The 114,232-nt window shown below is 75.2% G+C and carries 103 protein-coding genes and 1 pseudogene (2 of these 104 cut by a window edge); 70 read left to right on the forward strand and 34 right to left on the reverse strand.

Annotated elements, in window-relative coordinates:
- From HC251_RS02145 to HC251_RS02235, 19 genes are all read left to right on the forward strand, one after another.
- Positions 1 to 550, forward strand: partial view of a S1C family serine protease gene (locus tag HC251_RS02145; protein WP_219943679.1) — the 3' portion only. 536 nt of this gene lie to the left of the window's left edge; only the last 550 of its 1,086 coding nucleotides appear in the window; its start codon lies beyond the left edge, outside the window; its stop codon occupies positions 548 to 550.
- Between the two features lie 67 nt (positions 551 to 617).
- Positions 618 to 893, forward strand: a complete 276-nt coding sequence (locus tag HC251_RS02150; protein ID WP_255566571.1) for a hypothetical protein — start codon at positions 618 to 620, stop codon at positions 891 to 893.
- A 4-nt stretch (positions 894 to 897) separates the two neighbouring features.
- Positions 898 to 1,842, forward strand: a complete 945-nt coding sequence (locus tag HC251_RS02155) for an ROK family protein (protein WP_219943680.1) — start codon at positions 898 to 900, stop codon at positions 1,840 to 1,842.
- Positions 1,843 to 1,901: 59 nt separating this feature from the next.
- Positions 1,902 to 4,103: an RNA degradosome polyphosphate kinase gene (locus tag HC251_RS02160; protein ID WP_370651328.1), complete on the forward strand. Its 2,202-nt coding sequence runs from the start codon at positions 1,902 to 1,904 to the stop codon at positions 4,101 to 4,103.
- A gap of 97 nt (positions 4,104 to 4,200) precedes the next feature.
- The gene (locus HC251_RS02165; RefSeq protein WP_219943682.1) at positions 4,201 to 5,709 is read left to right on the forward strand and encodes a CYTH and CHAD domain-containing protein; all 1,509 of its coding nucleotides are present in this window, start codon (positions 4,201 to 4,203) and stop codon (positions 5,707 to 5,709) included.
- The gene (locus HC251_RS02170; protein ID WP_219943683.1) at positions 5,706 to 6,116 is read left to right on the forward strand and encodes an NUDIX hydrolase; all 411 of its coding nucleotides are present in this window, start codon (positions 5,706 to 5,708) and stop codon (positions 6,114 to 6,116) included. Before HC251_RS02165 ends, HC251_RS02170 begins: the two co-directional genes overlap by 4 nt.
- Before the next feature lie 121 nt (positions 6,117 to 6,237).
- Positions 6,238 to 7,290: a substrate-binding domain-containing protein gene (locus HC251_RS02175; protein WP_219943684.1), complete on the forward strand. Its 1,053-nt coding sequence runs from the start codon at positions 6,238 to 6,240 to the stop codon at positions 7,288 to 7,290.
- A 46-nt stretch (positions 7,291 to 7,336) separates the two neighbouring features.
- The gene (locus HC251_RS02180; protein ID WP_219943685.1) at positions 7,337 to 8,014 is read left to right on the forward strand and encodes a response regulator transcription factor; all 678 of its coding nucleotides are present in this window, start codon (positions 7,337 to 7,339) and stop codon (positions 8,012 to 8,014) included.
- A complete protein-coding gene (locus HC251_RS02185) occupies positions 8,004 to 9,377 on the forward strand; it encodes a cell wall metabolism sensor histidine kinase WalK (protein WP_219943686.1) in 1,374 nt (457 codons plus the stop codon). Before HC251_RS02180 ends, HC251_RS02185 begins: the two co-directional genes overlap by 11 nt.
- Positions 9,378 to 9,470: 93 nt before the next feature.
- Positions 9,471 to 10,055, forward strand: coding sequence for a PepSY domain-containing protein (locus HC251_RS02190; RefSeq protein ID WP_219943687.1), 585 nt, complete (start codon positions 9,471 to 9,473; stop codon positions 10,053 to 10,055).
- Positions 10,056 to 10,264: 209 nt separating this feature from the next.
- On the forward strand, positions 10,265 to 11,323 hold the full coding sequence (locus HC251_RS02195; protein ID WP_219943688.1) for a substrate-binding domain-containing protein: 1,059 nt from the start codon (positions 10,265 to 10,267) through the stop codon (positions 11,321 to 11,323).
- Positions 11,324 to 11,542: 219 nt separating this feature from the next.
- Positions 11,543 to 12,478 (forward strand): phosphate ABC transporter permease subunit PstC, encoded by a 936-nt coding sequence (pstC, locus tag HC251_RS02200; RefSeq protein WP_219943689.1) that lies wholly within the window; start codon positions 11,543 to 11,545, stop codon positions 12,476 to 12,478.
- Between the two features lie 8 nt (positions 12,479 to 12,486).
- Positions 12,487 to 13,416 carry a phosphate ABC transporter permease PstA gene (gene pstA, locus HC251_RS02205; protein WP_219943690.1) on the forward strand — a complete coding sequence of 310 codons (930 nt, stop codon included), beginning with the start codon at positions 12,487 to 12,489 and terminating at the stop codon, positions 13,414 to 13,416.
- Positions 13,417 to 13,463: 47 nt separating this feature from the next.
- Positions 13,464 to 14,327 (forward strand): phosphate ABC transporter ATP-binding protein PstB, encoded by an 864-nt coding sequence (gene pstB, locus HC251_RS02210; RefSeq protein WP_219945599.1) that lies wholly within the window; start codon positions 13,464 to 13,466, stop codon positions 14,325 to 14,327.
- Positions 14,328 to 14,335: 8 nt separating this feature from the next.
- Entirely contained in the window at positions 14,336 to 15,007 is a 672-nt protein-coding gene (gene phoU, locus HC251_RS02215) for a phosphate signaling complex protein PhoU (protein ID WP_219943691.1), read from the forward strand.
- Positions 15,007 to 15,798, forward strand: a complete 792-nt coding sequence (phoU, locus tag HC251_RS02220) for a phosphate signaling complex protein PhoU (RefSeq protein ID WP_219943692.1) — start codon at positions 15,007 to 15,009, stop codon at positions 15,796 to 15,798. The genes phoU (HC251_RS02215) and phoU (HC251_RS02220) overlap by 1 nt, the downstream gene beginning before the upstream one ends.
- 25 nt (positions 15,799 to 15,823) lie before the next feature.
- Positions 15,824 to 16,669 (forward strand): 5'/3'-nucleotidase SurE, encoded by an 846-nt coding sequence (surE, locus tag HC251_RS02225; protein WP_219943693.1) that lies wholly within the window; start codon positions 15,824 to 15,826, stop codon positions 16,667 to 16,669.
- A gap of 1 nt (position 16,670) precedes the next feature.
- On the forward strand, positions 16,671 to 17,876 hold the full coding sequence (locus HC251_RS02230; RefSeq protein WP_219943694.1) for a cell wall metabolism sensor histidine kinase WalK: 1,206 nt from the start codon (positions 16,671 to 16,673) through the stop codon (positions 17,874 to 17,876).
- 37 nt (positions 17,877 to 17,913) lie between these two features.
- Positions 17,914 to 18,615: a response regulator transcription factor gene (locus HC251_RS02235; protein WP_219943695.1), complete on the forward strand. Its 702-nt coding sequence runs from the start codon at positions 17,914 to 17,916 to the stop codon at positions 18,613 to 18,615.
- A 38-nt stretch (positions 18,616 to 18,653) separates the two neighbouring features.
- Here HC251_RS02235 and HC251_RS02240 read toward each other — a convergent pair whose 3' ends face one another.
- Entirely contained in the window at positions 18,654 to 19,730 is a 1,077-nt protein-coding gene (locus HC251_RS02240) for an HNH endonuclease (RefSeq protein ID WP_219943696.1), read from the reverse strand.
- Positions 19,731 to 19,921: 191 nt separating this feature from the next.
- Between HC251_RS02240 and HC251_RS02245 the strand changes: the two genes are divergently transcribed.
- From HC251_RS02245 to HC251_RS02250, 3 genes and pseudogenes are all read left to right on the forward strand, one after another.
- On the forward strand, positions 19,922 to 20,185 hold the full coding sequence (locus HC251_RS02245; RefSeq protein ID WP_219943697.1) for a hypothetical protein: 264 nt from the start codon (positions 19,922 to 19,924) through the stop codon (positions 20,183 to 20,185).
- Positions 20,186 to 20,284: 99 nt separating this feature from the next.
- Positions 20,285 to 20,404 (forward strand): annotated as a pseudogene (locus HC251_RS26150) (hypothetical protein); the annotation flags it as partial.
- Between the two features lie 492 nt (positions 20,405 to 20,896).
- Entirely contained in the window at positions 20,897 to 22,543 is a 1,647-nt protein-coding gene (locus tag HC251_RS02250) for an MFS transporter (protein WP_255566574.1), read from the forward strand.
- Positions 22,544 to 22,613: 70 nt separating this feature from the next.
- Here the strand turns inward: HC251_RS02250 and HC251_RS02255 are convergent, their stop codons facing one another.
- On the reverse strand, positions 22,614 to 23,441 hold the full coding sequence (locus HC251_RS02255) for a hypothetical protein (RefSeq protein ID WP_219943699.1): 828 nt from the start codon (positions 23,439 to 23,441) through the stop codon (positions 22,614 to 22,616).
- A gap of 7 nt (positions 23,442 to 23,448) precedes the next feature.
- Positions 23,449 to 24,669 (reverse strand): zinc-dependent metalloprotease, encoded by a 1,221-nt coding sequence (locus HC251_RS02260; protein ID WP_219943700.1) that lies wholly within the window; start codon positions 24,667 to 24,669, stop codon positions 23,449 to 23,451.
- Positions 24,670 to 24,745: 76 nt separating this feature from the next.
- Between HC251_RS02260 and HC251_RS02265 the strand changes: the two genes are divergently transcribed.
- Entirely contained in the window at positions 24,746 to 25,831 is a 1,086-nt protein-coding gene (locus HC251_RS02265) for an NAD-dependent epimerase/dehydratase family protein (protein WP_219943701.1), read from the forward strand.
- A gap of 138 nt (positions 25,832 to 25,969) precedes the next feature.
- On the opposite strand, the gene HC251_RS02270 is transcribed toward HC251_RS02265, so the two are convergent.
- Positions 25,970 to 27,130 carry a S1C family serine protease gene (locus tag HC251_RS02270; protein ID WP_255566575.1) on the reverse strand — a complete coding sequence of 387 codons (1,161 nt, stop codon included), beginning with the start codon at positions 27,128 to 27,130 and terminating at the stop codon, positions 25,970 to 25,972.
- Positions 27,131 to 27,272: 142 nt separating this feature from the next.
- Between HC251_RS02270 and HC251_RS25390 the strand changes: the two genes are divergently transcribed.
- From HC251_RS25390 to HC251_RS02310, 8 genes are all read left to right on the forward strand, one after another.
- Positions 27,273 to 27,797 carry a molybdenum cofactor biosynthesis protein MoaE gene (locus HC251_RS25390; protein ID WP_255566576.1) on the forward strand — a complete coding sequence of 175 codons (525 nt, stop codon included), beginning with the start codon at positions 27,273 to 27,275 and terminating at the stop codon, positions 27,795 to 27,797.
- Positions 27,797 to 28,015, forward strand: a complete 219-nt coding sequence (locus tag HC251_RS02280) for a hypothetical protein (RefSeq protein ID WP_219943704.1) — start codon at positions 27,797 to 27,799, stop codon at positions 28,013 to 28,015. The genes HC251_RS25390 and HC251_RS02280 overlap by 1 nt, the downstream gene beginning before the upstream one ends.
- Positions 28,016 to 28,018: 3 nt before the next feature.
- On the forward strand, positions 28,019 to 29,023 hold the full coding sequence (locus HC251_RS02285; RefSeq protein ID WP_219943705.1) for a rod shape-determining protein: 1,005 nt from the start codon (positions 28,019 to 28,021) through the stop codon (positions 29,021 to 29,023).
- A 143-nt stretch (positions 29,024 to 29,166) separates the two neighbouring features.
- Entirely contained in the window at positions 29,167 to 29,997 is an 831-nt protein-coding gene (locus HC251_RS02290; protein WP_219943706.1) for an ABC transporter ATP-binding protein, read from the forward strand.
- Between the two features lie 88 nt (positions 29,998 to 30,085).
- On the forward strand, positions 30,086 to 30,793 hold the full coding sequence (locus HC251_RS02295) for an ABC transporter ATP-binding protein (RefSeq protein ID WP_219943707.1): 708 nt from the start codon (positions 30,086 to 30,088) through the stop codon (positions 30,791 to 30,793).
- Positions 30,793 to 31,755, forward strand: coding sequence for a branched-chain amino acid ABC transporter permease (locus HC251_RS02300; protein ID WP_219943708.1), 963 nt, complete (start codon positions 30,793 to 30,795; stop codon positions 31,753 to 31,755). The genes HC251_RS02295 and HC251_RS02300 overlap by 1 nt, the downstream gene beginning before the upstream one ends.
- A gap of 166 nt (positions 31,756 to 31,921) precedes the next feature.
- A complete protein-coding gene (locus tag HC251_RS02305) occupies positions 31,922 to 32,968 on the forward strand; it encodes a branched-chain amino acid ABC transporter permease (protein WP_219943709.1) in 1,047 nt (348 codons plus the stop codon).
- A gap of 103 nt (positions 32,969 to 33,071) precedes the next feature.
- Positions 33,072 to 34,451: an ABC transporter substrate-binding protein gene (locus HC251_RS02310; protein ID WP_219943710.1), complete on the forward strand. Its 1,380-nt coding sequence runs from the start codon at positions 33,072 to 33,074 to the stop codon at positions 34,449 to 34,451.
- 42 nt (positions 34,452 to 34,493) lie between these two features.
- Here HC251_RS02310 and HC251_RS02315 read toward each other — a convergent pair whose 3' ends face one another.
- The 3 genes from HC251_RS02315 to HC251_RS02325 all read right to left on the reverse strand — a co-directional run bounded on the left by HC251_RS02315 (position 34,494) and on the right by HC251_RS02325 (position 38,847).
- Entirely contained in the window at positions 34,494 to 36,314 is a 1,821-nt protein-coding gene (locus tag HC251_RS02315; RefSeq protein ID WP_219943711.1) for an aminotransferase class I/II-fold pyridoxal phosphate-dependent enzyme, read from the reverse strand.
- Between the two features lie 6 nt (positions 36,315 to 36,320).
- Positions 36,321 to 37,613, reverse strand: a complete 1,293-nt coding sequence (gene bioA / locus HC251_RS02320) for an adenosylmethionine--8-amino-7-oxononanoate transaminase (RefSeq protein ID WP_219943712.1) — start codon at positions 37,611 to 37,613, stop codon at positions 36,321 to 36,323.
- 634 nt (positions 37,614 to 38,247) lie between these two features.
- The gene (locus HC251_RS02325; RefSeq protein ID WP_219943713.1) at positions 38,248 to 38,847 is read right to left on the reverse strand and encodes a HEAT repeat domain-containing protein; all 600 of its coding nucleotides are present in this window, start codon (positions 38,845 to 38,847) and stop codon (positions 38,248 to 38,250) included.
- 157 nt (positions 38,848 to 39,004) lie between these two features.
- On the opposite strand from HC251_RS02325, the gene HC251_RS02330 reads away from it, so the two are divergent.
- From HC251_RS02330 to HC251_RS02365, 8 genes are all read left to right on the forward strand, one after another.
- Positions 39,005 to 40,102, forward strand: coding sequence for a PDZ domain-containing protein (locus HC251_RS02330; protein ID WP_219943714.1), 1,098 nt, complete (start codon positions 39,005 to 39,007; stop codon positions 40,100 to 40,102).
- 191 nt (positions 40,103 to 40,293) lie between these two features.
- On the forward strand, positions 40,294 to 42,930 hold the full coding sequence (locus HC251_RS02335) for a PAS domain-containing sensor histidine kinase (protein ID WP_219943715.1): 2,637 nt from the start codon (positions 40,294 to 40,296) through the stop codon (positions 42,928 to 42,930).
- The gene (locus HC251_RS02340) at positions 42,927 to 44,507 is read left to right on the forward strand and encodes a hypothetical protein (RefSeq protein WP_219943716.1); all 1,581 of its coding nucleotides are present in this window, start codon (positions 42,927 to 42,929) and stop codon (positions 44,505 to 44,507) included. The genes HC251_RS02335 and HC251_RS02340 overlap by 4 nt, the downstream gene beginning before the upstream one ends.
- Positions 44,508 to 44,618: 111 nt before the next feature.
- A complete protein-coding gene (locus tag HC251_RS25915; RefSeq protein WP_219943717.1) occupies positions 44,619 to 47,018 on the forward strand; it encodes a DivIVA domain-containing protein in 2,400 nt (799 codons plus the stop codon).
- 83 nt (positions 47,019 to 47,101) lie between these two features.
- Positions 47,102 to 50,263: a UPF0182 family protein gene (locus HC251_RS02350; RefSeq protein WP_219943718.1), complete on the forward strand. Its 3,162-nt coding sequence runs from the start codon at positions 47,102 to 47,104 to the stop codon at positions 50,261 to 50,263.
- A 25-nt stretch (positions 50,264 to 50,288) separates the two neighbouring features.
- Complete coding sequence (locus HC251_RS02355) at positions 50,289 to 51,068, forward strand: enoyl-CoA hydratase/isomerase family protein (protein ID WP_219943719.1); 780 nt, start codon at positions 50,289 to 50,291, stop codon at positions 51,066 to 51,068.
- 107 nt (positions 51,069 to 51,175) lie between these two features.
- On the forward strand, positions 51,176 to 52,012 hold the full coding sequence (locus HC251_RS02360) for an SDR family oxidoreductase (RefSeq protein ID WP_219945600.1): 837 nt from the start codon (positions 51,176 to 51,178) through the stop codon (positions 52,010 to 52,012).
- Positions 52,009 to 52,677: an adenine nucleotide alpha hydrolase gene (locus HC251_RS02365; RefSeq protein WP_219943720.1), complete on the forward strand. Its 669-nt coding sequence runs from the start codon at positions 52,009 to 52,011 to the stop codon at positions 52,675 to 52,677. Before HC251_RS02360 ends, HC251_RS02365 begins: the two co-directional genes overlap by 4 nt.
- Before the next feature lie 32 nt (positions 52,678 to 52,709).
- Here HC251_RS02365 and HC251_RS02370 read toward each other — a convergent pair whose 3' ends face one another.
- Positions 52,710 to 53,099: a VOC family protein gene (locus tag HC251_RS02370; RefSeq protein ID WP_255566578.1), complete on the reverse strand. Its 390-nt coding sequence runs from the start codon at positions 53,097 to 53,099 to the stop codon at positions 52,710 to 52,712.
- Positions 53,100 to 53,139: 40 nt separating this feature from the next.
- On the opposite strand from HC251_RS02370, the gene yihA reads away from it, so the two are divergent.
- On the forward strand, positions 53,140 to 53,739 hold the full coding sequence (yihA, locus tag HC251_RS02375; protein ID WP_219943722.1) for a ribosome biogenesis GTP-binding protein YihA/YsxC: 600 nt from the start codon (positions 53,140 to 53,142) through the stop codon (positions 53,737 to 53,739).
- A gap of 79 nt (positions 53,740 to 53,818) precedes the next feature.
- On the opposite strand, the gene HC251_RS02380 is transcribed toward yihA, so the two are convergent.
- Positions 53,819 to 54,265, reverse strand: a complete 447-nt coding sequence (locus HC251_RS02380; protein ID WP_219943723.1) for an SRPBCC family protein — start codon at positions 54,263 to 54,265, stop codon at positions 53,819 to 53,821.
- A 23-nt stretch (positions 54,266 to 54,288) separates the two neighbouring features.
- On the opposite strand from HC251_RS02380, the gene HC251_RS02385 reads away from it, so the two are divergent.
- Both HC251_RS02385 and HC251_RS02390 read left to right on the forward strand, forming a co-directional pair.
- Positions 54,289 to 54,915 (forward strand): TetR/AcrR family transcriptional regulator, encoded by a 627-nt coding sequence (locus tag HC251_RS02385; protein WP_219943724.1) that lies wholly within the window; start codon positions 54,289 to 54,291, stop codon positions 54,913 to 54,915.
- A complete protein-coding gene (locus HC251_RS02390) occupies positions 54,912 to 55,289 on the forward strand; it encodes a VOC family protein (RefSeq protein ID WP_219943725.1) in 378 nt (125 codons plus the stop codon). Before HC251_RS02385 ends, HC251_RS02390 begins: the two co-directional genes overlap by 4 nt.
- A gap of 55 nt (positions 55,290 to 55,344) precedes the next feature.
- On the opposite strand, the gene HC251_RS02395 is transcribed toward HC251_RS02390, so the two are convergent.
- From HC251_RS02395 to HC251_RS02410, 4 genes are read right to left on the reverse strand one after another with little or no spacing between them, the layout of a single operon-like run.
- Positions 55,345 to 55,848 carry a metallophosphoesterase family protein gene (locus HC251_RS02395; protein ID WP_219943726.1) on the reverse strand — a complete coding sequence of 168 codons (504 nt, stop codon included), beginning with the start codon at positions 55,846 to 55,848 and terminating at the stop codon, positions 55,345 to 55,347.
- Complete coding sequence (locus tag HC251_RS02400) at positions 55,845 to 56,795, reverse strand: alpha/beta hydrolase (protein WP_219943727.1); 951 nt, start codon at positions 56,793 to 56,795, stop codon at positions 55,845 to 55,847. Before HC251_RS02400 ends, HC251_RS02395 begins: the two co-directional genes overlap by 4 nt.
- A gap of 38 nt (positions 56,796 to 56,833) precedes the next feature.
- The gene (locus HC251_RS02405; protein ID WP_219943728.1) at positions 56,834 to 57,373 is read right to left on the reverse strand and encodes a hypothetical protein; all 540 of its coding nucleotides are present in this window, start codon (positions 57,371 to 57,373) and stop codon (positions 56,834 to 56,836) included.
- Complete coding sequence (locus tag HC251_RS02410) at positions 57,370 to 57,879, reverse strand: RNA polymerase sigma factor (RefSeq protein ID WP_219943729.1); 510 nt, start codon at positions 57,877 to 57,879, stop codon at positions 57,370 to 57,372. Before HC251_RS02410 ends, HC251_RS02405 begins: the two co-directional genes overlap by 4 nt.
- A gap of 72 nt (positions 57,880 to 57,951) precedes the next feature.
- Here HC251_RS02410 and HC251_RS02415 point away from each other — a divergent pair, with 72 nt between their 5' ends.
- Positions 57,952 to 59,127, forward strand: a complete 1,176-nt coding sequence (locus HC251_RS02415) for an NAD(P)-binding protein (protein WP_219943730.1) — start codon at positions 57,952 to 57,954, stop codon at positions 59,125 to 59,127.
- A 267-nt stretch (positions 59,128 to 59,394) separates the two neighbouring features.
- Here HC251_RS02415 and HC251_RS02420 read toward each other — a convergent pair whose 3' ends face one another.
- Positions 59,395 to 60,090: a nitroreductase family protein gene (locus HC251_RS02420; RefSeq protein WP_219943731.1), complete on the reverse strand. Its 696-nt coding sequence runs from the start codon at positions 60,088 to 60,090 to the stop codon at positions 59,395 to 59,397.
- A 237-nt stretch (positions 60,091 to 60,327) separates the two neighbouring features.
- On the opposite strand from HC251_RS02420, the gene HC251_RS02425 reads away from it, so the two are divergent.
- Together HC251_RS02425 and HC251_RS02430 are read left to right on the forward strand one after the other, a co-directional pair.
- Positions 60,328 to 60,915 (forward strand): carboxymuconolactone decarboxylase family protein, encoded by a 588-nt coding sequence (locus HC251_RS02425; RefSeq protein ID WP_219943732.1) that lies wholly within the window; start codon positions 60,328 to 60,330, stop codon positions 60,913 to 60,915.
- On the forward strand, positions 60,900 to 61,682 hold the full coding sequence (locus HC251_RS02430) for an SDR family NAD(P)-dependent oxidoreductase (protein ID WP_219943733.1): 783 nt from the start codon (positions 60,900 to 60,902) through the stop codon (positions 61,680 to 61,682). Before HC251_RS02425 ends, HC251_RS02430 begins: the two co-directional genes overlap by 16 nt.
- On the opposite strand, the gene HC251_RS02435 is transcribed toward HC251_RS02430, so the two are convergent.
- A complete protein-coding gene (locus tag HC251_RS02435) occupies positions 61,669 to 62,247 on the reverse strand; it encodes a TetR/AcrR family transcriptional regulator (protein ID WP_219943734.1) in 579 nt (192 codons plus the stop codon). The genes HC251_RS02430 and HC251_RS02435 overlap by 14 nt on opposite strands.
- 38 nt (positions 62,248 to 62,285) lie before the next feature.
- Here HC251_RS02435 and HC251_RS02440 point away from each other — a divergent pair, with 38 nt between their 5' ends.
- Positions 62,286 to 62,666 carry a nuclear transport factor 2 family protein gene (locus HC251_RS02440; RefSeq protein ID WP_219943735.1) on the forward strand — a complete coding sequence of 127 codons (381 nt, stop codon included), beginning with the start codon at positions 62,286 to 62,288 and terminating at the stop codon, positions 62,664 to 62,666.
- Here the strand turns inward: HC251_RS02440 and HC251_RS02445 are convergent.
- Together HC251_RS02445 and HC251_RS02450 are read right to left on the reverse strand one after the other, a co-directional pair.
- Positions 62,663 to 63,475 carry a nitrilase-related carbon-nitrogen hydrolase gene (locus HC251_RS02445; RefSeq protein WP_219943736.1) on the reverse strand — a complete coding sequence of 271 codons (813 nt, stop codon included), beginning with the start codon at positions 63,473 to 63,475 and terminating at the stop codon, positions 62,663 to 62,665. The genes HC251_RS02440 and HC251_RS02445 overlap by 4 nt on opposite strands.
- Positions 63,472 to 64,650 (reverse strand): pyridoxal phosphate-dependent aminotransferase, encoded by a 1,179-nt coding sequence (locus tag HC251_RS02450; RefSeq protein WP_219943737.1) that lies wholly within the window; start codon positions 64,648 to 64,650, stop codon positions 63,472 to 63,474. The genes HC251_RS02445 and HC251_RS02450 overlap by 4 nt, the downstream gene beginning before the upstream one ends.
- Before the next feature lie 148 nt (positions 64,651 to 64,798).
- Here HC251_RS02450 and HC251_RS02455 point away from each other — a divergent pair, with 148 nt between their 5' ends.
- From HC251_RS02455 to HC251_RS02470, 4 genes are all read left to right on the forward strand, one after another.
- Positions 64,799 to 65,476 (forward strand): alpha-ketoglutarate-dependent dioxygenase AlkB, encoded by a 678-nt coding sequence (locus HC251_RS02455; protein ID WP_219943738.1) that lies wholly within the window; start codon positions 64,799 to 64,801, stop codon positions 65,474 to 65,476.
- Positions 65,473 to 66,231, forward strand: a complete 759-nt coding sequence (locus tag HC251_RS02460) for a hypothetical protein (RefSeq protein ID WP_219943739.1) — start codon at positions 65,473 to 65,475, stop codon at positions 66,229 to 66,231. The genes HC251_RS02455 and HC251_RS02460 overlap by 4 nt, the downstream gene beginning before the upstream one ends.
- Positions 66,232 to 66,274: 43 nt before the next feature.
- A complete protein-coding gene (locus HC251_RS02465; protein ID WP_219943740.1) occupies positions 66,275 to 67,201 on the forward strand; it encodes a TIGR03621 family F420-dependent LLM class oxidoreductase in 927 nt (308 codons plus the stop codon).
- A gap of 375 nt (positions 67,202 to 67,576) precedes the next feature.
- Entirely contained in the window at positions 67,577 to 68,134 is a 558-nt protein-coding gene (locus tag HC251_RS02470) for a TMEM165/GDT1 family protein (RefSeq protein WP_219943741.1), read from the forward strand.
- A 76-nt stretch (positions 68,135 to 68,210) separates the two neighbouring features.
- Here the strand turns inward: HC251_RS02470 and HC251_RS02475 are convergent, their stop codons facing one another.
- Entirely contained in the window at positions 68,211 to 69,641 is a 1,431-nt protein-coding gene (locus HC251_RS02475) for an FG-GAP-like repeat-containing protein (protein WP_219943742.1), read from the reverse strand.
- Between the two features lie 166 nt (positions 69,642 to 69,807).
- On the opposite strand from HC251_RS02475, the gene HC251_RS02480 reads away from it, so the two are divergent.
- From HC251_RS02480 to HC251_RS02495, 4 genes are read left to right on the forward strand one after another with little or no spacing between them, the layout of a single operon-like run.
- Positions 69,808 to 70,026, forward strand: a complete 219-nt coding sequence (locus HC251_RS02480) for a heavy-metal-associated domain-containing protein (RefSeq protein ID WP_219943743.1) — start codon at positions 69,808 to 69,810, stop codon at positions 70,024 to 70,026.
- Complete coding sequence (locus HC251_RS02485) at positions 70,023 to 71,063, forward strand: hypothetical protein (protein ID WP_219943744.1); 1,041 nt, start codon at positions 70,023 to 70,025, stop codon at positions 71,061 to 71,063. Before HC251_RS02480 ends, HC251_RS02485 begins: the two co-directional genes overlap by 4 nt.
- Positions 71,056 to 73,383: a cation-translocating P-type ATPase gene (locus tag HC251_RS02490; RefSeq protein ID WP_219943745.1), complete on the forward strand. Its 2,328-nt coding sequence runs from the start codon at positions 71,056 to 71,058 to the stop codon at positions 73,381 to 73,383. The genes HC251_RS02485 and HC251_RS02490 overlap by 8 nt, the downstream gene beginning before the upstream one ends.
- A gap of 53 nt (positions 73,384 to 73,436) precedes the next feature.
- Entirely contained in the window at positions 73,437 to 74,198 is a 762-nt protein-coding gene (locus HC251_RS02495; protein ID WP_219943746.1) for an isocitrate lyase/phosphoenolpyruvate mutase family protein, read from the forward strand.
- Between the two features lie 97 nt (positions 74,199 to 74,295).
- Here HC251_RS02495 and HC251_RS02500 read toward each other — a convergent pair whose 3' ends face one another.
- The 4 genes from HC251_RS02500 to HC251_RS02515 form a co-directional block, all read right to left on the reverse strand.
- On the reverse strand, positions 74,296 to 75,129 hold the full coding sequence (locus HC251_RS02500; protein ID WP_219943747.1) for an ABC transporter permease: 834 nt from the start codon (positions 75,127 to 75,129) through the stop codon (positions 74,296 to 74,298).
- A gap of 51 nt (positions 75,130 to 75,180) precedes the next feature.
- On the reverse strand, positions 75,181 to 76,185 hold the full coding sequence (locus tag HC251_RS02505) for an ATP-binding cassette domain-containing protein (RefSeq protein WP_219943748.1): 1,005 nt from the start codon (positions 76,183 to 76,185) through the stop codon (positions 75,181 to 75,183).
- Positions 76,186 to 76,240: 55 nt separating this feature from the next.
- On the reverse strand, positions 76,241 to 77,038 hold the full coding sequence (locus HC251_RS02510) for an alpha/beta fold hydrolase (protein WP_219943749.1): 798 nt from the start codon (positions 77,036 to 77,038) through the stop codon (positions 76,241 to 76,243).
- A 61-nt stretch (positions 77,039 to 77,099) separates the two neighbouring features.
- A complete protein-coding gene (locus HC251_RS02515; protein WP_219943750.1) occupies positions 77,100 to 78,059 on the reverse strand; it encodes a YafY family protein in 960 nt (319 codons plus the stop codon).
- A 63-nt stretch (positions 78,060 to 78,122) separates the two neighbouring features.
- On the opposite strand from HC251_RS02515, the gene HC251_RS02520 reads away from it, so the two are divergent.
- From HC251_RS02520 to HC251_RS02530, 3 genes are all read left to right on the forward strand, one after another.
- Positions 78,123 to 79,274, forward strand: a complete 1,152-nt coding sequence (locus HC251_RS02520) for a winged helix DNA-binding domain-containing protein (protein ID WP_219943751.1) — start codon at positions 78,123 to 78,125, stop codon at positions 79,272 to 79,274.
- A gap of 99 nt (positions 79,275 to 79,373) precedes the next feature.
- Positions 79,374 to 80,393, forward strand: coding sequence for a non-homologous end-joining DNA ligase (gene ligD / locus HC251_RS02525; RefSeq protein ID WP_219943752.1), 1,020 nt, complete (start codon positions 79,374 to 79,376; stop codon positions 80,391 to 80,393).
- A 41-nt stretch (positions 80,394 to 80,434) separates the two neighbouring features.
- Positions 80,435 to 80,920, forward strand: a complete 486-nt coding sequence (locus HC251_RS02530; protein WP_219943753.1) for a MarR family winged helix-turn-helix transcriptional regulator — start codon at positions 80,435 to 80,437, stop codon at positions 80,918 to 80,920.
- A gap of 110 nt (positions 80,921 to 81,030) precedes the next feature.
- On the opposite strand, the gene HC251_RS02535 is transcribed toward HC251_RS02530, so the two are convergent.
- Together HC251_RS02535 and HC251_RS02540 are read right to left on the reverse strand one after the other, a co-directional pair.
- Complete coding sequence (locus HC251_RS02535; RefSeq protein ID WP_219943754.1) at positions 81,031 to 81,231, reverse strand: hypothetical protein; 201 nt, start codon at positions 81,229 to 81,231, stop codon at positions 81,031 to 81,033.
- Positions 81,232 to 81,287: 56 nt separating this feature from the next.
- Complete coding sequence (locus tag HC251_RS02540) at positions 81,288 to 81,632, reverse strand: hypothetical protein (RefSeq protein WP_219943755.1); 345 nt, start codon at positions 81,630 to 81,632, stop codon at positions 81,288 to 81,290.
- Between the two features lie 113 nt (positions 81,633 to 81,745).
- On the opposite strand from HC251_RS02540, the gene icmF reads away from it, so the two are divergent.
- Both icmF and ppc read left to right on the forward strand, forming a co-directional pair.
- On the forward strand, positions 81,746 to 85,003 hold the full coding sequence (gene icmF / locus HC251_RS02545) for a fused isobutyryl-CoA mutase/GTPase IcmF (RefSeq protein ID WP_219943756.1): 3,258 nt from the start codon (positions 81,746 to 81,748) through the stop codon (positions 85,001 to 85,003).
- 65 nt (positions 85,004 to 85,068) lie between these two features.
- Positions 85,069 to 87,801: a phosphoenolpyruvate carboxylase gene (gene ppc, locus HC251_RS02550; RefSeq protein ID WP_219943757.1), complete on the forward strand. Its 2,733-nt coding sequence runs from the start codon at positions 85,069 to 85,071 to the stop codon at positions 87,799 to 87,801.
- 44 nt (positions 87,802 to 87,845) lie between these two features.
- On the opposite strand, the gene HC251_RS02555 is transcribed toward ppc, so the two are convergent.
- A complete protein-coding gene (locus tag HC251_RS02555) occupies positions 87,846 to 88,745 on the reverse strand; it encodes an LLM class F420-dependent oxidoreductase (protein WP_219943758.1) in 900 nt (299 codons plus the stop codon).
- Positions 88,746 to 88,770: 25 nt separating this feature from the next.
- Positions 88,771 to 89,745: a TIGR03557 family F420-dependent LLM class oxidoreductase gene (locus tag HC251_RS02560; protein ID WP_219943759.1), complete on the reverse strand. Its 975-nt coding sequence runs from the start codon at positions 89,743 to 89,745 to the stop codon at positions 88,771 to 88,773.
- A gap of 95 nt (positions 89,746 to 89,840) precedes the next feature.
- Between HC251_RS02560 and HC251_RS02565 the strand changes: the two genes are divergently transcribed.
- The 3 genes from HC251_RS02565 to HC251_RS02575 all read left to right on the forward strand — a co-directional run bounded on the left by HC251_RS02565 (position 89,841) and on the right by HC251_RS02575 (position 91,888).
- A complete protein-coding gene (locus HC251_RS02565; protein WP_219943760.1) occupies positions 89,841 to 90,257 on the forward strand; it encodes a PPOX class F420-dependent oxidoreductase in 417 nt (138 codons plus the stop codon).
- 201 nt (positions 90,258 to 90,458) lie between these two features.
- Positions 90,459 to 91,259 carry a TetR family transcriptional regulator gene (locus tag HC251_RS02570; RefSeq protein WP_219943761.1) on the forward strand — a complete coding sequence of 267 codons (801 nt, stop codon included), beginning with the start codon at positions 90,459 to 90,461 and terminating at the stop codon, positions 91,257 to 91,259.
- The gene (locus tag HC251_RS02575) at positions 91,256 to 91,888 is read left to right on the forward strand and encodes a sterol desaturase family protein (RefSeq protein WP_219943762.1); all 633 of its coding nucleotides are present in this window, start codon (positions 91,256 to 91,258) and stop codon (positions 91,886 to 91,888) included. The genes HC251_RS02570 and HC251_RS02575 overlap by 4 nt, the downstream gene beginning before the upstream one ends.
- Positions 91,889 to 91,898: 10 nt before the next feature.
- On the opposite strand, the gene leuA is transcribed toward HC251_RS02575, so the two are convergent.
- The 6 genes from leuA to HC251_RS02605 form a co-directional block, all read right to left on the reverse strand.
- Positions 91,899 to 93,599: a 2-isopropylmalate synthase gene (gene leuA, locus HC251_RS02580; RefSeq protein ID WP_219943763.1), complete on the reverse strand. Its 1,701-nt coding sequence runs from the start codon at positions 93,597 to 93,599 to the stop codon at positions 91,899 to 91,901.
- 240 nt (positions 93,600 to 93,839) lie between these two features.
- Entirely contained in the window at positions 93,840 to 97,442 is a 3,603-nt protein-coding gene (locus HC251_RS02585) for an exodeoxyribonuclease V subunit beta (protein WP_219943764.1), read from the reverse strand.
- The gene (locus HC251_RS02590; protein ID WP_219943765.1) at positions 97,442 to 100,750 is read right to left on the reverse strand and encodes a PD-(D/E)XK nuclease family protein; all 3,309 of its coding nucleotides are present in this window, start codon (positions 100,748 to 100,750) and stop codon (positions 97,442 to 97,444) included. The genes HC251_RS02585 and HC251_RS02590 overlap by 1 nt, the downstream gene beginning before the upstream one ends.
- Before the next feature lie 125 nt (positions 100,751 to 100,875).
- Positions 100,876 to 101,961 (reverse strand): phosphotransferase, encoded by a 1,086-nt coding sequence (locus HC251_RS02595; RefSeq protein ID WP_219943766.1) that lies wholly within the window; start codon positions 101,959 to 101,961, stop codon positions 100,876 to 100,878.
- A gap of 7 nt (positions 101,962 to 101,968) precedes the next feature.
- A complete protein-coding gene (locus tag HC251_RS02600) occupies positions 101,969 to 103,057 on the reverse strand; it encodes a TIGR03857 family LLM class F420-dependent oxidoreductase (RefSeq protein WP_255566579.1) in 1,089 nt (362 codons plus the stop codon).
- A complete protein-coding gene (locus HC251_RS02605) occupies positions 103,054 to 103,428 on the reverse strand; it encodes a nuclear transport factor 2 family protein (protein WP_219943768.1) in 375 nt (124 codons plus the stop codon). The genes HC251_RS02600 and HC251_RS02605 overlap by 4 nt, the downstream gene beginning before the upstream one ends.
- 64 nt (positions 103,429 to 103,492) lie before the next feature.
- On the opposite strand from HC251_RS02605, the gene HC251_RS02610 reads away from it, so the two are divergent.
- Genes HC251_RS02610 through HC251_RS02620 form a run of 3 tightly spaced genes read left to right on the forward strand, consistent with a single transcriptional unit; the run spans position 103,493 to position 106,216 of the window.
- On the forward strand, positions 103,493 to 104,098 hold the full coding sequence (locus tag HC251_RS02610) for an HAD family hydrolase (protein WP_219943769.1): 606 nt from the start codon (positions 103,493 to 103,495) through the stop codon (positions 104,096 to 104,098).
- Positions 104,095 to 104,943 (forward strand): PhzF family phenazine biosynthesis protein, encoded by an 849-nt coding sequence (locus HC251_RS02615; RefSeq protein ID WP_219943770.1) that lies wholly within the window; start codon positions 104,095 to 104,097, stop codon positions 104,941 to 104,943. The genes HC251_RS02610 and HC251_RS02615 overlap by 4 nt, the downstream gene beginning before the upstream one ends.
- Before the next feature lie 52 nt (positions 104,944 to 104,995).
- A complete protein-coding gene (locus HC251_RS02620) occupies positions 104,996 to 106,216 on the forward strand; it encodes an MFS transporter (protein ID WP_219943771.1) in 1,221 nt (406 codons plus the stop codon).
- A 5-nt stretch (positions 106,217 to 106,221) separates the two neighbouring features.
- Here the strand turns inward: HC251_RS02620 and HC251_RS02625 are convergent, their stop codons facing one another.
- A complete protein-coding gene (locus HC251_RS02625; protein ID WP_219943772.1) occupies positions 106,222 to 107,967 on the reverse strand; it encodes a sodium:proton antiporter in 1,746 nt (581 codons plus the stop codon).
- 105 nt (positions 107,968 to 108,072) lie between these two features.
- The gene (locus HC251_RS02630; RefSeq protein ID WP_219943773.1) at positions 108,073 to 108,522 is read right to left on the reverse strand and encodes a heme-binding domain-containing protein; all 450 of its coding nucleotides are present in this window, start codon (positions 108,520 to 108,522) and stop codon (positions 108,073 to 108,075) included.
- 55 nt (positions 108,523 to 108,577) lie between these two features.
- Here HC251_RS02630 and HC251_RS02635 point away from each other — a divergent pair, with 55 nt between their 5' ends.
- From HC251_RS02635 to HC251_RS02655, 5 genes are all read left to right on the forward strand, one after another.
- Entirely contained in the window at positions 108,578 to 110,212 is a 1,635-nt protein-coding gene (locus tag HC251_RS02635; protein ID WP_219943774.1) for an acyl-CoA dehydrogenase family protein, read from the forward strand.
- A complete protein-coding gene (locus HC251_RS02640) occupies positions 110,209 to 110,895 on the forward strand; it encodes a maleylpyruvate isomerase N-terminal domain-containing protein (protein WP_219943775.1) in 687 nt (228 codons plus the stop codon). Before HC251_RS02635 ends, HC251_RS02640 begins: the two co-directional genes overlap by 4 nt.
- Before the next feature lie 11 nt (positions 110,896 to 110,906).
- Positions 110,907 to 111,941 carry an alcohol dehydrogenase catalytic domain-containing protein gene (locus HC251_RS02645; protein ID WP_219943776.1) on the forward strand — a complete coding sequence of 345 codons (1,035 nt, stop codon included), beginning with the start codon at positions 110,907 to 110,909 and terminating at the stop codon, positions 111,939 to 111,941.
- A gap of 270 nt (positions 111,942 to 112,211) precedes the next feature.
- Positions 112,212 to 113,390: an HNH endonuclease signature motif containing protein gene (locus HC251_RS02650; RefSeq protein ID WP_219943777.1), complete on the forward strand. Its 1,179-nt coding sequence runs from the start codon at positions 112,212 to 112,214 to the stop codon at positions 113,388 to 113,390.
- A 140-nt stretch (positions 113,391 to 113,530) separates the two neighbouring features.
- Positions 113,531 to 114,232, forward strand: partial view of a hypothetical protein gene (locus HC251_RS02655; RefSeq protein ID WP_219943778.1) — the 5' portion only. 255 nt of this gene lie beyond the right edge of the window; 702 of the gene's 957 nt are visible here — the first part of the coding sequence; its start codon is at positions 113,531 to 113,533; its stop codon lies off the right edge, out of view.

Consider the following 114,232-nt stretch of genomic DNA (forward strand, 5'->3'; position numbering starts at 1 on the left):
CCTCAACCGCAGCATCGACGACGGCGCCGGCGGGGTCCTGACCAACCTCATCCAGACCGACGCGGCCATCAACCCCGGGAACTCGGGCGGGCCGCTGCTCAACGCCCAGGGCGAGGTCGTCGGCATCAACACGGCCAAGATCCCCGACGCCTCCAACATCGGCTTCGCCCTCTCGATCGACGCCATCCGGCCCCTCATCGAGGACCTGCGCGACGGCAACGGCGAGATCACCGCCGACACCCCCTTCCTCGGCGTGTCGACGCTCCCGCTCAACAGCGGCGACGTCCCCCAGGCCCTGCTCGACCAGTTCAACATCACCGAGCGGCGCGGCCTGATCATCTCCGAGGTCACCCCCGGGTCGGGGGCGGCCGAGGCCGGCCTCGAGGCCGGGGACGTCATCCGCGAGGTCGACGGCCAGGAGGTCGACGACAACGAGGCCCTGGGCGAGATCATCCGCTCCAAGGCCGTGGGCGACACCATCACCGTGGGCTACGACCGCATGGGCGAGCGCACCGAGGTCACCGTCACGCTGGGCCGGCGGGGCGGCTGACCGCACGGCTGAGGCCCCCATCGGCCGGCCCCGGTAGGGTGGCCGGCCGCACGACCGAGGAGACGACGTGACCTACACCGAGATCGAGCGCGACCCGAACGAGCCCCCCCGTGGGCACGCGCGGGTGGTCTACCTCGGGCCGGTCGCCCCGCACTGGGAGATCCAGTCGGACTTCGGGGACCGGGCCATGATCGACGGCTTCCGCGACCGGGTCCAGGCCCGCCTCCAGCTGGTCCCGCCGCACGACCCCCAGTTCCGCCGCAACCGGGAGCGGGTCATCCGCGACGCCGAGCGGGAGAACCTCCTCCTCGACTGGGACCTGGGCCAGCCCGAGGACGCCTAGCCCCGTGACCGACGGCGAGGACGGCGGCGTCCGCACGATCGGCGTCGACCTCGGCGGGACGAAGGTCCTGGCCGCCCGGGTCGCGCCCGACGGCTCCGTCCGCGACCGCGTCAAGCGCCCCACCCCCACCGACGGCCCCCAGGCCGTGGCCGCCGCCATCGCCGAGATGGTCGCCGAGCTGGGTGGGGCCGACCGCCTCGGCGTCGGGACGCCCGGGTACGTCGACGCCGACGGCGTGGTGGCCGGTGTCCCCAACCTCGTCGGCTGGGAGCCGCCCGTCCCGCTCCGGGACATCCTGCGCGCCGCGGTCGGGCTCGACCACGTCGTCGTCGACAACGACGTCAACGCCGGCACCCTGGCCGAGGCCGCCCACGGCGCCGCCGCCGGCCGGGGCGACGTGCTGTGCGCCTTCATGGGCACCGGGGTCGGCGGTGGGCTGATCCTCGACGGCCAGCTGCGGCGCGGCCCCCGGGGGCTCGCCGGCGAGATCGGCCACGTGACCGTCCAGGCCGGCGGGCGGCGGTGCGGGTGCGGCGGGCGCGGGCACATGGAGGCCTACGCCGGGCGCATCGGCATGGAGGGCGAGGCCCGCCGCCGCCACGCCGCCGGCGAGGAGACGGCGCTGGTCGACCTGGCCGGCGACGGCCGCATGAAGTCGGGGACCTTCGCCAAGGCCCTCGACCGGGGCGACCGCATCGCCGCCGAGCTGCTCACCGAGGCGGTCGACGCCGTGGCCGTCGCCATCGCCAGCACCGTGATGCTCGTCGACGTCACCACGGTGGTCGTCGGCGGCGGCGTCGCCGACAAGCTGGGCCCGCCGTTCGTGGCCCGCATCGAGGAGGCCGTCGCCACCCACCTCGGCCCCGCCCTCCCCGTCGCCGTCCTCCCCGCCGCCCTCGGCGACGACGCCGGGGCCATCGGCGCGGCCCGGTTGGCCGCGCCGGGGTGACACGGATGGTGCCTGGCACCATCCGTGCCCGGGCCGTCGCGGGTCACCTGGCCTGCTCGATGCTCGAGGGTCGTCCGGCCCCGTCTCCCGTCGCCTCGGCGTCACCTGGGGTTCACCAACGGGCGGTAGCCTCGGATCGCATGTCGAGCGCCGCCGTCGAACCCCCCGAGGCGGGTGACGCGCCGCCCCGGTACGGGCCCGACGACCCCGAGCGGTTCATCAACCGCGAGCTGTCCTGGCTCGACTTCAACGAACGGGTGCTGGCCCTGGCCGACGACCCCACGATCCCGCTGCTCGAGCGGGCCAAGTTCCTGGCCATCTTCAGCCAGAACCTCGACGAGTTCTTCCAGGTCCGGGTGGCCGGCCTGCTCGACCAGGTCGCCGCCGGCATCCGCCACCGCACCTTCGACGGCCGCACGCCGACCGCCCAGGTCCGCGAGGTCGCGGCCCGGGCTCGGATCCTCGTCGACCGGGAGGAGCGCCTCTTCCTCGAGAAGATCGCCCCCGAGCTGGCCGCCAACGGCATCGTGCTCTCGTCCTGGGAGGAGCTCGACGACGACGACCGCGTGCACATGGTGGGCGTGTTCGAGGACCGCATCTTCCCGGTCCTCACCCCGCTCGCCGTCGACCCCGGCCACCCGTTCCCCTACATCTCCAACCTGTCGCTCAACCTGGCCCTGACGGTGCGCGACCCCGTCACCGACGAGCGCCGCTTCGCCCGGGTGAAGGTGCCGTCGCTCCTGCCCCGGTTCGTGGTCATGCCCGACGGCGAGCGGTTCGTGCCCCTGGAGCAGGTGATCGCCGCCCACCTCGACCAGCTGTTCCCCGGCATGGTCGTCGAGGAGCACGTCGCGTTCCGCGTCACCCGCAACGCCGACCTCACCCTCGAGGAGGAGGAGGCCGACGACCTCCTCGCCGCCGTCGAGATGGAGCTCCGGCGCCGGCGCTTCGGCCGGGCCGTGCGGCTCGAGGTCGACGCCCGGGCCTCGTCGGAGGTCCGCGAGCTGCTGATGCGGGAGCTCGACGTCGACGAGCACGCCACCTTCGACCACGTCGGCCCCCTGGACCTGGGCGGCCTCTGGGCCGTGCACGCCCTCGACCGGCCCGACCTCCAGGACGAGCCGTGGCCCCCGGTCACCCCCCGCCGGCTCTCGGCCCCCGAGGGCGAGAAGTTCGACATCTTCAAGGCCATCTCCGACGGCGACATCCTCGTCCACCACCCCTACGACTCGTTCGCCACCTCGGTCGAGGAGCTGATCCACCGGGCGTCGCGGGACCCCAAGGTCCTCGCCATCAAGATCGCCCTCTACCGCACCTCGGGCGACAGCCCCATCGTCCGGTCGCTCATCCGGGCCGCCGAGCGGGGCAAGCAGGTCGCCGCCCTGGTCGAGCTCAAGGCCCGCTTCGACGAGGCCAACAACATCGAGTGGGCCAAGCTCCTGGAGGAGGCCGGGGTCCACGTCACCTACGGCCTGCTCGGGCTCAAGACCCACTCGAAGGTCGTCCTCGTGGTGCGCGACGAGCCCCAAGGGATGATGCGGTACTGCCACATCGGCACCGGCAACTACAACAGCAAGACGGCGACCCTCTACGAGGACCTGGGCCTGCTCACCTGCAGCCCCGCCCTCGGCGCCGACCTGACCCAGCTGTTCAACTACCTGACCGGCTACGGCCGCAACGTCCGCTACCGGAACCTGCTGGTCGCCCCGCACACCCTGCGCCCGGGCATCGTCGACCTCATCCAGGGCGAGATCGAGGCCGGTCCCGAGCGGGGCCGGATCATCATGAAGATGAACAGCCTGGTCGACCCCCAGATGATCGACCACCTCTACGAGGCGTCCCGGGCCGGGATCGAGATCGACCTGATCATCCGGGGCATCTGCTGCCTCCGCCCCGGGATCCCCGGGCTGTCGGAGACGATCCGGGTGCGGTCGATCGTGGGCCGCTACCTCGAGCACTCCCGGATCTTCTGGTTCGCCAACGGGGCCGACGGCGCCCCGCTGGTCGCCTTCGGCTCGGCCGACCTCATGCCCCGCAACCTCGACCGCCGGGTCGAGTCGACGGTCACGATCACCGACCCGGTGATCGAGGCCCAGGTGCGCGAGGTGCTCGACGTGAACCTGGCCGACGACACCCTGGCGTGGACCCTGAGCGCCGACGGGTCGTGGGAGCCCATCAAGGGCGAGGGCTCCGTCCACGCCCACGAGCGGTTCCGGGCCATGGCCCTGGCCCGCACCCGCCGCCTCGAGGTCGAGGACTGAGCCGGCCCGGACCACGAGGTGTCGGACCACGAGGTGCCTGGCGCCACGTGGTCCGCCCCGGTCCGGTGGCCGCTCCCGTCCACGCGAGGATGACGCCGTGATCGAGCGCGAGGTGAAGCTGTCGGCCTGGCCCGGGTTCCGCCTGCCCGACCTGGACGGTGTCGCCCCCGGGGCCCGGACCCGCCGGCGCGAGACCGTCGACCTCGACGCCACCTACCTCGACACCGACGACCTCCGCCTGGGGCGCCGGGGCATCACCCTGCGGCACCGGCGCCGGGGCGCCCGGGAGACCTGGACCCTGAAGCTGCCGGTCAGCTCCACCGACCCGGCCGTCCTCGCCCGGTCCGAGATCGACGTTCCCGGACCGCCCGGCGACGTCCCCGACGAGCTGGCCCTCCTGGTCGCGGCCGACGTCCGCACCGCCGACCTCGTGAAGGTCGCCCGGCTGGTGACGGTGCGGCGCCGCACGCTGGTGCTCGGCGCCGACGATGCGCCCCTCGCCGAGATCGACGACGACGAGGTGTCGGTCATGGACGGCGGACGGGTCGCGGCCCGCTTCCGCGAGGTCGAGGTCGAGGTGGCCGAGGACGCGCCCGACGAGGTCGCCCGGCGCGTCGTCGACCGGCTCGTCCGGGCCGGGGCCGAACCCGGCGGGAACCTCCCCAAGCTGGCCCGCGCCGTCGGGCCCCGCTTCCTCCAGCCGCCCGAGGCCGCCCCTGCCGACCTCGGCCCCGAGCCCCTGGCCGGCGACGTCGTCGTGGCCGCCATCCGCACCGGCGTCACCCGCCTGATCGAGAACCACCCGGCGGCGGTGATCGGCGTGGACCCCGAGGGCGTGCACCAGATGCGCGTCGCGGCGCGGCGCCTGCGGTCCGACCTGCGCACCTTCCGCCCGCTGGTCGACCGGGAGGTCACCGACCCCCTCCGCGACGACCTGCGCTGGCTGGGCGAGGAGCTGGGGGCGGTGCGCGACCCCGACGTGCTCGGCGAGCAGCTCCGGGAGGTCGCCGCGACCGCCCTCGAGCCGTCCGACGCCGACGTCCTCGACGCCGTCGTCGACCGGGTGGGGTCCCACCGCGACGAGGCCGTGGCCGAGCTCCACCAGACGCTCGGGTCCGACCGCTACCGGCGCCTGCTCGACCGGCTGGTCGCCGTGGCCGACGACGTGCCCCTCCGCAAGGCGGCGCGGGAGGACGCCCTCGACGTGGTCCCGGCCCTGGTCGCCAAGCCCTGGCGCGCCCTCGTCGCCCGGGTCGAGGGGCTGGGCGACGACCCCGCCGACGCCGCCCTCCACGAGGTCCGCAAGGCGGCCAAGCAGGTCCGCTACGCCACCGAGGCCGTGGCCCCCGTCGTCGGGCGGCGCGCCCGCAAGGCGGGCAAGGGCGTCAAGCAGGTCCAGGAGGTGCTGGGCGACCACCACGACACGGTCGTGGCCGAGGAGTGGCTGCGCACCGCCGCCGCCTCCCCCGACACCACGGCGGCGGAGGCCCTCGTCATGGGGTTGCTGGTCGGGGGCGAGCGGGCGCGCCGGGCCGCCTGCCGGGGCGCCTGGGAGGCCCGCTGGGAGAAGGCCTCGGCCGCCGACCGGTGGTCGTGGCTGCCGTGAGCGACGCTGCGGAGGTCCGGGCCGCCGGTGGCGTGGTCGCCGGGCACGACAGCGAGGGACGGGTGGCCGTGCTGCTGGTCCACCGCCCCCGCTACGACGACTGGAGCCTCCCCAAGGGCAAGTGCGACCCGAGCGAGAGCGACGAGGACTGCGCCCGGCGCGAGGTCGAGGAGGAGACCGGGCTGCGCTGCACGCTCGACGTCGAGCTGCCGTCCACCCGCTACGTCGACCGCAAGGGCCGGAGCAAGCAGGTCCGCTACTGGGCCATGGAGGTCGTCGGCGGCGCCTTCGCCCCCAACGACGAGGTCGACGAGGTCCGCTGGCTCGCCCCGGCGGCCGCCGCCGAGCTCCTCAGCTACGCCCACGACGTCGCCGTGGTGGAGGCGTGGGCCGCCCGACGCACCTGAGGCCCGCACCGACGGCCGGCGCCCGGGCGCCGCGCCGCGGGTGGCGGTGGAGGGCGGGGCGGGTCGCACCGGACCCGACCCCTAGGGTTGGTCCTTCGTTCACCTGGAGGACACATCGGGCATGCGCCCCGCCCTCACCCTTCTCGCCAGCCTCGTCGCCCTCGTCACCGTCGCCGTGGCCGCCTGCGGCAACGACAACTCCGACGTCTCCCGCGACCTGACCACGGCCCGCGCCGACACCACGGTCTCGGGCCGGATCACCATCACCGGCTCGTCGACCGTCGAGCCGGTCTCGACCTTCGTGGCCGAGGCCTTCCGGGGCCAGAACGGGAAGGTCGACCCCACCGTCGACGGTCCCGGCACCGGTGACGGCTTCGAGCGGCTCTGCTCCGGCGTGGCCGACATCGCCGGCGCCTCCCGGCCCATCGAGGAGGACGAGCTGGCCGCCTGCCACGAGGCCGGGATCGAGGTCATCGAGCTGGCGATCGGTCTCGACGGCGTCGCCGTCATCACCTCGGCCGGCAACGACGTCGAGTGCCTGACCTTCGCCGACCTCTACGCGCTGGCCGGCATCGAGGCCGAGGGCGTGGACCGGTGGAGCGAGGCCGAGGCGGTGGCCGAGGAGCTCGGGTCGACGACGTCGTTCCCCGACGAGAGCCTGCTCCTCGCCGGGCCGGGCGAGGAGTCGGGGACCTACGACGCCTTCATCTCGATCGTCCTCGAGGAGGTGGCCGGGCCCCGCGTCGACGCCGGGGCGATCACCGAGGACGAGGCCGGCCTGGCCCGGCCGGACTACGCCGCCAGCGCCGACGACAACAGCATCATCGAGACCGTGGCCGGTGAGCCGGGCGGGCTCGGGTGGGTCGGCCTGGCCTACGCCGAGCAGTCCGAGGACGTCCGGATCATCCCCATCGCCCGCGCGCCCGGGGACCCGTGCGTCACCCCGACCGCCGAGACCGTCATGGACGGCAGCTACCCCATCTCCCGGGACCTGTACATCTACGTCTCGGCCGAGGCGGCCGAGCGCCCGGTGGTGGCCGCCTTCGTCGACTTCTACCTGGAGGGGCTCGCGGGGTTCCTCGACGATGCCGACTACGTGCCCCAGCCCGATCCCGAGGCCACGGTCGAGCGCTGGGAGGCCCGCACCACCGGGTCCGCCGGCGACGACGGCTGAGACCGTCCTCAGCCCGGCTTCAGGACGGGCCTGGCAGTGTGGGCCGGTGCGCGTGCTGGTGGTCGAGGACGAGGTGGCACTGGCCGCGTCGCTGGCGCGCGGGCTCGAGGCCGACGGCTTCGCCGTCGACGTGGCCCACGACGGCGTCGACGGGCTCTGGCGCGCCCAGGAGGTGGCCTACGACGCCATCGTCCTCGACCTCATGCTCCCGGGGATGAACGGCTTCCAGGTCTGCCGGCGGCTGCGGGAGGCCGAGGTGTGGACGCCCATCCTCATCCTCACGGCCAAGGACGGGGAGCTGGACGAGACCGAGGCCCTCGACACCGGCGCCGACGACTACCTCACCAAGCCCTTCTCCCACCTGGTGCTCGTCGCCCGCCTGCGGGCCCTGCTCCGCCGGGGGGCGCCGCCCCGGCCGGCGGTCCTCGCCGTCGGCGACCTGCGCCTCGACCCCGCCGGTCGTCGGTGCTGGCGCGGGGAGGTCGAGATCGCCCTGACCGCCCGGGAGATGGCCGTGCTCGAGCACCTGGTGCGCCACGCCGGCGAGGTCGTGTCCAAGCGCGACGTCCTCGACCACGTGTGGGACGACGACTTCGAGGGGGACCCGAACATCGTCGAGGTCTACGTCCGCTACCTGCGCAAGAAGGTCGACATCCCCTTCGGCCGGGCGGCGATCGAGACGGTGCGGGGGAGCGGCTACCGGTTCGCGGCCGATGGCGGCTGATCGGCGCCGCGGGGGCCGCCCGCCCCGGAGCTCCCGCCTGTCGATCCGGGTGCGGACGACGCTCGGCGCCACCGCGGTGGTGGGCGTGGCCCTGGTGGTCGCGGGCGTGCTCGTCGTCCTCCTGCTGCGGCGCAACCTCACCGCCAGCGTCGACGCCGCCGCCGACCTCCGGGTGGAGGACCTGGTCGTGGCGCTGGAGGACGGGCGCGCCCCGGCCGAGCTGGTCGCCGGGGACGGCGACGAGGTCCTGGTGCAGGTCGTGGCCGAGGACGGGCGGGTGCTGGCGGCGAGCGAGGACCTGGCGGGGGTGGCGGCGTTGGCCACCGACGAGGTCGAGGGGAGGGCCGTGGACGTCCCCGACGAGAGCGACCCCTACCGGCTGGTCGCCGAGGGCGTGGACCTCGGCGACGACGACGGCCTGGTCGTGGTGGCCCGCAGCGCCGAGGCGGTGGAGGAGGGGACCGAGACGGTCGCCGGCAGCCTGCTGGTGGGCATCCCCGTGCTGGTGCTGCTCGTCGCCGGCACGACGTGGGTGGTCACCGGCCGGTCCCTGCGGCCGGTCGAGGCGATCCGGCGGGAGGTCGCCGCCATCACCGACGCCGAGCTCGACCGGCGCGTGCCGGCACCGGGGGGGAGGGACGAGGTCGCCCGGTTGGCCGGGACCATGAACGCCATGCTCGACCGGCTGGAGGCCGGCCGCGACCGCAGCCGGCGGTTCGTGTCCGACGCCAGCCACGAGCTGCGCAGCCCCATCGCGACCATCCGCCACGAGCTGGAGGTGGCCCGGGCCGACCCGTCGGTGGTCGACGTGGCCGCGCTGGCCGACCGGCTGCTGGCCGAGGACCTGCGCATGCAGGCGCTGGTCGAGGACCTCCTGCTGCTCGCCCGCTCCGACGAGGGGCGGCTGGCGGCGGTGCGCCGGCCCGTCGACGTCGACGACCTCGTCCTGGCCGAGGCGACCCGGCTGCGCAGCCTGGGGGGACCGACTGTCGACGCGTCGGCCGTGACCGCCGGCCAGGTCGTCGGGGACGCCGCCCAGCTGGGCCGGGTGGTGCGCAACCTGGCCGACAACGCCGCCCGCCACGCCCGCACGACGGTCCGGGTCGGGGTCGCGGCGTCGGGCCCGACGGTGCGGCTGTGGGTGGCCGACGACGGCCCCGGGATCCCCGAGGCCGACCGGGAGCGGGTGTTCGAGCGGTTCACCCGGCTCGACACCTCCCGCACCCGGGCCACCGGCGGCTACGGGTTGGGTCTCGCCATCGCAGCCGAGGTCGTCCGGGCCCACGGCGGCCGGATCAGCATCGGCGACGGGCCCGACGGCGGCGCCCAGGTCGTCGTCGAGCTCCCGGCGAGCGGGACCTGAGAGCCGGTTCAGGCCGGTTCAGCGCCGGTTCAGGGCCGGTCGGGGATGGTGGCCGGAGAGGGGCCACCCGGGCCCCGGACACGAGGAGCCCACATGCCCGCCACCCGCACCAACCGCCTCCTGATCGGCGCCGCCGCCGTCGTCGGCATCGTCGCCGGCGCCGCCGGCATCTCCGCCGCGGTCGCCGGCGACGGAGGGTCCGACCCGACACCGGTCATCTCCCGCGAGGACGCCGAGGCGGCGGCGGTGGCCGAGGTGCCCGGGTCGGTCGTCGGCGCCGAGGCCGACGACGAGGACGGGCGCGGCGTCTGGGAGGTCGAGGTCGACGGTGAGGACGGTCGGCGCCACGAGGTCGAGGTCGATGACGACGGTGCGGTCGTGGGCCGGGAGATCGACGACGACGGCGACGACGACCGCGGTGAGGACGACACCACCGACGACGGTGACGACGACGGGTCCGACCCGGCCCTGGTCGAGGGCGCCGCCGTGAGCCAGGGCGAGGCCGAGCGGACGGCCCGCGCCGAGGCGCCGGGGACGGTCCGCCGCACCCACATCGAGCGGGAGGACGGCCTCGTCGTCTGGGACGTCGAGATCGACGGCGACGACGGTCGTCAGGTGGACGTCCAGGTCGACGCCGCCACCGGGGCTGTGGTCGAGGTCGACGTCGACGACGACTGATCCGGCCGGCCCACCCGTCCACCTGCGGACCGGCGATCGGCTCCCCCTCGAGGGATCCGATCGCCGGTCCGGCGCGCCCGGGCCGAACGTTGGCCGCTCGTTCACCCGGCGGCCACCTGACCCACCGGGACCGGCCACCTCTCCTCCGTACCTTGCGCGTCGAGCCCCTCCACGGGGCCGTCCCGAAACCTCTGAGGAGACCACTTCACATGCACACCCGAGTCCGCCGGGTCGGCATCGCCACCCTGGCTGCCGCCCTCCTGCTGACGGCCTCCGCCTGCGGCAACGACAACTCCGACGAGCAGACCGAGACCGATGCCGAGGTCGACGCGGAGGCGAGCGGGTCGGTCGCGGTCTCCGGCTCGTCCACCGTCGAGCCCATCTCCGCCGCCGTGGCCGAGGCCATCGGCGCCCAGAACCCCGACATCGAGGTCACCGTCGAGGGCCCGGGCACCGGTGACGGCTTCGAGCTGTTCTGCAGCGGCGAGACCGACATCTCCGACGCCTCCCGTCCCATCAAGGAGGAGGAGGCGGCGGCGTGCGAGGAGGCCGGGATCGAGTTCATCGAGCTCGAGGTCGGCATCGACGGCATCAGCGTCATCACCTCGCCCGACAACCCCCTCGAGTGCCTGAGCTTCGCCGACCTCTACGCCCTCATCGGGCCGGAGGCCGAGGGCATCTCCACCTGGGCCGACGCCACCGACGTGGCCGCCGCCCTGGGCTCGGAGACCGAGCTCCCCGCCGAGGAGCTGGTGATCACCGCCCCGGGTGAGGAGTCCGGCACCTACGACAGCTTCATCGAGATCGTGCTCGAGGCCGCCGCCGAGCCCCGCGTGGAGTCCGGTGACATCACCGAGGACGACGCCGCCACGACCCGCACCGACTACGCCGCCCAGGCCGACGACAACGCCATCATCGAGGGCGTCGCGGCCGAGCCCGGCGGTCTCGGCTGGGTCGGCTTCGCCTTCGCCGACCAGGCCGAAGGGGTCAAGCTCATGCCCATCTCCGAGGAGCCGGGCGGCGAGTGCGTCGAGCCCACCTCCGAGACCATCCAGGACGGCAGCTACCCCATCTCCCGCAGCCTGTACATCTACGTCAACAAGGCCAAGGCCGAGGAGAACAGCGCGGTCGCGGCCTACGTCGACTTCTACCTCGACGGGCTGACCGACTTCGTCGAGGGCGCCGACTACATCGCCCTGGCCGACGACGCCGAGACCCGGGCGACGTGGGAGGACAAGACCACCGGCACCCAGGTCGAGGCGGGCTGACCCGCCCCCCGACCACTCGGTCACCGGCGGCCTCCACCGCCACCGAGGCCCCGGCGCCCGGCGCCGGGGCCTCGCCCGTCCCCGGCCCGGGTGCCGCGGCCCGAGCCCCGCCACCGAAGGTTGGGCCCGTGTTCACCCCCCGTTCACCATCGGCGACCCGACCCGCCACCTGCCCTCCGTAGGTTGCGCGCTGACCCGATCGCTCCCTCCAGGACCGCCATGAGCAACGCCACCGGGCAGACCCCAGCCCCCGTCACCCTGGCCGAGCTGTCCCGTCGGGACGGCCGCACGGCGGTGGACGCCGCCATCGGCAAGGTCCTGGCCGCCGTCGGCGGCCTGGCCATCGTGATCAGCCTCCTCATCGTCGGCTCGCTCCTCCGGGACTCCATCGGGTTCCTCGCCGGCGTGGACCTGTCCCTCCTCGGGGGCGACGTGTGGCGGCCCCGGAGCGACCTGTACGGCATGCTCGCCCCCCTCACCGGCACCCTCTGGGTGACGCTGGTCGCCGTCGTGCTCGCCGCTCCCGTCGGCCTGGGCGCCGCCATCTACCTCTCGGAGTACGCCAAGCCCCGGGTGCGACGGTTCCTCAAGCCCGTCATCGAGGTGCTGGCCAGCATCCCCTCGGTGGTGGTGGGCTTCTTCGCCTTCCGCTTCATCGCCCCCGAGATCACCCAACGGATCTTCTCCGAGAGCCCCCGCCTCAACCTGCTGGTCGCCGGGCTCGGCGTCGGGCTGCTGTGCATCCCCCTGATGACGTCGGTGTCCGAGGACGCACTGCGGGCGGTGCCCCAGGCCATGCGGGAGGCGTCCTACGGGATCGGCGCCAAGAAGATCACGACCGTCGTGCGGGTCGTGGTCCCGGCCGCCATCTCCGGCCTCGTCGCCGCCGTGATCCTCACCGTGTCCCGGGCCGTCGGCGAGACCATGGTCGTCTTCCTCGTCGGAGGCGGTCAGCCGTCGGTGGCGTCGAAGCCGACCGACCCCGGGCTCACCATCACCTCGGCCATGACGGGCGTGCTGACCGGCAGCGACCAGCAGGCCGGCGGCACCCAATACCAGTCGGTGTTCTTCCTCGGCCTGGTCCTGTTCCTCCTCACCCTCGCCCTCAACCTCGTCGCCGCCCGCTTCGTGCGGCGCGTGCGCATCACCTACTGAGGCCCGCCATGAGCACGCTCCCCACCCAGATCACCGCCGACGCCGTCGCCGCCCGCCTCCGGGGCGACAAGGCCGACGTCAGCGGGCGGGTCTTCCGCTACGCCCTCATCGCCTGCCTGGTCTTCGTCCTCGCCACCTTGCTCACCCTGCTCTGGGACGTGGCCAGCACGGCCATCCCGTTCCTCGGCGACCGCGGGGTCGTGGACTTCGTCACCCGCTACACCTCGCCCCGAGCCGAGGTGGCCGGCATCTACCAGGCCCTCATGGGCACCATCCAGATGGGGCTCATCATCATCGTCGTGGCCTTCCCGCTGGGCGTGGCCACGGCGCTGTACCTGGAGGAGTACGCCGGCGACAACCTGTTCACCCGGGCCATCGAGGTCGTGATCCGCAACCTGGCCGGGGTGCCCGCCATCGTCTACGGCCTCCTGGGCGCCGCCCTCTTCGCCCGGGGCGGCCTCAGCTTCCTGACCGGCCGGGAGTCGCTCCTGTCGGCCGGTCTGACCCTCGCGGTCCTGGTGCTGCCGATCGTGGTCATCACCTCGGCCGAGGCCATCCGGGCCGTGCCCGCATCGCTCCGCGAGGGCGGCTTCGGCGCCGGGGCCACCCGGTGGGAGGTCATCCGCACCCTCGTCCTGCCCAACGCCTTCCCCGGGATCCTCACCGGGACGATCCTGGGGCTGGCCCGCGGCCTGGGCGAGGCCGCCCCGCTGCTCCTGATCGGCGCCAAGGGCTACCTGCCGGGCGGCGAGTTCGGCGACCTCAAGGGCAACTTCACCTCGCTGCCCTACCTGATCTCGGACTGGACCAAGCTCCCGCCGAACCAGGGGTGGCCGGACAACACCGCCGCCGCCATCCTCGTGACGCTGGTCGTCATCCTCGGCATCAACGCCGTCGGCATCTACCTCCGCAACCGCTTCGAGAAGGCCTCCAGGTGACCCCCATGCCCTCGTCCGACCCCCTCACCGCCAACGGGACCCGCCTCATGTCCGACCACCCCGACCTCGCCAAGGCGGCCGCCACGCCCGAGCCCGACGGGCCGACGGTCGTCGCCGACGGCGGGGCCACCGTCTTCGACGTCGACGACCTGTCCGTGTACTACGGCGACTTCCGCGCCGTCCGGGACGTCCACCTCGACATCAAGGAGCACGAGGTCACCGCCTTCATCGGCCCCTCGGGCTGTGGCAAGACGACCGTCCTGCGGTGCTTCAACCGGATGAACGACCTCATCGACATCGCCCGGGTCGAGGGCACGCTGAACTACCACGGCGTCGACCTCTACGACCGCCAGGTGAACCCGGTCGAGGTCCGCCGGCGGATCGGCATGGTCTTCCAGAAGCCGAACCCGTTCCCGAAGTCGATCTACGACAACGTGGCCTACGGCCCCCGCACCTCGGGCATGGCCAAGAAGGGGGCCGCCCTCGACGAGATCGTCGAGCGCAGCCTCCGCCAGGCCGCCCTCTGGGACGAGGTCAAGGACCGGCTCAAGGCGTCCGGGCTCGGCCTCTCCGGCGGTCAGCAGCAGCGCCTCTGCATCGCCCGGGCGCTGGCCACCAACCCCGAGGTCATCCTCATGGACGAGCCCTGCTCGGCCCTCGACCCCATCGCCACCGGGCGCATCGAGGACCTCATGGAGGAGATCAAGGAGCAGTACACGATCATCATCGTGACCCACAACATGCAGCAGGCCGCCCGGGTCAGCGACCGCTGCGCCTTCTTCACCACCGAGGTGAACGAGACCAGCGACACCCGCACCGGCGTCCTCGTCGAGTTCGACGCCACCGAGGTCATGTTCTCGAACCCCTCCGACGAGCGGACCGAGAGCTACGTGACCGGACGGTTCGGCTGATCGTGGCCATGCCCGAGGGTCCGGTGCGCCAGGCGTTCGCGGCCGAGCTCGAGCACCTGCGCCTCCAGGTCGAGGTGATGGGCGTCCGGGTCGACGAGAACCTCGAGCGCACCCGCGAGGTCCTGCGGACCGGTGACGTCGACCTGGCCGCCCTCACCGTGCAGGCCGACGACCTCATCGACGCCATGAACGTCTCCCTCACCGAGCGCTGCTACGACCTGCTCACCCGGGAGAGCCCCGTCGCCGGGGACCTGCGGTTCATCGTGTCGGTGCTGCGGGTGCTGTCGGAGCTCGAGCGGATCGGCGACCTGGCCCTCCGCGTCGTGAAGCTGGCCCCCGAGTGGGAGCTGCTGCGGCGCCACCACGAGACCTTCGACATCCTGCTCTCGATGGCCGACACCGCGGTCGAGCAGTACCGCACCGCCCTCCGGGCGTGGGCGGCCCAGGATCTGGGCCTGGCGGCCGAGCTGGCCGACCAGCGGCCCATGGAGGCCTTCACCGAGCGGTTCAGCCGCGAGCTGCTCGGCATCGACGGACCCGACGCCGTGCTCGCCGCGGTGCGTACCCTGGTGGCGGGCCGGTCGCTCGACCGCATCGCCGACCACGCCGCCATCATCGGGGCCCGCATCCGCTACCTGATCACGGGCGACCCCGCCCACCTCACCGCCGAGATCCGGTGATGCCCAACAGCGAGGGGACGGGTGTGCAGACCCGCCGGACGTACCACCAGCAGCTCGACTCCATCAAGGCCGACCTGGTCAAGATGGCCGCCATGGTCACCGAGGGGATCCCTCGGGCGACCCAGGTGCTGCTCGACCACGACCTGGGCGGGGCCCAGGCCATCATCGACGGCGACGACCCGCTCGACGCCCTGGCCCTCGAGACCGAGGAGCAGTCCTACGCCGTCTTCGCCCTCCAGCAGCCGATGGCCTCGGACCTCCGCGGGCTGATCACCGGCGTGCGCATGGTCAGCGAGATCGAGCGCAGCGGCGACCTGGTCGTCAACATCGCCAAGGGGGCGCGCCGCATCTACGGCACCGAGTACACCCCCCGCCTGCGGGGCCTCATCAACCGCATGGGCGACGAGGCCGCCCGCCTGTTCCGGCTGTCGATCGATGCCTTCGTCGACGGCGACGCCGCGATGGCCGCCGCCCTCGACGACCTCGACGACCGCCTCGACGAGCTCCACCAGGACTACATCGCCGAGATCTTCGAGGCCGCCAACGAGGGTGCCTTCGACGTCCAGGTCGCGGTGCAGCTGGCGCTCATCGGCCGGTACTACGAGCGCATCGGCGACCACGCCGTGAACATCGGTGAGCGGGTGCGGTACATGGTCACCGGCTGGCTGCCCGAGCAGACCGGTGCCGCCCGCGAGGCGGTCCGCAACGCCCGCCTCGGTGAGGAGACGGCGGCGGCCGACGCCGCGCCGGCCGACGAGCCCACCCCCTCCCCGGGGGCGGACGAGGGATGACGTCCCGCACCCGGACGGAGCGCACGTGAGGGTCCTGGTCACCAACGACGACGGCATCGACGCCCCCGGCCTCCACGCCCTGGCCATCGCCCTCGACGCCGACGGCCACGACGTCCTGGTCGTCGCCCCCGGCTCCGACCACAGCGGCTACGGCGCCGCCATCGGCGACCTCGGCCGCCAGTCGGATCTGCACACCACCCCGGCGACGATCCCCGGAGCCGAGCACATCACCGCCTTCTCCCTCGCCGGGCCCCCCGCCCTGTGCGTCATGGCCGCCCGGCTGGGCGGGTTCGGCGACCCGCCCGAGCTCGTCGCCTCCGGGATCAACCCGGGCAACAACACCGGTCGGGCCGTGCTCCACTCCGGCACCATCGGGGCCGCCCTCACCGGGGCGAACCTGGGGATCTCGGGGCTGGCCGTCTCCGTCGGCGTCGACCGCGAGGGCACCGCCGGCTTCGGCGCCGCGGCCGAGGTCGCCGCCGCCTCGGTCGGCTGGCTGGTCACCGCCCCACCCAAGACGGTGCTCAACGTCAACGTCCCCCCCGGCCCGCTCGCCGCCGTCCGGGGGTCGCGGTGGGCGTCGCTCGCCCCCTTCGGCACCGTGCGGGCGGCCCTGCGCCAGGGCGGCGACGACGGCGTGCTCGAGCTGACCCTCGTCGAGTCCGGGGTCGAGCTGCCTCCCGACTCCGACACCGCCCTCGTGACCGCCGGCTACGTGGCGGTCACCTGCATCACCTCGATCCGGGCCGACGACTGGCAGCCGGCGGCGGCCGAGATCGACCGGCGGCTGGCGGCCCGGGCCACGGCCCCCCGCCGCCCGGCCCCGTCGGCGAGCACGCGAGTGGCGAGCGACGTCGGGGAGACGGCCTGAGGTGGCGGTCCTCCTGGGGTTGGTGGCCGTGGGCCTGCTGGTCGCGGTCGTCGTCCTCGCCCTGCGCCTGCGCGCCGCCGAGGCCGAGGCGGCCAAGGTCCCCGAGCTGACCCGTGCCGTCGACGACGGCGGGCGCCGGCAGCGCGCCGCGGCCGACACCGTCGACCAGCTGCGCGCCGCCCTCGACGCCGTGCCCCAGGGCGTGCTGGTCGTCGACGCCGCCGGCGTCGTGGTGGCCCGCAACCGGGCCGCCCGCGAGGTGGCGGCCGCCCGCCACGGCGACGCCCTCGTCAGCGGCGTCGTCGACGAGCTGAGCGCGGCGGCCATCGAGGGCTCCGGCGGGAGCCGGACCATCGAGCTGTACGGCCCACCGGCCCGGGTGGTCGAGGTGGTCGCCCGGCCCCTGCCCCGGGGCGCCCTGGTCGTCATCGACGACATCACCGAGGCCCGGCGGCTCGAGGCGGTGCGCCGCGACTTCGTGGCCAACCTCAGCCACGAGCTCAAGACGCCCGTCGGCGCCATCGGCCTGCTGGCCGAGACCCTCCTGGCCGAGCCCGACCCCGACGTGGCCCACCGCCTGACCGAGCGGGTCGTCAACGAGTCGTTCCGGGTGAGCCGCACCATCGACGACCTGCTCGAGCTCAGCCGCATCGAGGCCAGCCAGGAGGACGTCCGCCAGCCGGTCCCCGTCCACCTGGTGCTCGAGGAGGCGGCCGACCGGATCCGCCCGGCGGCCGAGCTGAGCGACATCGTCATCCGGGTCGCCGAGGTCTCGGCGCGGGTCTCGGCGTGGGGCGACCGCCGCCAGCTGGTCTCGGCCGTGGCCAACCTCCTCGACAACGCGGTCAAGTACTCCAGCCCCGGCTCGGTCGTCGACGTCCGGGCCGCCACCGACGGGACGACCGTCGCCATCGAGGTCGAGGACCACGGTCTCGGGATCCCCGCCCGCGACGTCGAGCGCATCTTCGAGCGCTTCTACCGCGTCGACCGGGCCCGGAGCCGCGACACCGGCGGCACCGGGCTGGGCCTGGCCATCGTGCGCCACATCGTGGCCAACCACGAGGGCGAGGTGGCGGTGCGCTCGACCGAGGGTCAGGGGTCGACCTTCACCGTCCACGTCCCCGCCGGTCCCGGTCCCGTCGCCGTCGGCGACGCCGCCGACCCCGACGTCCCCGGAGATCCCACCGCCCCCAGGAGGAGCGCATGAGCGTGCGAAGCGAGCGACCCGGCCCGGCGGTGCCGGCGTGAGCGCCCAGCCGACCATCCTCGTGGTCGAGGACGAGGACAGCTTCATCGATGCCCTCACCGTGGGCCTGGCCCGCGAGGGGTTCCGGGTCCAGGTGGCCCGGGACGGGGCCCAGGCCCTCGACCTGTTCGACGTGGTCAAGCCCGACCTCGTCCTCCTCGACGTCATGTTGCCCAAGGTGTCGGGCATCGACGTGTGCCGCGAGCTGCGGAGCCGCTCGAAGGTCCCGATCATCATGGTGACGGCCAAGGGGGCCGAGATCGACACGGTCGTCGGGCTCGAGGTCGGCGCCGACGACTACGTCACCAAGCCCTACCGGCTGCGGGAGCTGGTCGCCCGGATGCGGGCCGTGCTGCGCCGGGCCCCGAGCCCCGGCGACGCCCTGCCCGAGCCCAGCGCCGAGGCCCTCGTCGTCGGCGACGTGCAGCTCGACCCGGGCCGCCACGAGGTCGTCATCCGGGGCGAGGCGGTGAACCTGCCGCTCAAGGAGTTCGAGCTGCTGGCCCTGCTCCTCGAGCACGCCGGACGGGTCCTCACCCGCGACACCCTGATCGACCGCATCTGGGGCCACGACTACGTCGGTGACACCAAGACCCTCGACGTCCACATCAAGCGCCTCCGGGCCAAGGTCGAGCCCGACCCCACCAACCCGACCCACATCACCACCATCCGGGGCCTCGGCTACAAGTACGCGGCGTAGTCGTTCGTCGGGTCGCCGCCCCTCATGCGACCGGGCGGTCATGGTGAGGGCCTGCCCTCCGGCGGGGTGAAGGTCCAGCCCTCCTCGTGGCCGCCGGCCAAGGTCCAGCCGCCGATGGTCTTGAGGACGTGGTGGACCCTGCACAGGAGGGCGCTGTTCCAGAGCGCGGTGGGTCCGTCGCGGGCGAAGTCGATGCGGCAGTGGTCGATCTCGAGACCGCGGGTGGCGTGGCAGCCGGGCACGACGCAGGTGCCACCGTCGCGGGCCCAGATGGCCGCTCGGAGGTCGGCCGGGACGTAGCGGCGCTGGCTCGACACCACCGTCACATCCGTGCCGGTGACGACGAGCCGGAGCAGGGCGTCGTCCATCATGTGCCGGGCCAGGGCCACGGGGATGGGCCCGAGCCCGGTGATCTCGCAGGTCTCCTCCTCCTCGGCGAACCCCCTGCGCAGGGCGTCGAAGTCGATCATGACCATCACCTGGTTCGGTGCCCGCCGGTGGCGTCGGCGCGGGGGCGCCGGTCGCGGCCGGTGCGGCCCGGGGTGGCCGGCGGGGCCACGGGGGTCGCCGCCCGCGGCAGGCGCGTCGTCGTGATGGTCCTCGGTCCCGAAGAGCGTGGACGCCTCGCCGTCGGCATCGGCGCCCTCGCGGCCATCGGCCGACCCGGAGCCGTCGCCGGCATCGGGGCCGCTCGGAGCGGGCTGGGGCGCCGAGGTCGGTGGTCCGTCCTGCCCCGGCGCGGCTTCACCGAGGTCGAGCAGCACGTCGCGGGCGAGCATGTCGAGGGCGTCGGCCATCAGGGCCTCGTCGGACAGGCGCACGCCGTTGGCGCGGGCGTCGCGGAACGCCTGGCGCCGGTAGGGCTCGAGGGCGGCCAGGAAGCGGTGGTGCGCCTCGGCCGGGATGTTCCACACGCCGTGGCCCTCGCCGTCGACGGAGAGCCAGGTCTTGAGGGATCGCCGCCGGTGGACGCGGAGCGCCCGCTCGCCCGACCGCTCGTCGGCCCGCACGATGGCGCGGCGGGCCTCGTCCTGGGTCGCCCGCAGGTCGCTGGAGCGGGCCGTGTCGACCAGTCCCTGCTCGGCCTCGGGGTCGACAGCGGCCGCCTCGGCCACGGCCTTGGCCTTCTCGACCGAGATCTCGCCGGTCGCCGCCGCCTCGCGCGCCCCGGCAGCGACGCCAGCTTCTCCGACGCGGCCAGCTCGGCCCGGGCCTGGCCGACGGAGATGCCTTCCTCCTTGGCCACGTGCTCGGCGGCCGAGCGGGCGCCGGCGGCCTTCCAGGCCCCGGTGTCTGCTGCCGCCTTGTGCAGCACGAGACGGGCGCCGCGCACCCGCCGCTCGATCGTCCCGAGGGCGGCGATGACATCGCCGAGCCGGTGCCCGGGGATGCACTCGGGTGCCAGGTCGGGCCCCAGCTCGGCGAGCAGGCCGTCGATCTCGACCAGGGCGGCGGCGACGTCACGAGGTCGGTCGTCGCCCGAGCTCGATGCCCGGCTGCCGTCGCCTGCGTCGCGGCTCTGCTTCACCGTCGCCACCTCCTTCGTGACGTCGCGATCTCTCTTGCCTGAACCCTACGCAGGGGGTGTGACAGTGAAGCCGGGCCTCCGGCAGCCCGGGGAACGTCCGTTGGCCACCGTCTTCGTCGGGCCACCGTGGGTGGGCGTCACGTGTGGGCGAGGGAGCGCGAGCGATGGGTCACCGGTGAGCTGAAGAGCCAGATCGACCGGATCTGGGACGGGTTCTGGGCCGGGGGCCTCTCGAACCCGCTCGAGGTCATGGAGCAGATGACCTACCTGCTGTTCATCAAGCGCCTCGACGACCTGGAGACGCTGGCCGAGAACAAGGCCCGCACCCTGGGTGAGCCGATGGAGCGGAGGATCTTCCCCGAGGGCAGCGACGGCCTGGTCCACACGGAGCACGGCTGCACCGGTCGGACCCGGACGGGACACCAAGGGCGACGTCGACGAGTACATGCTCGGAGAGATCGCCAGCGCCGGGCAGAACGGCCAGTTCCGCACTCCCCGCCACATCATCGGGCTGATTCACCGACCTCAGCCCGACCGGGCCCGACGCCGTGTTCCTCCCCGACCAGGTCGAACGCCTGGTCGGCATCGTCACAAGGATCCGGGGGAACGCAGACGTCGCCTGAGCGCGGCCGAGGCGGGAGGGGTGGACCGTCCAGGTGCGGGCAGGGGCGCGGGCTGATGGCCCCGTTGCGCACCCCCAGTCGGCCCGGGCCCGCCGCGGGCCGGTCGGGCCCGGGTCGTAGCATGGTGGGAGTGGAGACGACAGGCGGCGGGAGGCCGATGAGCGCGGCGGGGGAGCCCAACGCCGCGTTCAACGTCACCCCGTTCATGCGGCTGGCCCGCACCCACGCCCTGTCCACCGCCTCCGACGCCGTCGTCGCCGCCGCCCTCGCCGGCACGATCTTCTTCGCCGCCGCCACCGCCGAGGCCCGGGGCAAGGTCTTCCTCTACCTGCTGCTCACCATGGCGCCCTTCGCCGTGGTCGCGCCGCTCATCGGCCCGGCCCTCGACCGGGCCCGCAGCGGGCGGCGCTGGGTGGTCATCGGCTCGGCCATCGCCCGGGGGGTGCTGTGCTTCGCCCTGATCGGCCGCACCGACTCGCTGCTGCTCTACCCGGCGGCCTTCGGCGTCCTCGTCCTGCAGAAGGCCTACGGCATCGCCCGGTCGTCGCTCGTGCCCGGCGTCGTCGAGAGCGACGACGAGCTGGTCGAGGCCAACTCCAAGCTCCAGCTCCTGGCCGGGATCATGGGGTTCGTGGGGGCGGCGCCCGCCGCCCTGCTCTACAAGATCTTCGACAGCCCGTCGGTGACGCTCGGCCTGGCCGTGTGCGGCTTCGCCGCCACCGCCGGTCTGGCCCTCCGCATCCCCAAGGTGGCGGTGGCGCCCACGTCGGCGACGCCCGAGGAGAGGGCCGAGCTGCGGGGCGTCGGCGTCCTGCTCGCCGGGGCCAGCATTGGCCTGCTGCGCGGCATCGTCGGGTTCCTCACCCTGTACTTCGCCTTCCACTTCCGCGAGACCGAGGAGCTGGTCGCGTTCGGGTTCATCGCCGCCATCAGCGTCGCCGGGACGCTGCTGGGCTCGGTTCTGGCCCCCAAGCTGCGCCAGACCTGGCCCGAGGAGCGGATGCTGATCGCCGTCCTCATCCTGACGGTCGGCACGGGCGTGGCCGCCACCCTGCTCGGCGGGACGGTGGGCGCGGCCCTGCTCGGCGGGGCCGTGGGCATCGCCTCCACCGCCGGCAAGCTGGCCTTCGACTCGATCGTCCAGCGCGACGCCCCCGACGCCAACCGGGGCCGCCTGTTCGCCAAGTTCGAGACCCGGTTCCAGCTCATCTGGGTCGTGGGCTCGATGCTCGGCCTCATCCCGCTGGGCGAGCTGCGCCTCTCGTTCGTGGCCGTGGCCCTGGTGTCGGGCTTCGCCACCTTCTCCTACATCGTCGGGCTGGCCGCCTGGCGCCACCGCACGGGCCAGGCGGTCTCCGAGTTCGGCCGCCAGGCCGTGGTCATCGACCAGGCCCTGAGCGATGCCCAGGCGAAGGCCAAGACCCGCGTGCGCGACTCGACCATGTCGGTGATCGCCCGGGTCCGCTCCCGCGAGGGGCGGGGTCAGCGGCCGACGGCCGTCACCGCCGGGGTGGGAGCCGACGGGCGGCGGGCCGGACCCGGCATCGGCACCGCCATGACGCCGATGGAGGGGACCCCGGCCGTCACTGGCCGCCGCCCTCGCCTGGCCAAGGGGCACCGCCCCGACCCGACCCGGATCCGGCGCCGGCCCGCCGGTCCCGCCGACCCGACCCGCGTCGCCCGGGATCCGGCCGATCGGCCCGACGACCCCACCGAGGTCGCCCCGCCCCGCGACCCCACGACCTTCGCCCCCGCCCCACCCCCGCCACCTCGCTGAGCACGTTCCTGCGTCAGCGGCGGGAGACGACCTCCCGTCAGTGACGCCGGAACGGACGCGGCCGAGGCCGTCAGGCCGGCGGGGCCGACCAGACGTCGACGGAGCGGACGAGCCCGGCCGCCTCGGCCGCCCGGGCCAGCGCGTCGTCGTCGACGTCGACGACGACGGCCACGAGCACGTCGCCGCGTCCGGCGGCTCCCGCGAGGGCGGCACGGAGCGCGCCCGCCCGATCGGATCCGGCGACGGCCACGACGACGCTCACCGTCCCCCCGGGGTCGTAGACCGGGGGTGCCGGCAGGCCCCCCGCCCCCCAGGACCCGCCCCCGAGCGGGTCCCCGGCCGGCCGGCCGCCCAGGGCCGGGCCGAAGGTGTGCGGCGGGACCGATGTCGGCGGGTCGGCGCCCGGGTCGGTGGCGCCGTCGCCCTGGTCGGACGGGAAGGGCCCGACCGGGGCGGGGCCGGCGTCGTCGCCCGTCGCCGGGCCGATCCAGTAGGAGGACGCCCGCGCCCACCCGGCGGCGGTCGTGCGCGCCGCGCCGGCCACGTCGGCGGCGGCCACGCACGTGAGCGCCGGCCGCTCCGCCACGGCGCGCAACAGGGCCACCCCGGCGCCGTCGTCGTCGGCGGCCACGTCGTCGACGACCCAGGTCGTCCCCTGGTCCAGGGCGACCCCGCACGCCCGCACCGCACCCGCGCCGTCGACCACGACGCGGGCGACGGGCCCGTCGCTGGTGACGAGGTGGCCCAGCCACAGGGGGTGGATGGCGTCGGCCCCGGCGGCCGGTCGCCACCAGCGGGGCGCCCACCCGGCCAGGCGCCGACGGTGGGCGGCGGTCAGCGCCACCAGGGCGTCGACGTCGTGCTCGGTGGCCGGCCGGACGACGAGGGGCTCGGCCACGACGGCGTCAGGAGTCGAGGTCGATGCGGGCCAGCCAGAGACCGGGGGCGGCCAGCTCGGCCGGGGTGGGGAGGTCCTCGGCCCTGGCCCACAGCCGGGCCAGGCCCTCCTCGCCGGCCCGCTCGACGACGCCGTCGACGAACGCGGCACCGAGGTCGACGCGGGCCGGGGTGAGGTTGAGCCCGAAGAGGCGCTCGACGTAGCGGTCGGCGGCGCTGGTCTCCACCCGCCGCCGGCGCACCGCCTCGGTGACCTGGGCGTAGCTGCCGACGAGGCCGCCCCCGACCCGGTCCATGATGTGGTCGACCCAGCCCACGATGGCGGCGACGAGGGCGTCGAGCCGGGGGCGGATCTCCTCCTGGGCCGGCGACGACACCGCCCCCATGAGCACCTCGGGGTCGGTGAAGAGGCGTTGGACGGACTCCATCCCGCTCGGGTCCGCGGGGTCGACGTCGGCCAGGGCCCGCTCGAACCCGCCCGGGTCGGGGCGGAAGCCGGCGACGAACTGCTCGATGAGCTCGGTCAGCTGGGCCCGGACGTGGGGCACGCCCAGCACGGCATGGTGGGCGACCTCGTGCAGGCACACCCACAGCCGGACGTCGTCGACCCCGAGGCTCCACTCCTCGGCGAAGGCGTCGATCGCCGGGACGAGCACCATCACCTCGTCGCCCGGCGGGCGGGGCACGGGCAGGTCGTACTGGCCGAAGGACCGGGTGGCGAGGTGGCCCACCATCGACCCGGCCGCCATGCCCAGGGTCATGGGCTGGAGCATCCCCATCAGCTGGCCCAGCCAGGCGGTGGCGGCGTCCTCGTCGAGGGGGTCGAGCTCGGTCGGGTCGGGCACGGCCGGGTGCGCGCCTGCGCTCCCCGCCGGGGCATCGGTGCCGGTGGAGCCGAGGCTCTGGGCCAGCGACTCGAACAGGCGCCGGTGGTCGTCGAGGGTCCGGCTCACCCACTGGGTGCGGGTGACCGGGGTGATGGTGATCCCGGCGCCGTGGTGCGACGGGTCGAGACCGCTGGCGTTGGCGATCTGGAGCTCGGCCACCCGGGCCAGCTGCTCGAGCTGGATCCGCGCCAACGGGTCGACGTTCGGCTCCGGCTCGCCGTCGGTGGCGATGCTGTGGGCGATCTGGCGGGCCGCGTCCCACGCGATGGGGCCCTGGCGGCCGATCATGCGGGCCAGGTCGCCGAAGAAGGGCATGCCCCCGAAGGGGTCCGGGCCGCTCATCGCCCCCCGTCCCGGTTCGCGGGGAGCGGTCGGTCGCGATGTGGCGGGGCCGGGCGCACGACGGCATCGTATGCGGATGGCACCCGATCCCCTCCGCGGCCCCTCGGCACCCCGGACGGGTGGCGGGATCGTCGTCACCGGGGCCGCGGGCGCGCTGGGCCGGGCGGTCGTCGCCGCCCTGCGCGACACCGGGGCCGAGGTGCTCGCCGTGGTCGACCCCGGGGCGGGGGCGACCGCCGCCGGCCCGACCACCGAGGTCGACCTCCTGGAGGCCGACCTGAAGGCCCTGCTCGAGGGAACGGCCGTGCTCGTCCACCTGGCGTCGGTCTTCGGCCCCAACCTCGACGAGGACCCGGCCGTGGAGGCCGCCGAGGACGTCCTCGCCGCCCAGCGCCTGCTCGACGCCGCCGGCGACGTCGGCGTCGAGCACGTGGTGCTCCTGTCGTCGGCGGCCGTCTACGGGGCGTGGGCCAACAACCCCATGCCGCTCACCGAGGACGCCACCCTCCGTCCCGGCCCCGACCTGGCCTACGCCGTGCAGCGCGCCGAGATCGAGCGCCGCCTGGCCGAGTGGCGCCACGGCCACCCCGGGGCCACGGCCACCGTGCTGCGACCGGCCCCGGTCGTGGGCGACGACGGGGCCGAGGGCTGGATGGCCCGGGCCCTGCACGCCGCGCGCCGGGTGGCCGACATCGACGGCGACCCGCCGTCGCAGTTCGTCCACGTCGACGACCTGGCCTCGGCCGTGGTCCTCGCCGCCACCGCCCGCCTCGACGGCGCCCGGAACGTCGCCCCCGACGGGTGGCTCCGGGGCGCCGAGTACACCGCCCTCGACGCCGGCACGCCCAAGGTGCGGCTGCCCCAGCGCGTCGGCGACCGGGTGGCCCGGGTGCGCTGGCGGCTGCGGCTGGCCCCGACCCCGCCCGGGCTGGTCCCCTACGCCCGGCACCCGTGGGTGGTGGCCAACGACCGCCTGCGGGCCGACGGGTGGCGCCCGCAGCACTCCAACGAGGAGGCGTTCGTCGCCGGCACGCCCGCCACCGCGCTGGCCACCCTCAGCCCCCGCCGGCGCCAGGAGCTGGCCCTGGGGGTCACCGGTGGGGCGCTGGCCGCCGGTCTGGGCGCCGCCGTCTGGGTCGCCACCCGCCGCGCCCGCCGCTGAAGCCAGCTGCTCGGAAAGTCTCGGTCGCGCCTGGACTCGAGGCACCCTGCGCCCCGCGGGTCGCCGATCACCCGCAGGGCGTCCCGGCGGGCCTGGCGGCAGCCCCGGGGGCTCGTGAGGTCAGCGCCAGCCCGAGCTTCAGGAGGGCGTGGGGACGAGGGTGGCCTCGACCTCGAGGGTCTGGTCGGCCCGGTTGACCTCCAGGGCCACGGCCTGGCCCGGTCGGGTGAGCGTCAGGGCGGCCTGGACGTCGGCGAGCGACCGGACCCGCTGGTCGTCGACGGCGAGGACGACGTCGCCGGCCGCCAGCCCGGCCTGCTCGGCCGGGGAGCCGGCCATGACCTCGTCGACCGCGAACCCGGCGGGGACGGCGCCGGCGTCGGCGACCGGCGCCCCGGCGATGCCCAGCCAGCCCCGGTCGACCCGCCCGAGCCGCCGGAGGTCGTCGGCGACCCGCAGGGCGACCTCGGCGGGCACGGCCCACCCGGTCTCGGCCGGACCGGTGCCGGTCGGGTCGGTGAGGGCGACGCAGATGCCGCGGAGGTGGCCGTCCCGGTCGACCAGCGCCCCGCCGTCGGCGCCGGCGGGGACGGGGTGGTCGGTCTCGATCAGGCCCACGAGCAGCGCGTCGCCGTCGGCGACGTGGGTGCCGGTGGCGCTCACCGTGCCCTCGACCACCAGGGGGGCGCTGCTCCCGGACCGGGCGCTGACGGTGATCGTCTGGTCACCGGGTCGGGGCGGGGTGATGTCGAGGGTGGCGGTGGGGTAGCCGGTGCCGGCCACGGTGATGGCGGCCAGGCCGGTCATCGGGTCCCGGCCCTCGAGGCTCGCCTCCTCGCGGCGCCCCGACGGCCAGGTGACGCCGACGGCCGTGGCCCCGGCCACGAGCTGGGCGCTGGTCAGGACGAGGCCGTCGGACCGGGCCACCACCCCCGAGCCGTGCCGCACCTCGTCGCCGACGGTGGCGGTCACCTCGACCACGGCCGGGGCGACGCTGGTGGCGATGGCCGCCGCCGAGCGGACGGCCGTGGTCGGGGGGCCGGTCGACCCGGTCGCGTCCCGCTCGACCAGGGCGGTCGGGGCGGTGAAGGCGCCGAGGGCGGCCAGGGACACCACGGTGACGGCCGCCCCGGCCAGCCCGGACAGGACGCCGACGACCACCAGCGGTCGGCTGCGCCTCCCGGTGGGCCCCGCCGCGGCCGGTCCGGCGGCGGCCCGGGCCAGCTCCGAGGGGTGGCGCCACAGCCGGTCCTCGGGGGGCAGCGGCCCGGGCCCGGCCTCGTCGTCGTCGTCGATCACGACAGGGCGCGTGCGGCGCGGGCGGTCGGGAGCACGGTCGAGCAGGTTACCGACGCCCGCCACGGCGGGGACCGCGCCCTCGGCGCACGGTCACCGGCCTCTCGCTCGCACCGGGAGCCCCGTTCACCAATACGATGGGTCGGTGCCCCCTGGGATCGCTGCCGCCGTGCCTGCCTCCCACCCGTCCCCCGACGCCGCCCCGCCCGCCGGCGACACGTGGGTCGGGATCACGGCCGATCCCCTCGACGGGGCCGCCGCCGGACGTTGGGCCACCACCCCCGACGTGGGGGCGGTGGTGACGTTCTGCGGCACCGTGCGCGACCACGCACCGGGCCGCGACGGGGTGACCTCGCTGACCTACGAGGCCTACGAGGAGGCCGCCGTGGCCCGGATGGCCGAGGTCGTCGCCGACGTCCGGCGCCGCTGGCCCGACGTCCGCCGGGTGGTCGCCGTGCACCGCACCGGCCACCTCGAGGTGGGTGAGAGCGCCGTGGTCGTCGCCGTGGGCGCCCCCCACCGGGGGTCGGCCTTCGCCGCCGCGGCCCACTGCATCGACACCCTCAAGGCCACCGTCCCCCTCTGGAAGAAGGAGACGTGGGCCGACGGCGAGGAGTGGGGCACCGACGCCACCCCCATCGGCGCCGTCGCCCCCGAGGACGCCCGCTGATGTCGCCCTTCGTGTTCCTCCTCGTCCCGGTGGTCATCATCGTGCTGGCGTCGCTGGTCCTCTGGGTCCGCGGCCGCCAGCCCACGAACATGCACTCGGGCATCACCGGCTTCCAGCGCGAGATGGAGGCGCTGTCGCCGTCGCCGCAGACCCGCAAGCCCCGTCGCTTCGAGTCCGACGGCACGAGCCGCCCGACCCGGCGGGGACCGGACGCCTGATCCATGGCCCGCGACCTGGCGATCGACCTCGGGACGGCCAACACCCTGGTCTACGCGCGCGGCCAGGGGATCGTGCTCAACGAGCCGTCGGTCATCGCCTTGAACCAGAACACCGGCGACGTGCTCGCCATGGGCCACGAGGCCTGGCAGATGATCGGCCGCACCCCCGGCTCGATCGTCGCCGTCCGGCCCCTGCGGCAGGGCGCCATCACCGACTTCGACGTCACCCAGCGGATGATCCGGCTGCTGCTGCACCGCGCCGGCGTGAGCCGCTTCAACCGGCCCCGGGTGGTCATCTGCGTCCCCTCGGCCATCACCGAGGTCGAGCGCCGGGCCGTCATCGAGGCGGCCCGTCGGGCCGGAGCGGCCGAGGCCCAGCTGATCGAGCAGCCCATGGCCGCCGCCCTCGGCGCCGGGCTCACGATCAACGAGCCGGTGGCCAACATGGTCGTCGACGTCGGCGGCGGCACGTCGGAGACGGCGCTCATCTCCCTCGGCGGCGTGGTCGCCCTCCAGGCCGTGCGGGTCGGGTCGTTCGACATCGACGCCGCCATCCAGGGCTTCATCCGGCGTGAGTACGGCATCGCCATCGGCGAGCGCACGGCCGAGGAGATCAAGGTCTCCATCGGCTCCGCCTACCCGGTGCGTGACAACGTCAAGGCCGAGGTCCGGGGCCGCGACCTGATGACCGGGCTGCCCAAGACGGTGATCCTCTCGCCGGTCGAGGTGCGCACGGCCATCGAGGAGCCGGTCACCGCCATCGTCGACTCGGTGGTGGCATGCCTGGGCGAGGCCCCGCCGGAGCTGGCCCACGACCTGATCATCCGGGGCATGCACCTCGTCGGCGGTGGCGGCATGCTCGCCGGCCTGGCCCAGCGGATCGCCAACGAGACCGAGATCCCCGTCTACCTGGTCGACGCCCCCCTCGAGTGCGTGGTCCTCGGTGCCGGCAAGTGCATCGAGGCCTACGACCAGCTCAAGGTGATGTTCATGGGTTCGCGCATGTAGCACGCCGGGGACGGGTCGCCGGGCGGCGGCGGTCTCGGCACCCACGGCCGTGACGTGGTTAGATGTCCCCCGACCTGGCTCGGGGTGACCCGCGCCACACGTCCGTGACCATCGCCCGCTGCCCTGGAGCGCACCGCACCCCCATGACCGCGAGCGAAGGCACCGTCGGGCTCGACAAGGGCACGAGGACGTCGGGAGGGGGGGCGGCCGCCGGTCCCGTCCTCCTCGACGTCGACGAGGTCGGCGTCCGCTTCGGTGGGGTCGTGGCCCTCGACGGGCTCACCTTCGCCGTCGAGACCGGTCACATCTGCGCCCTGATCGGCCCCAACGGCGCCGGCAAGACGACGCTCTTCAACGTCATCAGCCGGCTGTACCCGGCCACCACCGGCCGGGTGACCTTCGACGGGCGCGACCTCCTGTCGGTCCCGCCCCACGGCATCGCCGAGGCGGGCATCGCCCGGACGTTCCAGAACGTCGCCCTGTTCCCGGGCCTGTCGGTGCTCGACAACGTCCGCGTCGGGGCCCACACCGAGGGCTCGGTCGGCTTCGTCCGGGGCCTGCTCGGCCTGGGCCGGGCCGAGAACAAGCGCCTCCAGGCCGACGCCATGGGCATCCTCGACCGGCTCGGCCTGGCCCACCTCGCCGGCCGGCCCGCCGCCGGGCTCCCCTTCGGGACGCTCAAGCGCATCGAGCTGGCCCGAGCCCTCGCCGCCCGCCCCCGCCTGCTGATGCTGGACGAGCCGGCCAACGGCCTCACCCACGGCGAGGTCGAGGAGCTGGCCGAGACCATCCGGGCCCTGCGCGACGAGATGGACCTCACCCTGCTGCTCGTCGAGCACCACATGTCGATGGTCATGTCCATCTCCGACCACATCGTCGTGCTCGACTTCGGACGCCGCATCGCCGAGGGCCCGCCCGAGGTCGTCCGCAACGACCCCAAGGTCATCGAGGCCTACCTCGGGACATCGGAATGAGTGGATCTCGGCGCCGGAGCGCCCCGCCCGAAGGCTCGCCCGCTCTGCGGCGTCGAGCCCTTCAGGGTGGGGGGAGGGGACGGAGGACGTGAGCGCGCTGCTCGAGCTCGAGGGCGTCACCGGGGGGTACGGGCCCGTCACCATCCTCCGCGGCATCGACCTGCGCGTCGATGAGGGCGAGGTCGTGGTGGTCCTGGGCGCCAACGGTGCCGGCAAGACCACGACCCTCCGGGCCATCATCGGCGAGATCACCACCAAGGGCAGCGTCACCTTCTCGGGCTCGCCGCTGCCCCGCTCGCCCGAGAAGGTGGCCCGGGCCGGCATCGCCCTCGTGCCCCAGGGCCGGGGGACCTTCGGCGACCTCACGACCGACGAGAACATGCGCCTCGGCGCGGTCCTGCGCTCGGACCGCGAGATCCGCAAGGACATCGACCGCTGGTACGAGGTGTTCCCCCGGCTCGGCGAGCGCCGCGACCAGGCGGCCGGGTCGATGAGCGGCGGCGAGCAGCAGATGCTGGCCATCGCCCGGGCCCTGATGCTGCGGCCCCACCTCCTGCTGCTCGACGAGCCCTCGCTGGGCCTGGCCCCCCTGATCACCCGCGACCTGTTCCAGCGGTTGGGCGAGCTCAACCGCGAGGAGGGCCTGACCATCCTCGTCGTCGAGCAGAACGCCAACCTGGCCCTCGACATCGGCCATCGCGGCTACGTGCTGGAGACGGGCCAGATCGTCGCCGAGGGCCCGGCCGACCAGCTGCGCGACGACGACGCCATCCGCAAGGCGTACCTGGGGTTCTGATGGACGTCGACCTCTTCCTCCGCTTCCTCCTCAACGGCATCGGCAACGGTGCGGTGTACGGCGCCATGGCCATGGCGCTCGTGCTGATCTTCCGGACCACCGGCCTGCTCAACCTGGCCCAGGGCGAGATGGCCCTGTTCTCGACCTACATGGGCTGGGGCCTGACCGCCACCGGCATGACCTTCTTCGGGCTCCAGGTCCTGCCCGGCGACCTCCCGGTGGGTCTGGCCATCGCCATCTCGGTGCTGATCAGCGCCGCCCTCGGCGCCCTGATCGAGCGGGTCCTGATCCGTCCCGTCCACGGGCCCGACAAGTCGCCCCTCAACGTGCTGATCGTGATGCTGGGCCTCTTCCTGGGCCTCAACGCCCTGGCCCAGCTGGCCTTCAGCGACGACGCCGAACCCATGCCCAAGCCGTGGCCGTCGAAGCCCTCGGCCGGGTCGCCCACGGGCTCGAACCGCTACTGGCAGGTCGGGGACCTCCGCATCCAGTCCTCCACCGTGGCCCTCGTGATCATGCTGGCCATCGTGTGCTTCGGCCTCTACGTCCTCTTCCAGCGGACCAAGGTCGGGCTCAAGCTGCGGGCCGTCGCCTCCAACCCGGAGTCGGCCCGGCTCGTGGGCATCAACTCGTCACGGATGCTGATGCTGGGCTGGGCCATGGCCGCCGGCCTGGGCGCCCTCGCCGGCTGCTTCGTCGCCGCCGACCGGGGCTCGGTCAACCCCGGTCTGATGGCCGTCGTGCTGGTCTACGCCTTCTCCGCCGCCGCCCTCGGCGGGTTCGACAGCCCCCTGGGCGCGGTGGTGGGCGGCATGGTGGTCGCCATCGCCGAGGCCATGACGGTCGGCTACGTGAAGTCGCTCTCCACCATCGAGCTGGTGGTGCCGTTCGCGCTGATCCTCCTCGTCCTGCTGGTGCGGCCCACCGGCCTCTTCGGCAAGAAGGTGGTGGAGAGGGTATGAGCATCGACGCAGTCGATACCTCCAGGGCGGTGGGTGGGGTCGGAGGACGTGTGTTTGAGTCTCGGCGAAGCCGAGCCCCTCAGCCCGGAGGACGGGTCGGCGCAGCCGACGCCCTCGGGGTGGCGGGCGGGGTCGGCGGACGTGGGTGGGGTCGGAGGACGTGGGTATGAAGCGCAGCCACCTCCGGATCGTCATCGGCATCCTGGCCGCGGCGGCGCTGCTGTACGCGCCGTACTACTTCCAGGCCCCCATGAACCAGACGCTGTCGCGGGCGATCTACTTCGCGGTGGCGGCCATGGGGCTCAACCTGCTCACCGGGTTCAACGGCCAGGTCTCGATCGGCCACGGCGCCTTCTTCGGCGTGGGCGCCTTCGCCACGGCGATCCTCATGGAGGACCACTCGTGGACCTTCGAGGCCACCATCCCGATCGCCGCCCTCGTCGCCGCCGCCCTCGGCGTGCTGGTGGGCATCCCCGCCCTGCGGGTGAAGGGGCTCTACCTCGCCCTCGTGACCCTGGGCCTGGCCGTGCTGTTCCCGCGCGTGGGCCAGAAGTACGTCACCGGCAGTGGTGGCGTGGCCATCGTGCGCCCGCCCCGGGACGGCTTCGACTCGCTGCTCACCTTCCTCGAGAACGACCAGTGGCACTACATCGAGTCGCTGCTGATCGCCGCCGTGCTCTTCCTCGGGGCGTGGAACCTCAGCCGGTCGCGCATCGGCCGAGCGATGGTCGCCGTGCGCGACCAGGAGATCGCGGCCTCGACCGTCGGGGTGCACCTGGCCCGCATCAAGGTCGGCGCCTTCGCCCTGTCGGCCGCCTACGCCGGCATCGCCGGGTCGCTCTCGGTGATGGTCGACCGGGCCGCTGACGCCACCGACCCGATCATCACCTTCCGGAACTCCATCGAGTTCCTGGTCGCCGTCGTGATCGGCGGCACCGCCACCATCAGCGGGCCGGCCGTGGGCGCCCTGATCCTCATCCTCCTGCGGGAGGAGACCGACGGGCTGATCGAGGGCAAGGAGGTGCTGTCGCCGGCGATCTTCGGTGGCGCCCTCATCGCCATGGTGTACGTCCTGCCCGGCGGTGTGGTCGGCGGTCTCCGCAAGCTCGCCGACCGGCTCCTGCCCCTCCGGGACGACCCGACCGCCCCCGTCGCGGCCGCGGCCCTCGAACGCGAGAGGGCAGCGGCCGATGCCACCGAGTCACCGCCGTGACCTCCTCGATGCTCCGACCGACCCCTCCTCGACCTCCGACCCCACCCGCCACCCTGAGCGAATCGGCTGCGCCGATGCCGCCTGCCACCTACAAGGAGACCCCATGAAGCGAACCCGGACCCGCGGACTGCTCGCCCTGCTCGCCGTGCTGACGCTGCTCGCCGGCGCCTGCTCGAGCCGGGACGACGACGACAGCGGCGGCACGGGCGGTGGGGGAGGCGACGGCGAGACCGAGGAGGAGGTGGCCGACACCTACCACGTCGAGGACTGCACCTCCGACCCCACCGCCGAGATCGAGGGGGACACCCTGAAGGTCGTCTCGTCGTACCCGCAGTCGGGCCTGACCGGCGCCTTCGCCGAGATCGCTCGGGGCTGGGCGACCCGCTTCGACGAGGCCAACGCCAACGGCGGGGTCGACTTCGGCGGCACGACCGTCCAGATCGAGTACGAGGACGCCGACGACGAGTACAACCCGCAGCAGACCGCCTCGAACATCGAGGAGCTGGTGGGTGCCGACGGCAACGGCGCCTTCGCCGTGTTCTCGGTGGTCGGCACGGCCAACAACATCAACATCCGTGACTTCCTGGACGAGCGGTGCGTGCCCAACGTGTTCGCCGCCACCGGGTCGGTCGCCTGGGGCAACCCCGACTACCCGTGGCTGATCGGCTCGAGCCTGTCGCCGTACACGCTCGAGGCCCAGGCCTTCGCCGACTACCTGGAGGAGAACGATCCCGACGCCAAGGTCGGCATGCTCCGCCAGTCCGACGAGTTCGGGGCCACCTACGAGGAGGGCTTCCGCCAGGCCATCGAGGGCACCGACATCGAGCTGGTCGCCGTCGAGGAGTACCCCGTGGGCTCCGACCAGGTGGGCTCGCAGGTGACCTCGCTGGCCGCCAGCGGCGCCGACGCCTTCTTCAACGGCGGCACCCTGCTGGCCTGCCCCAACGCCCTCACGGCCAAGCAGGCCGAGGGGTGGGAGGCCACCACCTGGGTGTCGGGCACCTGCATCTCCAAGACCCTGATGGGCATCGCCGGCGCCGCCGGGGCCGACGTCTTGAGCCTCACCAACCTCAAGGACCCGCTCAACCCGGAGTACGCCGAGGACCCGGCCATGACCGAGTTCTTCGCCGCCGTGCAGGAGTACCAGCCCAACTTCAAGGGACGCGAGCTCGACCTGGAGAACGCGATCATCGCCTACGGGTACGCCCAGGCCGACCTGTTCATCCAGGCCCTGGAGGCGGCCGAGGCCCCGACCCGGCTGGCGATGATGCAGTCGATCCGGAACCTCGACGGCATCACCACCCCGCTGGCCCACGAGGGCATCACCTTCACCACCTCCGGGACGGAGGACTCCTACATGGGTGAGTCGTTCGTGCTCGTCCAGTACGACGCCGCCGCGGCGCACTTCAACGAGATCAGCGACGTCATCGACTTCGAGGGCCAGACCGCCGACCTGACCCCCGAGGAGCTGATCACCGCCTGATCCCGCCGGACCACGAGGTGCCTGGCACCTCGTGGTCCGCGTTCAGCGGATGCGTTCGGCGAGGGCCTCGACGTCGGTCACGACGTCGAGGCCCTCTCGCGTCCGGAGCCAGGCGCGGTTGGCGACGTGGAGCGGGTCGCCGGCGTCGTAGCGGTTGAGGACGACCGTCGCGGGCCACCGGTCCGCGGCCATGGCCGCGACGACCAGGCGGATGCCGTTGATGGTGCCGAGCCCGGCGTCGGCGACGAGCACGACGTGGTCGGGGCCGATCGCCCGCACCAGGGCGAGGCTGTCGCCGTCGTCGGCCGCCGGTGACGCCGCCCCGCCGGCCGTCTCCACCAGGCCCACGTCGACCCCGTCGGGCCAGGTGACCTCGGCGGCCAGGTCGGCGACGGTGAGGCCGGGCCGGCCGAGGGCGGCGGCGGCCATGGGCGGGGCCATGGCCCGGGCGTAGCGCCGGTGGGCGGGGCAGACGTCCAGCGGGTCCTCGCCGGTGGCCGCGGCCAGCTCGTCGGCGTCGGAGGGGGTGGGGTCGTCGGGCTCGGCCGACTGGGCCGGCTTGCGGGCCGCCACCGTCCGCCCCTCGACCCGCAGGGCGGCCAGGAGGCGGGCGGCGACCCACGTCTTGCCCACCTCGGTCCCCGTCCCGAGCACCGCCACCAGGGTCGCCGGTCGGGACCCCGTCGCCGCCGCCCCGTCGCCGACCTCGGTGGCAGGTGTCGGATGTTCGTCCGACGGATGCCACCGCGATCGCAGGGGGGTGAGGGCGGCGAGCAGCCGGTCGACGTCGGCATCGGTGTGGGCGGCCGAGAAGGTGACGCGCAGGCGGGACGTGCCCTCGGGGACCGTGGGAGGGCGGATGGCCGGGACCAGGAGGCCCTGGGCCAGGAGGTCCTCGGCGGTGGCGAGGGCGGCGTCCTCGGGGCCGAGCACCACGGGCACGATGGGCGACGGGTGGCCGGGGGCGAGCCGGTCGACGTGGGCCCGGAGCCGGGCCCGGAGGGCGTCGCCCTCGGGGCTGCGGACGACGCCCAGGGCGGCGTGGGCGGCGGCGGCGTCGGCCGGCGACAGGGCGGTGGTGAAGATGAAGGGGCGGGCCACGTTCACCAGCAGGTCCCGCACCGCGGTCGAGCAGGCCACGAACCCGCCCAGGGCGCCCAAGGCCTTCGACAGCGTCCCGACCCGGACCAGCAGCAGGTCCGGGTGGGCGCCGGGGTCGAGGTCGGGGCCGAGCACGCCGTGGGCCTCGTCGAGGACGAGGGCGGCGCCGTGGCGGGCGCACAGGCCGGCGAGGGCATCGACGTCGGCGGCGTCTCCGTCCATGGAGAACACCGAGTCGGCCACGACCACGGTCGGGCGGTCGTCGGCGGCGAGGGCGGCGGCCAGGGCGTCGAGGTCGGCGTGGGGCACGACCGTGAGCTCACCCCGGGCCAGCCGGCAGCCGTCGACGATCGAGGCGTGGTTGAGGGCGTCGCTCAGGATGCGGGTGCCGGGGCCGGCCAGGGCGGTGAGGACGCCGACGTTGGCGGCGTAGCCGGTGGGGAAGACGAGGGCGGCCTCGGTGCCCTTCCACGCGGCCAGGTCGGCCTCGAGGTCGTGGTGCGGCGGGCGGGACCCGACGACGAGGCGGGACGCGGTGGCCCCGGCCCCCCAGCGGTCGAGGGCGGCGTGGGCGGCGGCCACCACGGCCGGGTGGGCCGAGAGCCCGAGGTAGTCGTTGGAGGCGAAGGACGTGACCCGGGAGCCGTCGGCCGTCGTGCCGATCGGGCCGTGGGCGTCGAGGGGGCGGACCCGGCGCCAGCGGCCGGCGGCGCGGATCTCGGCCAGCCGGGCGTCGACCCGGCCGGCCCACCCGTCAGCCACGGTCGCTCACCTGCAGACCTCCGCGACGGCGTCGGCGAGGGTGGCCACGATGCGGTCGATCTCGTCGGCGGTGCTGGTGAGGATGGGGACGGTCACCACCACGTCGCCCAGGGGGCGGATGAGGACGCCCCGGTCGACGCACCCGGCCGACACCCGCCGGCCCCAGCGCAGCCCGTCGGTCGGGGGGGCCAGCTCGATGCCGGCCATGAGCCCGAGGCCCCGGACCTCGGCCACGCCGGGGAGCGGGGCCACGGCTGCGGCCAGCCCCGCGGCCAGCTGGTCGGCCCGGGCCCGGACGTTGGCCAGCACGTCCCCCTCGTCGATGAGGGCGAGGTGGCGGGTGGCCACCGCGCAGGCGAGGGCGTTCCCGCTGTAGGAGTGGCCGTGGTACAGCGTCATCTCGGACAGGTCGGGGCCGTCGAAGGCGTGGAAGACCGGGCCCGAGGCGACGGTGGCGGCGAGGGGCAGGTAGCCGCCGGTGATGCCCTTGCCGACGACCATCAGGTTGGGGCGCACGCCGGCCTGCTCGCAGGCGAAGAGGGTCCCGGTGCGGCCGAAACCGGTGGCGACCTCGTCGGCGATCAGCAGCACGCCGTGGGCCCGGCAGGCGTCGGCCACGGCGCGCAGGTCCTCGGGTTCGTGGGTGCGGATGCCGGCCGCCCCCTGGACGAGGGGCTCGACGACCACCGCGGCCAGGCGGTCGGCCTGCTCGGCGATGAGGGCGACGGCCGCCTCCGCCGCGCCCGGCTGGTCGAGCCCCGGCGTCCGGAGGCACCCGAAGCGCAGGGGGTCGAACACGTCGGTCCCGAACCCGCCGTCTCCGACGGAGAGGGAGCCGATCGAGTCGCCGTGGTAGGCGCCGCCGAAGGCGAGGTAGGTGGTCCGGCCGGTGACCCCCTGGTTGGTCCACGACTGGAAGGCGATCTTGAGGGCCTGCTCGACGGCGGCGGCGCCGTCGGAGGCGAAGAGGAAGCGGGGGTCGTCGACCGGGACCCGCGGGGCCAGGGCCTCGGCCAGGGCGATGGCGGCCACGTTGCCGTTGCCCAGCAGGGTGGTGTGGGCGACCCGGTCGATCTGGTCCCGCAGGGCCTGGTCGAGCTCGGGCACGCGGTGGCCGAGGGTCGTGACCCAGAGCGAGGAGATGGCGTCGAGGTAGCGGCGGCCCTCGACGTCGATGATCTCGCGCCCCTCGGCCCGCTCCACCACGACGGGCCGGTTGTCGGCGTAGGTGGCCATCTGGGTGAAGCCGTGCCACACCACGGCAGCGTCGCGGGCGACCCATTCGTCGTGGGGGGACACGCCCGGACCGTACCGACCCCCCGTTCCCCGCACGAAAGCGCGGCGCACCCCGGTGCGGGTGCCGCGCCGCGCCCTGCCGGTCCGGTCGGCCTGGCGGCGGCCCCGACGGCTGTCGATCGAAGCGCCAGCCCGAGCCGGCGGCGCAGCCGCTTCGGCGGGGATGGGCCCGGCCCTCGGACGCCTGGCCCGGGGGAGGCCTGCGGAGTCGCGCCCTGCCGGTCCGGTCGGCCTGGCGGCAGCCCCGACGGCTGTCGATCGAAGCGCCAGCCCGAGCCGGCGGCGCAGCCGCTTCGGCGGGGATGGGCCCGGCCCTCGGACGCCTGGCCCGGGGGAGGCCTGCGGAGTCGCGTCCTGCCGGTCCGGTCGGCCTGGCGGCAGCCCCGACGGCTGTCGATCGGTGCGCCAGCCCGAGCCGGCGGCGCAGCCGCTTCGGCGGGGATGGGCCCGGCCCTCGGACGCCTGGCCCGGGGGAGGCCTGCGGAGTCGCGTCCTGCCGGTCCGGTCGGCCTGGCGGCAGCCCCGACGGCTGTCGATCGAAGCGCCAGCCCGAGCCGGCGGCGCAGCCGCTTCGGCGGGGATGGGCCCGGCCCTCGGACGCCGGTGTCCCGGAGAGGCCTCCGACCTGGCTTCCGCTTCAGCGGAGCTGGTCCTCGGCGGCCTGGCGGACCTGCCAGTCGCGGTCGGTGCGGGCCCGCTCGAGGGCGGCGGCCACGTCGGGGCCGTCGAAGGGGGCGAGGGCGATGACGGCGCGCCGGCGGACGGTCGCCTTGTCGGCGGTGGCGGCGAGGACGGCGGGCAGCCCAGCGGGGTCGCCGATGGCCCCCAGGGCGGCGACGGCCGCCTCCCGCACCAGGGCGTCGGCGTGCCCGGTCGCCAGGGCGGCGAGGCGGTCGACGGCCCCGGGTTCGGGCGGGGTCCGCTCGCCGCACGCCCAGGCGGCCACCTCGACGACGGTGGCGTCGTCGTCGTCGAGGAGCCCGAGGAGGCTGACGTCGATCGAACCGGCGGCCGCCTCCTCGGCGGCCCGGCGCCGCACCGCCGCCGCCGGGTCGTCTCGTGCCGCCCGCAGGTCGTCGGCCCCGAGGGCACCGGCCCGGGCGAGGGCGCCCAGGGCGGTGGCCCGCACCGCCGGGTCGGGGTCGGTCAGCGCCGCCCGGGCCGTGGCGGTGTCGCCCCGGTGGCCGGCCTCGGCCACCGCCGCCCGCCGCTCCGCTGCCGCCCCGAGGTCGTCCACCCCGCCAGTCGACCACGCCGAGGCCCTCGAGCGGCAGACGGGGGCGCTCCGGCCGGCGAGGCACAGCCGGGGGCCCGCGGCGTGACCCCGGGGGGCGGCAGGCGCGCACCGGGCCGACGTCGGCGGGCCCTCGGGCGCGTGGCAGGCTGCTGCTCCCGTGGAACCGGCCGCCCCGACCCCGCTCCCGCCGATCCGGCTGCGCTGGCACCCGATCTGGGCCGTCCTCGGCGTCCTGCTGGTCCTGACCGTCACGGCCGTCGGCGCCGGAGGCCTGGTCCGGGCGCCCTACGTCGTCTACGCCCCGGGTTCGGCCATCCCCACCGAGCCCGCCATCAGCACCCCCGGCACCGAGACCTACCAGACCGACGGCACCGTGCTCTTCCTCACCGTGTCCCTGCGGGGTGCGTCCCGGAGGATGGGCTACGCCGAGGCCCTGTGGGGGTGGGTCAAGGGCGACCAGGACGTCTACCCCCGCGACGCGATCCTGGGCGGCCAGAGCGGCGAGGAGAACCGCGAGGCCTCCGTGCAGGAGATGGCGCTGTCGCAGGAGGTGGCGGCCAAGGTCGCCCTGGAGCACCTGGGCTACGAGGTGCCCGTCGAGGGGACCGGCACCGTCATCAGCGACGTCATCGCCGACACCCCGGCGGCCGAGGTGCTCGAGCCCTTCGACGTCATCACGGCCGTCGACGGCGTGCCCACCCCCACCGACGCCGAGCTGCGCGCCGAGCTCGAGGGCCGGGAGCCGGGCGAGGCCGTCGCCGTCACCTTCGAGCGCGGTGAGGGGGCCGACGAGCGCACCGAGGACGTCGAGCTGGTGGCCGACCCCGACGACCCGGACCGCACCCTCCTCGGGGTGGTGCAGGTGTTCACCCGGGACCTGGCCTACGACCTGCCCTTCCCCGTCCGCATCGACACCGAGGACGTGGGCGGGCCCTCGGCCGGGCTGGCGCTGACGCTGGGGATCCTCGACGTGCTGACGCCGGGGTCGATCACCGGGGGTCGGGACATCGCCGTCACCGGCACGATCGACCCCAGCGGTCGCGTCGGTGAGGTGGGTGGCGTGGGCCAGAAGGCGGTCGCCGCCAGCCAGGAGGGGGCCGAGCTCCTGCTGGTCCCCTCGGCCGAGGCCGAGCTGGCCGAGCGCTTCGCCGACGCCGACGTGGAGGTCGTGGGCGTCGACGACCTCGACGACGCCCTCGCCGCCCTGGACGCCCTGGGTGGCAACGCCCTCGACCTGGCCGACACCGGCGGGTAGTCGCCCGACGACGTCGGGTCAGCGCCGAGGCGCCGACGGTGCCACCATGCGGCCCCCATGGGGACCGACGAGGAGCCGAGCCGTCAGGCGGGGCGACCCAGAAGCGCAGTGCCCTCTCCTCCGAGGCTCTGCCGAGGAGATGTCCGGCGCGACCCGGCCCTCTCCGCGCCCGTCTCGGGCCGGAGGACGCGGTGAGCACCACGGCGACGTTGGTCCAGCTCGCCGCCGAGCTGACCCTGTTCGTCGTCGCCGTCGCCGGGGCGGGGCTGTCGATCCGAGCCGGGCTCCTCGGCCTCGACCGGGCGGCTCGGATGCTGCTCGTCGCCGGCTTCCTGGTCCTGGCCGCGGTGGCCTTCGGGGTGGGGTCGCTCACCATCGACCGCACCGAGGCCCCCGTGGCCCTGGCCGCCGTGCGGTGCGCCGGCAGCAGCATCGTGGCCCTGGGCGCCCTCCGCTGGGCCGGGAGCCGGGTCGGACGGCCGACCCTGCTCGGCGGGCTCGTCGCCCTGGCGGTCGCGGCCGTGGTCGAGGCCCGCGGGATCGACGTCCTGGGCGACGGGGTGGGTGCCGAGCCGCTCGTGCTCGTGGCCGGCGTCGTGATCGGGGCGGCCCTGGTCGTCGCGGGTCGCCACACCATCCCGGGGCGGATCGGGACGAGCGTCGCCGGGGTCCTCCTCGCCGTCGTGCTGCTGGTGTCGTTCTCGGTGTCGGCCGTCATCAGCCGCACCGTCGAGGACGAGGCCCTGCGCCGCTACGGCGATCGGGCCGAGGCCGAGGCCGCGGCCGCCCTGGCCGAGGCCGAGCTGTCGCTCCAGGAGGCGACTCTCGTGGCCGCCGGCCTGACCGGCGGCCGAGGGGCGGACCTGGCCCTGCTGGGCGACCCCGAGTCCCCGGCGGCCGCTCGCGACGCGGCACGGGGCCGCGTCGCGGCCGCGGTGGGCGAGCTGGCCGAGGGACTGGCCATCGAGGCGCCGATCGTGGTGGTGGCCCCCGACGGGGTGCCGGTCGTCGTCGAGCCCGCAGACCTGGCGTCGGCCACGGCCCTCTCCCTGGCCGGCGACCCCGTCGTGCTGGAGGCGCTCGAGGTCGAGGGGCCGCGCCAGGGGGTCTCCGCGGTCGGGGCCGAGGCCTACGCCCTCGCCGCCGTCCCGACCCGGGCGACCGACGGCGACACCGGGCCCGGGGCCGTGGTCGTCGCCCGCCCCCTGGACGATGCCTTCCTGCAGGGCCGCATCGCCTCCGACTCCGAGCCGCTGGGGCTGGCCATCGTCACGCGCGAGGAGGTGGCGGCCACATCGGGGAGCGGCGGTCCGCCCGCCGCCGCCGTGGTGCGCCGGGCCCGTGCCGCCATCGACGTCGGGGTCGGCGACGGGGACTTCGACGACGGCCGGGCCGTCGTCGCCCGGGTGGTCGCCGCCGCCGACGCCCCGCCCCAGCTGGCCCTCGTCCTCTCCGCCCCGTCGGAGCGGGTCGGGCGGACCCGCGAGGACCTCTACCGCTCCCTCTTCCTCGTCGCCATGCTGGCCGGCCTGGTGGGCATCGCCTTGTCGGTCCTCCTCGGCGAGCGCATCGGCGGCGGCATCCGGGCCCTCACCGCCGCCGCCTCCCGGATCCGCGAGGGGGACCTCACCGCCCGGGCCGCGGTCGAGCGCGAGGACGAGCTGGGCGAGCTGTCCTCGACCTTCGACGCCATGGCGGTGTCGCTGCACCACCTCACCGACGACCTCCGGGAGGCGGCCACCGAGGAGGGGCGGCTGCGGGCCCGGCTGGAGTCGGTGTTCTCCGGGGTGACCGAGGCGGTGGTCGCGGCCGACGCCGAGCACCGCGTCACCGACCTCAACCGCGCCGCCGCCGAGCTGCTCGGCCTCGCCGACGCCGACGACGCCGTCGGTCGCCCGCTGGAGCAGGTGGTGGACCTGGTCGGGGGGGACGGCGCGCCGCTGTCCCTCGCGCCGCCGGAGGGGGCTCCGCGGGTGGTGGCCGGGCACCTGCGCCCGGGCGACGACGGGGCCGAGCCCGTGCCGGTGCTGGGCACGGTGGCCTCGCTCGGCGGCGGCGCCGGTGGGGCCCGGTCGGGCGTCGTGGTGGTGCTGCGCGACATCCGGCGGGAGCAGGCCCTGGAGGCGGCCAAGCAGGACTTCCTCGCCACCATCGGGCACGAGCTGCGCACGCCGCTGACGCCGATCAAGGGCTACGCCGGCCTGCTCCGGCGCCGCCCCCCGAGCGCCGACCAGGCCCGGTCGTGGGCCGACGGCATCACCGCCGGCGTCGACCGGCTGGAGCAGATGGTCGACCGCCTCGTGACCTTCGCCGCCGTCACCGCCGGCGCCGGGACCGCGGGCCCGGCCCACGAGGAGGTCGACGTGGCCGTCCTGGTCGACGCCGTGGCCCGGGACTGGCGGGCCCGCCTGGGTGACGAGCGCGAGGTGGTGGTGGACGTCCCCGACGGCCTCCCGCCGATCCGGGCCGACGAGGCCCAGGTGCGCCTGGCCCTGGGCGAGCTGGTCGACAACGCCGCCCGGTTCTCGACCGGCGGGGAGCCGGTTGTGCTGCGGGCCGAGCTGGTCGACGACGCCTCGGCGGTCGCCCTGGTCGTCGCCGATGGCGGCGGCCCGGCCGCCGCCGCCCTCGACGGCCTCGTCGGGGTCTTCCAGCAGGGCGAGGCCGCCGCCACCCGGTCCCGCGACGGCCTGGGCCTGGGCCTGGCCCTCACCGACCGCGTCGCCCGGGCCCACGGCGGGCGGCTCGAGATCGCCACTTCCCCCGCCGGGACGATCGTCTCTATCCTTGTGCCCGTGGTCACCGCGCACGAGAGGGAGCCGTCGTGACCGACGTCGCGCCCGTCGTCGACCTCACGCGCCGTGACGCCGCCCTCGACCTGACCCGTCCCGCCCCGGCTGCGGGCGACACCTCTCTGCCCCCGCCCGCCGGGCGCGGCCGCCTGCGTCGCCTGTGGTTCGTCCCCGCCGGTGTGGCCCTGCTGGGCGCGGCCGCCCTCGTGCCGTCGGTCGGCCGCGGAGGGCCGGGACCGGGCGAGGCCCGCGTCCTGGTCGACGGCGAGGCCGTGCTCACCGAGGCCGACGGCGAGACCACGACCGTCCGGGACGAGCGCGTCGACGTCGGACCCGGCGACCGGATCGAGATCACCGACGGGACGGCCGTGTTCGAGATGGCCGACGAGGTCCGCCTCGAAGGACGGGCCGGCGGCGCCGGCGGCCTCGACGGCACGACCGTCGAGATGGCCGTCACCCCCCGGCTGGTCGCCGGGCGCCTGCTCGTCGACGCCCCCGCCCCGCTCGAGCTGCGCGCCGGCCCCGCCACCGTCACCGTCGCCCCCCGCGGCGCGACCGACGGGGCCGCCCGCCTCGACCGTCGCATCGGCCTGGGCGTGGACACCTACCGGGGAGAGGTCGCGGTCGAGTCCGCCGGCCGTCGGGTGGACGTGCCCCGCTACCGGCGGGCCGAGATCGCCGCCCCCGGCGCCCTGGGCCCCCAGGGGCTGCCGTTGCGCTACGAGGCCGATGACCCGTGGGACCGCCGGTACCTCGGCGACGCCCTCGTCATCGACGCCCAGGTCGCCCCGCTGCTGGCATCGCTGGGACCGGAGGGGCGGGAGGAGTTCCTCGACCCGGCCGCCCTGCGTCGCGCCATGCCCGGGGTCCCTCGCGACAGGACCGTCTCCGAGCGCATCGCCGACGCCGACGACGGCGGCGACGCCCTGGTGCTGGCGGCCATCGCCGGCGCCGTCGAGGACCGCTCGTTCACCGACGCGTGGGACCGGGCCGAGTCCTTCCACGCCGACGGGGCGCCATGGGGCCTCGCCGCCCTGGACCAGGGGGCCCGCTCGGCCCCGGTCCTGGCCGCGCTGCGCGACGCCCTCGACACCGTCGACCTCCAGGCCCCGACCGTCGACGACGGCGACGCGGGCGACGGATCCGACGGCCCGCCCGCGACCACGACCCCCGAACCACCGGGCGGCGGCGACGCGCCGGCCGAGGTGCCCACCGACGGCGGTGCCCCGGCACCCGGCGACGGCGGCACCGGCCCGATCCCCGATCCGGGCGCCGGGGGCACACCGCCCCCGCCCTCGTCGGGGGGGACCGCACCGCCTCCTCCGTCGTCGCCCACACCGAGCCTGCCCACGCCGGACGTCCCCGGCGTCGTCGGTGGCATCAGCGGCGAGGTGGGTGGCGTGGTCGGCGGGGTCACCGACGGGGTCGACGCGATCGTCCCCGGGGCGGGCACCGCGATCGACGACGTCGTGGGCGGCCTGGGCGACGCCGTCGGCGGCCTGGGCGACGCGGTGGGGGGCATCGGGACGACCGTCCCCGGGACGGGGGGCGACATCGTCGAGGGCCTGGGCGACACCGTCGGCGCCCTCGGGCCCGGCCTGGGCGGCGGCTGAGGCACCCGGCGACGACCCCGGGAGCAGGTCAGACGGCGTCGGCCCCGACCGGCGCAGGGAGGGCGGCGATTGCCCCGATCGGCGGGGACGCCGGTCGTAGCATCGGGTCCGATGGCCACCTCCTCCGACCACAGCGCCGCCGGCATCAGCAGCCGCGCCTTCGCCGTCCGCCGCAAGGGCTTCGACCCGGACGAGGTCCAGGCGTACCTCGGCCAGCTGGCCGAGATCGTCGGCCGCCTCACCGCGGAGCGTGACGCGGCCCGCACCGAGATCGCCACCCTCCGCGCCGCGGCCGAGGAGCGGCCCATGGTCGACGAGGACCAGCTCACCGCCGCCCTCGGCGAGGAGACGGCGCGGGTCCTGACCTCGGCCCACAAGGCGGCGGCCGAGATCCGCGAGCGGGCCGAGGAGAGCGTGGCCCGGATGCTCAAGGAGGCCGCCGAGTCGGCCGGCCAGACCCGGCGCGAGGCCGAGACCGAGTCCGCCCGCCTCCGTGACGAGGCCCAGGCCATCCGCTCGGCCGCCGACGAGGCCCGACGTCGGGCCGAGGCCGAGACCGAGGCCGAGGCGGCCCGGCTGCGCGCCGCCGCCGAGGACGACGCCCGCGCCAGCCGCGAGGCGGGCGACGCGGCCCGGGCCGACGCCGAGGCCGCGGCCGCCGCCATCCGGGAGGACGCCCAGGCCGAGGCCCAGCGGGTCCGCGGGGAGGCCGAGGAGGTCCTGGGGGTGCGCACCGCGGCGGCCGAGGAGGCCGCCGCCGCCATCATCGCCGCCGCCGAGACCGAGGCCGAGGGTCTCCGCCAGGTGGCCCGCGACGACGCCGCCGCCATCCGGGCCGCGGCGGCCGACGACCGCGATGCGGCCCAGGCCGAGGGGCGGGAGATGGTGGCCGAGGCCCAGCGGGTCCGGGAGCGGATGCTGGCCGACCTGGCCCGCCGCCGGAAGGCGGCCCGGGTCCAGCTCGAGCAGCTCCAGGCGGCCCGAGACCGCCTGCTCGAGTCCTACGACGGCGTCCAGCGCACCATCGACGAGGCCACCGCCGGGCTCCGACGGGCGCTGCCCGACGCCCGCACCGCGGCCGAGGCGGCCCGGATGCGGGCCGACGCCCAGCCCGAGGCCACCGTCGAGCAGCTCGAGGCCCAGATCGCCGCCGCCCGCGCCGCCGACCTGCCGCTGGTGGCCCCGGCCGCCCCCGGCGAGGGCGAGGGCGACGAGGCGTCCGACGGCGAGCCGAGCGGGCCGCTGCCGGTCATCGACCTGACCGCCGAGGAGGCGGCGGCCGAGGGGGCCCAGGCCGTGGCCGCCGTCGCGCCCGACGAGCCCGGGCCCGTCACCCCCGAGCCCATCGTGGAGCCCGCCACCGCCGTGGACGAGGCCGGCCCCGAGGAGCCGGCCGAGGAGCCCGTCGCCCACGACGCCGGGCCCGAGCCCCAGCCCGACGCCCCGGCGGCCCCCGAGCCCGAGGTCGTCACCGTCCCCGAGCCCGAGCCGCCGAGCGAGCCCGAGCTGGTGCCCGAGCCCGAGGCCACCGCCCCGGCCCCGTCGGGGGAGGAGCTGTGGGGCCAGCCCGAGACCGACGACGACGAGGGCGTCGCCGCCGCGCCGGTCGCGGCCGACGCCGACGCCGGAGCCGAGGAGGGACCGGCCGAGTGGCGGCCCGAGGAGCCGGCCGAGGGCGTCGACGAGCTGTTCGCCAAGCTCCGGGCGTCGCGCCCCGACGAGCCCCCTGCCGAGACCCCGGCCGCCGACCCAGCGGTCACCCCGGAGCCGGCCGCCGACGAGCCGGTCGCGGCCGACGAGCCCGCCGACGAGCCGGCGGTCGAGGCCGGGTCCGACGAGACCGAGGACGAGGCCCTCCTCTCGCTGCTCGAGCGGAGGGACGGCGCCGTCGAGCCCATCGAGGGCCGGGTCGCCCGCCGGCTCAAGCGGGTGCTGGCCGACGAGCAGGGCACCGTGCTCGACGGCGTCCGCCGGGAGAAGGGCCGGGCCGACCTCGACGCCATCCTCCCGTCGGAGGCCCAGGTGGCCGCCTACGCCGCCGCCGTGGCCGACGACCTGGCCGCCGCCGCCGAGGAGGGCGCCGCCTTCGAGGGGGCGTCGCTCCCGCCGTCGACGTCGGTCGCCCCGCTGGCCGACGAGCTGGCCCGGAGCCTGGGGGCCGTGATCCGGCCCCGGGTCGAGCGCTGCTTCGAGGGCGTCGAGGATGCCGACGACGTCTCCGACCGGCTGCGGGCGACCTACCGCGAGTGGAAGACGGAGTGGCTGGTCGAGGCCACCCGCCACGTCGTGCTGGCCGCCTTCGGCCGGGGCCAGGTGGCGGTGCGCCCCGCCGGCGCCCTGGTCCGCTGGGTGCCCGACCCCTCGGCGCCCGCCTGCCCGGACTGCGAGGACGACGCCCTGGCCGGGGCGGTGCCCTCGGGCGAGGCCTTCCCGACCGGCCACACCCACCCGCCGGCGCACCCCGGCTGCCGCTGCCTCGTGGTCGCCGAGCGGGTCGCCACCCCCGCCTGACCCGCCGGATCCCCACCGCCGGCCGCCATCGACGGCCGCCCGACCCCTTCGGGTCGGGGGGCCGTCGGTAGGCTGCCGCCGGTATGCGCCCGCCGTCCGACATGCCCCGCCGTGGGCGGCGCCTGCGGTTCCCGGCGGGCCGGCGCCGGATCCTCCTGGTCGTCTTCCTCGTCGCCCTCTTCGTCCTGGCGACGTCGCTGCGATCGATCGCTCACGTCTACACCGACTACCTCTGGTTCCAGTCGCTCGACCTCACCAGCGTCTGGCGGGGGGTGCTGGGCACCAAAGTCCTCCTCGTCTTGGCCTTCACGCTGGCCTTCTTCGCCCTCATGTGGTCCAACCTGCTCATCGCCGAGCGCCTGAGCGGGCGCACGATCCGCTTCGGCGGGTCGAGCGAGGACGAGCTCGTCCTGCGCTACCGCGAGCTGGTCGGGCGGCGCGCCTCGCTGGTGCGGGGGGCCACGGCCGCCCTGGTGGCGGTGGCGGCGGGGGGCGGCACCGCCAGCCAGTGGGACAGCTGGATCCTGCTGCGGAACCACGTCGAGTTCGGCCAGGACGATGCCATCTTCGGCAAGGACATCGGCTTCTACGTGTTCCAGCTGCCGTTCCTCCGCTTCGCCGTGGGCTGGCTGTTCTCGGCCCTGGTCGTGGTGACCGTCGTGACCCTCGTGGCGCACTACCTGAACGGCGGCATCCGGCTCCAGGCCACCCAGGACCGGGTCTCGGCGTCGGTGAAGGCCCACGTGTCGGTCCTGCTGGCGGCGCTGGCGCTCGTCCGGGCCGGCCAGTACTGGCTCGACCGCTACGAGCTCGTGTACTCGGGCCGCGGGCCGGTGAACGGCGCGTCCTACACCGACGTCAACGTCCAGCTCCGGGCCATCGACCTGCTGGTGATGATCTCGCTGTTCGCCACCGTGCTGTTCCTGGTCAACATCCGCCGGCGGGGCTGGGTCCTGCCGGCGATGGCCGTGGGCATCTGGGCCCTGGTGGCGGTGCTCGCCGGCGAGGCCGTCCCCGCCCTGGTCCAGCGGTTCCGGGTCGACGGGCAGCTCTCCGCCCTCGAGCGGCCCTACGTCGAGAACAACATCGAGGCCACCCGCGACGCCATGGGGCTCGAGGGCATCGAGGAGCGGCCCTTCGAGGCGAGCTTCGACCTCACCGGCGAGCAGCTGGAGGACAACGCCGAGACGGTGCAGAACATCCGGCTCTGGGACCCCAACCAGATCCAGCGCGGCTTCCGCACCCTGCAGGGGCTGCGGGACTACTACGACATCCCCGACGTCGACATCGACCGCTACGCCGTCGACGGCGACGTGCGCCAGGTCATGGTGGCGACGCGCAACATCGACGACGACAGCCTCCCGGCCGGCAGCAGCGGCTGGGAGCAGAGCCGCCTCGTCTACACCTACGGCTACGGCGTGGTGATGGCCCCGGCCAACGCCAAGACCGACATCGGCCAGCCCGACTTCGTCGTCCGCGACATCCCCACGATGTCCCAGGACGGCTTCCCCGACGTGACCCGGCCCGAGATGTACTTCGGCGAGGACCTCTCCGGCTACAAGATCATCGACACCGACCGGGCCGAGCTCGACATCGGCGGGCCCGACGAGCCCGGCGAGGAGGAGTCCGCCGACCCGGCCGGGCCCGGTTACACCGGTCGTGACGGCGTCCCCCTCGACAGCTTCCTGCGGCGGGCCGCCTTCGCCCTGCGCTTCGGGGAGATCGAGCCCCTGACGTCGGGGTCGATCCGGGCCGACAGCCGGGTGCTGATGGGCCGCGACGTGCGCGAGCGGGTGCAGGCCCTCGCCCCCTTCCTCGCCTTCGACGCCGACCCCTACCCGGTGATCGACGACGACGGCCAGATCGTCTACGTCATCGACGCCTACACGACCACCGACCGCTACCCGAACGCCCAGAGGGTGTCCGTCGACGACGACCTCCCGTCGGGCAGCGGGCTGCGGGGCCGCCGGTTCAACTACGCCCGCAACTCGGTGAAGGCGGTCGTCGACGCCTACGACGGCACCGTCACCCTCTACGTGACCGACGACAGCGACCCGCTGGTGCGGGCCTACCAGCAGGCCTTCCCCGACCTGTTCGCCCCCCTCGACGAGGCCGACCCGTCGATCATCGAGCACCTCCGCTACCCCGAGGACCTCTTCCGGGTGCAGACCAACCTCTGGGGCCGCTACCACGTCACCGACCCCGACGCCTTCCTCAACAACCCCGGCCTGCGGTGGACCGTCGCCGACGCCGCCGCCTCCACCGATGCGTCGCAGCCCACGTCGACGTCGTCGACCACCACGCCGGCGACCACGGTCCCGCCCCCCGACGCCGAGGAGGCGCGGGACCGCATCGAGCCGACCTACCAGCTGCTCCAGCTGCCCGGCGAGGAGGCCGAGGAGTTCGTCCTGCTGCGCCCCTTCACCGTGCGCGGGCGGGCCCAGCTGTCGTCGTTCCTGACCGCCGGCCCCGACGGGCGCCTGGTGAGCTACGCCGTCCCGTCGGGGCGCACGCCCAACGGCCCCGCCCTCGCCGCCGCCAGCATGCAGAACGACCAGCGGGTGGGGCAGCTGCGCGTCCAGTTCCGCGACAGCAACCCCACCTTCGGGAACGTGCTCGCCGTCCCCATCGAGCAGTCGATCCTGTACGTGCAGTCGATGTACGTCACGGCCAACAACGACCAGCCCCGGATCCAGGCCGTGATCGTGTCCTACCAGCGCAGCTCGGACTCGACCCAGGTCGCGGTGGCCGACACCCTCCAGGAGGCGCTGGTCGAGATCTTCGGGACGGCGCCGGAGACGCTCGAGGCGCCCCCCGACCCCGACAGCTCGATCGACGACGCCCTCGACGACCCCGACGGCGGCACCGTCGACCCGCCCGAGGACGACCCGGACGAGGCCCCGCCGGACGACGCCGCCGACGCCACCGACGCCGAGCTGATCGAGGCCATCCAGGAGCAGTTCGACCAGGCCGAGCAGGCCCTCGCCGACGGGGAGGGCCTGGCCGCCTACCAGGAGCACATCGACGAGGCCGAGCGCCTCATCGACATCCTCGCCGAGCGGCAGGCCGCGGGCGGGTCGACGACCGCGCCCGAGGAACCGGCCGGCGGCGGTGAGGCCGACGAGGAGGGCGCGGCCACCACCGAGCCCCGGGCCGGGGACCGCCCGGCGACGCCGTCGACGACGGCCCCGCCGCCCTCCACCACGGAGCCGGCGAGCACGACCACCACCCGCCCCTCGGCCTGACCGGCCGCTGCCGGAGAGGACCCAGATGGACCCGCGTGTGCGGCTCGAGGTCGACGGTGCCGTCGCCACCATCACCAACGACGCCCCCGACACCCACAACGCCTTCGACGACGCCATGGACGCCACCCTGTGGGAGATCCTGGCCGAGCTGCGAGAGCGGGCCGACGTCCGGGCGATCGTCTGGCGGGGCGAGGGCCGGTCGTTCTCGTCGGGCCGCGACGTGCGGGCCCTCGGCGGCCACCAGGCCGATGTCTCCCACCACGAGCTCATGCGCCGGGGCCACCGCGGGATCCTCCAGCTCTGGGACATCGACGCCCCGGTGCTGGTCGCCTGCCACGGCTGGGTGATCGGGGCCTCGTTCCAGCGCGCCCTCCTCTGCGACGTCCGGGTCGCGGCGGAGGGGGCCCGGTTCCGCCTGCCCGAGGTGACCCACGGGGTCATCCCCGACACCGGCGGCGTCGGCGTGCTCTACGAGATGTGCGGTCACGGCGTGGTGAGCGACATGGTCCTGACCGGCCGGGTGATGGACGCCGAGGAGGCGCTGCACCACGGCATCGTGAGCCGGGTCGTGCCGGCCGCCGAGCTCGACGCCACCGTCCGGGAGATGGCCGAGCAGATCGCCGGCGCCCCGGCCGTCACCGTGAAGATGGCCCGCGAGGTCCTCCGCCACCTGGCCCAGCCCCAGATCCGGTCCTCGATGGCCGACGAGCTGATCTACCAGACGTTCATCAACCGGAGCGACGACATGGCCGAGCGGCGCGCCGCCCAGGCCGAGGACCGCCCCCCGCACTACACCGGGAGCTGAACTTTGTCCGGAACCGTGCCACGGAGGGGGACTTCCGGACAACGTTGGGGAGGTTGGCGGTGAGCGGCGCGCTCCCCGGGTTGCCCCGACCGCCGGCGGTGGGGGCGATGGCCCTCCCGGCGGGGACCTACGACGGCGACGTCGTCGTGGTGACCGGGGCCGGCACCGGGCTGGGCAAGGCCATCGCCCTCGAGTTCGGACGGCTCGGGGCGGCCGTCGTGGTGGCCAGCCGCCAGGCCGAGCACCGCGACGCCGGGGTCGCCGCCCTGGAGGCCATCGGCGCCGCCGCGCTGGGGGTCGAGCTCGACATCCGCGACGCCGACAGCGTGGCCGCCGCCTTCGACGCCGCCGAGGGCTGGCGGGGTCGGCCCCGGGTCCTCGTCAACAACGCCGCCGCCAACTTCCCGGTGCCGGCCGAGGACATGTCGCCCAACGCCTGGCGCACCGTGGTCGACATCACCCTCACCGGGACCTACCTGTGCGCCCGGGAGCTGGGCCGGCGCCACATCGCCGCCGGCACCCCGGCGTCGATCATCAACGTCGGGGCCTCCTACGCCTGGACCGGCGGCCCCGGCTTCGCCCACTCGGCGGCGGCCAAGGCGGGCGTGAAGAACCTGACCGAGACGCTCGCCGTGGAGTGGGGGCCGTACGGGATCCAGGTGAACGGCCTCGTCCCCGGGCTCTTCCCCCACGAGGACATGACCGCCGACATCCAGGGCAACCTGGGCGCCCTCGACGACAAGGACGGTCGCCAGCCCGCCCTCCGGGTCGGGCAGCGCCAGGAGCTGGGGTGGGCGGCCACGTTCCTGGCCTCGCCCTACGCCCGGTTCATCTCCGGGCACACCCTCGTCGTCGACGGCGCCAACTGGCAGCGTCGCTCGCTCACCAACCCCGAGGTCGTGCCGGTGCGCGAGCAGATGGGCAAGGGACCGTTCGCGCCATGACGCCGCGTCGGGCCTGGGTGGCGTGGAGCAGCGGCAAGGACAGCGCCCTCGCCCTGCACGACGCCCTCGACGATCGGGGGCTGGAGGTCGTCGGGCTGCTGACGACGCTCGACCAGGTCTCGGCGGCGGTGACGATGCACGACGTGCCCCGGGCGCTCGTCGAGGCCCAGGCCGCCGCCCTCGGCCTGCCGCTCCACGTGGTCGAGGTGCCGCAGCCGTGTCCCGACGGGGAGTACCGGCGGCGGATGGACGTCGCCCTCGACGCGGCCCGGGCCGACGGCGTGACCGTGGTGGTGTTCGGCGACCTGCACCTGGCCGACGTCCGGGCCTACCGCGAGGAGGCCATGGCCGGCAGCGGGCTCGACCCCGTCTTCCCCCTCTGGGACGAGCCCGTCGACCAGGTCGCCGGCCGCATCATCGACCTGGGCCTGGCGGCGGTCGTCACCTGCGTCGACACGGATCAGCTCGACGCCCGCTTCGTCGGGCGGACCTACGACCGGGACCTGCTGGCCGACCTGCCCGCCGGCGTCGACCCGTGCGGCGAGAACGGAGAGCTCCACACCTTCGTCACCGACGGGCCCGCCTTCGCCCACCCCGTGCCGGTGGCCGTCGGCCCGCCTCGCACCGGCGACCGCTTCGCCCGCGTCCGCATCACCCCCGCCTGACGTTCACCTGGTGCCAGGCACCACCTGAACGATCACGCCGGTTGGATGAGGTCCCACGGGGTGCCGTAGAGGTTCTCCCACACGGCGACGGTGCCGTAGGGCTCGTGGCGGGGCTCCTCCCGGAAGCGGACGCCGGCCGCCAGCATGCGGGCGTGGTCGCGGGCGAAGTCGTCGGTCTCGAGGAACAGCCAGACCCGGCCGCCGGCCTGGTCGCCGACCCGCGCACGCTGGTCGTCGTCGGACGGCAGGGCGAGGAGCAGGCCGGTGCCGACGTCGCCCCCGGGTGGGCGGACGACGACCCAGCGTCGGCCCCCGTCCTGCTCGGTGTCCTCGACGAGGTCGAAGCCGGCGGCGCCGACGTAGAAGGTGATGGCCTCGTCGAGGTCGTGGACGAGCAGCGAGACGGTGGCGATGCGGGGCACCGGTGCATCGTGGCCCATCGGCGTGCGCGAGGGTGCGGGGGTGAAGGGACCGCTCCAGCTCCGGTTCGTGACCTCCGCCGACCGCCTCGAGGGCCTGCCCCCGACCCGCGCCGAGCTGGCCGTGGTGGGCCGCTCCAACGTGGGCAAGTCGTCGCTGCTCAACGCCCTGGCCAACCAGACCCGCCTGGCCCACACGTCGAAGACGCCGGGCCGCACCCGCCTGCTCAACGCCTTCGTGGTCGACGAGGCCGACCTCGGGCGCGACGCCACCCTCGTCGACTGCCCGGGCTACGGCTTCGCCAAGGCGCCCAAGCAGATGCGGGGCGGGTGGCAGCGGATGATCGAGGGCTACCTCCTGGGCCGCGAGGAGCTGGTCGCCATCCTCGTTCTGGTCGACGGCGAGATCGGGCCGACACCGCTCGACGTCCAGATGGTCGAGTGGCTCCGCCACCACGAGCGCCCCCACGTGGTCATCGCCACCAAGCACGACAAGGTGAAGGCCTCGGTCCGGGACCGGCGCAAGCGGGACCTGGCTGCGGGGCTCGACCTCGAGCCGAGCGACGTGGTGTGGGTCAGCGCGGCCAAGAACGTGAACATCGACCACCTCCGCCGCCTCGTCCGGGAGTGGCTGGCGCCGTAGGACGAGTGCGCCACGGAAGGTGCCTGGCACCTTCCGTGGCGTCAGCCCCGGTGCTTGGCGGCGGGCACCTTCCGTGGCGTCAGCCCCGGTGCTTGGCGGCGAGGCCGTCGACGGTGCGCTGGATGAACGCGCCCAGGGCCCGCTGGTAGAACCAGCCCCGGACGCGGGTGGCGGTGAAGGTCGAGTGCCAGCGGACCTCGGTGCCGCCGGCCACGGGCGTGAGGTCGATGTCGGCCCGGTAGCCCTCGAGCGGCAGGTTGCCGCCGAGCAGGGCGTAGGACAGCCGCTTCTCGGGCACGACCTCCACGACCTCCTCCCGGGCCTCGGACTCGCCGACGACCTGCTTGGTGCGGAACGTGCGGATCTCGCCGAGGGGGGCCGACCCGGGGTCGGTGGCACCGGGCCGCTCGAGCTCGTAGCGGCCGAGCGGGCTCCACGACGGCCAGCTGCTGCCGTCGGCGATGTCGGCCCAGACGGCCGCGGGCGGGGCGGGCACCACGGCCCGTCGGTCGATCTCGTAGGTCATGTACCACATGGTACACTTCGCGGGTGCAGACCGGCGAGGGCCAGCCGAGGGGTTCAGGGAACCGGACCGGCGAGGCGGAGCCGAGGGGGCCGGGGAGCACCGCCCGCCAGAGGTTGTTGGCGGGGGCGGTCGCCCACGTGGCCGCCCACGGCGTCGGCGACCTGACCCTGCGGGGCCTGGCCGCGGCCCTGGGGTCGAGCCACCGCATGCTCATCTACCACTTCGGGTCCCGCGACGGCCTGCTGGTGGCGATCGCCGCCGAGGTCGAGCGCCAGCAGCGCGAGGCCCTGGCCGACCTCGACGTCACCGGGGCCCCGGCCGAGGTCATGCGGGCCATGTGGGACCGGCTGGCCGACCCCGAGCTGTGGCCCTTCGAGCGGCTGTTCTTCGAGCTCTACGCCCGGGCCCTCCAGGGCGACCCCGGGGCCGCTCCGTTCCTCGAGGGGATCGTCGACGACTGGGTGGCGCCGCTCGCCGCCGTGGCCGTCGCCTCCGGGACCGACCCCGAGGTGGCCCGGGCCGAGGCCCGCCTGGGGCTGGCCGTCTACCGGGGCCTCCTGCTGGACCTGCTGGCCACCGGCGACCGGGAGGGGGTCACCGCCGCCGTCGAGCGCTTCATCGCCCTGGGGGTGGGAGCCTGGCGCCCATGAGCGCACCCCTCACCGTCACCGGCATCGACCACCTCGTCCTCCAGGTGCCCGACGTGGCCCCCGTGGTGGCCTGGTACCGCGACGAGCTGGGTCTCGCCGTCGAGCGCGAGGAGGAGTTCGCCCGGGGGGAGGCCATCTTCGTGACCCTCCGGATCGACGCCACCACGATCATCGACGTCCTCCCCGGCGAGCGGACGGGCGAGAACGTCAACCACGTCGCCCTCGTGGTCGACGCCGACGTGGACGCCCTGGCCGCCAGCGGTCGGTTCGTCGTCGAGAGCGGACCGGCCGACCTCTCGGGGGCGCAGGGCCAGGGTCGCGGCATCTACATCCGCGACCCGGCCGGCAACCTGGTCGAGCTGCGCAGCTACTGAAGCCGGGTCGGACCGGACCGACGGGCCGCTCCGGCGCCCTGACGGACGGGCGCGCTCAGGGGGAGGCGAGGGGGCCGACCTCGACGATCCGGGCCGACGGCGGCCGGCCCGGGGCCAGGTCGAGCCAGGCGACGGTGTGGACGGGCTGGCGGCGCCGGTGGGTGGGGGAGCCGGGGTTGACCAGCAGGGGGCCGTCGCCCTCGCGCTCGACGAGCGGGGCGTGGCTGTGGCCGAAGACGACGACGTCGGCCTCGGGGAAGGCCCGGGCCATGCGGCGATGGCGGCCGGCGGTCGGGCCGGAGTCGTGCACCATGGCCACGGCGGCGCCGTCCAGGTCGAGCACCAGCTCGTCGGGGAGCCGGAGCCAGCCCTCGTCGTTGTTGCCCTGCACGGCGTGGACCGGCGTGTGGGCCCGCAGGCCGTCGAGCACGGCACGGTCGAGGACGTCGCCGGCGTGGAGGACGACGTCGGCCTCGGCGGCCAGGTCCCACACCTCGGCGGGCATGCGGTCGAGGGTCGCGGCCGTGAGGTGGGTGTCGGCCAGGACCAGCGCCCTCATGGGTGGAGGGCCCGGCGGAGGGCGGCGATGGCGTCCCCCTCGTGGGCGGCGGCCGAGGCGATCCGGGTGAAGGCGAACGAGGGGTGGACGTGCCCGGCCAGGTGGCGGTGGGTCACCGGCACCCCGGCCGCCTCCAGGGCCTCGGCGTAGGCCCGCCCGTCGTCGCGCAGCGGGTCGGCGCCGCAGGTCGTGATCCACGCCGGCGGGAGCTCGCTGTGGTCCTCGGCCAGGAGGGGCGAGGCGTACGGGTGCCGCCAGTCCTGCTCGGCCAGCACGTAGGCGGCGCGGTACTCGACCATGTCGTCGCGGTGGAGCAGGTAGCCGGGCGGGGTGGACGCCACCGACGGGAGGCTCATGGTCATGTCGGTGGCGGGGACGTCGAGCCACTGGTGGGCGAGGCGGGGCCCGCCGCGGTCGCGGGCCATCATCGCCAGCACGGCGGCCAGGTTCCCCCCGGCCGATTCGCCCGAGACCGAGAGGCGCGTCGGGTCGACGTCGAGCCGGCCGGCCTCGGCCACGACCCACTCGAGGGCCCGGTAGCAGTCCTCGGGGGCGGCGGGGAAGGCGTTCTCGGGGGCCAGGCGGTAGTCGACCGAGACCACCACGCAGTCGGCCCCCGCCGCGATCTGGCGGCAGCGCGGGTCGCGCTCGTCGAGCGTGCCCACGCACCACCCGCCGCCGTGGAGGAAGAGGTGGACCGGCAGCCGGCCCGGGCCGGGCCGGTAGACCCGGACGTGGATGCGGCCGCCGTGGACCTCGACCTGCTCGTCGACCTCGCTCGCCATCGCCGGTCCGTTCGGCATCACCAGCCGGCGGAGCCGACGGCTCGTGCCGGCCGCGTCCTGGCGCCGACGGGGCCAGGGCACGTCCCGGTCCGTGCGCTCGACCCTGTTGGCCAGGGCCACGATGCGCCGGACGGCGGGCTCCAGCTCGATCTCGGTGTCCACGGCGCCATCCTCGCACCGGGCGCCCCCGACCCCGGTGCTCAGGGCCCGATCCCGAGGGCCCGCTCGATCCCGGCCACGTCGGAGGCCACGTGCCTGCGGGTGCGGCGCCGGGTGACCCGCAGCAGCGGGGCGAGGGCCCGGCCCGAGAGGGCGAGCCCCTCCATGTGGGCGTAGCGGGTGCGGCCCGGGTCGGCCGGGTCCGGGGCCGCCGCCATGGCCACGACGTAGAGCCGGGGACGGGACACCATCCAGCACCACCCGTCCTCCAGGTCGACGTCGAAGCCGAGCGGGGCCCCCGCCAGCCGCCACGAGCTGCGGGCCAGGACCCGCAGCCGGGTGCCGTCGCGCCGGAGGATGCGGAGGGCGGCGACGTCGACGTCGAAGGTCGGGACCGACCGCTCGAGGTCGGCGATGAACCCCCACACCCGACCGAACGGGGCGGCGAGCACGCCCTCCTGCACCACGGCGCCGGGCAGGCCGGCGGCCAGGGCGCGCACCCGGGCGCCGGGGTCGAGGGTCGCCGTGGGCCACGGGTCGGCGGCGGCGGCGTCGTCGAGGTCGGACCAGGTCGGGCTCATGCCGTCCACCTCTCGCGGAACGCCGTGCGGGCCCGGTGCAGCCGGGACTTCACCGTCCCCCGGGCCACGCCGAGCACCTCGGCCATCTCGGCCTCGTCGAGGCCGTCGAGGTGGCGGAGCACCAGCACCGCCCGCTGCTCGGGGGCCAGGTCGGCGAGCACGGCCCGGACCTCCACCGCGGTCGTGCCGTCGCTCACCATCGCCCCGGGGTCGACGCCGACGGGGTCGAGCGTGGCCGGGTCGACCGGGATCGACCGCCCGCCCCGCGCCGCCCGGACCGCCTCGCGCACGGCGATGCGCCGGGCCCACCCCCTGAGGGCGGCGGGCTCCCGGAGGGAGCGGAGGTTCCGTGCGATCGCCACCATGGCCTCCTGCAGCGCGTCGTCGCCGGCGTCGAGGGCGATGGCCCCGCAGATGCGTCCCAGGTAGGGCGCCAGGTCGCGCAGCACCGCCTCCAGGGAGGCGGCGTCACCCCGTTGGGCTCGCCGGACGGTGGTCTCGTCCACCCTCCCAAGAGGCGCGGAACCGCTCGGAGGTTCCGCGCCTCTCGTGGGTGACGACATCCCCAGGAGGATCCCATGACCGGACGCACCGAGATCACCGTGGTGGGCGGAGGGCTGGCCGGCCTGATCGCCGCCGTCGAGGCGGCCGAGGCGGGTGCGCCCGTCCGGCTGCTGGAGGCCCGGCGGCGGCTGGGCGGCCGGGCCACCTCGACGCCCGGCCCGTTCGTGGCCAACCTCGGCCCCCACGCCTTGTACGCCGGCACCGAGCTGTGGGACTGGCTGCGGCGCCGGGACCTGCAGGGCCGGGCCGTGACGCCCCGCAGCCCCCACATGGTGCTGCGGTGGGAGGGGCGCATCCGCCGCCTGCCACCCCGGGCGCTGGCGCCGGTCCTGCGCCTGCGGCGCACCGCCGCTCCGGTCGACGTCGACCTGCGCACCTGGCTCACCGACCGGTCCGGGCCGGACACGGCGGCCGCCGTCGCCGGGCTGGCCGGGGCCCTCACCTTCGACCACGACCCGGGTCGGCTCTCGGCCGCCTTCGTGGTCGAGCGGCTCCAGCGCATCTTCCTCCGCCCGACCGTCGCCGCCCGCTACGTCGACGGCGGCTGGTCGGCCCTCGTCGGCCGGCTGGGCGCCCACGCCCGGACCCTGGGGGTGCGGATCGAGCTCGACGCCGGGGTCGATGCCGCCGGCCTGGACGAGCTGCGGGCCGCGGGCCCGGTGATCCTGGCCGTGGAGCCGGGCGCGGCCCGCCGCCTGCTGGGCGACGACGTGGGCGGCGACGGGCGCCGGGTGGCGCTGCTCGACGTCGGGCTGGCCCGGGCCCGGGATCCGTACGTGGTGATCGACCTCGATGAGGCGATCTTCTCCACCCGGCCCAGCGCCGTGCTGCCGGGCCTGGCCCCCGACGGCGCCGACGTCGTGCAGCTCAGCGGGGGCATGGCGCCCGACGAGACGCTCGACGACGCCGAGGCCCGGCTGGAGGCGGTGCTCGACGCCGCCTCCCCCGGGTGGCGGGGCCGGGTGGAGTGGCGGCGGCAGGCGGCGGTGCGGGAGGCGACCGGCGCCGTCGACCTGCCCGGCGCGACGTGGCGGGACCGCCCCGCCATCGATCGGGGCGACGGCCTCTGGCTGGCCGGCGACTGGGTGGCCGCCCCCGGCCACCTGGCCGAGGTCGGCTGCACCAGCGCCGTCACGGCCGCGGGCGCCGCCGTCGCCGCCCGGGGCGCAGCCGTCGTCGCGTCGTTCTGAGCCAGGTTCGTGCCACCCGTGGCCGGTTCCTGGCTCAGAACGGTCGCGGGCCGGGTCAGCGTGGTTCTGAGCCAGGTTCGTGCCACCCGTGGCCGGCTCCTGGCTCAGAAGGGTCCCGGGGCTGGTCAGCGTGGTTCTGAGCCAGGGTTGTGCCATCCGTGGCCGGCTCCTGGCTCAGAACGATCGCGGGCCGGGTCAGCGTGGTTCTGAGCCAGGTTCGTGCCACCCGTGGCCGGCTCCTGGCTCAGAAGGGTCCCGGGGTCGACGTCACGACGGGGGCGCCGGCCTCGGCGGGCCGGCCGAGGTGAACCGGGTCCCGGATGGGTCGGTGACCCACGGTGCCGACTCGCCCCACGTGTCGTCGAAGACGAGCGCCTGCACCGGTCGTCGGCGCACGGGACCGTGGCGCCCGGCCGGTCGGCCCAGGCAGATGGTGGCGGCGATGGCGATGTCGTCGGGCAGGCCCACGACGGCCCGCAGGTCGGCCTCGACGAGGGTGTGCCACATGGTCATCACCCCGCCGTAGCCCAGCGCCCGGGCGGCGAGGAGCAGGTTCTGGCACGCCGGGTAGACCGACGCCCCCTCGGTCGGGTCCACGGCCCGGTGGCGGCCGTAGCAGGCCAGCACGACCACGGGGACCTCCTCGAGGTGGTCGACGAAGTGCCGCATGGTCGCCGCCATCCGGGCCTTGGGGCTGTCGGCCACCGCCCCCGACCCGGCGGTGTAGCCGTCGGCCGCCTCCTTGGTGTCCCACGCCGCCCGGAACCCCTCGCCCAGCACGGCCTTGGCCCGGCGGGCGGCGGGGCCGTCGCGCAGCACCAGGAACCGGAAGGGCTGGCGGTTCGACCCGCTGGGCGCGCGGGTGGCGTGCCACAGGATCGTTCCCAGGTCGTCGTCGGGGATGGGGTCGGGCCGGTAGCGCCGGATCGCCCGGGTGGTCGCCATGCCCTCGAGGAGGTCCATGGCGACCGGGCTACCAGACGCCGGCGGGGTCACCGGGCCGCCCGCCGGCCCGGTCGGGTCGGGCCCGACCCGTCCGACCGTCAGATCGCCTCGGTCCGGGGCCGGATCGGTGGCGGCGGGGTTGCAGCTCGCCGCGACGGAGCCCGCCGCCCGGGGCGGGAGCAGCGAGGTCCATCCGACGACGCTGGGCGACCGGGGAGCCCACCGCGGCTCGCGATCGTGCGGCAGACTCCGCCCGTGCCCGCCCCCACACCGCCTCCCGGTCATGGCCCCCGCCCCTCGGCCCCCCGCATCGCCCCGCTCCCCGTCGAGGAGATGGACGACTTCCAGGCCGAGCTGATGGGCCTCGTCGGGCTGGACACGCCGACGATCAACATCTTCGCCACGCTGGTCCGCCACCCCGGCCTGTTCAACAAGTGGCTGCCCTTCGGCGGGAAGCTCCTGGCCGGCAAGCTCCCGGCCCGCGACCGGGAGCTGCTCGTGCTGCGCACCGGGTGGCGGTGCGGGTCGGAGTACGAGTGGGCCCAGCACGTCCTCGTCGGGCGGCTGGCGGGGCTGGCCGACGCCGAGATCGCCCGGGTCGCCGACGGCCCCGACGCCGACGGGTGGGACCCCTTCGACGCCCTCCTCCTCCGCGCCGCCGACGAGCTCCACGAGGACCACTGCCTCACCGACGCGACCTGGGCCGCCCTCGCCGAGCGCTACGACGACAAGCAGATGGTCGAGGTGCCGATGGTGGTCGGCCACTACCACCTCGTCTCCATGACCCTGAACAGCCTGGGGGTGCCGCTCGAGGACGGCGCCCCGCGGTGGCCGGGCCCGTGACCGGGGCCCGGCGCCTCGACGGCCGCACCGTCCTCGTCGTCGGCGCCGGCACCCAGCCATCGCCGGAGCCCGACGCCCCGCTCGGCAACGGGCGGGCCATCGCCGTCGCCTGCGCCCGGGAGGGGGCCCGGGTCGTCTGCGCCGACCTCGACGGCGGGCGCGCCGCCATCACGGCCGCCCTGGTGGAGGAGGTCGGCGAACGGGCCGTCGTCGTCGAGGCCGACGCCGCCACCGAGGAGGGCGCCGCCGCCATGGTGGAGGTCGTCCCCGAGCTGCACGGCGTCGTCAGCAACGTCGGCATCGGCCGGGGCGCCGGGGGCCTGATCGGCACCAGCGCCGACGACTGGGACACGACCCTCGCGGTCAACCTGCGGGCGCCGTTCCTCACCGCCCGCCTGGCCCTCCCCCGGATGCCCGAGGGGAGCGCGTTCGTCTTCATCGGCTCGCTGGCGGGGCTCCAGCCCGGGAGCAGCCTCCCCGCCTACGACGCATCCAAGGCCGGGTTGCTCGGCCTGTCACGCCACGTGGCCCTGGAGGGCGCCCGGGTCGGGGTCCGGTCGAACGTGGTCGCCCCCGGTCTCATCGACACGCCGCTCGGTCGGGCCGCGACCCGGGGGCGCCCGTCGCGGGGTCGGACCCGGGTCCCTCTGGGACGCCAGGGCACGGCCTGGGAGGTCGCCGCGGCGACGGTCTTCCTCCTGTCCGACGAGGCGTCGTACATCACCGGCACGACCCTCACCGTCGACGGCGGGCTCAGCCTGATCTAGCCCCGAGCAGGCGCAGCACGCCGTCGTGGAGGGCGGCCCGGGCCCGGCGACCCGACATCCGCCCGGCGGCCACCTCGCCCCCGGTGGCGTGGGCCAGGGCGGCGATGGCGGCCACGGCCCAGCCGACGTCGAGCCGGTCGTCGAGCTCACCCGACCGCTGGCCGCGCCGGACGAGGCGTCGCAGCGGCGCCACGGCGGCGGCGTGGGCCTCGTCGGTCGGGCCCGGACCGAGGGACGAGGTCATGGCCTCGAGAAGGTGCGGGTGGCGCTCGAAGCCCTCCCACCCGGCATCCAGGTAGCGGGCCAGGGCGTCGACGACGGGCCCCTCGTCGAGGGCGAGGGCGGCGACCGTCTCGGCCATCTGCTGCGCCGTGCGGTCGACGGCCGCGCCGACGAGCCCGCCCCGATCGCCGAAGTGGGCGTAGACCGTCTGGCGCGTCACGCCGGCGGCCCGCGCCACCTCGGCGATGCCGGCGCCGGGCTCCTGGCCCAGGACGGCGACGGCGGCGTCGAGGATGGCGGCGACGTTGCGCTCGGCGTCGGCCCGTCGAACCTTCTCAGACACCTTGTCAAGGTTAGCTCAGGTTCTTATCATTGACAGGCATGTCAGAGATAACCACCGCCGAGGACCTCGCCACCTACCTGCGGGACTACCCGGAGGCCATGGCGCTCAGCGACGCCGACCCGGCCGACGTGCTCGACCGCCACCACACCCCCGACCTGGTCTGGGTCACCGACGGCACGGTGCTCGACCGGGACCGGCTGATCGCCCACGCCCGTCCCGCCCGTCGCAACGCCCGCTCCAGCAGCGTGGAGGTGCACGACGCCATCGTCGACGGCTCGACCGTCGCCGCCCGCTACACCATGCGCGTCGGCCGCCGGAAGGGGCCCGACGTCGTCGTCGAGGTCGTCATGCTCGGCCACCTGGCGCCCGACGGGCGCCTCCGTCGGATCGACCAGCTCACCCGGTCGCTGGACCCCTAGCCCCGGCGGTCGGGGAGGAACCGGAAGCGGTCCCGGACGTCGGCCACCCGGGCGGCGGAGACGTCGGCCAGCAGGATCGACTCACCCCCGGCGGCCGAGGCCAGCACCTCGCCGGTCGGGTCGATGATGCAGCTGTCGCCTGAGTAGTCGAGCCCTCCGCCGGAGCCCACCCGGTTCACGCCGACGACGTAGGCCTGGTCCTCGATGGCCCGGGCCCGCAGGAGCGTGGTCCAGTGCTGGCGCCGGGTCTCGGGCCAGTTGGCCGGGAACAGGTACACGTCGGTGTCCCGGGCGACCTGCCACATCTCGTCGGCGAAGCGCAGGTCGTAGCAGACGAACAGGCTGAGCCGGAGGCCCTCGACCTCGACCGTCACCAGGTCCGTGCCGGCCCGGAAGTAGCGGTCCTCGCCGGCGAAGGTGAAGGGGTGGACCTTGCGGTACCGGTGCGTCGTGCCGTCGGGGCCGGCGAGGACGAAGGAGTTGTACGGCCGGCGGTCGTCGTCGGGGGCGTCGGCCGGGACCTCGGGGCACGAGCCGCCGACCCACACCCCGTGGGTGCGGGCCGCGTCGAGGAGGAACCGCGACGACGGGCCGCCCTCGGGCTCGCCCAGGTCGGGCTCCTTCACCGCGAACCCGGTCGAGAAGGTCTCGCTCAGGAGCACGAGGCCGGCCCCGGCGCCGGCCGCCGCCGCGACCAGGGGCCCGAGGTGCGCGAAGTTGGCCTCGCGGTCGTTCCAGGCGATGTCGTGCTGGACGGCGGCGATGCGCACGTGCCCCTCGGGGACGGAGGGCCCGGTCGGCGCGGTCATGGGGCCAACGTAGCGAGGCGACGGCAGGCCTCGTCGAGGACGTCGTCCTGCTTGCAGCAGGCGAAGCGGACCAGGTGGCGGCCGTTCTCGGGGCGGGCGTAGAAGACCTCGTTCGGGACGGCCACCACCCCGCAGAGCGCGGGGAGCTCCCGGCACAGGGCCATGCCGTCGCCGTCGGGGCGCACCGGGCGGACGTCGACGGTGGTGAAGTACGTCGCCTGCGGGTCGACCACGGCGAACCCGGCGGCGCGCAGCCCCTCACCGAGGCGCGCCGCCTTGGCCGCCATGGCCGGTCCGAGCCCGGCGAAGAAGGCGTCGTCGAGGCGCAGGCCGGTGGCGATGGCGGGCTGGAACGGACCGCCGCTCACGTAGGTCAGGAACTGCTTGGCGGCCCGGGTGGCGGCCACCAGCGGTGCCGGCCCGCACGCCCACCCGATCTTCCAGCCCGTGGTGCTGAAGGTCTTGCCCCCGGAGCTGATGGTCAGCGTCCGGTCGGTCATGCCCGGGAGGGTCGCCATGGGGAGGTGCACGGCGCCCGGGAACACCAGGTGCTCGTAGACCTCGTCGGTCACCACGATCAGGTCGTGCTCGACGGCCACCTCGGCGAGGACCGCCATCTCGTCGGCGTCGAACACCTTCCCCGTCGGGTTGTGCGGCGTGTTGAGCAGGAGGACCTTCGTGCGCGGCGTCACAGCGGCTCGCAGCTCTGCGGGATCGAACCGGTACGTCCCGTCCGTGGCGGGGGCGAGCAGCACGGGCGCGACCCGGGCCCCGGCGAGGGCGATGACGGCGGCGTAGCTGTCGAACATGGGCTCGAAGGTGACGACCTCGTCGCCGGCGTCGAGCATCCCGAGCAGGGCACCGGCCAGGGCCTCGGTGGCGCCGGTGGTCACCAGCACCTCGGTGTCGGGGTCGAGCTCGATGCCGTAGAAGCGGGCCTGGTGCTCGGCGACGGCGGTCCGCAGCTCGGGCGTCCCGGGCCCCGGCGGGTACTGGTTGGCGCCGCCGCGGATGGCGGCCACGGCGGCGTCGAGCACCGCCGGCGGCCCGTCGGTGTCGGGGAAGCCCTGGCCCAGGTTGATGGCGCCGGTCTCGGTGGCGAGGGCCGACATCTCGGCGAAGATCGTCGTCCCGAACCCGGCCAGCCTCGTCGTCAGCGGCTCCCGTGCGGACATCGTCGGGAGGCTACGCACCCGCACCGCCGCGGGCCGGCGTCCCCGCGGTTCTTGGTACGGATCGTGGGCTGGTGGGGCGTGATCGGTACCAGGAACGGGCTGACGGGCGGCCGTGCCGGCCGTGCGTCGGGGTCGTAGCGTTGGGACCGTGGACGAGGTCACGACGACGGGGACGACGACCTCGACGCTGCGGCGCGACGTGCGCTTCGAGCGGACGTGGCTCGACGAGGCGTCCTGGGTCGACGTGGCCCGCGGGGTCGTCACCGAGCCCGACGACCTCGTCGGTGCCCTCACCGAGAACCTGGCGTGGGGCGACGGCCAGGTCTTCCGCTACGACCACTGGGTCGACGTGCCCCGTCTGGGCGCCGGCTACCCGCTCGACCGGCCGCCGCACCCGGTGCTGCACGACGTGCACCGAGCGCTCCAGCACCGGTACGGCGTGCGCTTCGCCGCCCCCGCGGTGGCCTGGTACCGCGACGAGCGCGACAGCGTCGCCTTCCACCGCGACCGCGACATGAAGTGGCTCGACGACACGCGGATCGCCCTGCTCGTCGTGGGTGACCGCCGCCCGTTCGTGCTGCGGCCCCGGAGCAACCGCTACGCCCACGACCTCCCCGACCGGGGCGCGGTGGTCGACCTCGCCCCCGGGCAGGGCGACCTCCTGGTCATGGGCGGAGCCTGCCAGGCCCGGTGGGAGCACGCCGTCCCCAAGGTCGCCCACCGGGTCGGCCCCCGCCTGTCGGTGCAGTGGCGCTGGACGTCCCGCACCGGCCGGCAGGAGGTGGGCGGGTCCTTCGGCGACCCGGTCCACTTCAGCTCCCGGTGACCTGGCGCCGCGTCGTCGAGAGCCTGTGGGGGGGCACCGAGCGCACCACCGGCCTGCCCCCGTCGCCCAACGGGGCGTCGTCGTTCCACCTCGAGTGGCTGTGGGAGGGGCCGACCCCCGCCCTGGTGGAGGTGGGGGCCACGCTCACCGTCGTCGACGCCCCCACCGTCGACCGGCTGCACTTCTGGGCCCTGCAGGCCAGCTTCGTCGAGGGCGCCGGCTCCGGGCGTCGCCTCGGCGGCGGGCACACCGGGCTCCAGCACCACCCCCGCCACCCGGGCGGGACGGCGGTCAACTGGGGCGGGTACGGCGCCGACGGCCGCGAGCTCGGCGGGTCGACCAGCGCCCTGCCGTCGGCGCTGGCCAACCCCAACACCCGGGACATGGTGTGGCGCGCCGGTCGGCCCTACCGCCTCTCGATCCACCGGGGGGTCGAGGGGTGGGCCGCGTCGGTCGACGACGTCGTCATCCGCGACCTCCACGTCGGCGGCGACCGCCTGGCGTCGATCATGGTGTGGTCCGAGGTCTTCGCCGCCTGCGACGACCCCAGCTCGGCGGTGCGCTGGACCGACCTGTCGGGGGTCACCCGGGACGGTGGCATCGTCAGGCCCGTGGCCGTGCGCACGCGCTACCAGTCCGTCGCCGACGGCGGCTGCTCCAACACCTCGTCGGACCCCGACGGGGAGGGCGGTGTCGTCCAACGCACCAACGTCGCCCGGAGCACCCCGCCCCGCGCCGTCATCGCCGTCGGCTGACCCGGCCTCCCACGCGCAACCGATCGGTGGCACCATCGCCGCCATGAGCGATGTGCCGATCCTCGTGTCCGTGCAGGCCCAGCCGGCCGCCGCCGCCGCCTGGCTCGACCTGGCCCGCCGCGTCGATGCCGACGGCTTCGCCACGCTGTACGTCGCCGACCACCCGGGCTCCACGCCGGCGCCGTTCGTGGCCCTGGCCGCCGCGGCCGCGGTGACCGAGCGGGTCGCCCTGGGGACCTGCGTGGCCAACGCCGGCCTGTGGGAGCCGATCGCCCTGGCGTCGGAGGTGGCCACCCTCGACGTCGTGTCCGGGGGGCGGGCCCTCCTGGGCCTGGGCGCCGGGCACACGCCGGCGGAGTGGGCGGCGGTCGGGCGGACGATCCCGTCGGCCGGAGCGCGGGTCGACCGGCTGGAGCAGGTGATCGACGTCGTCACCCGCCTCCTCGCCGGCGAGGAGGTCACCGTGGCCGGGCCCCACGTCCACGCCGAGGGGGCCCGGCTGGCCGAGCCCCGCCCGGTCCAGGACCCGGTGCCGCTGATGGTCGGCGGGGCCGGGGCGCGGGTGCTGGCCCGCGCCGCCGCCGGGGCCGACGTGGTCGGGGTGACGGGGATGGGGCGGACCCGCGCCGACGGCCACCGCCACGAGGTGGCCTGGTCGGAGCCGGAGCTCGAGCGCTCGTTCGGTGCCCTCCACGCCGCCATCGCCGCCGCGGGCACCGCTCCCGCCGTCGAGGCCCTCGTCCAGCACGTCGAGGTCACGGACGACCGCCGGGCCGCAGCCGAGCGCCTGGCCGCCCGGATCGGCGGCGTCGACCCCGACGACGTCCTCGACGTGCCCTACGTCTGGATCGGGACCGTCGACCACATCGCTGACCAGGCCCGTCGCCACCGGGAGCGGTGGGGCGTGGACCGCTACGTCGTCCGGCCGCCGGCCCTCGACGTGGCCACCGAGGTCCTGCGCCGCCTCTGAGGCGGCCCGACGGCTCCGGGCCGGCCCGTCGGCCGCCGACCCCGGACGCGGCGACGGCGGGCCCCGGGGGGCCCGCCGTCTGCGCGGTGTGAGCGACACCGACCGGAGACGGGGGAGGGGTGGTGCCCCCGATCGGTGTCGCACCGTGCCAAGGAGCCGGCACGGTGGCGGGGTTCCCTGGGCGATGGAGATGGGTTGTCATCGGCCGGAGCACGGACGCTCGGTGCACGGGTGCATCGAGTCGCCGTCACCTTACGCCATGGTGTGGGGGTCCGGCACTTCACGCGGTGTGAAATCGGGCCGGCCGTTCGGGGCGGGGCGGCGGCGGTACGGTGCCCCGGCGGGGGACGTCGGCGGAGTCGAGGACGCACACACATGGGATCGCTGTTCGCCGCGCTGGGGCTGGTCTTCGTCGCCGAGCTGGGCGACAAGACCCAGCTGGTGGCGATGGGCCTCGGGGCCCGCCACCGCCTCGCCCCCGTCGTGGCCGGGGTCGTGGCGGCCTACTGCGCCACCAACCTCCTGTCGGTGGTGGTCGGCGGTGTCCTGGGTGCGGCCCTGCCGACCCGGGCCATCGGCATCGCCGGCGGCATCGCCTTCCTGGCGTTCGCGGCCTGGACCCTGCGGGGCGACGACGAGGACGACGACGACCTCGGTCCCCGACGGGCGCGCTCGGTCGTGGTGTCCGTCTTCGTCGCCATGTTCTTGGCCGAGCTGGGCGACAAGACGATGCTCGCCACCGCCACCCTGGCGGCGCGAGGTGATCCGGTGCTGGTGTGGGTCGGCGCCACCCTCGGGATCATCGCCAGCGGCCTGCTGGGTGTCCTGCTCGGGCGGTTCTTCGGCGCCCACCTCCCCGAGCGGGCGACCCGCATCGGCTCGGCGGTGCTGTTCGCCGTCTTCGGCGTCGTCCTCCTGGCCACGAGCCTGTAGGAGCCGAACGCCTGCACCCTCGTTCTGTCAATCCTCATGGGGCGTGGAGGCCCACGGGGATTGACAGAACGCGAACTCAGCCGGGGCCGAAGTCGGCGACGACGGCGATGGCGCCGTCGGGCGCGGTGACCGGGTGGGCGGCCAGCTCCAGGGAGCGCCGCCCCACCGCCCCGAGCAGCAGCTCGTCGTCGGTCCCGCCCACGCCCACCAGCAGGAGGTCGTCGGCGCCGTCGCCGTCGAAGTCGCCGCTGCGCGCCACCTGTCCGGCATCGAGGGAGAGCGAGTGCCGGGTCGGGACCCGGTCGGCCTCGCCCCACCAGATCGCGTCACGGGCCGGTCCGGGGCGCGACCAGGCGATGTCGTCGCGGCCGTCGCCGTCGAAGTCGCCCACGGTGGCGGTGGCCGAGGCGGCCAGCCCCGAGGCCGGGAGGCGCGTCGTGCGGATCCGGCGGACGCCCGTCGCGCCCCAGACGACGCGGTCCACGGCATCGCCGGGACCGGCCAGCACGACGTCGTCGACCCCGTCGCCGTCGAGGTCGCCCACCGCTGGGAGGTAGGCCCCGTGGAGGGCGACGGCGTCGACCTCGGGCGTCCGGCTGAGGGGCTCGCCCCACCACACGGCGTCGGTCGCCGGCCCAGGGGCGTACCAGAGCACGTCGTCGGCGCCGTCGCCGTCGAGGTCACCGACGAGCGGCCGGGCCCGCCCGCGCGCAGGGACCGACCGGGTCGTCGGCGTGCTGAACCCGCCGCGCCCGTCGCCCCAGGCGATGCGGGCGCGCGTCGACCCGGGTGGGTGCAGGACGAGGTCGGTCGCCCCGTCGCCGTCGAGGTCACCGGCCACCGGGGCGTCGGCGCTCGTCGCCCCGAGGGCGGCGGGTCCGGCGCGGAAGGGGGGCGACGCCTCGCCGGTGGGCACGCCCCACCAGAGGGCGGGGTCGGCGGTGGCGCTGGTCCACAGCACGTCGTCGGTCGCCGTCGTGGGCAGGTCGCGGATGTGGAGGAACTCGGCCTCGGCGAAGGTGGTGCTGGTGCGGAGGATGCGCCGGGCCGACGAGTAGCCGGAGTAGTTGTCCTCGGTGACCACGATGTGGTCGGCCGCGACCGCGTCGACGTAGGCGACGTGGCCCGAGCCGCCGTCCCACTGGGCGATGCTCCCCACCGCAGGGGCGGTGTCGACGGCGTACCCGGCGGCCCGAGCGTGCTCGTCCCAATCGGACCCGTTGCCCAGCCGGTCCTCCCACGGGCGCTCGGAGCCGTTGCGCTGGAGCATGTGGGCCACGTAGCTCACGCAGTTGTGGCCCGGGCCGTACGACCCCCAGACGCTCTGGCCGGTGTAGTCGGTGCCCGGCATGCAGTCGTAGCCCGAGCTCCTCTCGCACACGTAGGTCACCCCGTCGTCGGCCCCGGCGGGCGGGGCCGGCACGACGGCGGCGAGGACGCACGCGAGGGCGGCGGTGGCGGCGGCGAGGAGCCGGCCGGCCGCCCGGGCCGGGAGGGCGGACCTCACGTGGCGTGCGGCGCGGAGGTGCGGGGCAGGGCCATGGGTGCGGCGATCATTGTTGCGATCGCGTGACGGGGTCAAAGCGCTGCTGGCTGCGATACCCCCCCGGGGTTGCGGAGCAATACCCCCTAGGGGTATGTTGCGGGCGTTCCCCGAGACCAGGAGGCCCGCCATGCCCGAGAGCACGACCCGCACCACCATCACCGTCGAGGGCATGACCTGCGGCCACTGCGTCGCCGCCGTCGAGCAGGAGGTCGGCCAGATCCCCGGCGTGACCGGGGTCGACGTCGACCTGGCCACGGGCGTCGTGGCCATCGCCTCCGAGGGCGAGCTCGACCCGACGGCCGTCGCCGCCGCCGTCGACGAGGCCGGCTACGAGGTGCGGGCGTGAACGCCGGGGCCAAGGTCGGCGGCTTCCTGGCCGCCCTCGTCGTGCTCGGCGCCGTGGGCGCCGGCGTGGGGGCGGCGATCGATCCCATCGACACCGAGGGCCCCGACCACGACCGCGACGCCGCTCACGCCGACGACGCCACCCACGCCGAGGACGACGCCGGCCACGACGACGCCGGCCACGACGAGGCGTCCGGCGGAGCCACCGGGGCCGCCGCCAGCGGCACCTCCTCCACCCAGGACGGCTACCGGCTCGACCTCGACCCCACCGCCGACGAGATCCGCTTCCGGGTGCTCGACCCCGAGGGCGTCCCGGTCGTCGAGACCGTCGTGGCCCACGAGCGCCCCCTGCACCTGATCGTCGTCGGGCGCGACCTGGTGGGCTACGCCCACGTCCACCCGACGGTCGCGGCCGACGGGACATGGTCGGTGGCCCGCCCCGACCTGGCGCCGGGGTCGTACCGGGTCGTGGCCGACGTCCAGCCCGTCGGTGGTCCCGAGCTGACCCTCGGCGCCGACCTCACGGTCCCCGGCCCCGTCTCCGCCGTCGCCGTCCCGCCGGCGGCGCCCACGGCGACGGTCGACGACCTCACCGTCACCATGGAGGGCACCCCGGCCGTGGGCGACGCCGAGCTGGCCTTCACCGTCACCCGCGCCGGCGAGCCGGTCACCCCGGAGCCCTACCTGGGCGCCCGGGGCCACCTCGTCGCCTTCCGCGCCGACGACCTGGCGTACCTCCACGTCCACCCGTTGTCCCCCAGCGCCACTCGCGGGCCCGCCGGCGGCGACGGGGACGGCACGCCCGTGGCCTTCGCCGCGACCTTCGCCACCCCCGGCACCTACCGCCTGTTCCTCGACGTCCAGGTCGACGGCGAGGTCGAGACGGCCGCCTTCACCGTCGAGATCCCCGAGCCGGGGAGCGAGCCCGCGGCGGACCGACCCGAACCCGGCCCGGCCGAGACGACCCCCGAGACGTCGGTGCCGACCTCGGCCCCGGCGACCGACCACGAGCACGAGGAGGGTGCCGACCATGGCTGACACCCAGACGCCACCGGACCCGAACCTGCCCGGCCACTCGGCGGACGCCTCGCCGGCCCGCCAGGTCGACCTGACCATCACCGGGATGACCTGCGCATCGTGCGCCAACCGGGTCGAGAAGAAGCTCAACCGCCTCGACGGCGTGACCGCCTCGGTCAACTACGCCACCGAGCGGGCCCGGGTCACCGTGGCCGGCGACATCAGCGACGAGGACCTCGTCGCCACCGTCGAGGCCACAGGCTACGGCGTCGTGCCCCCCGCCCCGGAGCCGACCGCCGCCGAGCGCCCCGGCGGCCCCGACCCGGCGACCCACGCGGACCACGAGGTGACGCCGGACGCCCACCTCGCCTCGCTGCGACAGAGGCTCATCGCGTCGGCCGTCCTGGCCGTGCCGGTCATCGCCATGGGCATGGTCCCCGCCCTGCAGATCGACGGCTGGCAGTGGCTCTCGCTCACCCTCGCCGCCCCGGTGGCCACCTGGGGGGCGTGGCCGTTCCACCGGGCGGCGTGGACGAACCTCCGCCACGGCGCCGCCACCATGGACACGCTCGTCAGCGTGGGCATCCTGGCCGCCCTGGGCTGGTCGCTCTACGCCCTGCTGATCGGCGACGCCGGCGTCATCGGCCTCTCCCACGGCTTCTCGATCCGGCCCGAGCGGGGGATGGGCTCGAGCCAGATCTACCTCGAGGTCGCCGCCGGCGTGACCACGTTCCTGCTCGCCGGGCGCTACGCCGAGGCCCTGGCCAAGTCCCGCTCCGGGGACGCCCTGCGCGCCCTGCTGGAGATGGGGGCCAAGGAGGTCGCGGTGCTGCGCGACGGTGCCGAGGTCCGGATCCCGGTGGGCGACCTGGCCGTCGGCGACCGCTTCGTGGTCCGCCCGGGGGAGAAGGTCGCCACCGACGGCGCCGTCGTCGAGGGGACCTCGGCCATCGACGCCTCGCTGCTCACCGGTGAGCCGGTGCCCGTCGAGGTCGGTCCGGGGGACGCCGTCACCGGCGCCACCGTCAACGCCGGCGGCCGCCTGGTCGTGGAGGCGACCCGGGTCGGCGCCGACACCGCCCTGGCCCAGATCGCCCGCCTGGTCACCGACGCCCAGACGGGCAAGGCCCAGGTCCAGCGGCTGGCCGACCGGGTCTCGGGCGTGTTCGTGCCCGTCGTGATCGCCCTCGCGGCGGCGACCCTCGGCTTCTGGCTCACCGCCGCCAGCACCGACAGCACCGCCGTCGCCTTCACCGCCGCCGTGGCCGTGCTGATCATCGCCTGCCCCTGCGCCCTGGGCCTGGCCACCCCGACCGCCCTCATGGTCGGGACGGGGCGGGGGGCCCAGCTGGGCATCCTCATCAAGGGCCCGGAGGTCCTGGAGTCGACCCGCCGGATCGACACCATCGTGCTCGACAAGACGGGCACGGTGACGACGGGCGAGATGGCCCTCGTCGACGTCGTCGTCGCCGAGGGCACCGACGCCGACGAGGCCCTGCGCCTCGTCGCCTCCCTGGAGGACGCCTCCGAGCACCCCATCGCCGCCGCCATCGCCACCGGGGCCCGCCAGCGCGGCCTCACCCTGGCGCCGGTCGAGTCCTTCGCCAGCACCCAGGGACTGGGCGTCACCGGCGTGGTCGAGGGGCACGCCGTGGTCGCCGGGCGGGAGCGGTTCCTCGCTGACTGGTCGCTCACCCTGCCCCCGGCGCTGGCGCAGGCACGCGACGAGGCCGAGGCCGAGGGGCGCACCCCCGTCCTGGCCGGCTGGGACGGCGAGGCCCGCGCCGTGGTCGTGGTGTCCGACACGGTGAAGGCCACCTCGGCCGAGGCCATCGGCCGCTTCCGCGCCCTCGGGCTGCGCCCCGTCCTGCTCACCGGCGACAACGAGCGGGCCGCCCGCCAGGTCGCCCACCAGGTCGGCATCGACGAGGTGGTGGCCGAGGTGCTGCCGGCGGAGAAGGTCGACGCCGTCCGGCGCCTGCAGGACGAGGGCCGGGTCGTGGCCATGGTCGGTGACGGCGTGAACGACGCCGCCGCCCTGGCCCAGGCGGACCTGGGGCTGGCCATGGGCACGGGCACCGACGTGGCCATCGAGGCCAGCGACCTCACCCTCGTGCGGGGCGACCTGCGCGCCGCCGCCGACGCCATCCGCCTCTCCCGCCGCACCCTGGCGATCATCAAGGGCAACCTGTTCTGGGCCTTCGCCTACAACGTGGCCGCCCTGCCCATCGCCGCCGCCGGGTTGCTCAACCCGATGCTGGCCGGCGCGGCCATGGCCTTCAGCAGCGTGTTCGTGGTGACCAACAGCCTCCGGCTGCGGCGCTTCCAGCCCACCCGCTGATCGATCGGCCGCCCCCGCCAGCGGGGGCGGCCGGAGCCGGGCAGAGTGGGCCCATGAGCGACACCGCCTCCCGCGCCACCGAGCTGCTCCGCCTGCACCACACCGGCAGCACCCTCGTCCTCCCCACGGTCTGGGACGCCTGGTCCGCCCGCGCCGTCGTCGACGCCGGGTTCCCGGCCCTCAGCATCGGCAGCCACCCCCTCGCCGACTCGCGGGGCCAGGCCGACAACGAGGGCATGTCCCTCGACGACGCCCTCGACGGCATCCGCCGCATCACCACCGCGGTCGACGTCCCGGTCACGGCCGACGTGGAGTCGGGCTACGACACCCCGGCGGCCCAGCTGGTCGAGCGGGTCGTCGAGGCCGGGGCCGCCGGCATCAACGTGGAGGACACCGTGCACAGCGAGGGCCGGATGCGCGAGCGCCAGGAGCACGCCGACTACATCGGCGCCCTGCGGGCCGCAGCCGACGACGCCGGCGTCGAGCTGGTCATCAACGCCCGCACCGACGCCTTCTTCCAGAAGACCCAGGTGTTCGACGACCCGCTGGCCGAGGCCGTGGCCCGGCTCCAGGCCTGCGAGGCAGCCGGCGCCCGCTGCGTCTACCCGGTCAAGGTCCCCGATGCCGACGCCCTCCGCACCCTGCTGGCCGAGCTGTCCGGCCCGGTCAACGCCATCGCCCACCCCGTCAACGGCTCGTCGGCCGGCTCGCTCGACGACCTGCGGGCCCTCGGCGTCCACCGGGTGACCTTCGGCCCGATGCTCCAGATGGCCCTGACCGAGAAGGTCAGCGAGCTGGTCACCCCCTGGCGCTGAGCATCAGCGGCCGGCCCGCCTGCCGCCGGGCGCCGCCACGGTGGGTCCCGCGGGACGATCGTCCGACGGGACCCACCGGGTCGGGGGCGCTCCGGTGTCAGCGCCGGGTGAAGCGGCGGACGGCGAGGGGGGCGAACACGGCGGTGATGGCGGCGCACCAGGCCAGCGAGAGCAGGACCCAGTGGGCCGTCCCGTGGGGCAGCCCGACCTCGGTCGCCCCACCGCCGGTCAGGCTGCGCACGGAGTTGACCATCGAGGTGACCGGGTTGTGCTCGGCCACCGGCTGCATCCACCCCGGCATCGAGTCGACGGGCACGTTGGCGCTGGAGATGAAGCTCAGCGGGAACACCAGCATCGACAGGCCCTGGGCGCCCTGGGCGGAGCCCGACACCAGCCCCATGGTCGTGAACACCCAGCTGAACGCCAGGCCGTAGGTGAGGACGAGGACGGCGGCGAGAGCCAGCTCGGCGACCGACCCCGAGGGGCGGAACCCGATGGCGACGCCGATGAGGGCGGTCGCCGTGGTGCTCCAGGCCAGCCGCCCGACGTCGGCGAGGGACCGTCCGGCGAGCACCGAGGTGCGGTGGATCGGGAGCGACCGCAGCCGGTCGAACAGGCCCGACTCCATGTCCGCGGCCACCCCGACGGCGGACTCCTGCCCGCCGAAGAGGATGCCGCTCACGAGGAAGCCGGGGACGATGAAGTCGACGTAGTCGAGGCCAGGGGTCGAGATGGCGCCGCCGAACACGTAGCGGAACAGCAGCAGGAACATGGCCCCGGCGATCGTGCCGAACACGATCTGCTGCGGGGTGCGGACGAAGGCCCGCAGGGTGCGACCGGCGATGGCGAGGGTGCCGGAGAGGAAGCTGGCCCCGTCGGAGCCCCCGGTGGCCGGGGCGGTGATCGGGGTGGGGATGGTGGTGGCGGTCATCGGAGGTGTCCTTGGGGTGAGGAGGGCGGAGATCGGTCGGAGGGGATGGGGTCAGGCGGCGGCGGGCTGGTCGTCGTCGGTGGGCTGGTCGTCGGCGGTCTCGGCGGGGCCGCCGGTGAGGGTGAGGAACACCTCGTCGAGGGTCGGGCGGCGCAGGGCGATGTCGTCGGCGACGACGCCGCGGGCGTCGAGGGCGCGGACCGCCTCGCCGAGGCGGGCGCCGCCGCGACCCTCGACCGCGACGCGGACCCGCTGGCCGTCGGGGTCGACGTGGGGCTCCTCGGCCCCCATCGCGGCCAGGGCGGCCACCACGTCGGCGATGCGCCCCGGGTCCGTGGGCCGGACCTCGATGACGTCGTGCCCGGCGCGGGCCTTGAGGTCGGACGGGGTGCCGGCGGCGATCACCCGGCCCTGGTCGACGACCACGACCTGCTGGGCCAGCTGGTCGGCCTCCTCGAGGTACTGGGTCGTGAGCAGGACGTCGGTGCCCGCCGCCACCAGGTCGCGGATCGCCTGCCACAGCTCGGTGCGGCTGCGGGGGTCGAGACCCGTCGTGGGCTCGTCGAGCAGCAGCAGCCGGGGCCGGCCGACGAGGCTGGCACCGAGGTCGAGCCGGCGCCGCATGCCGCCTGAGTAGGTCCGGACGAGCCGGTCGCCGGCCTCGGCCAGGCCCAGCTGGTCGAGGACCTCGGCCGCCGCCCGCCGGGCCGCCCGCCGGTCGAGGCCGAAGAGGCGGGCGACCATGGCCAGGTTCTCGCGGCCGGTCATCGCCTCCTCGACCGAGGCCGACTGCCCGGCCAGGCCGATCAGCCGCCGCACGGCCCGGGGCTGGCGGAGCACGTCCACGCCGGCGACGCGCAGCTCCCCCTCGTCGGGGCGGACGAGCGTGGCCACGCTGCGGACGAAGGTGCCCTTTCCGGCGCCGTTGGGGCCCAGCAGGGCGACGACCTGGCCGGCGGGGGCCACCAGGTCGAGCCCGTCGAGGGCGGTGACGGCGCCGAAGCGGGTGGTGAGGCCGCGGGCCTCGATGGTGGGGGAGGACGGGTGCTGTGTCATGGGGACAGCGTGCGCCCCCTAACTGGCCACGTAGTGGCCAGTTCTGCCGCGATGCTCAGGCGACGCCGGGGAAGGAGGCCACGACGGGGGCGACGACGTCGGCCGGGGCGCCGTGGTCGTGGCCGTCGAGCTTGGCCCGGCGGGCGTCGGGGAGGAGCTCCACCAGCCGGTCGGCGGTGTCCCGGAAGAAGTCCGGGCTGGCACCGCCCACGACCACCAGGGTCGGCACCGCCACCGATCGGACCAGGCCCTCGGGGACGGCACCACCGGCGTCGAGGTCGCCCATCACCATGAGGTCGTACGGCATCGTCGGGGCGACGGCGAGCATGCCCGGGTCGGCGGTCATGCCCGCCAGCACCTCGGGCGGCAGCCCCATGTCGGCCATGAAGCGGGCGATGGCGTCACCGGGCCGGTCCTCGTCCAGGGCGGTGACGATGTCGGCGGCCATGGTCCGGACCTCGGCCACGCTGGCGTCGTCGTCGGGGCCGTAGGGCGGCTCGTGCAGCACCAGGCGGGGGATCGCCAGCCCCGCGGCCGCCGCCCGGAGCGCCACCCCCGCGCCCGACGAGTGGCCGTAGACGGAGGCCTCGCCGCCGAGGGCGCCGATCACCGCGTCCAGGTCCTCCACCTCGCGAGCCACGGCATCGTCCGGCACGGGGCCCTGCCCGCCGCTGGCGCCCCGGCCCCGCCGGTCGTACACGGCGACCCGGAACCGGTCGGCGAGGGCCTCGGCCAGCGGGCGCAGGGTCTCGCGGGTGCAGAAGATGCCGGCCACGAGGACGAGCGCAGGGCCGTCGCCGACGATCTCGTGGGCGATCGGGGTGCCATCGGCTGAGGGGACGGTGCGGGGCATGGGGCCTCCGAGCGGTCGGCGGGTTCGGCGGTCGACCCCCGCCGAGCCCGGGGCTCATCGGTCACGACCCGGCGCGGTACCGGGCCACCAGCTCGGCCCCCAGCTGGCCCAGCCGGTCCCGGGCCTCACCCGGGGCGAGGACCTCGAGGGCACCGCCGTAGCCGGCCAGCTGGTCCACGACCACCTCCCACGACGGTCCGGCGATGGTGGCGGGGACCCGCCCGTCGGGTCGGGGCGGGGCGTCCTCGTCGACGACGAGGTTCGCGCCCCAGTGCATCCGCAGCTGGCGGACGAGGTCGGCGTCGGCGAGCACCTCGACGCCCTGGGCCATCCGCCTCTGGTCCATCTCGGCCACGACCTCGGCCCAGGTCACGGCCAGGTCGAAGCCGGCGGGCCGCTCGACCGGGGTGGCGGTGCGATCGACCGACCGGACCCGCCAGACCCGGAACGTCCGCACCCCCTTGTCGGTGCCGGCCACCAGGTACCAGATCTGGCCCTTCTGGACGAGGCCGAGCGGGCTGATCGTCCGCTGCGTCTCGGCCCCCTGCCGGTCGGCGTAGCCCAGCTCGACCTGGATGCCGTCGACGACGGCCCGCTGCAGCTCGTCGAGGAACGGCGGCGGGGTGGGGGGCGACGCGCCCCAGCTGGCGGGGTCGAGCATCACCGCCGACGCCGCCGCCTCGGCGTCGGCCCGGAAGGTCTCGGGCAGCGCCTGGACCAGCTTGCGCAGGGCGGACTTGGCCTCCGGCGTGGCCGACGACCCCGGACCGGCGACCAGGAACAGCGTCCGGGCCTCGGCCGCCGTCAGCCCGGACAGGTCGGTGCGGGACCCCCCGAGCAGCGACCAGCCTCCGCCCCGCCCGGCCTGGGAGTAGACGGGGATGCCCGCCATGCTCAGGGCCTCGAGGTCACGGCGGGCGGTGCGCTCGGAGATCTCCAGCTCCTCGGCCACCTCGGCCGCGGTGACCCGGCCCTTGGCCTGGAGCAGCAGCAGGGTGGCCACGAGGCGGTCGGCGCGCACGGGTCGAGTGTCGCACCCCAAACCGGCCAGGACGTGTCCACTTCTGGGCGCGACCCTGCTCCCATGACGGGCACCCCTCCGACGCTCACCCGGCGCCAGCTCAACCGGGCCCTCCTCGCCCGCCAGGACCTCCTGGCCCGCGCCGGTCGCTCGGTTCCCGAGGAGGTGGAGCACCTGGTCGGGCTGCAGGCCCAGGAGCCGCTCGACCCCTACACCGCGCTGTGGTCGCGGCTGGAGGGCTTCGCCCCCGCCGCCCTCGGCGCCGGGCTCGAGGACCGCACCCTCGCCCGCCTGGTCACCTGGCGGGGCACCGTCCACCTGCACACCGCCGACGACGCCCTCCTCGCCCGCGGTCTGGCCCAGGAGGTGGTGGAGCGGCGGATCTCGCCCGGGAACGTGTTCGGGCGGGCGACCGCGGGGGTCGACCTCGACGCCGTCCTCGCCGACGTGTGGGCGTGGATCGGCGAGGAGCCCCGGTCCGGCGCCGAGGTGAAGGCCCGGATCGGCGAGGCCGGCAGCAGCGACGTCGAGCGGCTCGTCGACGTGGTGAAGTACCTCCTCCCGACCGTCCAGGTCCCGCCGCGCGGGGTGTGGGGGAGGAGCGGTGCGGCGCGGTGGGCCCCGCTGGACCAGTGGCTCGGGCGTCCGCTGGCCGCGGCCGGACCCGACGACGAGGACGCCGTCATCCTGCGCTACCTGGCCGCCTTCGGGCCGGCCAGCGCCGCCGACATCGCGACCTGGTCGGGGTGGATCGGGGTGCGGGCCAAGCTCGACCGCCTGGCGGGTCGCCTGGTGACCTACCGCCACGAGGACACCGGGCGCCTGCTCGTCGACGTCCCCGACGGGGCCCGACCCGACCCGGACGTCCCGGCGCCGGTCCGCTTCCTCCCGGAGTTCGACGACGTGCTGCTCAGCCACGCCGACCGCAGCCGCATCGTCCCCGACGGGCTCGGGGGCGGCGCCCTGGTCGAGGTGGTCGCCCGGCCCCGGGTGGTCCTCGTCGACGGCAGCGTCGGGGGGCTCTGGTCGATCCGGCGGGAGGACGGCCGGGCGACCCTGGTGCTCCGTCCCCTGGTCCGGTGGACGCGGGCGCAGCGGCGCGACGCCGAGACCGAGGGCGTCGCCCTGCTCGGCCTCCACGCCCCCGACGCCGACCACGACGTCGACGTGATCAGACCGGAGCGCTCCGGTACGCCGGCGGCGGCACGCCGGTGACCCGGCGGAAGGCGGCGCCGGAGGCGCGCCAGGTGGCGTCGCCACGTCCAGCCCGCACGCCGGCCTGACCCGGCGAGCCGGAGGAGGTAGCAAGGGCGAGTGGCCCGCACCCCCGACGACGCCGATGCGCCGGAGGCCGGCGGTCCGGAGCGGTGGTACGAGCCCATGGCCGCCACCCTCGCCCCCGACGCCCGGCTGCCGGGCGGGAGCAGCGGCGGGTGGATCTTCGAGCGCAAGCTCGACGGCGTCCGCCTCCTGGCGTGGGTCGTCGGCGGCGAGGCCACCCTCCTGTCCCGCAACCGCATCCACCAGGAGGACGTCTACCCCGAGGTCGTCGACGCCCTGGCCGAGCAGGTCGCCGTCGACGCCGTGATCGACGGCGAGGTCGTCGCCTACGACGCCGACGGCCGGACCAGCTTCCCGCTGCTCCAGCGGCGGATGCACGTGCACAGCGAGGCCCGCTCGCGGCTCTCCCCGGTGCGGACGACGTTCGTCGCCTTCGACCTGCTGTGGGTGGCGGGGCGCGACGTGCGGGACCTCCCGCTCGCCGACCGGAAGTCGCTCCTGGCCCGCGTGGTCGAGCCGACCGGCGAGCGTGCGAGCGGCGCAGGACGCAACACGATCGAGGTGGCCGAGGCGCTGGAGGGTGAGGCCGACGAGCTCGTCGGCCGCGCCCGGGCCGAGGGCTGGGAGGGGCTGATCGCCAAGCGGGTGGGCAGCCGGTACCAGGGCCGTCGCAGCCGGGACTGGCTCAAGCTCAAGGTCGTGCGCGAGCAGGAGATGGTGATCGTCGGGTTCACCCCGCCGTCGGGGGGTCGGGTCGCCATCGGGGCCCTGCTCCTCGGCTACGTGGACGACGGGCAGCTGCGCTACGGGGGCAAGGTCGGCACCGGCTTCAGCGAGGAGGTGCTCCGCGACCTCAAGGGGCGCCTCGATCCGCTCGTGGTCGACGCGCCTCCCGTGTGCGACCCGCCCCGGATGAGGGAGGCCCGCTGGGTCCGACCCGAGCTGGTGGCCCAGGTCGGCTTCGGGGACTGGAGCGACGCCGGCCGCCTCCGCCACCCGCGCTACCTCGGCCTCCGGGTCGACAAGGACCCGGCCGACGTCGTCCGCGAGTAGCCCCCTCCGGCCGTCCATGGTGGCGTGGCTACCGTGCCGGGGTGGCTGGTGACCTCCCCTTCGACCCGATCGAGGAGGCCGACCGGCAGTGGCGGGCCCACGGGTGGGGCGCCGCGGCCCCGGGCATGGGCGTCGTCACCTCGGTCATGCGGGCCCAGCAGGTCCTGCTGGCCCGGGCCGACGCCGTGCTCGGGGCGTTCGGGCTCACGTTCGCCCGGTTCGAGGTCCTGACGCTGCTGTCGTTCACCCGCGAGGGCCGCCTGCCCATGGGCAGGCTCGGCGCCCGGCTCCAGGTCCACCCGGCCAGCGTCACCAGCGCCGTCGACCGCCTGGAGCGCCAGGGCTTCGTCCGCCGGGAGCCGCACCCCACCGACGGACGGACGACCCTCGCCGTCCTGACCGACGAGGGCCGTGCGGTCGCCGCCGCTGCGGCCCAGCGCCTCAACGGCGACCTGTTCGAGACCCTCGACCTCACCGAGCCCGAGGCCGTCACCCTCTTCGCCCTCCTCGCCCGCCTCCGCTCCTGACGACCGGTCGTCCGCTCCCCACGGATGGTGCCAGGCACCTTCCGTGGCTGACCGATCGGCGACGGTGTCCGAGGCCCGTACCGTCGCACCCGACGTCCGGGAGGCCGGCGTCAGGCGGTGCGGAGGACGAGGGAGAAGGCGCCCTCGCCGCGCATGGCGAAGGCGACGGCGCTGACGGCCTCGGTGGTCACGACCCCGTCGTCGCCCACGCGCTCGACGACGATGGCGGTCTCGTCGGGGACCGAGTCGGTGAGGAACGCCCGGAGCAGGCCGGCGGTGATCAGCGGCGGGGTGGTCGGGAGGGCGGACATGGCCGAACCATCGGTCCGGGTCGCCGCCGCATGAGCCCGGCGTCCGCGGCGGGAGGTCAGCCCACCGGACCGGCGTCGTAGGTGCTGTGGACCAGCGCCTGCAGATCGGTGAACAGCTGCTCGCTGGCGTCGGCGACGACGGTGGCCCGGGCGGCCATGGCGGCGAGGCCCTGGTCGCTCATCAGCCAGGCGACGCAGGCCTTGGCCGCCGCGGTGCTGGGGACCTCGGCGACGAGCAGGCGGCCCTCGACCCGGAGGGGCCGGTCGGTGCCCTCGACCGACGGCCAGGCCTGGATCAGCTCGGTCTCGAGCTCGTCGGGGGCCCGGGTCAGCGAGAACCCCAGGACGATGGCGGAGCTCTGGTACCGCACGTACTCGATGTCGCGCACCTCGAGGGTCATGGGCCCCCATCGGCGGGCCCGGGTCACCCGTGAGGTCCACCCCGACGGCCCGGCCGGCGCCGCCCCGCCCTGACCCCTCGACAGGTAGTTTGACGTCCAACTAATCTGGGCCGATGCCCTCGCCCGACCTGCACCGCCCGGTCCACCCGGTGCGGTTCGTCACCGCCGCCAGCCTGTTCGACGGCCACGACGCCTCGATCAACATCATGCGCCGGATCCTCCAGAGCCAGGGCGCCGAGGTCGTCCACCTGGGCCACGACCGCTCCGTCGAGGAGGTCGTGACCGCGGCCGTGCAGGAGGACGTCCAGGGCGTCGCCGTCAGCTCCTACCAGGGCGGCCACGTCGAGTACTTCCAGTACCTCCACGACCTGCTGCACGAGCGGGGCGCCGGGCACGTCAAGGTCTTCGGCGGGGGCGGCGGGACCATCGTCGCCGACGAGATCGCCCAGCTCCACGCCTACGGCATCACCCGGATCTTCTCCCCCCACGACGGCCAGGCCATGGGCCTCCCGGCGATGATCAACCACCTCGTGCGCGAGGCCGACGTCGACCTGGCGGCCCAGGCGCCCAGCAGCCTCGACGCCCTCCTCGGCGGCGACAGCGCCGCCCTCGCCCGGGTCATCACCTGCCTCGAGGGCGACACGCTGGCCACGACGCTCACGGCCGAGCTCCGCGCCGCGGCCGAGAGCCGGGCCGTCCCCGTGCTCGGCATCACCGGCACCGGCGGGTCGGGGAAGTCGAGCCTCACCGACGAGCTGGTGCGACGGTTCCGCCTCGACCACGAGGACAAGCTCCGCATCGCCGTGATCGCCATCGACCCGACCCGGCGCAAGGGCGGCGGCGCCCTGCTCGGCGATCGCATCCGCATGAGCTCGATCGACCCGGCGACGGTGTACTTCCGGTCGCTGGCCACCCGCACCGCCGGGGCGGTCGTGCCCGAGGCGCTCGACGACATCGTGGCCGCGACCAAGGCGTGGGGCGCCGACGTGGTCCTCGTCGAGACTCCGGGCATCGGCCAGGGCGACGCCGCCATCGTCGACCACTGCGACCTGGCCCTCTACGTCATGACGCCCGAGTTCGGCGCCGCCAGCCAGCTGGAGAAGATCGACATGCTCGACTTCGCCGACGTCGTCGCCATCAACAAGTTCGACCGGCGGGGCGGCGAGGACGCCCGGCGCGACGTGGGCCGCCAGATGGTGCGCACCACCGAGTCGTTCGGGTCGCAGCCGGCCGACATGCCCGTGTTCGGCACCGTCGCCAGCCGCTTCAACGACGACGGCGTGACCGCGCTGTACCAGGAGCTGAGCCGGCGCCTGGTCGACCACGGCCTGGTCCTGCCGGCGGGGGGCGGGGCGCTCGCGCCGGTCGACGTCAAGGTCAGCTCGGCCGACACCGCCATCGTGCCCCCGGCTCGGGTCCGCTACCTGGCCGAGGTGGCCGAGGCCGTCCGGTCCCACCACGCCCGCACCGCCGAGCAGGCGGCCGCCGCCCGCCAGCGCCAGGCGGTGCGCTCGGTGCGGGCCCTCGTCCAGGAGCAGGGCGGCGACGAGGAGGCGGCCGGCCTGCCCGCCCTCGAGGAGGCGGCCGACGGGCGCCTCGACGCCGAGTCCCGGGCCCTCCTGGACGGGTGGCCGGCCACCGTCGAGGCCTACTCGGGTGACGAGCACACCGTCACGATCCGCGACCGGGAGATCACGACGCAGCTGACCCGTGAGTCGCTGTCGGGCACCAAGGTGCCGCGGGTCGCGCTGCCCCGCACCACCGACGAGGGCGACCTGCTGCGGTTCCTCCGGGAGGAGAACCTGCCCGGGCGGTACCCGTTCACGGCGGGGGTGTTCCCCTTCAAGCGCGACGGCGAGCGGCCGGCGCGGATGTTCGCCGGCGAGGGCGACGCCTTCCGCACCAACCGACGGTTCCACCTTCTCTCCGAGGGCCAGCCCGCGACCCGCCTCTCCACCGCCTTCGACTCGGTGACGCTCTACGGCTTCGACCCGGACCTCCGGCCCGACATCTACGGCAAGGTCGGCAACGCCGGCGTGAGCGTCGCCACCCTCGATGACATGAAGGTCCTCTTCGACGGGTTCGACCTGTGCGACCCCACGACGTCGGTGTCGATGACCATCAACGGCCCGGCCCCCACGATCCTGGCCATGTTCCTGAACACGGCGATCGACCAGCGCCTCGACGCCTTCACCGCCGAGCACGGGCGGGAGCCCACCGACGAGGAGGCGGCCGAGGTCCGGGCCTTCGTGCTCGGGAACGTCCGTGGCACCGTGCAGGCCGACATCTTGAAGGAGGACCAGGGCCAGAACACCTGCATCTTCTCCACCGAGTTCGCCCTCGGGATGATGGCCGACGTCCAGGAGTGGTTCGTCGAGCAGCAGGTGCGGAACTTCTACAGCGTCTCCATCTCCGGCTACCACATCGCCGAGGCGGGCGCGAACCCCATCAGCCAGCTGGCCTTCACCCTCGCCAACGGGCTCACCTACGTCGAGGCCTACCTGGCCCGGGGGATGGACGTCGACAGCTTCGCCCCCAACCTGTCGTTCTTCTTCAGCAACGGCATGGACCCGGAGTACACGGTCATCGGTCGGGTGGCCCGCCGCATCTGGGCCATCGCCATGCGCGACCGCTACGGCGCCGACGAGCGCAGCCAGAAGCTCAAGTACCACGTGCAGACCTCGGGCCGGTCGCTCCACGCCCAGGAGATGGCCTTCAACGACATCCGCACCACGCTCCAGGCCCTCATCGCCATCTACGACAACTGCAACAGCCTCCACACCAACGCCTACGACGAGGCCGTCACCACGCCCACCGCCGAGTCGGTCCGCCGGGCCCTGGCGATCCAGCTGGTCATCAACGAGGAGTGGGGCCTGGCCCTGAACGAGAACCCCAACCAGGGGTCGTTCATCGTCGAGGAGCTCACCGACCTGGTCGAGGAGGCGGTGCTGGCCGAGTTCGACCGCATCGCCGAGCGCGGCGGCGTCCTCGGCGCCATGGAGACCGGCTACCAGCGCGGCCGCATCCAGGACGAGTCGATGCTGTACGAGACCCGCAAGCACGACGGCTCGCTGCCGCTGATCGGCGTCAACACCTTCCTCCCGCCCGAGGGGTCCGACGACGAGGCGGCGCGGGAGGTCGCCCTGCAGCGCTCGACCGACGAGGAGAAGCGGTCCCAGCTCGCGCGGCTGGCCGACTTCCAGTCCCGCCACGCGGGTGAGCGGGAGGCGGCGCTGGCCCGCCTGCGCGACGCCGCCCTCGCCGGAGAGAACCTCTTCGCCGTGCTGATGGACGCGGTCCGATCGTGCTCCCTGGGTGAGATCACCCACACCCTGTTCGACGTCGGGGGCCGCTACCGCCGCAACGTCTGAGGCCCGCCGGACAGACCCCGGTCATCGCGTCGGGGACCGGTCGTGCGCTGTGGGACCATCGGACGATGCTGCGCCCCGGCCCTTCGCCCGACGAGGGCCCCCCGGCGCTGCGCGACGACATCCGCCGCCTCGGCGCCCAGCTGGGCGCCACCCTCACCCGCCAGGAGGGGGCGGACTTCCTCGCCCTCGTCGAGGAGGTGCGCGCCGCGGCCAAGGCGGTGCGGGCCGGCGACGCCCCCGACGACGACCTGCGCGACCGGCTGGCCGCCGTCGACCTGCCGACGGCGATCCGCCTGGCCCGGGCCTTCTCGTCGTACTTCCACCTGGCGAACCTGGCCGAGCAGGTCCACCGCGAGGGGGCGCCGGTGCCGACCGGACCCCCGGGCCTCCCGTTCGTCCCGCCCCCGATCACCTCGGCGCCCACGGCCGCCGAGCGGACCCGGGCCCTGGAGGCGCTTGACGTCCGCCCCGTCTTCACCGCCCACCCCACCGAGGCGTCGCGGCGGTCGGTCACCTACAAGCGCCGCCAGATCGCCGACCTGCTGACGGCCCGGGCCGACCCCCGGGCGACCGACGACGACCGTCGGCGCATCGACCGCCACATCGGTGAGGTCATCGAGCTGCTGTGGCAGACCGACGAGCTGCGGCGGCAGCGGCCCACGCCGGTCGACGAGGCGGGGGGCGTGCTCGACCTCCTCGACGGCATGGTGCCGGTGGTGGGGCCCCTCCTCGAGGCCTTCGCCGAGCGGGTGGCGCTGAGCGGCACGCCCGCCCCGCCGACGCAGCGACCGCTGCGGTTCGGGACCTGGGTGGGCGGCGACCGCGACGGCAACCCGAACGTCACGCCCGAGATCACCCGCGAGGTGCTCGACCGCCAGCGCCAGCGGGGCCTGGCCCTCGCCGTCCGGGGCATCGACGTCCTCCTGCGCGAGCTGTCGGTCTCGTCCCGCATCGTCGGCCACACCGAGGAGCTGGCGGACCTGCTGGCCCGCGACGCCGAGGCCCTGCCCGACGTGCACCGCCGCTTCGGCGAGCTGAACGCCCAGGAGCCGTACCGGCTGGCCCTGTCGGGCATGCGCGCCCGGCTGGAGGCGGCGAGCGAGGGCGTCGTGCCGCCCGGCTACCGGCGGTCGTCGGAGCTGGTCGACGACCTCATGGTGCTGCGGCGGTCGCTGCTGGCCAACCGGGGTGAGGTCCTCGCCCGGGGCCCGCTCGACCGGGCCATCCGCACCCTCGTCGCCTTCGGGTTCACCATGGCGACGATGGACGTCCGCGAGGACGCCCGGGTCCACCACGAGGTCATCGGCGCCCTGCTCGACCGGTCGGGTGGCGACGGCCCCGCCTACGGCGACCTCGACCGGCCCGCCCGGTCGGCGCGCCTGGCCGCCCTGCTGGAGGAGGCCCGCCCGCTGGCCCCGGCGGGGGCGGTCCTGGAGGAGAGGCTGGCCCGCACCCGGGACCTGTTCACCGTGATCGCCACGGCCATCGAGCGGGACGGGCCGGAGGCGATCGAGAGCTACATCATCTCCATGGCCGACGATGCCGACGACGTCCTCGCCGTCGCCGTGCTCGCCGTCGACGCCGGCCTCGTCGACCTCCCCGGCGGGGTCGCCCGGCTCGGCGTCGTCCCCCTGTTCGAGACCATCGACTCCCTCGTCCGGGCCGGCGAGGTGCTCGACCGGCTGCTGTCGTGCCCGCCCTACCGGCGGCTGGTGGCCCTGCGCGGCGACGCCCAGGAGGTGATGCTCGGCTACTCGGACTCCAACAAGGTCGGGGGCACGATCACCTCGCGGTGGCAGATCCACCGGGCCATGCGGGAGCTGCGGGACGTCGCCGCCCGCCACGGTGTGCGGCTCACCCTGTTCCACGGCCGGGGCGGCACCGCCGGGCGGGGCGGGGGCCCGACGGCGGAGGCGATCCTGGCCGAGCCCTTCGGGGTCCTCCAGGGCGCCATCAAGATCACCGAGCAGGGCGAGGTCATCTCCGACAAGTACGCCACCGACCCCATCGCCGACCGCAACCTGCGCCTGACCCTGGGCGCGGTCCTGCGGGCCACGTTGTTCCACACCGAGTCCCGGGTCGACCCCGGCCAGCTGGCCCGGTGGGACGGGGTGATGGACGTGGTGTCCGACGCGGCTCAGGCCGCGTACCGGGACCTGGTCGACGACCCGTCGCTCGTCGCCTACTTCCTGGCGTCCACGCCGGTCGACGAGCTGGGGTCGCTCAACATCGGGTCCCGTCCGGCCCGCCGTGGCGGTGGGGGCGCGGCCGGTGCCGACCTGTCGGACCTGCGGGCCATCCCGTGGGTCTTCGGCTGGACCCAGACCCGCCAGAACGTGCCCGGCTGGTACGGCGTCGGGGCCGGGCTGGCCGCGGCGCGGGAGGCCGGTCACGGCGACGAGCTGGCCGAGATGGCCCGGTCGTGGCCGTTCTTCGCCGACGTGCTGTCGAACGTCGAGATGGTGCTGGCCAAGACCGACCTCGGCATCGCCTCGCGCTACGTCGACGCCCTCGTGCCGGCCGAGCACCAGCGGCTGCTCGACGTGATCCGGGCCGAGCACGAGCGGACCTGCGCCGAGGTGCTGGCGGTGCTCGACGTCGACGAGCTGCTCGCCGGCCGGCCCGGCCTGCGCCGGACCCTCAGCGTGCGCGACACCTACCTCGACCCCCTCCACGTCCTCCAGGTCGAGCTCCTGGGCCGGTGGCGGGCGGCGGGCGACGCCGCCGACGGCACCCTCCAGCGGGCCCTGCTCCTGACCATCAACGGCATCGCCAACGGCCTCCGCAACACCGGCTGAGGCCGAGATGAGCCACGGACGGTGCCAGGCACCTTCCGTGGCGGTCAGGCGAGGGAGAAGGCGGCGCTCAGGTCGCGCCAGGTCTGGACGGGGACGTCCGTGGCGCCGTCGATGACCTGGATGCAGACGTGGTCGGCGCCGGCGTCGAGGTGGGCCTGGACCCGGGCCACGACGTCGTCCATCGAGCCCCACGCCACGATGTGGTCGACGAGGCGGTCGCTGCCGGCCTCGGCGAAGTCCTCGTCGGTGAACGACGGGTCCATGCGCTGGATGTTGCCCTTGTAGTTGGGCAGGCCGGTGTAGATCCGGGTGTGGCTGCGGGCCTTCTCGCGGGCGCTCGTCGGGTCGGTGTCGAGCACGACGGCCTGCTCGACGGCGAGCAGCCTGTCCGGGCCGAGCGCCGCGCGGGCCAGGGCCGTGTGCTCGGGCGGGACGAAGTACGGGTGGGCGCCGTCGGCCTGGTCGCGGGCCAGCTCCAGCATCTTGGGGCGGAGGGCGGCCAGGACCCGACGGGGCGGCGAGGTGGGCTCGGCCGCGAAGAAGAGCCCCTTGTCCATCGCTGCGAGGTACTCCTTCATGGCCGAGTAGGGCTTGGAGTAGTCGTGGCCCCGGATGCCCTCGACCATGGGCTGGTGGCTGACGCCCAGCCCGAGCAGGAACCGGTCGGGGTAGGCCTCGGTGAGCGTCTTGTGGGCGGCGCCGGCGGCCATGGGGTCGCGGGCCCAGATCGAGGCGATGCCGGTGGCCACGACGATGTCGGTCCCGCCCCGCAGCAGGAGGGCGGCGCTGGTGAACGCCTCTCGCCCCACGGCCTCGGGCGTCCAGACGGCACCGAAGCCGAGCTCGTCGAGCTCGTCGACGTGCTCGACCGCCTGGCCGGACGGGACCAGGTCGAGCTGGAACTGCCAGATGCCGATGCGTCCGATGTCGACGGGGGGAGCCATCGCCCCACCGTACTTGACCGGCCGGTCAAGACAGGGCGGGAGCCACCTCGTCGCGCCAGAAGGCGAGCGTCCCCTCGACGTCATCGCCCACGGGGACGATGCTCAGGTTGCGGAACCCGGCGTCGACGAACTGGCGCACGGCCTCGACGTAGGGCTCGGGATCGGGGCCGTGGGGCACGTCCGCGGCCATCGACTCGGGCGTGACGCACTCGGTGGCCGCCCCGAAGTTCACGGGGTTGGGCAGCTCGGCCATCACCTTCCACCCCGGGGCGCTGAACCGGAGGCGCTCGTGGGCGAGGCGCAACCCCTCCTCCTGCGACGGCGCCCACGCGAACGGCACCTCGGTCCAGGTCGCGGCGCGGTCGCCGCCCCGCTCGGCCCAGCCGTCGACCAGGCCGGGCTCGGGGTCGACGGCCATGATCCCGTCGGCGCCGGCCCGGTCGGCCAGGTCGAGCGAGGCGTCCCCGCTGACGCCCACCACCACGTCGATGCGCTCGTCGGGCAGGTCGTAGATGCGTGCGTCCTCGACGGTGTAGTGGCCGCCCCGGTGGGTCACCCAGTCACCGGTCCACAGCTCGTGGAGGATGGCGATGGCCTCCTCGAGCATCTCGTGGCGGAGGTCGACGGCGGGCCACGGCGCCCCGGTGACGTGCTCGTTGAGCCGTTCGCCGGCGCCGACGGCGAGGGTGAGCTTGCGGTCGGTCATCGCCGCCACGGTCGCCGCCGCCTGGGCCACGATCACCGGGTGGTACCGGATGATCGGGCACGTCAGCCCGGTCGCGATGTCGAGGTCGCTGGTGGCGTGGGCCACGGCGCCGAGCACGCTCCAGGCGAAGGGGCTGTGCTCGTGCTCGGGGAGCCACGGATGGATGTGGTCGGAGATGGCGACGAAGGCGAAGCCGTGAGCCTCGGCCATCACCGCGTGCTCCACCAGCTCCCGGGGGCTGCGCAGCTCGGACATCAGCTTGAGCCCGAAGCGGGCGGTCGTCTCGGAGGGCATGGGTGCGCCCCTGCCCGGTGCTCCCTGCGCCACTCGCTCCGCTCGCCGGTGGCGCTTCCGGGACGAACATCGCTGGTCCGGGGGTTGGTCCCGGCATGGACCTCCCCGCTGCCCTCGACTACGTCCGCCCCCGCGACCACGGGGTGCTCGTCACCCTGAAGGCCGACGGCCGGCCCCAGCTGTCCAACATCAACTACGGCGTCAGCGACGACGGCGTGGTGCGGATCTCGATCACCGCCGATCGGGCCAAGTACGCCAACGCCCGGCGCGACCCGCGCGTCTCGCTCCACGTCACGGCCGACGACTTCTGGTCCTACGTCGTCCTCGAGGGCGACGCCGACCTCACGCCCGTCGCCGCCGCCCCCGACGACGCCACCGTCGAGGAGCTGGTCGCCCTGTACCGCGACGTCCAGGGCGAGCACCCCGACTGGGACGACTACCGCGCCGCCATGATCCGCGACCAGCGCGTCGTCCTGCGCCTCCGCCCGACCCGGGCCTACGGCATGGCCTGAGGGCCCGACGCCGCGACGACACCGGTGGCCCAGATCGTCGCCCTGCGAACCATCCGGCCACCCCTCGACGGCGCGCCACCGCCGTGACCAGCACCGATGCGTCGGACGGCGAATCGCCAGCGAATCGCCGTCCGACGACCCCGTCCTGCTCGACGGGCGGTCCCTTGACCACCCTCGATCGACCGTCCTACGTTTTCCGACGTGCCTTCGGAAAACGTCGCCGCGTCGTCGACGCCGGCCCTCGCCGGTGACCGCCGGACCCGCAAGCGGGCGGCCCGGCGCAACGCCCTCCTCGCCCTCGCCGCCGACCTGGTGGAGGAGCGGGGCCCCGACGGGCTGACGATGGCGGCCCTGGCCGAGGCGGCCGACCACGCCCCCTCGAGCCTCTACACCTACTTCCCGTCCCGCTCGGCCCTGCTGTCGGCCCTCCAGCAGCAGGCCCTCGAGGTCCTCGGCGCCGTCGCCGACGACGCCCTCGCCTCCTGGGACGCGGCCCTGACCGAGGCAGGAGCCGACGCCGCCCCCGCCGCCCTGGCCCGGCTCCTCGCCTTCTCCCGGCTGTTCCTGTCCGCGCCCGACCACCACCCCCGGGAGTTCCGGCTCCAACAGCGCCTGCTCGTCACCGAGGGCGTCGCCGACGCCGCCGACGCGGCGACGGTGGTGCCCGCCGCCATGGCCGTCCTCGACGTGCCCCGCCGCCTGCTGGCCGCCGCCGTCGACCAGGGGGCCCTGCGGCCCCACCAGCCCGTCGCCGACCCGCTCGACGAGCCCCTCGACGGTGCCCTCGTCCGCACCTTCGCCTGGGTCGTGGCCCTCAACGGCGCCCTGCTCGTCGACGGGCTGGCCACCGGCATCCCCACCACCGGCGCCCGGCTGGGCGAGGAGATCACCGACGCCCTGCTCCGCGGCTGGGGCGCCGACCCCGCCACCCTCGCCACCGCCCGCACCCTCGACGCCGGCCTGGCCGGGCCGGCGGCCGACCGACCCGGGAGACCCTCATGACGACCGCCGTCACCGTCGCCCTCGCCGTCCCCGCCGGCTGGGCCGTCTGGACCCTGGCCGAGTACCTGCTGCACCGCTTCGCCATGCACCACCTGCACGGCCGGGGGATCATGAGCCGCGAGCACCTCGAGCACCACGTGACGTCGGGGTGGAGCTTCGACCGGAACCACGTCCTGTCGTGGACCGGGATGCTGCTCGTCGGGGGCGTGGTGTGGGCCCCGCTCGGGTGGGTCCTGGTGAGCCCGCTCGCCGGCGTCACCGTCGCCGCCGGGTGGGCCTTCGGCTACTTCTTCTACGAGTACCAGCACGCCGTCGCCCACCTGCGGGCCCCCCGGACGCGGTACCAGCGCCTCGTCCGGCGCCACCACTTCCACCACCACTTCGGCGCGCCGATGCGGAATCACGGCGTCACCATCCCGTTCTGGGACCACGTCTTCGGCACCCACGAGGCGCCGGACCGGGTGCGGGTGCCGCGCCGTCTGGCGCTGCCGTGGCTGGTCGACGCCGACGGTGAGGTGCGGCCCGCCTTCGCCGCCGACTACGTCCTCGTCGGCGCGGCCGAGCCCACCGAGCGGCTCCTCACGCTCGACCGGGCCCGGGCCTTCGCCTCGGTCGCCCCCGCCGACTGACGGCGGGCGTTCAGCCCTCGGCCACCTCACCGTCGGCGACGGTGCGGGACGCGGCGCCGAGCACGGCCTTGAGGCTGGCGGTGATGATGTTGGCGTCGGTCCCCACGCCCCAGCGCACGGTGCCCCCACCGTCCTGGGTCTCGACGTAGGCCACGGCCAGGGCGTCGGCCCCGGCGCCGAGGGAGTGCTCGCTGTAGTCGACGACGTCGATGTCGACGCCGAGCCCGGTCCGCACCCCGTCCACGAAGGCGGCGACGGGCCCGTTGCCCGACCCCGTGATGGTCACCGGCTCACCGTGCGCCACGACCTGGGCGGTGATGGCGCTGGCGCCGTCGGCGGACGTGGTCAGCTCGTTCGTGCGCAGCACGAAGGCCGGGTCCTCGGGCAGGTACGTCGTGGTGAAGGTGTCCCACATGGCCGCCGGCGAGATCTCGGTGCCGGTGTCCTCGACGATGGTCTGCACCGTCTTGGAGAACTCGATCTGCAGCCGGCGGGGCAGGGCGAAGCCGTGCTCGGTCTCCATGATGTAGGCCACCCCGCCCTTGCCGGACTGGCTGTTGACCCGGATGACGGCCTCGTAGGTCCGGCCCACGTGGGCCGGGTCGATGGGCAGGTACGGCACCGCCCAGCGCTCGTAGTCGCGGCCCCGGCCGGCGGCCTCGGCCTCGGCGTAGAGGGCGGCGAAGCCCTTCTTGATGGCGTCCTGGTGCGACCCGGAGAAGGCGGTGTACACCAGGTCGCCGGCGTAGGGGTGGCGCTCGTGCACCGGCAGGCGGTTGCAGTACTCGGCCACCCGGCGGACGGCATCGATGTCGTGGAAGTCGATCTCGGGGTCGATGCCCTGGCTGAACAGGTTCATCCCCAGGGTGACCAGGTCGACGTTGCCGGTGCGCTCGCCGTTGCCGAACAGGCACCCCTCGACCCGATCGGCGCCGGCCAGCACGCCCAGCTCGGCGGCGGCCACGGCGCAGCCCCGGTCGTTGTGGGGGTGCAGCGACAGCACGATGGCCTCGCGGTTGCGCACCGTCCGCAGGAACCACTCGATGGCGTCGGCGTAGAGGTTGGGCGTGTACATCTCGACCGTGGCCGGCAGGTTCATGATCAGCGGCCGCTCGGGCGTGGGCTCGATGACCTCGGCCACCGCCTCGCAGATCTCCACCGCGTAGGGCAGCTCGGTCCCGGTGAAGCTCTCGGGCGAGTACTCGTAGCGGACGTCGGTCTCCGGGATCGTCTCCTCCAGCTTCCGGCACAGCCGGGCGGCGTTGACGGCGATCTCGGTGATGCCGGCCTGGTCGAGCCCGAACACGACCTCGCGCTGCAGGGTCGAGGTCGAGTTGTAGAAGTGGACGATGGCGTGGTGGGCGCCGGCGATCGCCTCGTAGGTCCGGGCGATGAGGTCGTCGCGGCACTGGGTCAGCACCTGGATGGTGACGTCGTCGGGGACCAGGTCCTCCTCCACCAGCTGGCGCACGAAGTCGAAGTCGGGCTGGCTGGCCGACGGGAAGCCGACCTCGATCTCCTTGTAGCCCATGGCCACCAGGGTCTGGAACATCTTCAGCTTCCGGGCCGGGTCCATGGGGTCGATCAGGGCCTGGTTGCCGTCGCGCAGGTCGACCGCGCACCAGCGGGGGGCGGCGGTGAGCCGCCGGTCCGGCCAGGTGCGGTCGGGAAGCTTGACCGGGACGGTCGGCTGGTACTTCTCGAACGGCATGGGCCGGGGGGTGGCGGGCTCGGGACGCATGGGGACTCGCAGTCGGGTGGTGGTGGTGGGCGGTTGAACAGAGGCTGAAAACGAAAGAAGCTCCTGGCCCTTCGGGGGCTCAGGAGCGACGGACGCCGATATGGGGGCGTCCGTCTACACGAGGAGGAGGAGGGAGGTGGGCCGGGCGGACATCGCCGACCACCATCCCCCGAAGGTCGCCGCCCTGTCAAGGCGGGGCGGCGACGCCGGTCAGGGCGCGGCGGAGACGACCCCGGGCCGGTCGACCTCGACCTCGGCGCCGGCCCGCACGAGCGCCTCGACCTCGGCCATGGCGGCGTCGAGGTCGCCGAGGTGGCGCTCGACCACGCCCTGCGGGGTCAGGAAGCAGAACGTGACCCGGACGACCGCCTCCCCGGTGGACCCGCCCACGGCGAGGGCGTAGGAGGCGCCCTGGACCCGGTACCCGTCGACGCGCCGGTCGAGCTCGGCGGGGTCGGCGGTGGCGGCGGTCTTGTAGTCGACCACCACCAGGCCGCCGGGGCCTCGGTAGAGGAGGTCGACGTAGCCCTCGAGGAGGCGATCGCCGACAGGCGTGCTGGCGAAGACCTCCCGCCAGTGGGGCGCTCCGGCCGCCTCCCGCACCGACGGTGAGCCCAGGGCGGCGTGGACCAGCTGGGCCACCACCGGCTCCTTGTCGGTCACCGCCTCGGCCGCGGCCTGGGCGGCCACGGCGGCGGCGACCAGCGGGTCGCCGGGCTCCGAGGACAGCGGCACGGTCTGGAGCACGCCGTGCACGGCCCGACCCACGGCGGTGCCGTAACGGCCCTTGAGCCACGGCGGCCGGTCGAGGTCGCCGGGCCGCTTGTGGAGCCCGGCGTCGTCGCCGTCGGGGGCCTGGTCGAGGTCGTGGTCGACGGCGACGGTGGCGAAGTCGAGCGCCAGCTGGCCCCCCTCGTCCTCGGCGGTCGAGGCCTCGCCGGCGGCGGGGGGCTGGGCCGGAGGGCAGGGCGACGCGTCGGCCCTCTCGACGTCGGGTCGGCCCTCGTCGGTGAGGGCGGTGGCGGCGACCGTGGTGGGGCGGCTGGCGGCGGCGAGAGCCGCGTCGCGGGCGTCGGCCCACTCGTCGAGGGGCTCGCCCAGCGGGGCGACGGCGGCCGGCGCCGGGGCCACCGCCCGCGGGGCCGGCTCGGCCGGAGGGCCGTCGGGGAGGGCGTCGAGGAGCTCGCCCATGCCGGCGAGGAGCAGCTCGGCGTTGGTGCGGTTGGCGGGGGCCGGCTCCTTCTTCCGCTCGACGCGGTGCAGCGACACCACGAGGTGGTCCTTCGCCCGGGTCGTGGCGACGTACAGCAGCCGGACCCGCTCGTCGAGGTCCATCTGCTCGTCGACGGGGCGGTTGGCCGTGTAGGTCGACGTCTCGGCGTGCTTGCCCAGGTAGTAGGCCACCCCACCGGCCGTGAACTTGGCGTCGCCGGCCGTGGCGGCCCGGCGGGGGTAGGAGGTGGCGCCGGAGACGATGGTGATCGGGAACTCGAGGCCCTTGGCGGCGTGGATCGTCATGATCCGCACGGCGTCGTCGTCGGTCTCGGGGAGGATGGCCTCCGCCACCCGGGCCCCCTCCTCGGTCTGGTGGCCGATCCACCCGAGGTAGCCCCGCAGGTCCCCGCCGGTGGCGTCGGTCCACGCCCGGGCCTGGTCGACGACGAAGCGCAGCCGCCGCCAGACGTCGCGCGGCCGCCCCTCGGCGAAGGCCAGCTCCATGGCCCGGCGGTCGCGCACGATCCGGTCGAGCAGCGCCGACGGGCTCGTCCAGGCCCGCTCCTCGTGCCAGGTGCGGAGGACCTCGAGACCGACCCGCACCGGGTCGTCGGCCGGCACCGTGTCGGGCTGGTCGGCGGTGTAGGTCCAGTGCCCGCCCCGCTCGACGCGGAAGCGGTACAGGTCGTCGTCGCCGCACCCGAACAGCGGTGTGCGGAGGGCCGAGACGGTGCGGAGCTCGTCGGTCGGGTCGGCGACGGCCCGCACGACCAGCAGGAGGTCGCGCACGGCCCGGCTGGCGTAGACGAGCGAGCTGGCCTCGGTGCGGTAGGCGATGCCGGCCTCGGACAGAGCGTCCTCGAGGAACGGCAGCGACGTGCGGGCCGGCACCAGGATCGTGATGTCGCCCAGCGAGGCGTCCCTCCAGCCGCCGGCGCCGGCGCCGACCTGCCAGCGCTCGTCGTGCGCCCGGCGGATGGTGGCCACCACGTCGGCCGCCTCGGCGGTGCGGACCTCCGACGCCGTGGGTCGGCCGGTGTGGGCGTGGCGGCCGAGGACCGAGACCGTGGGCCCGGCGTCGGGAGCCGGGTCGGGACGGACGGCGTCGAGCGGGGTGTAGTCGGGCCGGGGGGTCAGCGGCAGCTCGTCGTCGGGGGGCTCGGCCATCAGCGTGGCGAAGGTGGCGTTCACCCAGTCGGTGATCCCGGGGACGGTGCGGAAGTTGGCCGTCAGGGTCACGGCGTGGCCCCCGCCGTCGGCGGCGAGGAGGCGTTGGGCGTCGAGGAAGACGCCGATGTCGGCGCGCCGGAACCGGTAGATCGACTGCTTGGGGTCGCCGACCACGAAGAGGCGGCCGGCGGCGACGGGCACGTCGCGCCAGTCGGGCGCAGCGGCCTCGGGCGACCTCGGGTCGGCGGCGGCGATGCGCACCGCCAGCTCGATCTGGATGGGGTCGGTGTCCTGGAACTCGTCGAGGAGGAGGCGCTGGTAGCGCTCGTGGAGGACCTGACGGGTGCGACCACCGTGGACCGGGTCGCGGAGCAGGGCGCGGGCCAGCACGAGCAGGTCGTGGAACTCGAGGGTGCCGCGGGACCGGCGTTCCCCGGCCGAGGCCAGGGTGAAGCGGCGGATGGCGGCGCCGAGGTGGTGGGCGCACTCGTCGGCGATCTCCCGCAGCACGTCGTCGACGAGCGCCTCCAGGGCTCGGAGGTCGGCCTTGACCTCGTCGGAGCTCACCCGCCAGCTGCCCTTCCGCCCGCCGCGGGGGCGGAACGTGCTGGTCGCGGCCCGGGCCTGGCGCAGCGCCTCGACCTGCGCCTCCTCGTCCGGCGCGGCCCGGACGGTTGCGGCCCACTCGCCGACCTCCTGCAGCTTGAGGCACAGGAGGTCCGTGGGGTCGATGCACTCGCCGACGAGGGCGCAGACCTCCTCGACGCGGTCGAGGACCCCGGCCACCCGCGGCCCGGCCGGGCGGGGCGGCGGGGCGTCGGGGTCGACCAGCTCGTCGACGAGGTCCCAGTTGGCGTCGAAGGTGCGGGCCAGGGCGTGCGGCGTGGTGTCGCGCACGCCGGCGGCGAACAGCAGCAGGAACGTGCGGGCGTAGGCCGGGTCGGTGTAGAGCTCGTCGGAGAAGCGGGCCCAGCGCTGCTCGAACTCGACGCCCGAGGTGACCTCGTCGAGGACCTCGACCCGCGGTGGCAGCCCCGCCTCGACGGGGTGCTCGACCAGGATCCGCTGGGCGAAGGAGTGGAGCGTCCCGATGGCGGCGCCGTCGAGCTCGTCGAGCGCCGCCCGGCACCGCTCCGCCCGCGGGTGGTCGGGGTCGGCGGTGGCGGCCTCCTCGAGCGAGCGCCGCAGCCGCTCGCGCAGCTCGGCGCCGGCCTTCTCGGTGAAGGTGATGGCGGCGATGCCCGACAGCGGCACGGGCGGGTGGCTCCGCCCGTCGGCTCCCTCGCCGGTGACGAGCGAGAGGACCCGGCCGACCAGGGCGGTCGTCTTGCCCGAGCCGGCGCCGGCCTCGACGAACAGCGTCTCGCCGAGGGCCGAGCCGATGCGGTCGCGCGCCGTCTGGTCCGGAGGGGCGGGGCGCTCGACCATCAGCCCGCCCCCTCGGTGATGCGGGCCCGGGCGCTGGCCGCCGCCGCCCCGGCGTCGGGCGGCCCGGCGCCGACGTCGGCCGGGTCGACCTCGTCGGGGTCGGGCTCGGACCGCCGGTCGGGGTCGATGAGGGCGAGGTAGCCGGCCATCGCCGGGTCGGCCCCCTTGGCCTCCCACGCCCGGCGCAGGTCGGCCACCCCGAGGAAGTCGGGGTCGCAGCTCCAGCACGGGTTCCAGGGCTGGCCCTGGTGGTCGGTGGGGTGGGCCGGGAACAGACCGGCCTCGATGCCCTCGACGATGAGGCCCAGGGTCTCGGAGATGCGCTCGGAGATCTCCGGGGTGAGGACGTAGCCCTTGGTGCTGAAGCGCCCCTTGGAGGAGACGAACCAGTACTCGGAGCGGACCTCGGCCTCGGGATCGCCGACCGCGGCGCGGGCCGCGGCGCCGTACACGGCCAGCTGGAGGTGGGTCCCGCCCTGGTCCGGGTTGCGCTCCGACAGACCCTGGTAGGCGCTGGTCCCGCCCGTCTTGTAGTCGGCGACGACGAGACCGCCCGCCTCGGTGCGGTCGATGCGGTCGATCTGGCCCCGGAACCGCACGGCGCGGCCGTCGGGCAGCGGCAGGGCCACCGGCGGGAGGTCCTCGTCGCCCAGCCCGAAGCCGAGCTCGGCGTGGAGGTGCCGACCGCCGTTGAGCCGTCTCACCTCCTCGTCGAAGGTGAGCGTGGCGTCCAGGTCGGCCAGGATCCGGGCGCGGTCCCGGCCCCAGAACAGGGCCCGACCGGTGAGGCCGACAGCCTCGTACTCGGCGCACAGCGCGGCCCCGATCTCCCGGAGCCGGAGCCGGTCCGCCGCCGTCCACGGGTCGGTCGGCCCGGGACGGGCCCGCTCGGGGCGGGCCAGCACCTCGAGGAGGAAGTCCTCGAGCGCCTTGTGGACGAGGCTGCCCCGGTCCAGCGCCGAGATGCTGAGCGAGTCCTCGGGGTTCTCCACCTCGCGGATGCCGAGGACGGAGCGGACGAAGTAGTCGAAGGGGCAGCGGGCCCATCGTTCGAGGCCGGTGGCCGAGGCGACCCGTCCGCTCTCGGGGTCGGCGGGCGAGGCGACGGGGAGGCCGCCGAGGTTGCCGTCGAAGCGGGTCAAGCGGGACGAGGCCCGGCCGGCGATCAGCTCGGCGCCGCGAGCGATGACGGGGTCGCCCAGCGCCGTGGCCGGCCCCAGCGCCCGAGGCCCGGCGCCGGCGGCGAGGAGCGAGCGCAGCCGGTGCTCCTGCGGTGTGGCCGGTTGGTCGAAGGTGCGCACGGCGTGGTCGAAGCTGTGGATGTGCTCGAGCCACGGAACGTCGAGGGCCGGGAGGTCGTCGCCCCAGAGGCGCCCACCGGAGAGGTGCCCGGCCAGGTCGAGCAACCAGCGGGACGGCACCCGGTCCCGCCCACCCCGGAGGTCGCCGCGCGGGAAGCACAGGACCTGGCGGTCGGCGGCGGCGGTCGCGGCCAGGAGGTGGCGGTGCTGGCGGGCGACGCCGTCGCGCCGCAGGGGCAGGAGCCCGTCGACGGCCCGACGCTCGGTGTCGGGGAGCAGGGAGTCGTCGCGCGGTGGGCGGGGGGCCAGCCCCTCGGCCAGCCCCACCACCACGACCAGGTCGAGGTCGAGGCCGACCCCCATGGTGAGGGGGCCGACGAGCACGCCGTCGCCGAAGCGCCCGACGCGCCCGGTGTCGGACTCGAGCTCGACCTCCAGGGTCCGGACGACCACGTCGAGACCCACCGGACCCTCGACCTCGTCGAGGACGGCGAGGCGGTCGATGGCCAGCTCGACCCGCTCGGCGGCCCGGCGCTCGACCTCGTCGCCGGGCCAGTCCTCCCGCTGCGCCGCCGGGCCGAGCAGGCGGTCGAGCAGGGCCCGGGCCCAGCGGGCGTGCTGGGACCAGGTCCGGGGCCGGCGCCCGGCCCGCTCGAGGTCGTCGGCCAGGCCCGTCACGAAGGCCCGCAGGCTGCGGGCGTGATCCGCCCGGCGGCGGTTGCGGGCCGCGGCGGCGGCGTCGTCGTCGGCGACGGCCTGCTCCGCCCGCTCGTCGCGGCGCGCCGCCTCGGCGAGCAGGCGTGCGTCCCACTGGTCCCGACCGGCGACCACCCCCGCCTCGCGCGACAGCCGCTCCCAGGCGGCGACCGGGACCGGGCGCCCCTCGAACCGGAGGGGGGCGGTGCCCAGCCAGTCGAGGACCGCCTGGCGGCGCCAGCCCTGCTCCGGCAGGGCCAGCAGCCCGATGAGGGTGCGGCCCGCGGCGCGGGAGGCGAGGGGCACCGGGGAGGGGCCGTTGACGGCGACCCCGGCCGCGGCCAGGTGCTCGTGGAGGAGGCGGGCGTAGGGGTCGGCGGTGGGGTGCAGGACGGCGATGCGGTCGAGCGGGGTGCCGGCCCGTGCCGCGGCGACGACCCGGCGCACGGCGTGGCGCACCTCGTCGTCGGCGTCGGAGGCGCTGGCGACCTGCGTGCGGTCGGGAGCCACGGTGGGGCCGACGATGCCGACCCCAGCGCGCGGAAGGCCGTCCGGGGCCGGCACGGGCACCCCGAGGCGGGCGAGGGTGGTGACGACGTCGGCGTCGGCGCGGGGGTCGCCGGTGGTGCCGGCCAGCACGCGCACCTGCTGGCGCTCGGCCACGGTGCGGACCAGGGCGGCGGCGTGGAGCGTCAGCAGCTGGGGCAGGTGGAGCACGACCGGTCCCAACGCCTCGGCGGCACCCGGGTCGCCGCCCACCCGGTCGGCCGCCGCCGCCATGAGGTCCTCCTCGTCGGACCAGTGGGCGGCGAGGACCTGCCGGGCGGCGCGGTGGACCCGCACCACCTCGGCGGCGCGCGGCCCGGTGCGGGCGATCGACGACAGGGCGGCATCGGGGAGGTCGCGCAGCTCGCGGTAGCTGGCCACCAGCGCCGCCTCGGTGGCGGGGTGGTCGGCCACGGGTGCGAACAGGCCCGGGTCGGTGCCCAGCACCTGCCGGACGGCGGCCGAGAGGGACGGGATCGACACGGGCCGGCGGCCGGTGGCGGCGATGGTGGCGGCACCGAGGAGCTCGGCCAGGCGGAAGACGGTGAGGAAGTCGACGGCGGCGACCCCGCGGCCGGCCCGCGTCACGGGGCCGAGGACGTCGGATGCGAGGAGGCGGCGGGCGGTGACGCCCACGTGGTTGGACGGGACGACGACGGTGACCGGGGCGAGGGGGTCGCCCGCCTTGGCGTCGGCCACCGCGTCGCGCAGGGCGACGAGCGCGCCCCGTCCGTACGGGACGGGGGTGACGGTGATCGAGGGCATCGGAGGGGATGGTACGAGGGGGGTGCGACAGCGCCAGCCCCACGCGACCCCGCAGCGCCGGAGCTCGGTGGCAGATGTCGGACGAACGTCCCACATCTGCCACCGAGATCGGACGGGGGCGGAGGTCAGATGTCGATGAGCGAGAAGGGGTCGTGGTCGCGGATGGCGGCGCAGGCCCGCTCGGCCATGACGAGGAACATCTCGTCGCCCCGGGCGGTGGGGGCGGCGACGGCGCAGCCGAGGACGATGATCAGCGGCGCCTGGAGGAGGGCGTAGCGGTAGTCCTCGAGGCACTGCTCGAGCGGGTGGTCGTCGACGCCGTAGGCGTGCAGGGCGTCCCAGTAGGCCGAGACGACCTCGCCCTCGTGGGCCCGCCGGTCGGCGACGGTGAGGCTGGTCGCCAGCAGGAAGGCGATGTCGCGGGCGGGGAGGCCCAGGCTCACGGTCTGCCAATCGACGGCCGTGACCTGGTCGGCGGGACCGAACATGAGGTTGTCGAGGCGGTAGTCGCCGTGGACCGGGGCGAACCGCTCGGCCCGCCCCGTCAGCCAGGCGCCGGCGACGGGGGGGACCTGGTCCAGGACGGCGCGGGTGGCGGCGGGCAGGCGGTCGCCCATGCGGTCGGCGAACACGTCGGTCATGGGGCCGAGGACGTCGCCCAGCACCTCGGCCGAGGCCGGGTCGACGACGGCCAGGCCGGTGGTGGCGGGCAGGGTGGCGTCGCACCACCGGGGGCCGTGCAGCCCGGCCAGGTTGCGGGCTGCGGCCACCGCCTGGGCCGGCGTGCACCCGGCGATCTGGTCGCCCTGGCGGGCCGGCGCCAGGTCCTCGAGCAGCAGCAGGAAGTCGGTGCCGTCGTCGGTGGCCCACGCGTGGTGGCAGAGCGGCACCCGGACGGCGACCGTCGCCGCCAGGCGCTGGTAGAAGGCGACCTCGGTCCGGTAGGCCCCGGCCGCGGTGGCCCGCGAGGCCGGGTCACCGCCGGGCACCTTGGCCACGAACGTCTCCGGCAGGCGGGTCGCGTCGCCCTCGTAGGAGGGCGTCAGCCGGAAGCTGCTCCCCATCTGCCCGGTGCCGACGGGCTCCACGCCGAGCTCGGCCACGGTGACGTCGTGGCCCTCGGCGCGGAGGACGTCGGTGAGCCGCTCCGGGGTGAGCCCGGCGTCGGCGGCGGCCACGGCGACGTCGAGGCCCTGGTTCGCGTCGCTCACGAGCCGGTCACACGGCCATCCAGCCCGGGTTGGCCGGCAGCCCGGTGGCCCCCGCCGGACGGACGGACCGGTAGGCCTCGACCACCGGGGCCAGCTCGGCGGGCGTGGCACCGTGGAGGATCACCGAGTCGGCGCCGAGGTCGAGCTGCTCGACGACCGTGGCCGCGCACTGCTCGGCCGTCCCCGTGGCCGACGCCGCCAGCCACTCGTCGGGGATCAGCTCGGCCAGGGCGTGGAGCTCGTCGACGGTGGCGGTGGCGTCGAGGGCGCCCCGCGCCCCGGTGACGACCGGCGCCTGGCGGAACCGGGCCAGGACGGCCGGGTCCCACCCGTTGACCTGCACGAGGATGTCGCCGTAGGCCTGGAAGTAGGTGGCCATGCGGCCCACCAGCTTGCGCAGCCGGGCCTCCTCGTCGAGGTGGTCGCCGATCGTGGCCAGCACCGACCAGACCCGGACCGAGGCCGGGTCGCGGCCGGCCTGCTCGGCCCCCCGACGCACGGCGGCGACGGAGTCGGTGAGGGCGGCGTCGCCGAAGAAGGTGTGGAGCACGACGCCGTCGGCGATCCGGCCGGCCAGCTCGAGGGTCTTGGGCCCGAGGGCGACGAGGATGATCGGCACCGGCCCGTCGATCCCGGCGCCGGTGTGGAGGTACGGGTAGGTGCCGGCGGGCCCGTCGTGGCCGACGACCGACTCGTCGCGCCAGAGGGTGCGGAGGATCTCGGCCACGTCGGTCAGCTGGGCGGAGGTGACCCGGGGCAGGCCCATCACGTCGAACAGGGCGTCGAACCCCCGGCCCAGGCCGAGCGAGAACCGGCCCCCGGTGAGGGCGTGCATCGTCGCCGAGAACGTCGCCGTCACCATCGGGTGGCGGGTGTTGTGGTTGGTGGCGGCGGTGGCGATGCCGAGCCGCTCGGTGGAAGCCGCCAGGGCGCCGCAGAGGGTCGGGGCGTCCTTGACGTTGAACCGCTCGGAGACGAAGGCGCTGCCCAGGCCGAGGGCCTCCCCGTCGCGGGCCTCGCCGATGATCGTGGTCGGGTCGGCGGCGTGGCCGGCCAGGGCGTAGAACCCGAGCTCGGTCAGGTGCTCGGCGCTCACCACCGCTCCACCAGGTGGGCCCGGTCCGCGGGAGGCTCGTAGGGCTCGGGCCACCAGTCCTCGATCCGGGCGATGCGACCGTCGTCGTCCAGGGTGAAGAAGGCGATGCCGGTCTGGTCGGGGAGGCCGGGGGACGCGAAGCCGATGGTGGTGGCGGCCCGGTCCGCCTCGGCCACCAGGGTCGTCACCGTCAGGTGCCACTCACCGGGGTACTCGGCGTTGAAGCGCACCACCCCGGCCCGCCCCCGCACCCGCTCCCGGGTCTGGGGGACCTCGTAGACGACGTCGTCGGCGAGGAGGCGGCCGAGGGCGTCCCAGTCCCTCCGGTCGATGGCCTCCCAGAAGGCCCGGACGGTGGTGGCGGCGCTCATATGGGGCGGAACCTACCCGGGCCCTGTGCCACGGTGGGGAGGTGACGAGCGGAGCGGTCCACCGGTGAGCGACATCGATGCGCTGGTGCTCGACCTCGACGGGGTCGTGCGCCACTTCGACCCGGCCCACGAGGCCGACCTGTGCCGGCGCCACGGCCTCGAGCCCGGATCGATCGCCGCCGCCGCCTACGCCCCCGAGCGGCTCCAGCCGGTCATCACCGGGGCCACCACCAAGGACGAGTGGCTGGCGATGGTGGGCGAGGCCATCGGCGCCCCCGACGCGGCCGCGGCGTGGGGACGGTCGCCGACCACGCTCGACCACGACGTGCTCGCCGTCGTCGACGAGGTGCGGGCCACCGGCCGGCCCGTCGTGATCCTCACCAACGGGACCGACACCATCGACGACGAGCTGGCGGCCCTCGACGTCGCCCACCGCTTCGACGCCGTCTACAACAGCGCCGTCATCGGCCACGCCAAGCCCGACCGCCGGGCGTTCGCCCACGTCTGCGACGAGCTGGGCCTGCCCCCGGCCCGGGTCGCCTTCGCCGACGACAGCCCGGCCAAGCTGGCCGGCGCCACCGAGCTGGGGATGGCTGCCCTCGCCTTCACCGATGCGCCCGCCCTGCGGGCCTGGCTGGTCGCCCTCGACGTCCTCGGAGCCCCCTCGTGACTCGCGCCCGCCCGTTCCGCCAGGTCGACGTGTTCACGGCCGAGCCGACGCGAGGCAACCCCGTCGCCGTCGTGCTCGACGCCGACGACCTCTCCGAGGCCGAGATGGCCGCCTTCGCCCGCTGGACCAACCTGTCGGAGACGGCCTTCGTCCTGACCCCGACCGTCCCCGCCGCCGACTACCGGGTGCGCATCTTCACGCCCGGGTCGGAGCTGCCCTTCGCCGGCCACCCCACCCTCGGGACGGCGCACGCCTGGCTGGACGCCGGGGGCACGGCGGCGACGCCGGGCCGCGTCGTGCAGGAGTGCGGCATCGGCCTGGTGGGGCTGCGCCAGGACGGCGACCGGCTCGCCTTCGCCGCCCCGCCCGTCAAGCCGTCCGCCGTCGCCGCCGAGCTCCGGGACGCGGCCACCGCCGCCCTCGGCGTCGACCCGGCCGCCGTGCGGGACGCCCGCCTCCTCGTGAACGGGCCCGCCTGGCTGACGCTCCGGCTGGACTCGGCCGCCACCGTCTCGGCCCTCGAGCCGGACATGGTCGCCCTCGCCGCCCTGGAGGGGGTGTCCGAGGTCGGCGTGGTCGGCGCCCACCCCGAGGGCCACGAGGTCGCGGTCGAGGTGCGGGGCTTCGCCCCGGCCCTGGGCGTGCCCGAGGACCCGGTGACCGGGAGCCTCAACGCCTCGATCGCCCTGTGGCTCCAGGGCGAGGGGATCCTGCCCGACGCCTACGTCGCCGCCCAGGGGACCGCCCTGGGCCGGACCGGGCGGGTCCACGTGGTGCGAGAGGGGGACACCACGTGGGTCGGCGGTGACACCGTCACCGTCCTGGCCGGCACCGCCGCCCAGTGACGCCGGGCCCCGTCGGGAAGCACCAGGCCCGCGCCGCGGTTGGACACCTCTCGTGACCCTGGACGCCCCCGCCGCCGAGCCCGCGGCGCGAGGGCGGCTGGTCACACCGACCTTCGTCCTCATCACCGTCGCCGCCCTCGGCTACTTCACCGCCCTCGGGATGCACCTGCCGGTCCTGCCCCGCTACGTGGAGGACGAGCTGGGCGGCTCCGGCCTCGCCGTCGGGGTCGCGGTGGGCGCCTTCGCCGTGTCGGCCGCCCTCGTCCGCCCGGCGGTGGGCCGGCTGGGCGACACCGTGGGTCGGCGGCCCCTCGCCGTCGTGGGCGGGACCATCGCGGCGGTGTCGATCGCCGGGTACGGCCTGGTCGCCTCGCTCCCCGTCCTGGTCGGCTTCCGCCTGCTGACGGGTCTGGGCGAGGCCGCCTTCTTCGTGGGGGTGGCGACCGCGGTCCAGGACCTCGCCCCCGACGACCGCCGGGGCGAGGCCGCCTCCTTCTTCTCCACCTCGATCTACGGCGGGCTGGCCATCGGGCCGTTCCTCGGTGAGGTCCTCTACCGCAACGGGGGCGCCGGCCGGGTGTGGCTGGTCTCGGCGGCCCTCGCCGGCGTGGGCGCCGCCGTGGCCCTCCTCATCCCCGGGCACCTGGGGCGGGCCGTCCCCCAGACCCTGGTCGAGGGGGATGTGGTGCCGGCCGCCGAGGCGCCGCGCCGGCGCTTCCTGCACCCGGCGGCGGTCATGCCCGGGACCATCCTGCTGCTCGGGCTCATGGGGTTCGCCGCCTTCGGCTCGTTCCTCGCCATCCACCTCGACGACCTCGGCATCGACGACGCCGGCCCCTACTTCCTGCTCTACGGCGCGTCCGTGCTCGTCATGCGGATCGTCGGGGCCCGGGTGCCGGACCGCTTCGGGGCGGTGCGGACGACGACGCTGTCGCTCCTCGCCATCGCCGTCGGCTGCCTGACGATCGCCGCGGTCGACGCCGCCGCCGCCATCGCCGTCGGGACCCTCGTCTTCTCGGTGGGCATGTCGCTGCTGTTCCCGGCCCTGTTCGGTCTCACCGTGAACACGGCACCGGCGTCGGAGCGGAGCCACGCCGTCGGCACCTTCTCGCTGTTCTTCGACCTGTCCCAGGGCGTCGGCGCGCCGGTGCTGGGCATCGTCGTGGACCTGGCCGGCTCCGACCGGGCCGCCTTCGTCACCGCCGCCGCCATCGCCCTCGGCGGGCTGGTGATGGCCCGCATCCGTCTCCCCCGGCCGGGCGCCGCCCGCTGATCGGCTCAGCGGAGCGACAGCACCACCAGGCGGTCGTCGGGCCCCTGCGCGGTGCGGCTGACCGCCACCTCCGGGCGGTGGCCCCCGTCGATCCGCACCAGCGGCATCTGGGCCTCGGTGGCGTCGGCGCCCGGCGGGAGGGCCCGGATCACGCCGCCGTCGTTCAGGGCCGCGTCGAGGTGCTCCTGGGTGACCTCGGCGTAGGCGTGGCGCCCCTCGTAGGCCTCGCCCTCGCGCAGGTCGCGGTCGTGCGCGTCGTCGCGAGCGACCCGCCAGACGTTGGCCCGGCCCAGGTGGCGGACGATCCGGTCGACGCTCACGGTGTCGAGCGCCTCGGCCCCGGAGCCGACCACCGCCAGCCGGGCGCCGATGCCGTCCATGGCGACCAGCAGGTCGTCGCCCTCGAGGCGGCCGGCGTAGACGAGCAGCCCGGCAGCGCGCGCCGACTCGGCCAGCTCCTCGCTCTCGGCCACCACCAGCACCGGCACGCCGACGTCGCCCAGCACCGCCCCCAGCTCGCGCGCCCAGCGTCGGGCGCCCACCAGCACGACGGCGGCGGGCTCGGGGGTGTCGACCCGCAGCAGGCGGGCCAGGGGTCGCGACAGCGGGCCGTAGACGATGGTCGTGCCCACGACGACGAGGAAGGTGATGGCCGCCAGGTCCTCGCCGCCGGGGACGTCGTGGCGGACGAGCTCGGCGCCGAAGACGGCCGAGACCGATGCGGCCACGATGCCCCGCGGCGCCAACGCGGCCAGGTAGGCCCGCTCGCGCCGGGTCAGCGAGGTGCCGAGCGTCGAGGCCAGCACGGCGGCGGGCCGCACGACCAGGACGAGCAGGACCAGGACGACCCCGGCGTCGACCAGGTTGCTGGTCAGGGTGTCGGCGTCGACCCGCGCCGCCAGCACCACGAAGATGCCGGCCAGCACGATCGAGGCCAGGTGCTCGTGCAGCTCGAGGATCGGCCCGATGGCGACGCGCCGCTGGTTCGCCAGGGCCACCCCGGCCACGGTGACGGCGTACAGGCCGGCCTCGGCGCTCAGGCCGTTGGCGAGGGCGAAGGCCCCGACGACGGCGACCAGCGACAGCGGGCCCCGGAGGTGGTCGGGTGCCCAGTGGCGGTCGAGCACGACCACCAGCCCGGCGGCGACGGCCGCGCCCACGGCGCAGCCCACGACGGTGGTCCGGACGACGACGAGGGCGGCGACCGCGGTGGAGCGGTCGTCGAGGAGGAGGACCTCCAAGATGGTGACGCCCAGGACGGCCCCGACGGGGTCGACCATGATCCCCTCCCACCGGAGGATGCCGCCCACCCGGGGGCGCAGCCGGGCCTGGCGCAGGAGCGGGATCACGACCGTCGGTCCGGTCACCACCATGATCGACCCGAACAGCACGGCGACGCCGCGGGGCAGGTCCGTGACCAGCAGGGCGGCCACCGACGCCAGCACCAGCGACGTCAGCACACCGATCGTCAGCAGGCGGACCACGACGCGGCGCGTCGTCGAGCCGATGTCGGCCCAGCGGAGGCTGAGCCCGCCCTCGAAGAGCAGGAGCCCGACACCGAGGGCGACGATCGGGGTCAGGAGGCCGCCGAAGGTCTCGTTGGGGTCGATGATGCCGAGCCCCGGGCCGACGGCCAGACCGGCGCCCAGCATGAGCACGATCGAGGGCAGCCTGAGCCGCCCGGCGACCCACTGGGCCCCCACGCCGAGGGCGACGGCGACGGCGACGACGGCGACGGGGTCGTCGATCACCACGGGTCGGGTCCGGTCGCCGTCATCAAGCGGCCCAGACTGCCCCGCGGCGCACGGTCGCACGCAAGGTGCCAGGCACCATCCGTGCGGCCCCCGTCCGTCGGGTCAGCCGCCCTCGTCGTCCATGCGCTCCAGGGCGGTGGCCAGCACCCGGGCCTCGTCCTCGGTCAGGCGGGCGCCCCGGTGGATCACGGTGTACTGCCGGGGCGGCATGGCACCGTCCTCGACCTCGTCGGCGGCGTCGCCGGCGTCGGACCTCTCGCCCCACTCGGAGAAGTTGAGCTCCTCCCGCCCCCGGTCGACGTCCCGCCTCACCAGCCACGACATCGGGGCGAGGTAGGAGTACGCGGGCCAGTCGGTCTCGTTGCTGTGGCACGAGTAGCACGACTCCCGGGCGATGGCCTCGGACTCGGCGTCGGGCCAGGGGGCGTCGGCGGTGACCGGCGGGTTCGTCTTCGTCCACCCGTAGGGCACCAGCTGCATGAGGCCGACGACGAAGACCAGCCCCGCCCCGCCGACCACGACCACCCGTCGCGCCGCCGCTCTCCTGCTCACGGTGCCACCGTAGGCACGCCCCCTGAACGGGGGCTGAGAGCGGTAGACACGGGGCATGCGCTCACCGACCCACGAGGTCCTGAACCAGCCGCCGCCGCTGGAGAGCCACGACGCCTCCGGCCTCGACGCCGCCCTGCTCGACGGCGTGAGGCGGGAGGGGGCGGGCGATCGCCTGGGGGAGATCTGCCGGGTCGGGGAGGCGGTGGGCCACTACCGCTGGATCCGGGCCGGTGAGCTGGCCAACGAGAACCCCCCGGTGCTGCGCACCCACGACCGCTACGGCCACCGGATCGACAAGGTGGAGTACCACCCCGCCTACCACGACCTCGTCCGCCAGGCGGTGGCCGACGGGCTGGCCGGGGCGCCGTGGACCGACGAGGACGCCGCCCCGCACGTGACCCGGGCGGCCAAGTTCGCCCTCTGGACCCAGGTCGAGGCGGGCCACGGCTGCCCCATCTCGATGACCTACTCCATCGTCCCCGCCCTCCGGGCCCAGCCCGAGCTGGCGGCGGTGTGGGAGCCCAAGCTGACCTCGCGGACCTACGACCTCTCGCCCATGCCCGTGGTGGGCAAGCAGGGGGCGCTGGCGGGCATGGCCATGACCGAGAAGCAGGGCGGCTCCGACGTCCGGGCCAACACGACCAGGGCCGTGCCCACCGACGGCGGGGGCCCCGGCGCCGAGTACCGGCTCGTCGGGCACAAGTGGTTCTGCTCGGCGCCGATGAGCGACCTGTTCCTCATGCTGGCCCAGACCGACGCCGGGCTCTCCTGCTTCGCCGTGCCCCGCTGGCACCCCGACGGCAGCCGCAACGCCATCGAGATCCAACGGCTCAAGGACAAGCTCGGCAACCGCTCCAACGCCTCGAGCGAGATCGAGCTCGACGGCGCCCTGGGCACGCTGGTGGGGGAGGAGGGGCGGGGCATCCGCACCATCCTCACCATGGTCAACCACACCCGCCTCGACTGCGTGATCGGCGTCGTGGGGCAGATGCGCGCCGGGCTCAGCCAGGCCGCCCACCACGTGAGCCACCGCTCCGCGTTCGGTCGCCGTCTCGTCGACCAGCCGCTCATGACCAACGTGATCGCCGACCTGGCCGTCGAGTCCGAGGCCGCGACGGTGACCATGCTCCGCCTCGCCGGGGCCTACGACCGCGCCGAGGGCCCCTTCGCCCGCATCGCCACCGCGGTGGCCAAGTACTGGATCTGCAAGCGGGCGCCGCTGTTCGCGGCCGAGGCGCTCGAGTGCCTCGGCGGCGCGGGCTACGTGGAGGAGTCGCCGATGCCCCGACTGTTCCGCGAGTCGCCGCTCAACGGCATCTGGGAGGGCTCGGGCAACGTCATGTGCCTCGACGTGCTCCGGGCCGCAGCCCGCGAGCCCGAGTCGGTCGCCGCCCTCCTGGCCGAGCTCGACCAGGCCAAGGGGGCCGACAAGCGCCTCGACCGGGCGGTGGCCGACCTCCACGCCGAGCTGTCGGACCCCGACCACCTCGAGTCCCGGGCCCGGCGCATCGTCGAGCGGGCCGCCCTCGCCCTGCAGGGCTCGCTGCTCGTCCGGTACGCACCCCACGCCGTGGCCGATGCGTTCTGCGCCAGCCGCCTGGGCCGCGACGGCGGCTTCGCCCTGGGCACCCTCCCGCCGGGCATCGACACCCGCGCCATCGTCGGCCGCGCCTGGCCCCCCGCCGCATGACCGACCGGCCCGACCTGCCGCCGCTGGACGTGGAGGTCTGCCTGAGCGGCGTCCGCGACGCCACCGCCGCCCTCCTCGACGGGCTGCGGGGGCTCACCGACGACGAGGCCCGGCGGCCGTCGCTCCTGCCGGGCTGGACCGTCGGCCACGTGCTGACCCACCTGGCCCGCAACGCCGAGGGAGTCCGGGGGATGATCGAGGGGGCGGTCCGCGACGTCGCGGTCCCGATGTACCCCAGCGCCGAGGCCCGCAGGGCCGACATCGAGGCCGGCGCCGGACGCCCCGCCGCCGCCCTGGTGGACGACGTCGCCGCCACCGCCGAGGCGCTCGACGCGTCGTGGCCGGCGGGCGGCGCCCCGGCGTGGGAGGGGAGCGGCCTCACCCTGGCCGGCCCCCTCCCCGTGGCCGAGATGCCGTTCCGGCGCTGGCGCGAGGTCGAGGTCCACCGGGCCGACCTGGGCCTGGCCTTCACCTGGGCCGACTGGTCCGACGCCTACGTCGCCGTCGAGCTGGAGCGGACGGTGGCCGAGTCGGCCGCCCGCACCCCCGACGGCCACCCGGTCGCGATCGGTCCCGACGACGACCACCGTCTCGTCCTGGCCTGGCTGCTGGGCCGGGCCGAGCGCCCGGACGGGTACCCCGAGCTGGCTCCCTGGCAGGCGCCCCCGCCCGGCCCCCGCTGATGGTCGACACCATGGCGGCCTACCGGGTCGTGGAGTGGCAGCATGCCCCCGAGCTGGTCGAGGTCCCCGTCCCCGCGGTCGGACCCGGGCAGGTGCTCGTCGAGGTCGCCGGGTGCGGGCTGTGCCACTCGGACCTGACGATGACCGCCATGCCCGGCGAGGTCGGAGAGGCCCTCGGGTGGCAGGTGCCGTTCACGCTCGGGCACGAGACGGCCGGCACCGTCGTCGAGGTCGGCGCCGGTGTGACGGCCACGAGCGTGGGCGCCACCGTCGCCCTGGCCTCGCCGTCGTCGTGCGGCACCTGCGCCCACTGCCGCGCCGGCCGGGACAGCGCCTGCCTCCACGGCGACGCTGGCCGGGGCTACGGGCGCGACGGCGGCCTGGCCCGCTACGTCCTCGCCGGCTCGGTGCGCGACCTCCTCCCGCTGCGGGGCCTCGACCCCCGCCACGCCGGCCCGCTCACCGACGCCGGGGCGACGACCCACCACGCGGTCCGTCGGGCCCGGTCGGAGCTGGGCCCGGGGTCGGTCGCCGTCGTGATCGGCGTGGGCGGGCTGGGCGCCCTCGCCGTGCAGATCCTCCGGGCGACGACCGAGGCCCGCATCGTGGCCGTCGAGGTCGACCCCGCCCGCCGGGAGCTGGCGGTCGCGCTGGGCGCCGACGAGGCCCTCGAGGGGCTGGCCCGGGGTCAGGGCGCCGACCTGGCCGCGCCGGGGTTCGACGGTGTCGACGCCGTGATCGACATCGTCGGCACCGACCGGACGATCCGGGCCGGCCTGGGCGCGCTGCGCCGCGGGGGTGCCTTCGTCCTCGTCGGGGCGGGCGGCGGTGGCTTCGCCCGCCCGTGGATGGGCGGCCTGCCCCGCGAGGCCACCATCACCTCGATCCAGGGCTCGTCGATCGCCGACGCCCAGGCCGTGATCGACCTGGCCGCGGCGGGCGCCGTCACCGTCGCCGTCGACGAGTTCCCCCTCGCCGAGGTGGCCGTCGCCTACACCGCCCTCGACACCGGCACCCTCACCGGCCGCGCCGTCGTCATCCCGTGAGGCACACGAGGTGCCAGGCCGATCCGTGGATGCCATCCGGTCGGGCGGTGCGACGGGTCGGTCGTACCGATGGCTCGTACGGCGTGGAGCAGCGGCCGGCGTGGCAGTCGGCTCGGCGCTGTGCGGCTTCCTGAGCGCCTCGACGGCGCCTGCGGTCCAACCGCCCACAACCGACCTGCGGGCCCCACAGGGCCATACAGGAGCCGGGAAACCTAGCAATTTCTTGGGTTTCCAGGGTTCGAGTCCCGTCTGTCGGGTATCATGGGTGTCATGTTCGAGGCGCTCGCCACCACCATCGATGACCTGGACATCCCGGTCGACGGCGACGCCCTCGAAGAAGCCCTGCACCTGCGTGACCGCCTCGACGCCAAGATCTCCCAGACGGTCGGCCGGTTCGAGGCCACCAACGAGCACGACACCGCCGATGGCTGTCCCACCATGGCCACCTGGCTGCGGGTCAAGGGGCGGATGACCGCCCACGACGCCCAACGGATGGCCAAGACCGCCCGACGCCTCGGCCACCTCCCGATCCTGCAGACGGCGTGGCTCGACGGATCAGTGTCCGGGGGGCATGTCGCCGCGGTGGTGGCGAACCTCAACGACCGCACCGCCCCGTTGTTCCAATCGGATGAGGACCACCTCGTCCGGGTGTTGGGTGAGCTCGACGTGGCCGGGGCGGTGGTGGCGATGAAGTCCTGGGCCGCCCATGCCAAGGAGATCGTCGACGACGGCCACGAAGGCGAACCGGACCCGGACCGGTCCGCGCACCTGTCGCCGACGCTCAACGGTGGGCGGTTGGACGCGAACCTCGAACCCGAGGCCTTCCACGCCGCCCAGGCCGCGCTCCGCCTCGTCATGGGCAAGAAGGGCGAGGACGACGAGCGGACACCCGCCCAACGCCGCCACGACGGCCTCGCCGAGATCTTCAACCACTTCCTCGACCACCAGTCCGACCACAAGGGCGGACGGCACCGGCCCCACGTCAACATCACGATCCCGCTGGAGTCGTTGATCGAGGGCAAGGGGCAGGGGTGCTTCGACGACGGCACCCCCATCACCGCCCAGGCCGCCCGACGGCTCGCCTGCGACGCCAACGTCCACCGGGTCATCACCCGGGCTAACGGCACCGTCCTCGACTACGGACGCTCCACGCGGACGATCCCGGCGCCGCTGTTCCAGGCGCTGTGCATCCGCGACAAGGGGTGCCGGTTCCCCGGCTGCGACCGCCCCGCCCACCGCACCGACGGCCACCACGTCGCCGAGTGGATCGCCCACCGAGGACCCACCAACCTGCGGAACCTGGTGCTGCTGTGCCGGTACCACCACGGCGTCGTCCACCGCCCCGGCTGGACCATCGAGCTCCAACCCGACGCCACCGTCATCATCACCACCCCCGACGGACGGAAGCGACGATCCCAGCCCGTCGACCGACGGGCCCTCGCCGCCTGACACACGACACCACCAGGTGAGCCCGCCCCCCAGCGGGCTCACCACCGCGCCCCACGGCGGGTCGAGACACGGAAGGTGCCAGGCACCTTCCGTGGAGGACACAAGGTGCCAGGCACCATGCGTGGCGGCAGACTGGAGGCATGACCGTCACCGAGCCCACGCCGGTCGGGCTGCCCGTCGGGCTGGCCCTCGAGGACTGGACCGGCGACGCCCGGTTCCACGAGTACACCCGGGCCGCCAACCCCGTCGGGCGCACGACCCCGCTGGTGCCGGTCGAGACGTTCCCGGCGGCCCTCCACCGGGGCGCCGCCACCGGCGTGGTGCCGCTCGACCTCTCCGGTCCGCTCGGCATCGAGGGAGGGCCGGCCACCAGCCCCGCGCTGCTCGCCTCGTTCGCCACCGTGCGGGCGGGCGAGGAGCTGGTGACCGAGCCGACCGCCACCAGCGAGCTCTACGTCGTCATGCGGGGCGCTGGCACCACCGACCTCGACGGCGAGACCGGCGTCGCCTGGGCCGAGGGCGACGTCTTCGTCCTCCCCGGCGGGTGCCGCTCCACCCACCGGGCGACGGCCGACACGACCTTCTACTGGGTCACCGACGAGCCCCTCCTGCGGTACCTCGGCGTGGCCCCCACCGAGCGGCGCCTGCGCCCGACGCGCTGGCCCGCCGCCCGCAACGCCGAGGAGCTGGCCAAGGTGGCCGCTGACCCCGCCGCCGAGCGTCGCAACCGAGTGAGCATCCTGCTGGCCAACGCCGACCAGCCCCAGACCCTCACCGCCACCCACGTGCTGTGGGCCATGGTCGGGCTGCTCCCGGTCGACGCCGTGCAGAAGCCCCACCGC

This window comes from Iamia sp. SCSIO 61187 (genome assembly GCF_019443745.1).
In the GTDB taxonomy this organism is placed as follows: Bacteria; Actinomycetota; Acidimicrobiia; order Acidimicrobiales; family Iamiaceae; genus Iamia.

What these genes read in the sequence shown, in the direction of transcription:
- HC251_RS02160 (WP_370651328.1), top strand. Translation starts at nt 1,902, where the DNA reads ATGCTCGAGGGTCGTCCGGCCCCGTCTCCCGTCGCCTCGGCGTCACCT.
- HC251_RS02175 (WP_219943684.1), top strand. Translation starts at nt 6,238, where the DNA reads ATGCGCCCCGCCCTCACCCTTCTCGCCAGCCTCGTCGCCCTCGTCACC.
- HC251_RS02185 (WP_219943686.1), top strand. Translation starts at nt 8,004, where the DNA reads ATGGCGGCTGATCGGCGCCGCGGGGGCCGCCCGCCCCGGAGCTCCCGC.
- HC251_RS02190 (WP_219943687.1), top strand. Translation starts at nt 9,471, where the DNA reads ATGCCCGCCACCCGCACCAACCGCCTCCTGATCGGCGCCGCCGCCGTC.
- HC251_RS02195 (WP_219943688.1), top strand. Translation starts at nt 10,265, where the DNA reads ATGCACACCCGAGTCCGCCGGGTCGGCATCGCCACCCTGGCTGCCGCC.
- pstC (WP_219943689.1), top strand. Translation starts at nt 11,543, where the DNA reads ATGAGCAACGCCACCGGGCAGACCCCAGCCCCCGTCACCCTGGCCGAG.
- pstA (WP_219943690.1), top strand. Translation starts at nt 12,487, where the DNA reads ATGAGCACGCTCCCCACCCAGATCACCGCCGACGCCGTCGCCGCCCGC.
- pstB (WP_219945599.1), top strand. Translation starts at nt 13,464, where the DNA reads ATGTCCGACCACCCCGACCTCGCCAAGGCGGCCGCCACGCCCGAGCCC.
- phoU (WP_219943691.1), top strand. Translation starts at nt 14,336, where the DNA reads ATGCCCGAGGGTCCGGTGCGCCAGGCGTTCGCGGCCGAGCTCGAGCAC.
- phoU (WP_219943692.1), top strand. Translation starts at nt 15,007, where the DNA reads ATGCCCAACAGCGAGGGGACGGGTGTGCAGACCCGCCGGACGTACCAC.
- HC251_RS02260 (WP_219943700.1), bottom strand. Translation starts at nt 24,669, where the DNA reads ATGAGCGGCCCGGACCCCTTCGGGGGCATGCCCTTCTTCGGCGACCTG.
- HC251_RS02265 (WP_219943701.1), top strand. Translation starts at nt 24,746, where the DNA reads ATGGCACCCGATCCCCTCCGCGGCCCCTCGGCACCCCGGACGGGTGGC.
- HC251_RS02280 (WP_219943704.1), top strand. Translation starts at nt 27,797, where the DNA reads ATGTCGCCCTTCGTGTTCCTCCTCGTCCCGGTGGTCATCATCGTGCTG.
- HC251_RS02285 (WP_219943705.1), top strand. Translation starts at nt 28,019, where the DNA reads ATGGCCCGCGACCTGGCGATCGACCTCGGGACGGCCAACACCCTGGTC.
- HC251_RS02290 (WP_219943706.1), top strand. Translation starts at nt 29,167, where the DNA reads ATGACCGCGAGCGAAGGCACCGTCGGGCTCGACAAGGGCACGAGGACG.
- HC251_RS02300 (WP_219943708.1), top strand. Translation starts at nt 30,793, where the DNA reads ATGGACGTCGACCTCTTCCTCCGCTTCCTCCTCAACGGCATCGGCAAC.
- HC251_RS02305 (WP_219943709.1), top strand. Translation starts at nt 31,922, where the DNA reads ATGAAGCGCAGCCACCTCCGGATCGTCATCGGCATCCTGGCCGCGGCG.
- HC251_RS02310 (WP_219943710.1), top strand. Translation starts at nt 33,072, where the DNA reads ATGAAGCGAACCCGGACCCGCGGACTGCTCGCCCTGCTCGCCGTGCTG.
- HC251_RS25915 (WP_219943717.1), top strand. Translation starts at nt 44,619, where the DNA reads ATGGCCACCTCCTCCGACCACAGCGCCGCCGGCATCAGCAGCCGCGCC.
- HC251_RS02350 (WP_219943718.1), top strand. Translation starts at nt 47,102, where the DNA reads ATGCGCCCGCCGTCCGACATGCCCCGCCGTGGGCGGCGCCTGCGGTTC.
- HC251_RS02355 (WP_219943719.1), top strand. Translation starts at nt 50,289, where the DNA reads ATGGACCCGCGTGTGCGGCTCGAGGTCGACGGTGCCGTCGCCACCATC.
- HC251_RS02360 (WP_219945600.1), top strand. Translation starts at nt 51,176, where the DNA reads ATGGCCCTCCCGGCGGGGACCTACGACGGCGACGTCGTCGTGGTGACC.
- HC251_RS02365 (WP_219943720.1), top strand. Translation starts at nt 52,009, where the DNA reads ATGACGCCGCGTCGGGCCTGGGTGGCGTGGAGCAGCGGCAAGGACAGC.
- HC251_RS02380 (WP_219943723.1), bottom strand. Translation starts at nt 54,265, where the DNA reads ATGACCTACGAGATCGACCGACGGGCCGTGGTGCCCGCCCCGCCCGCG.
- HC251_RS02390 (WP_219943725.1), top strand. Translation starts at nt 54,912, where the DNA reads ATGAGCGCACCCCTCACCGTCACCGGCATCGACCACCTCGTCCTCCAG.
- HC251_RS02395 (WP_219943726.1), bottom strand. Translation starts at nt 55,848, where the DNA reads ATGAGGGCGCTGGTCCTGGCCGACACCCACCTCACGGCCGCGACCCTC.
- HC251_RS02405 (WP_219943728.1), bottom strand. Translation starts at nt 57,373, where the DNA reads ATGAGCCCGACCTGGTCCGACCTCGACGACGCCGCCGCCGCCGACCCG.
- HC251_RS02415 (WP_219943730.1), top strand. Translation starts at nt 57,952, where the DNA reads ATGACCGGACGCACCGAGATCACCGTGGTGGGCGGAGGGCTGGCCGGC.
- HC251_RS02420 (WP_219943731.1), bottom strand. Translation starts at nt 60,090, where the DNA reads ATGGACCTCCTCGAGGGCATGGCGACCACCCGGGCGATCCGGCGCTAC.
- HC251_RS02440 (WP_219943735.1), top strand. Translation starts at nt 62,286, where the DNA reads ATGTCAGAGATAACCACCGCCGAGGACCTCGCCACCTACCTGCGGGAC.
- HC251_RS02445 (WP_219943736.1), bottom strand. Translation starts at nt 63,475, where the DNA reads ATGACCGCGCCGACCGGGCCCTCCGTCCCCGAGGGGCACGTGCGCATC.
- HC251_RS02450 (WP_219943737.1), bottom strand. Translation starts at nt 64,650, where the DNA reads ATGTCCGCACGGGAGCCGCTGACGACGAGGCTGGCCGGGTTCGGGACG.
- HC251_RS02465 (WP_219943740.1), top strand. Translation starts at nt 66,275, where the DNA reads ATGAGCGATGTGCCGATCCTCGTGTCCGTGCAGGCCCAGCCGGCCGCC.
- HC251_RS02470 (WP_219943741.1), top strand. Translation starts at nt 67,577, where the DNA reads ATGGGATCGCTGTTCGCCGCGCTGGGGCTGGTCTTCGTCGCCGAGCTG.
- HC251_RS02480 (WP_219943743.1), top strand. Translation starts at nt 69,808, where the DNA reads ATGCCCGAGAGCACGACCCGCACCACCATCACCGTCGAGGGCATGACC.
- HC251_RS02490 (WP_219943745.1), top strand. Translation starts at nt 71,056, where the DNA reads ATGGCTGACACCCAGACGCCACCGGACCCGAACCTGCCCGGCCACTCG.
- HC251_RS02495 (WP_219943746.1), top strand. Translation starts at nt 73,437, where the DNA reads ATGAGCGACACCGCCTCCCGCGCCACCGAGCTGCTCCGCCTGCACCAC.
- HC251_RS02500 (WP_219943747.1), bottom strand. Translation starts at nt 75,129, where the DNA reads ATGACCGCCACCACCATCCCCACCCCGATCACCGCCCCGGCCACCGGG.
- HC251_RS02505 (WP_219943748.1), bottom strand. Translation starts at nt 76,185, where the DNA reads ATGACACAGCACCCGTCCTCCCCCACCATCGAGGCCCGCGGCCTCACC.
- HC251_RS02510 (WP_219943749.1), bottom strand. Translation starts at nt 77,038, where the DNA reads ATGCCCCGCACCGTCCCCTCAGCCGATGGCACCCCGATCGCCCACGAG.
- HC251_RS02520 (WP_219943751.1), top strand. Translation starts at nt 78,123, where the DNA reads ATGACGGGCACCCCTCCGACGCTCACCCGGCGCCAGCTCAACCGGGCC.
- HC251_RS02535 (WP_219943754.1), bottom strand. Translation starts at nt 81,231, where the DNA reads ATGTCCGCCCTCCCGACCACCCCGCCGCTGATCACCGCCGGCCTGCTC.
- HC251_RS02540 (WP_219943755.1), bottom strand. Translation starts at nt 81,632, where the DNA reads ATGACCCTCGAGGTGCGCGACATCGAGTACGTGCGGTACCAGAGCTCC.
- icmF (WP_219943756.1), top strand. Translation starts at nt 81,746, where the DNA reads ATGCCCTCGCCCGACCTGCACCGCCCGGTCCACCCGGTGCGGTTCGTC.
- ppc (WP_219943757.1), top strand. Translation starts at nt 85,069, where the DNA reads ATGCTGCGCCCCGGCCCTTCGCCCGACGAGGGCCCCCCGGCGCTGCGC.
- HC251_RS02555 (WP_219943758.1), bottom strand. Translation starts at nt 88,745, where the DNA reads ATGGCTCCCCCCGTCGACATCGGACGCATCGGCATCTGGCAGTTCCAG.
- HC251_RS02560 (WP_219943759.1), bottom strand. Translation starts at nt 89,745, where the DNA reads ATGCCCTCCGAGACGACCGCCCGCTTCGGGCTCAAGCTGATGTCCGAG.
- HC251_RS02565 (WP_219943760.1), top strand. Translation starts at nt 89,841, where the DNA reads ATGGACCTCCCCGCTGCCCTCGACTACGTCCGCCCCCGCGACCACGGG.
- HC251_RS02575 (WP_219943762.1), top strand. Translation starts at nt 91,256, where the DNA reads ATGACGACCGCCGTCACCGTCGCCCTCGCCGTCCCCGCCGGCTGGGCC.
- leuA (WP_219943763.1), bottom strand. Translation starts at nt 93,599, where the DNA reads ATGCCGTTCGAGAAGTACCAGCCGACCGTCCCGGTCAAGCTTCCCGAC.
- HC251_RS02585 (WP_219943764.1), bottom strand. Translation starts at nt 97,442, where the DNA reads ATGGTCGAGCGCCCCGCCCCTCCGGACCAGACGGCGCGCGACCGCATC.
- HC251_RS02590 (WP_219943765.1), bottom strand. Translation starts at nt 100,750, where the DNA reads ATGCCCTCGATCACCGTCACCCCCGTCCCGTACGGACGGGGCGCGCTC.
- HC251_RS02605 (WP_219943768.1), bottom strand. Translation starts at nt 103,428, where the DNA reads ATGAGCGCCGCCACCACCGTCCGGGCCTTCTGGGAGGCCATCGACCGG.
- HC251_RS02635 (WP_219943774.1), top strand. Translation starts at nt 108,578, where the DNA reads ATGCGCTCACCGACCCACGAGGTCCTGAACCAGCCGCCGCCGCTGGAG.
- HC251_RS02640 (WP_219943775.1), top strand. Translation starts at nt 110,209, where the DNA reads ATGACCGACCGGCCCGACCTGCCGCCGCTGGACGTGGAGGTCTGCCTG.
- HC251_RS02645 (WP_219943776.1), top strand. Translation starts at nt 110,907, where the DNA reads ATGGCGGCCTACCGGGTCGTGGAGTGGCAGCATGCCCCCGAGCTGGTC.
- HC251_RS02650 (WP_219943777.1), top strand. Translation starts at nt 112,212, where the DNA reads ATGTTCGAGGCGCTCGCCACCACCATCGATGACCTGGACATCCCGGTC.